Below are 109,808 nucleotides of genomic sequence, written 5' to 3'. Positions count from 1 at the left end.
TGCCTGAACGACTAACTCATTGATTAACAAGGCGTTTATCGTTTCGGCTGCGCCGGAAGTGGGGCGAATTATAGACAGATCTGGAGGTGCGTCAACCGTTAATTCAAATCTTTTTCGAGGTAGCTGGTTTTCGCCCCGCTAGATGGGGAATACGCCGCGCCACGGCAGGAACTCGAAGCAGCATCAGGAATGCGCCGACAGCCGCGTAGATCGACCACTCCTCCAGGTCTGCACGAACGATCCAGAGGAAGTGCAGCAACCCCAGCCCCAGCACTGCATAGATGAGGCGGTGTAGTTGCTTCCAACGGCGACCCAGCCGTCGTTGGCTGTAGCGGTTGGACGTCACGGCCAATGCCAGCAGACACAGGAACGCCAGGCTTCCGACGATGATATAGGGACGCTTGCTCAGCTCGACGCCAAGCTGCCCCCAGTCCAAACCAAGCACGAAGAACAGATAAGCGGCCAGATGCAAGCACACATAGGCAAAGCACCAAAGGCCCAATTGACGGCGTACGGCTATCCAGCCCGGCCAACCAGACAGCTTTTGCAAAGGAGTCATGCACAGGGTGATCAACACCAGAACCAAGGTGCCCAGACCCAAACGATCGACAAGCACCTTGCCCGGATCGGGCCCCAAGGCAAATATCCACGCCTGGTACAGCCACAATAGCGGCCATACGCAAGCGACCACGAATACACTCAAACGCCAGAACGGGTAACGCATCAGTAGTTTTTCCGCAGATCCATGCCGGTATAGAGGGATGCTACTTCCTCACCGTAGCCATTGAACATTGCCGTCTCGCGGACGTTGGGGCTGAAGAGCCCACTGGGCAGGCGCCGCTCGCGAGCCTGTGTCCAGCGTGGATGGTCAACTCCCGGGTTCACGTTGGCATAGAACCCGTACTCGCTCGGTGCAATGTTTTCCCAGGTCGTCTCTGGCTGCTCGCTGACCAGGCTGATTCGGACGATGGACTTGATGCTTTTGAACCCGTACTTCCACGGCACCACCAGGCGCAAGGGTGCGCCGTTCTGGTTGGGCAGTTCGCGGCCGTACATGCCGACGCCGAGAATCGCCAGCGGATTCATCGCTTCGTCCAAGCGCAGGCCTTCTACATAGGGCCAGTTGATCAAGGCGAAGCCAGAACGCTGGCCAGGCATGGTCTTGGGATCCTGCAAGGTTTCGAAGCGGATGTACTTGGCTTTCGAAGTGGGCTCGACCTGCTTGAGCAAGGCCGAGATGGGAAAGCCGATCCAGGGAATGACCATGGACCACGCCTCGACGCAGCGCAGCCGATAGATTCTCTCCTCCAACTGATAGGGCTTCATGAAGTCTTCGAGGGCATAACGCCCTGGCTTGGCGACCTCACCGTCTATCACGACCGACCAAGGTTCGGTTTTCAAGGCGCCAGCATTGATTGCCGGATCACCCTTGCCGGTGCCGAACTCATAGAAGTTGTTGTAGTGGGTGGCATCCTTGAAAGGCGTGATCGCCTCGCCTTGCACGGTGACCGCGCCCCAGCGGGTTTGACCCAACTGGTCATTCAGCCAGGCAGGCGCACTGCTGGTGTCGACGCCTTCGTAGCGTGACGGGTCGGCAGCGGATGCCCAGGAAGGAAGCGCCGAAACGGCCAAGGCTGTTGCGGTGGCGCCCATGAGCGAGCGGCGGGAGAGATAGATCGATTCGGGGGTGACTTCGGACTCTTTGCAGTCCGAAGCACGCGGTAGCTTGATGAGCATGGTGCCTCCGTAGCCTTGGCTGTATTCAACATACCAAGAGACTACGGATTATGCGTGAAATTGAATTTAGTCGGCTTTTTTGTGACGACGCATGCGTAACAAATACTGTATCGGACCTGACGCTGCATAGGCGAGGAAGATCAACAGCAGAATACGGGGCGGATCGCTGAACACCACCGCGAACACCAGCACGACCGCCAGAATGGCCACGAAGGGTACGCGCCCCTTGAGATCCAGCTCCTTGAAGCTGTTGTACTTGATGTTGCTGACCATCAACATGCCAGCAGCAGCGACCAGCAGGGCGACCAGGAAGGACATCTTCGAACCCTGGATGCCGTAGTCGCTGAACGCCCATACGAGCCCTGCAACCACACCCGCCGCTGCGGGACTGGCCAGACCGATGAAATAGCGTTTATCGGCCGTACCGACCTGAGTATTGAAGCGTGCCAGACGCAGCGCCGCGCCGGCGACGTAGATGAAGGCCACCATCCAGCCGACCTTGCCCATGTCACCCAGTGCCCAGCCGAAGGCGAGCAGTGCAGGTGCGACACCGAACGCGACCATGTCGGAAAGCGAATCGTATTCCGCTCCGAAGGCGCTTTGGGTGTTGGTCATGCGTGCCACTCGGCCATCGAGGCTGTCGAGGACCATGGCAACGAAGATGGCGATGGCTGCGTAAGCAAAATACTTGCTGGCTTCGGCAGCATTGCCGGCGCTCTGGGCGCTGATCGAGTTGATGATCGAGTAGAAGCCCGCAAACAGGTTCGCCGTGGTGAACAGGTTGGGCAGAAGATAGATACCGCGGTGCCGGACTTTACGTCCTTCGGCGTCATGCCCTTCTTCGACATGCTCATCGATCGGCAGGAGGCTTTCGGCGTCAGGAGCCTTGTTTGGCTCTTGGGGACGTTCGCTCATGGACAATACCTTGCAACGGTGTGGAAAGTTTCGACAGGCGTCTGGGTCGAGGGTTCGACCGCAAAACGTTGCAGCTTTATACCAGAAGCTTGCCACCATAACGAAAAAACGCGGCCGGGGCCGCGTTTTCATCGCTTGGAACTGTATCAGTTCTTGGCTTTGTCGACGATCTTGTTGGCAGCGATCCAAGGCATCATGGAACGCAGCTGCTCACCGATGACTTCGATGCCATGAGCGGCGTTGTTGCGGCGCTTGGCGGTCATCGATGGGTAGTTGGTGGCGCCTTCGTTGATGAACATCTTGGCGTATTCACCATCCTGGATGCGCTTGAGTGCGTTGCGCATCGCCTGGCGGGACTCGGCGTTGATGACTTCAGGGCCGGTCACGTACTCGCCGTATTCGGCGTTGTTGGAGATCGAGTAGTTCATGTTGGCGATACCGCCTTCGTACATGAGGTCGACGATCAGCTTGAGTTCGTGCAGGCACTCGAAGTAGGCCATTTCCGGTGCATAGCCGGCTTCAACCAGGGTTTCGAAGCCGGCCTTGACCAGTTCCACGGTACCGCCGCACAGAACGGCCTGCTCACCGAACAGGTCGGTTTCGGTCTCGTCCTTGAAGGTGGTTTCGATGATGCCGGTACGGCCACCACCCACGCCCGAAGCGTAGGACAGCGCGACGTTCTTGGCGTTGCCCGATGCATCCTGGTAGATGGCGATCAGGTCAGGGATACCGCCGCCCTTGACGAACTCGGTACGAACGGTGTGACCCGGCGCCTTGGGTGCAATCATGATCACGTCCAGGTCGGCGCGTGGCACGACCTGGTTGTAGTGAATGGCGAAACCGTGGGAGAACGCCAGGGTAGCGCCCTGCTTGATGTTGGGCTCGACTTCGGTCTTGTACAGCTGGGACTGGAATTCGTCCGGGGTCAGGATCATGACCAGGTCGGCACCGGCAACGGCGGTAGCGACATCGGCGACTTTCAAGCCGTGGGCCTCAGCCTTGGCGACAGTAGCCGAGCCCTTGCGCAGGCCCACAGTGACGTCGACGCCCGAGTCCTTCAGGTTGCATGCCTGGGCATGGCCCTGGGAGCCGTAACCGATGATGGCTACTTTCTTGCCCTGGATGATCGAGAGGTCGCAATCTTTGTCGTAGTAAACTTTCATTGAATATCACCTGTTATCTAGGCCGTTTCGGCCAGTCGCCAATTGAGTTAGATGCTCAGCACTTTGTCGCCACGAGCGATACCGGTCACGCCACTGCGCACGGTTTCGAGGATCGAGGCGGTGCCGATAGACTGCAGGAAGCTATCCAGCTTGTCGCTGGTGCCCGTCAGCTGAACGGTGTAGACGCTACTGCTGACATCAACGATCTGCCCACGGAAGATGTCCGTGGTGCGTTTGATCTCGGCGCGTTGGGCGCCAGTGGCCTTGACCTTGACCAGCATCAGTTCGCGTTCGATGTGAGCGCTTTCCGACAGGTCTACCAGCTTGACCACCTCGATCAACTTGTTGAGGTTCTTCGTGATCTGTTCGATCACTTCATCATGCCCTACCGTGGTCAACGTCAGACGCGACAAGGTCGGGTCTTCGGTGGGCGCCACGGTCAGACTTTCGATGTTGTAGTTGCGCTGCGAGAACAGCCCTACCACGCGCGACAGGGCGCCGGGTTCGTTCTCGAGCAAAAGTGAAATGATGTGCCGCATAATCAGGTCCGCTCCGTCTTGCTGAGCCACATGTCGCGCATCGAGCCGTCCTTGATCTGCATCGGATAGACGTGCTCGCCGACGTCGACCTGGATGTCGAGGAAGACCAGGCGGTCGGTCATGGCGAAGGCTTCTTCCATTTTCGGCTTGAGGTCCTTGAGGTCAGTGATGCGCATGCCGACGTGACCATACGCTTCGACCAGCTTGACGAAGTCGGGCAGCGATTCGACGTAGGAATGCGAGTGACGACCGCCGTAGCTCATGTCCTGCCACTGGCGCACCATGCCGAGTACCCCATTGTTGAGCAGGATGATCTTGACCGGCAGGCCGTACTGCAGACAGGTGGACAGCTCCTGAATGTTCATCTGGATACTGCCCTCCCCGGTCACGCAGGCAACGTGGGCCTCGGGAAAGCTCATCTTGACACCCATGGCCGCCGGGAAGCCGAAGCCCATGGTGCCCAGGCCACCGGAGTTGATCCAGCGATTGGGTTTGTTGAACAGGTAGTACTGCGCCGCGAACATCTGGTGCTGGCCCACGTCCGAGGTGACGTAGGCGTCGCCCTGGGTGACCTCGCACAGCGTTTCGATGACCTTCTGCGGCTTGATCTTGGAGCCATCGCCCTTGTCGTAAGGGAACAGCCCGTTATCGCCACGCCATTCTTCGACCTGCTTCCACCAACTGGCAACGGTGTCCTTGTTCGGGGCTTCACCGATGTCTTTCAAGGTTGCGAGCATTTCGGTCAGGACGCTGTCCACAGGGCCCACGATCGGCACGTCTGCCTTGATGGTCTTGGAGATCGAAGCCGGGTCGATATCGATGTGGATGATCTTGGCGTTCGGGCAGAACTTGGCCGCGCCGTTGATCACACGGTCGTCGAAGCGGGCGCCCACGGCCAGGATCACGTCGGCATGGTGCATGGCCAGGTTGGCGGTGTAGCTGCCGTGCATGCCGAGCATGCCGACGAACTGACGATCCATGCCCGGATAGGCGCCCAGGCCCATCAGGGTGTTGGTCACCGGCAGGTCGAGGATCTGCGCCAGCTCGGTCAGGGCGGCAGAAGCACCACCGAGAATGACGCCACCTCCTGCGTACATGACCGGACGCTTGGCGGCCAGAAGCATTTCCACGGCCTTGCGAATCTGGCCGGAGTGACCGCGGACCGCCGGGCTGTAGGAGCGCAGCTTGGCTTTCTTGGGATAGACGTATTCGAATTTTTCGGCCGGGTTGGTCATGTCCTTGGGGATATCGACCACCACAGGGCCAGGACGACCGGACTGCGCCAGGTAGAAGGCCTTCTTCAGGACTTCGGGGATCTCCGAGGCGTGCTTGATCATGAAGCTGTGCTTCACGATGGGACGGGAGATACCGATCATGTCGGTTTCCTGGAACGCGTCGGTACCGACCAGGGTGCTGGCCACCTGACCCGAGAGGATCACCATCGGAATGGAGTCCATGTAGGCAGTGGCGATACCGGTAATGGCGTTGGTGGCACCCGGACCGGACGTCACCAGTACCACGCCGGCCTTGCCGGTCGCGCGGGCGTAGCCATCGGCCATGTGAGTTGCGGCCTGCTCGTGCCGGACCAGCACGTGCTCGACTGCGGGTTCCTTGAACAGGGCGTCATAGACATGCAGGAGGGCACCACCGGGGTACCCGTAGATGTGCTTAACGCCTTCGTCGCGCAGGAAGCGGACGACCATTTCAGCGCCAGATAAAAGCTCCACGTTGTTCACCTCTAAAACGCCAGAATACCGCTCCATGGGAACGGGTCTTAATAGGTTTACTGCCAGCAGAGCATGAGCGACGGTGGTCGCCGACGTACGTCAGCACTGACTGAGCAAGTATTGGGAGCACCCAAGTGTCACGGGCTTTCCCACCCAGCGCGAGGTAACGCGTTGCGGGTATTACGGGTCGGCGCTGGTGTGCGCCTGTGCTCTGCTGTGTGGGTCTGCTTCTGGCAGTCCCTGTACAGCGGACTTTGGATTGTTGTGATTCGTCTGCTGCAAGTCAAGTGATGCGTGCATTTTATTGCGCACCTGCACCCAAACGGCGCAATAAACCCTGCCTGGCTACTGAGCTATGGTAGTTTCATGCGTAACCAACCCTCAGAGAAGGCGCCATGCGTTCAACCGTTGCCGCAAGTTTGCTGCTGTTTGCCCTGTCCCCATGGGTGATGGCAGGACAAATCTACAAATGGGTCGATAGCCAAGGCGTGACGCATTTTGATGCACGACCGCCCAACGGCGTTGAGGCGACCGCCGTGGAAGGCGTGAAGCCGGTAACCCCGCCCGAGCCAATTTCCAACGACGCGGTGATGAAAGCCAGTGGCGAGGCCGAGCAACGCCGGATCGACCGCAAGGTGAAGTCGCAAGTGGCCGACGAGACGTCGCGGCGCAACGAGTTCTGTACGGGGGTCAGGACCAACCTGGCGCAGCTCAAGAACAACCCGCGGGTGGTTCAGCAGGTCAATGGCGAGGTCAAGCGCCTGACCGAGCAGGAGCGTCAGGCGAAAATCGAGGAAGTGCGCAAGGTGATCGACGAGCAGTGCACGTAAGGGTCTAGCGTACCTGCCCGATCAGCTCGTCGAAGCGCGCCAGACTGGCGCGCAGGCCGCGGCTCTGGTCGGGACGATCGGCGTAGACCATTTCGGCCATTGCCAGAATGCCCGAGGCGTTGGGCAGGGGAAGATCCTGCTCGATGATGGTCTTCATTCGAGGCAGGAAGATCCACTGCAGCCATTGATCGAAGTCCAGGGTATCGACGCTGAACGGCTCGACGCTGGCCAGCGCTTCGGCGCTGGGTGGCACATCCTGCCACCAACCCTGCTGACGTAATTCGCGTTCGATCAACAGCAGATGCTCGGCGATCGCGAGAAAACGATCATCCATCACGAAGCGCTCTTGGCTTTCTGGCGAGCCAGGTTGGCGCCCGCCGCATCGCCCTGCTTGTCGCGCGACTGGGCAATGATGTTCCACAAGCTCGCCTGCAGATCGGGACGACCATTGGCGTAGGTCAGCGCTCGGCGGGCCAGTTGCTCGGCCTGGGCAGCGTCACCCTGGGCCAGCCGCACTTGCGCCAGCTTGTACAGCACCTGCGGCTCGCGCGGTGCGATGCGTTGGGCCCGCTCCAAGCTGGAGGAAGCGCCGTTCAGATCGCCGCCACCCTGCTGTTGCTGAGCGGTGGTCAACAGTGCCAGGACCGGGCCGTCCAGTTGTTCGTCGGCGGACAGGCCGCTACTGCTGCTGGCCCGCGGAATTCCGCTCGGAGCGCTTGCAGGCATGTTGTAGGTCGTGCTTGGCGCCGCCGGCGTATAGGCCGGCGCCTGACTCACGGGCGCCGAGCTGCTGGGGCCGGGCACTATCGGGCCGGGCGTGATTGGCCCTGTGCTGATCGGCGCACTGTTGCCTGGCGCAGGAAAGCTCTGGATCGGCTGCGAGCCCGCCCCTTGCGGCACCATGACGACCACGCCGGAATCTTCGGTGATCGCCTGGGCCTGTGCCTTTGGACGAACCACGGTGGTCTGGCGGAAACCGCCGGTGCGCGATACCCGTTCGCCATTGGTGACCGCGGAGCCAGAATCAACCACTGGAATGGAGCCACGTTCCACGCTGGCGCAACCGTTGAGCAAAGCTAATGCCGTCAAGGCAGGAAACCACCACTTGTTCACTTCATTCCCCTTCGCTTAGTTCAACCAGCCTTTGACCCAGTCCATCACCGAATCGTCGGTGGCCGGATTGGCGCCGCCGCATGCGGTGCCTGGAGTCGGTTCGCTGCCACGAATATACGGCATCTGCACAGCGTTGGGGCAGCTTGCGTCCGAGCCCTGTCCGGTCTTGGCGTCGACCCAGGCTTGCACGATGTTTTCCGGCACCGGTGTATCCAACGGCAGCGGATCGGCTTTCTTCATGAAGCTGGTCCAGACCTGCAGCGCACCGGTGGCGCCGGTGAACGGCGTCTTGCCGTTGTCGTCGCGGCCCAACCAGACCACGGCCAGCACGTCCTGGCTGAAGCCGGCGAACCAGCTGTCGCGCGAGTCGTTACTGGTGCCGGTCTTGCCGGCCAGATTCAGATTGCTCGGCAGCACGTTGTAGACCGAACGTCCGGTGCCTTCGCGCATCACCCGCTGCATGGCGTTCTGAATCAGGTAAATGGAGGCCGGGTCGAAGCGCTGCTGGATCTGGAACGGGTAGCGCTTGAGCGGCTCGCCTTCGGCCGTGAGTACGCTGCGGATGCCCCGCATCGGCGTATTGAAACCGCCATTGGCCAAGGTCTGATACATGGTTGCCACCTGCATCGGTGCCAGGCCGCCCGCCCCCAGCAACATCGACGGGTAGGCGGGCCAATCGACCTGCACACCCAGCTTGCCGAGGGTCTTGAGCACGTTAGGCACGCCCAGATCCAGGCCCAGGCGGGCCGTCGACAGGTTGTAGGAATGGGCGAGGCCCTGATACAGGAACACCGTGCCATTGGAATTGCGTTCGTAGTTCTGCGGCTTCCAGATCTGACCGTCTGCGCCCTTGACCGAAAACGGTACGTCCTGCACCCAACTGGTCAGAGTGTATTTGCTAGGCTGCTCAAGCGCGGTCAGGTACACCGCCGGCTTGATCAGCGAGCCGATGGGGCGCACTGCATCGAGCGCACGGTTGAAACCGGCGAAACCCGGTACGCGGCTGCCGACCAAGGCCTGCACTTCGCCGCTTTCGGGGTTGGTCACGACCATGGCCGCTTCGACTTCATCGGCGCCTTTGCGCCCGGCCAGGCGTTTGAAGGTGTCGGTAACCGACGATTCAGCCTTCATCTGCAGGATGGGGTCGAAACTGGTGAAGATCCGCAGGCCTTCTTCGGTCAAGTCTTCGTCGCGATAATCGTCGCGCAACTGGCGCTTGACCAGGTCGAGGAAGCCGGGGAACGAGCTGTCGGCCAGGCTGCCGCGCTTGGTCACGCCCAAGGGCATCTTCTTGGCGGCGTCGACCGCTTCCTGAGTCGCTACGCCCTGCTGCGCCAGCAGGTCGAGCACCAGGTTGCGTCGTTCCAGCGCCCGCTCGGGGTTGCGCCGCGGGTTATAGGAGGACGGGCCTTTGACCATACCCACCAGCAATGCCACCTGGTGCAGCTTGAGCTCGGACAATGGCTGACTGAAGAAGAACTGGCTGGCCAGACCGAAGCCGTGCACGGCGCGCTGGCCATCCTGGCCGACGAAAACCTCGTTGAGATAGGCCTCGAGGATTTCACCCTTGTCATAGTGCAATTCCAGCAGCACCGCCATCATTGCTTCGGTCAGCTTGCGGGTCAGGCTGCGCTCGTTGGTCAGGTAGAAGTTCTTCACCAACTGCTGGGTCAGGGTACTGCCACCCTGGCGCATGGCGCCGGAGGAGGTATTGACCCAGATGGCGCGGGCGATGGACTTGGGCGAGACGCCAAAGTGGTGGTAGAAGTCGCGATCCTCGACGGTCACCAGGGTGTCGAGCAGATAAGGTGGCACCTGATCGAGCTTGATCAGAATGCGGTCCTCGAGGTTTTTCGGGTACAGGCCACCGATCAGCAACGGTTCGAGACGCACTACTGCGACCTTCTTGCCACCGCTGCCGCTGAGTTCCGAGACGTAATCGCCGGAGAACTTCACACGCACGGCCTGGGGCTGTTCCAGCCCTTCGTAGAACTGGAAGCCACGGGTGTTCAGGTCGACCGTATTGCCATTGACCGAGTCGGTGCCCGGACCATCGACGGTGGTTTGCCGACGGTAGCCGAGCGCGTCGAGCTCGGTCAGGAAATCATTCTTGGCCAGTTTCTGGCCGACGAACAGCTCGAGCGGCCGGGCGTACACCTTGGCCGGAATGGTCCAGCGCTTGCCGGAGAATTTCTCCTGGACCACGGCGTCCAGGTAGACGGCAAAGCCGGCGAGGATCACCAGGCCTACCAGGCCCAGCTTGAGGCCCCAGCCGAGCCAGGTGCGCAGGCCGCCAGATGGGGGTTTTTTAGAGGTACGGGAAGATCGGGTTCGAGTCATGGCGGCGGATTATACGCACTTTGATTTGTCGCGGGCAGGGACCGTTGGCGATTTGCATCACCGCACACACTGGCCATAATGACGGCCTTGAAATCATCCCAGCCTATGAAGGATCGCCTGTGAGCCAGACCCTGATCGCCGCCCTGCAAGACCCGGCCCTGTATCCGCATCCGGTGGAAGGGTTCCAGGTCATCGAGACGCACATTTCCTGGGTGATACTGACCGGCCCCTACGCCTACAAGATCAAGAAACCGATGAACTTCGGCTTTCTGGACTTCTCCGAGCTGGCCGACCGCGCCCACTTCTGCGCCGAAGAGCTGCGCCTCAATCAGCGCCTGACATCCGACCTGTACCTGCAGGTGCTGCCGATCACCGGCAGCGCGGAAGCACCTGTGCTGGGCGGCGAAGGTGAGCCGATCGAGTACGCACTGCAGATGCGCCAGTTCGAGGGTGGCAATCTGTTGAGCACGCTGCAGGCCAACGGTGAACTGACCCAGGCGCATGTGGATTCGCTGGCACGGCAGATTGCCGATTTCCATCGTGCGGCCCCCGTGGTCGCCGATACGCACGAAGCCGGCACGCCGAAGGCGGCGATGGCTCCGGTCGAACAGAACTTCGAACAGATTCGCCCGTTCCTCACCGACAAGGATGACCTGGCCCAGCTGGATGCCTTGCAGGCCTGGGCACAAAGCAGTTATGTGCGCCTGGAACCGCTGCTGGCGCTGCGCAAGCAAGAAGGGTTCATCCGCGAGTGCCATGGTGACATCCACTTGGGCAACGCTACCGTCATCGATGGCGAAGTGGTGATCTTCGACTGCATCGAGTTCAACGAGCCGTTCCGGTTCACCGACGTCTATGCCGACATCGCCTTCCTGGCCATGGACCTGGAAGACCGCGGTCTGAAGAGCCTGGCGCGACGCTTCATCAGTCATTACCTGGAACTGACCGGTGATTACCAAGGCCTCGAACTGCTGAACTTCTACAAGGCCTACCGCGCGCTGGTGCGGGCCAAGGTGGCGCTGTTCAGCCTGTCACCGGACGCCACCGGTGTGCAGCGCGCAACGACGCTGCGCCAGTACCGCAACTACGCCAACCTGGCGGAAAGCTACAGCGCCATCCCTTCGCGCTTCCTGGCCATAACCAGCGGCGTATCGGCAGTGGGCAAGAGTCACGTCGCCCTGCGCCTGGTCGAGGCGCTGGGTGCGATCCGCCTGCGCTCGGACGTGGAGCGCAAGCGCTTGTTCGGCACCCAGACCGCCGAGACGGGCCTGTATGACGTCAGCACCAGCGAAGCGACTTACCTGCACCTGCACAAGCTGGCAGAACACGTGCTGCGCGCCGGCCTGCCGGTGGTGATAGACGCGACGTACCTCAAAGCCGAGCAACGCGCGGCAGCGGCGCAGATCGCCGAGTCCACCGGGGTGCCGTTCCTGATCCTGGATTGCAACGCGCCGGCGGCGGTAATTTCCAGCTGGCTGCAGCAGCGTCAGGCCCATTCCGACGACCCTTCCGACGCTACCCAGGCGGTGATCGACGCCCAGCAAGCGAGCCGCGAACCCTTGAGCGAGTCCGAGCTGCTGCAGACCCGTCGCGTGGAAACCCATGAAAGCGGCAGTCTGGACAAACTGGTGGAGCAGATCCGCCAACGCCTGCCAGGGCTGTAACACACCTTAGCGCTCGATCCGACCAGACCGGCCACGCGGCACGCCGGTCTGCCGCCGCTACACTGTTTGCTGCTGCCTGCCCCATCGTTCCCCCTCTCATGCCTTGGCCGACGCCAGGAGGTTTGATGACCGATGAACTTCTGGCCCTGAAGAATCTGGGCAAGACCTCCGCTCAATGGCTTCATGCTGTCGGTATCCACAATGCTACCGACCTTCGCCGGGTGGGCGCCGTACAGGCGTACTGCGCGGTGAGGCATCGCGGTTTTCGCGCTTCGAAGGTGCTTCTCTATGCGATCGAGGGAGCGTTGCGGGATGTGCACTGGAACGAATTGTCATGCGAACGCAAGCAGAGCCTGAACCGTCAGGTCGCGGCCCTGCTGCCTCCGGGCAGGTTCTAGACCCATTTTGCACAGCCGACGCAAATAAATGCGCAGAGCACTTGACTCTTAAATGAGAATCGTTATGATTATCACATCCAGTCGCGAGACTGGTGATCTCTGGAAGGCCCTTGGTTCGGACTTTCAGATGTCTCCTCATCAGGCTAATCACGGTTATTGACCCGGCACTTTGCCGGGTCTTTTTTTGCCTGGAGATCCGTGGCGCCCTGCCCCGCGAGGGTTACAGGATCACCGGCAGGCAACGGTCGATGACGATCTCGTGCGAATCCAAGTGCACGCCATAGGCCAACACCTCGACACCGGCATCCACCGCCTGGCGCAACGCCAGCGCGTAGCCTGCGTCGATCTCCGACGCCGGTCTTACGGCGTCCACGCCATCGACGTTGACGCAATACAGCTGCACAGCGCGCACGCCGCTGCGGGCCAGCGCGGCCAATTCACGCAGGTGCTTGGCGCCTCGCTGGGTCACGGCATCGGGGAACGCTGCGATGCGGCTGTCGGCGAAGCCCAGGGTTACGCTCTTCACTTCGACCCATGCGGAGCCATCCGGGTAATCCAGACGGAAGTCGATACGACTGCGCTCCTGGCCATAGGGCACCTCGCGCTTGAATGCAGAGAATCCGGCCAGCTCCGCTATCCGACCGGCGATCAACGCTTCCTCGACCAGCGCATTGGCCCGCGCAGTATTGATGCAGGCCAATCGGCCCTGCGGCGTTTCACTGATCTCCCAGGTACCCGGCAACTTGCGTTTGGGGTCGCTCGAACGCGTAAACCAGACGCGACCGCCGGGCATCATGCAGTTGAGCATCGAGCCGGTATTGGGGCAGTGAATGGTCAGCCGCTCGCCGTCTTCAAGCTCGATGTCGGCGAGAAACCGCTTGTAGCGCTGGATCAGACGCCCTTCTTCCAGGGCCGGTGAGAAGATCATCTCGCCTGCCAGCTTTGCAGGCCACGAGCGATCCGCGCCACGGCCTGTTCCAGACGCGGAAGGCTCTGGGTGTAAGCGAAGCGGACATGGTGACCCGCTTTATGCCGGCCGAAGTCCAGCCCCGGCGTGAAGGCCACGTGCTCGGTTTCCAGGAAGTGTTGGCAGAATGCGAAGGCATCGTCGCTGAATGCACTGATATCGGCGTACAGGTAGAAGGCGCCTTCAGGCTCGACGGCAATGGCGAAGCCCAAGTCGCGCAGCGCAGGCAACAGATAATCGCGGCGCTGGCCGAATGCTTCGCGGCGCTGTTCGAAGATCTCCAGCGTGGCCGGCTCGAAGCAGGCCAGTGCCGCATGCTGCGCCATGCTCGGGGCGCTGATGTACAGGTTCTGCGCCAGTTTTTCCAGTTCGGGGATAGCCTGAGGGGGTGCAACCAGCCAGCCGAGGCGCCAACCGGTCATCCCGAAATACTTGGAAAAACTATTTAGGACGAAGGCATCGTCATCCACTTCCAGCACACTGGCGGCGGTCGTGCCATAGGTCAAACCGTGATAGATCTCGTCGACCACAAGATGGCCCTGGCGATCCTTCACGGCCTGGCTCAAGGCACGCAATTCGTCGCGATTCAGTAACGTGCCGGTGGGGTTGGCCGGGGACGCCACCAAGGCTCCGACGCTGTGCTCGTCCCAGTGCTGCGCCACCAGTTGGGCGTCGAGTTGATAGCGCTGTGCAGGACCCACCGGGACCAGTTGGGCAGCGCCTTCGACCAGGCGCAGGAAGTGCCGATTGCACGGGTAGCCGGGGTCGGCCAGAAGCCAGTGCTTGCCGGGATCGACCAGCAGGCTGGCCGCCAGCAGCAAGGCGCCCGAGCCGCCTGGGGTGATCATGATGCGCTGGGGGTCGATGTCCAGGCCGTAGCGCTGTCGATAGAACCCGGCGATGGCTTCGCGCAGCGCCGGCAGCCCCCGTGCAGCGGTGTAGCGGGTATGCCCGGCGGCCAATGCGGCCTGTCCGGCAGCAACGATGGGGGCGGCCGTGGTGAAGTCCGGCTCGCCGATTTCCAGGTGGATCACATCGTGCCCCTGGCTCTGCAGTTCATTGGCCCGGGCCAGTAGCGCCATCACGTGAAACGGTTCGATGGCGCGACTGCGTGCGCTGTAGAGCGGAGCCATGGGGATTCCTTGTGGCAGCGAAAAAAGCCGATTCTACCGAACCTTCGCATCGAACGTTTCACCGAACGCGCGATCGAAACCCACCACATCGTGCCTGCGACGCAGGCGTTCCAGGCACGACAACCGGGAGTAGCGCGTGCTGGTTCGATCTGGTAAGTTCGCCGGCTTGCAGTCGCAGGGCCGGCGGGTGCCGGAGAAGGATCATCCTGCGCAATGGATTAGTAGAGCGAGAGGCGGTTGATTCATGCCCACCAATGAAAAGCAACAAAACACTGGCAACTTGTCCGGTTTCGCTCCCTACGTTCCGACGAAGGGCGAGGAGTACATGGGCAAGCCGATGCGTGCTCACTTCACCAAGATCCTGAACAAGTGGAAACAGGACTTGATGCAGGAAGTGGATCGCACAGTCGACCACATGAAGGACGAAGCCGCCAACTTTCCTGACCCGGCCGATCGGGCCAGCCAGGAAGAGGAATTCAGCCTCGAATTGCGCGCTCGCGATCGCGAACGCAAGTTGATCAAGAAGATCGACAAGACGCTGCAGTTGATCGAAGACGAAGAGTACGGCTGGTGCGAATCCTGCGGCATCGAAATCGGCATTCGCCGTCTTGAAGCACGTCCGACCGCCGATCTGTGCATCGACTGCAAGACCTTGGCGGAAATCAAGGAAAAACAGGTCGGCAAATGACCTGTCGACAAAGGGGCGCCACGGCGCCCCTTTGTATCTGTATTGCCCGTAGAATCCTGCGCCCATGACAACCCCTCCTTATATAGGTCGCTTCGCCCCGACTCCGAGCGGCTACCTGCATTTCGGCTCCCTGGTGGCCGCCCTGGCGTCCTGGCTGGACGCACGCGCTGCGGGCGGTCGCTGGCTGGTGCGCATGGAGGACCTCGATCCGCCGCGGGAAGTCGCCGGTGCCCAGGCAGCCATCCTCCAGACGCTGGACAGCTACGGGTTGCACTGGGATGGCGAGGTGGTCTATCAAAGCCTGCGTCATGACGCCTACCAGCAGGTGATCGACCGCTTGCTCGCGCAGGGGCTGGCCTATGCCTGTACCTGCTCGCGCAAACAGCTGGAACCCTATCAAGGCATCTATCCCGGCACCTGTCGCAATGCCGGGCACACGACCGAGGATGCAGCCATCCGCGTGCGCGTTCCGGAACTGCTGTATCGCTTCGAGGACCGAGTGCAGGGTGCGTATTCGCAGCATTTGGGCCGCGAGTCGGGGGACTTCGTCATCCGTCGTCGGGACGGTCTGTATGCCTATCAACTGGCTGTGGTGCTGGACGATGCCTGGCAGGGGGTGACGGATATCGTTCGCGGGGCTGACCTGCTGGATTCGACACCGCGCCATCTGTATCTGCAGGAGTTGCTGGGGTTACCGCAACCGCGGTACCTGCATGTCCCTCTGATCATCCAGCCCGATGGCAACAAGCTGGGCAAAAGTTACCGATCTCCTCCCCTGGATCCGGATCAGGCAGCTCCCCTGCTGGTGCGTGCCCTGCGCGCGCTGGGCCAGGAACCTGAGGCCGATCTGGCCGACGGCAGCGTGCAGGATGTGCTGGGCTGGGGCGTGGCGCATTGGAACAGTGATGCGATCCCCCATGTGCGCACGGTGGCAGAGGCACAACTGGGCGAGTGATCTGCAGCCGGGTCATGCCCGCCCCTTCGCAGCGACACGCCGATCCGCTACCATCGCCGCACCGTTTTTGCACACGACCCTACCCCGAGGCCAGCATGTATATCTATCGATTGGTCCTGCTTCTGGTGGTGGGGATCTACCTGTTCTCCCCCGCCATCATGGACTGGTGGATCGAGCCCACCGGTGCGTGGTATCGACCCTACCTGCTATGGCTGATTCTGATCGTGGTGACCTTTATCCTGCAGAGCCAGCGTGATGCCGATGAGCTTTAGCCTTACCCAGATGTTGCTGGTCAGCGCGGCCTACCTGCTGGTGCTTTTCGCGGTAGCCTGGGTCAGCGAACGCGGCATGATCGCGCGGGCGATCATTCGCCATCCGTTGACCTACACCCTGTCACTGGGCGTCTACGCCAGCGCCTGGGCATTCTATGGCACGGTTGGCCTGGCCTATCAGTATGGCTATGGTTTTCTGGCCTGCTACCTGGGAGTGTCCGGCGCCTTTCTGCTGGCGCCGGTGCTGCTGTATCCGATACTCAAGGTCACGCGCACCTATCAGCTGTCATCGCTGGCCGACCTCTTCGCCTTTCGCTTTCGCAGCACCTGGGCCGGCGCGCTGACTACCGTGTTCATGCTGGTCGGCGTACTGCCACTGCTGGCGCTGCAGATTCAAGCGGTTGCCGATTCCATCGGCATCATGACCGGCGAGCTGGTGCAGAATCGAGTGGCGCTGAGCTTCTGCGTGCTCATCACTTTGTTCACGATCTTTTTCGGCTCGCGTCATATCGCGACCCGCGAGAAGCACGAGGGACTGGTATTCGCCATTGCCTTCGAATCGGTGATCAAGCTGATCGCGGTGGGCGGTATCGGCCTGTACGCCCTTTACGGTGTATTCGACGGGCCGCACGATCTGGAGCAATGGTTGCTGCAGAACCAGACCGCGCTGGCATCGCTGCATGCGCCCCTGCAAGAGGGGCCTTGGCGAACGCTGCTGCTGGTGTTCTTCGCGTCGGCGATCGTCATGCCGCACATGTACCACATGGTCTTCACCGAGAACCTCAACCCCCGTGCGCTGGTCAGCGCCAGTTGGGGGCTGCCGCTGTTCCTGTTGCTGATGAGTCTGGCGGTGCCGCTGATCCTCTGGGCCGGTCTGCGCCTGGGCGTCACCACAAACCCGGAATTCTTCACGCTGGGGGTCGGCATCGCCGCCAACAGTCAGGCGCTGGCGCTGCTGGCGTACGTCGGCGGGCTCTCTGCGTCCTGTGGGCTGATCATCGTCACCACCCTGGCACTGTCGGGCATGATGCTCAACCACCTGGTGCTACCGCTGTATCAGCCGCCGGCCGAAGGCAATATCTATCGCTGGCTGAAGTGGACGCGTCGAGCCTTGATCGTCGCCATCATCATGGCCGGCTATGCCTTCTACCTGCTGCTGGGCGCCAAGCAGGACCTGGCTCACCTGGGTATCGTCGCCTTCGTGGCCACGCTGCAGTTCCTGCCGGGTGTGCTGTCGGTGCTGTACTGGCCCACGGCCAATCGACGCGGATTCATCGCCGGTCTGTTGGCGGGCATGGCGGTCTGGATGGTGACCATGCTGCTGCCGCTGATCGGCAACCTGCAAGGCTTCTACATTCCGCGCTTGAACATGATCTACGTGCTCGACGACACCAGTTGGCACATGGCAGCCATTGCTTCGCTGGCGGCCAACGTCTTGCTGTTCACGCTGATCTCGCTGTTCACCGCTGCCAGCACCGAAGAGGTCAGTGCCGCCGAAGCCTGCGCAGTGGACAACGTACGCCGCCCGCAGCGCCGCGAGCTGCACGCCGCCTCGCCCCAGGAGTTCGCCACGCAGCTGGCCAAACCGCTGGGCGCCAAGGCTGCCCAGCGGGAGGTGGAACAAGCCCTGCGCGATCTCTACCTGCCCTTCGACGAGCGACGGCCCTACGCCTTGCGCCGTCTGCGTGACCGGATCGAGGCCAACCTGTCCGGCCTCATGGGCCCCAGCGTGGCCCAGGACATGGTCGAGACGTTTTTGCCCTACAAGTCGGGCAGCGAAAACTATGTGACCGAAGACATCCACTTCATCGAAAGCCGCCTGGAAGACTACCACTCGCGTCTGACCGGCCTGGCCGCAGAGCTCGATGCGCTGCGTCGCTACCACCGCCAGACCCTGCAGGAGTTGCCCATGGGCGTCTGCTCGCTGGCCAAGGATCAGGAGATCCTGATGTGGAACAAGGCCATGGAGGACTTGACCGGCGTGCCTGCCCAGCACGTGGTCGGCTCGCGCCTGGTAACGATCAGCCAGCCATGGCGCAGCCTGCTGATCGACTTCATCAACGTGCCCGACGAACACTTGCACAAGCAGCGCCTGGCTCTGGATGGGCAGACCCGTTGGCTGAACCTGCACAAGGCCGCCATCGATGAGCCACTGGCACCGGGCAACAGTGGCCTGGTGGTGCTGGTCGAGGATCTGACCGAAACGCAGATGCTCGAAGACAAGCTGGTGCATTCCGAACGCCTGGCCAGCATCGGCAGGCTGGCGGCCGGAGTGGCCCACGAGATCGGCAACCCGATCACCGGCATCGCCTGCCTGGCGCAGAACCTGCGCGAAGAGCGCGAGGAAGACGCCGAGATCACCGAACTGAGCAGCCAGATTCTCGAACAGACCAAGCGCGTGTCGCGCATCGTCCAGTCGCTGATGAGCTTCGCCCATGCCGGTGGTCACCAGCACAGCGATGAGCCGGTCAATCTGGCCCAGGTGGCCCAGGATGCCATTGGCCTGCTGGCCCTGAACCGCCGCAACTTCGAGATCCAGTTCTACAACCTGTGCGACCCCGAGCACTGGGCTGTGGGCGATCCACAACGTCTGGCACAGGTGCTGATCAATCTGTTGTCCAATGCGCGGGACGCCTCGGTGGCCGGCGGCGCGGTACGCGTCAAGACCGAGGCGAGCGAACAGACCGTCGACCTCATCGTCGAAGACGAGGGCAGCGGCATTCCCAAGAACATCATGGATCGGTTATTCGAACCGTTCTTCACCACCAAGGATCCGGGCGAAGGGACAGGACTGGGGCTCGCTCTGGTCTATTCCATCGTTGAAGAGCATTATGGACAGATCACCATCGACAGCCCGGCCGATATCCAGAGCCAGCGCGGTACCCGGATTCGGGTGACATTGCCGCGTCATGTCGAAGCGACGTCCGCTGTGAACTGAGACCGTCGAGAGAATAGAATCAATGCCGCATATTTTGATCGTCGAAGACGAAACCATCATTCGATCTGCCCTGCGTCGCCTGCTCGAACGCAACCAGTATCAGGTCAGTGAGGCCGGCTCCGTGCAGGAAGCGCAGGAGCGGTTCAGCATTCCATCGTTCGACCTGATCATCAGCGACCTGCGCCTGCCCGGTGCGCCAGGCACCGAGCTGATCAAGCTGGGCGAAGGCACTCCGGTACTCATCATGACCAGCTACGCCAGCCTGCGCTCGGCTGTCGACTCGATGAAGATGGGCGCGGTGGACTACATCGCCAAGCCCTTCGATCACGACGAAATGCTCCAGGCTGCCGCACGCATCCTGCGCGATCGGCAAAACGCACCGGCGGTGGCCGTCGAACGGCCGGCAAACAAGCCAGGCGCCGACAAACCAGCCGCGCAGAACGCCAATGGCGATATCGGCATCATCGGCTCGTGCCCGCCCATGCAGGATCTCTACAGCAAGATCCGCAAGGTCGCTCCGACCGATTCGAACGTGTTGATCCAGGGCGAATCGGGCACTGGCAAGGAACTGGTCGCTCGGGCCCTGCACAACCTGTCCAAGCGTGCGAAGGCGCCGATGATCTCGGTCAACTGTGCCGCGATCCCGGAAACCTTGATCGAGTCCGAACTGTTCGGCCATGAGAAAGGTGCCTTCACCGGCGCCAGCGCCGGGCGTGCCGGACTGGTCGAAGCGGCCGATGGCGGAACGCTATTTCTCGACGAGATCGGCGAGCTGCCCCTGGAGGCTCAGGCACGGCTGCTCAGGGTCTTGCAGGAAGGCGAGATTCGCCGCGTGGGCTCGGTACAGTCGCAGAAAGTCGACGTTCGCCTGATTGCCGCGACTCACCGCGACCTGAAAAGCCTGGCCAAGCTGGGCCAGTTCCGTGAGGACCTCTACTACCGCCTGCACGTGATCGCGCTGAAGCTGCCGCCATTGCGCGAGCGTGGTGCCGATGTCGGCGAGATCGCCAAGGCGTTCCTGATTCGCCAGAGCGCCCGGATCGGACGTACCGACCTGCGTTTCGCCGCCGATGCCGAGCAGGCGATTCGGCAGTATTCCTGGCCGGGCAACGTGCGCGAACTGGAAAACGCCGTCGAGCGCTCGGTGATCCTCAGCGAGAGCGCCGAAATATCGGCCGAACTGCTGGGCATCGACATCGAGCTCGCCGATCTGCAGGACACCGACGACTTCGTCGGCCTGCCTTCCCAATCGAACGGGGCGAACAACACCGCTCACGACCCCACCGAAGATCTTTCCCTGGAAGATTATTTCCAACACTTCGTGCTGGAGCATCAAGACCACATGACCGAGACCGAATTGGCGCGCAAATTGGGCGTCAGCCGCAAGTGTCTGTGGGAGCGTCGGCAACGCCTGGGCATCCCGCGACGCAAGTCGAGTGTGGCCAGTGAAAGCTGATACGTTTCAGCTCTAGCCCGCGGGTTTCGCGGCTTGACGGGTAGCCGTGACAAACTGTTACCCTAGGCCTGCGACGTAACAAAACACGGTTCCATCGGTAACGAATCCCGGGTCGATTCTGACCCTCGGCCACCGGCCTTTTACCCGCAAAGCCCCGTTCTACAGGGACTCGCAAAAGTTGGCATGGGACCTGCTATATCTCTGGTACAAGAACAACAACAAGCAAGCAAACCCATAACAAGAACAAGACGAATCGACTCACGCATAACAAGAACAACACGGCGGAGGCGCAGCTAACTGATTCTTTTGGAGAGGCGTTGTTTTTGGGGAAACCCGCAGCCAGGCAGAGAACTACAACAACTGCTTTGAAGCAGAAGCCCGAACTGGTTGGATCACCGCGATCATCACAGCACAGCGACCAAAGCAATCCGTTTGCTCTTGCTCCCGAATAGGGAGCCACCCCCGAACCCAGGTTCGGTGGACAGGGCACTCAACAAAAACAAGAAGCCCGACAAAAAATAAAAACAGAGCACGCAACTACTTCTTGGGGAGCTTCGGCTCCCCTTGTAGTTTCCGGCTTTTGTCCTGCCGCTTGCGCCGACCGGCGCTGCCTCCTACACCATCCCTCGACTAAATGCTAGAATCCCCGCCCATCATGCGGTCGTTCTTCGTATATGGCCGAAAATCCCTTCAAACAGTGCATCCCATGCTGAAGAAGCTGTTCAAGTCTTTGAATACTCCCGCGCGTCACCCGCAGCACCGGCGCACCACGCCTGAAGTGCTCAATGCTGGTCAACACTCGCTGCAACGCAGCCAGTTCAGCCGCCACGCCGTGGGCATCGTCGAGCGCCTGCAGAGCGCGGGTTATCAGGCCTATCTGGTAGGCGGTTGCGTACGTGACCTCATGCTGGGCATCGTGCCCAAGGATTTCGACGTCGCCACCAGCGCCACGCCCGAGCAGGTCCGTGCCGAGTTCCGCAACGCGCGCGTGATCGGCCGGCGCTTCAAGCTCGTACACATCCATTTCGGCCGCGAGATCATCGAAGTCGCAACCTTCCGTGCCAATCATCCGGAAGAAGATGACGAACAGGATGTCCATCGCTCCTCAAGCAGCGAAAGCGGGCGCATCCTGCGCGACAACGTCTACGGCACCCTGGAAGACGACGCCCAGCGCCGCGACCTGACCATCAATGCCTTGTACTACGATCCGGTCAGCGAACGGATCCTGGACTACGCCAATGGCGTGCACGATGTGCGCAACCGCCTGATTCGCCTGATCGGCGATCCGACCCAGCGCTATCAGGAAGATCCGGTGCGGATGCTGCGCGCCGTGCGCTTCGCCGCCAAGCTGGACTTCGGCATCGAGAAGCACACCGCTGCGCCGATTCGCGAACTGGCGCCGATGCTGCGCGAGATACCCTCGGCACGCCTGTTCGAGGAAGTGCTCAAGCTGTTCCTGTCCGGCTACGCGGCCGATACCTTCGAGATGCTGGTCGATCTGCAACTGTTCGACTCGTTGTTCCCGGCCACCACCCAGGCTTTGGAAGACACGCCGACCTACACGCACACGCTGATCAGCGAGGCGTTGCGCAACACCGACCTGCGCATCAAGCAAGGCAAGCCGGTCACCCCTGCCTTCCTGTTCGCCGCCCTGCTCTGGCCGGCGCTGCCAGCGCGGGTACTGCGCCTGCAAAGCCGCGGCATGCCACCGATCCCGGCGATGCAGGAAGCAGCGCACGAGCTGATTGCCGAACAGTGCCAACGCGTCGCCATTCCCAAACGTTTCACCATTCCGATCCGCGAGATCTGGGACATGCAGGAACGCCTGCCGCGGCGCAGTGGCAAGCGCGCCGACCTGTTGCTCGACAATCCACGTTTCCGCGCCGGCTACGATTTTCTGCTGCTGCGCGAAAAGGCCGGCGAAGAAACCGATGGCCTGGGCGAATGGTGGACCGACTATCAGGACTGCAACGACAGTGAACGCCGCGACATGATCGCCGACCTGGGTGGCAAGGACGAGTCCGGCGCGCCACGCAAGCGTCGTCGTACCGGCGCCAAACGCAGCAAGCGTGGCGAGGCCGACGAATAAGCATGGTGCGGGTACACATCGGGCTGGGCAGCAATCTGGACAGCCCGCAACGGCAACTGTGTGATGCCCTACAGGCCATGGCTGGGCTGCCGGATACCCGACTGGTCGAAGCCTCATCGTTCTATACCAGCGACTCACTGCTGCCCGGCCAGCCTCGCTACACCAATGCCGTGGCGGCACTGGACACCGAGCTGCCGCCACTGGCATTGCTCGACGCACTGCAGGCGATCGAGAGCGATCAAGGCCGTGAGCGTGGCGAGCGCTGGGGGCCGCGCACCCTGGATCTGGACATCATCACCTACGCTGATCGGGTGATCGACGAACCTCGCCTCAAGGTACCGCACTATCATCTGCACGCACGTGCATTCGTGCTGTATCCGTTGGCCGAGCTGGTTGACGAGGGCTTCATGCTGGCGGACGGCCGCAGCCTGCGCGCGCTTCTGGCTGCCTGCCCGTTCGTGGGGCTGGAGAAGCTGTAGCGCCGGTGAGGCCTCTTCGCGGGCAGAGGGCTCGCCGCTCGCCCCGCTCCCACAAAGAACGTGTTGGATTGGGTTACAGGCATAAAGAAGTGGTTTCCACATGGACTTGGAGATTGGGCTCCAGGCACAAATAAGTGACTTCCGCGCGGACCTGTGGGAGTGGGCTCTGCCCGCGAAGAGGCCTTCAACCCAATTGACTTCCCCGGTCGTGCTCACGACTATAGGCGGCCCGTTGCACCCTGAGGTGCCAAACGGCGCGAAACCAACGTTTATGCGTGGGTTTCCAAACATCACGACAGATGATGTTGTGTCGACACAGCGCCAGTCCGAGGATTCTTTTCATGCCCGAAATCACCCTGACCACCCTGCAGAGCCTCAAGCTCAAGGGTGAAAAGATCACCATGCTGACCTGCTACGACGCGACGTTCGCCCATGCCGCCAGTGCGGCGGGCGTCGAAGTGTTGCTGGTGGGCGATTCGCTGGGCATGGTTTTGCAGGGGCATGACAGCACATTGCCCGTGACCGTTGCCGACATGGCCTACCATGTGGGCAGCGTTAAACGTGGCAACCAAGGCGCATTCATCGTGGCCGACCTGCCTTTCATGGCCTATGCCACCAGCGAGCAAACGCTGGCCAACAGCGCTTTGCTGATGCAGGCCGGGGCACACATGGTCAAGCTCGAAGGGGCTGCCTGGCTCGCCGAGCCGGTCCGCCTGCTCGCCGAGCGGGGTGTTCCCGCGTGTGTACACCTGGGCCTGACCCCACAATCAGTCAACCTGCTCGGCGGCTACAAGGTGCAGGGACGCCAGGATATCCAGGCACGCCAGATGCGTGCCGATGCCATCGCCCTGGAACAGGCCGGCGCGGCCATGCTGCTGCTCGAGTGCGTGCCCGTCGAACTGGCAGCCGACATTGCCCAGGCGGTAAAGATTCCGGTCATCGGCATCGGCGCCGGCAGCGCGGTGGATGGCCAGGTGCTGGTGCTGCACGACATGCTCGGGTTGTCGTTGAGCGGCCGCGTGCCACGCTTCGTGAAAAACTTCATGACCGGGCAGAGCGATATTCAAGGCGCCCTACGCGCCTATGTGAACGCCGTCAAGGCGGTTGATTTCCCTGCACCTGAACATGGATTCGCCTCATGAACACCGTCAAGACCGTCCGTGAACTGCGCGCCGCCGTGGCCCGCGCCCGTGGCGAAGGCAAGCGTATCGGCCTGGTGCCGACCATGGGCAACCTGCACAGCGGCCATGCGGCGCTGGTCGCCAAGGCCACCCAGCGGGTCGATTTCGTGGTGGCCAGTATTTTCGTCAACCCGTTGCAGTTCGGACCCAGCGAAGATCTGGACAAATACCCGCGTACGCTGGCTGCCGATCAGGAGCGGCTGGTGCAGGCAGGCTGCAGTCTGCTGTTCGCACCTTCGGCTGCCGAGATGTACCCCGACGGCATGGCCGGGCAGACCCGTGTGAGCGTTCCGCAACTGTCCGAAGGTCTGTGCGGTACCAGCCGTCCCGGCCACTTCGAAGGCGTGGCGACGGTGGTCAGCAAGCTATTCAACATGGTCCAGCCGGATCTGGCCGTCTTTGGTCAGAAGGACTATCAGCAACTGGCGGTCATTCGGGCGCTGGTGCGCGATCTCAACATGCCGATCCAGATCATCGGTGAGCCGACCGTGCGTGCCGAAGACGGCCTGGCGCTGTCGTCGCGCAATGGTTATCTGAGCGAAGAACAACGTGCCCAGGCACCGTTGCTGTACCAGGTGCTCAGTCAGGTGGCGGCACAGATCAGCCAGGGTCGTCGCGACTATCCGCTGCTGCTGGACCAGGCCAGGCAGGTCATTGCCCAAGCGGGCTTCGTGCCCGAGTACCTGGAAGTACGCCACGCACTGACCCTGCGGCCGGCCACTGCCGATGACCGCGATCTGGTCATTCTCGTCGCGGCGAACCTGGGTACCACGCGATTGATCGACAACCTGCACCTGGACCTCGATCACGACCCTCAGCACGGCTGAACCGCGACCGCTCGAAAGTCGTTCACGCACCGGCCACTAGGCGCAGACAGAATGCGCGCGGCGGTTTAAGGTGGTGCAGCGTCCGAACCGTGCATTGGCAGCCGATCAGTGGCCCGCAATGACCCTGGCCGCCTGTTGGATCTTTTGATGCAACAGGCACGCAACCGGCCGAGCGTTCCAATGTCCAAAGGCAGTTCAAGAAAAAGGAAATTTGCAGCGATGGCGTACTACCGAACCCCGCACGATGTGACTACCCTGCCCGCTTGGCAGGCGCTAACCCAGCACCGCGCTGCCATGAAAGACTTCAGCATGCGCGATGCCTTCAACGCCGACCCTCAGCGTTTCGAGCATTTCTCCCTGAGCGCCTGCGGCCTGTTCCTCGACTATTCGAAAAACCTGATCGATACGCAGACCCGCGACCTGTTGGTCGAGCTGGCCAACGAAGTGGATCTGCAAGGCGCCATCAAAGCGATGTTCGCTGGCGAGCTGCTCAATGCTTCCGAAGGTCGCCCGGCTCTGCACACCGCGCTGCGCCGTCCAGTTGGCGACAAGCTCAACGTCAATGGCGTCAACGTGATGCCGGACGTGCACAAGGTTCTCAACCAGATCACCGAGCTGGTCACGCGCATCCACGACGGCCTGTGGCGCGGCTATACCGAGAAGCCCATCACCGACGTGGTGAACATCGGTATCGGTGGCTCCTTCCTCGGCCCTGAGCTGGTCTCTGAAGCCCTACTGCCATACGCGCAGAAAGGCGTGCGCTGTCATTACCTGGCCAACATCGACGGCAGCGAATTCCACGAGCTGTCGGCCAAGCTGCGTGCCGAGACGACCCTGTTCATCGTTTCCTCCAAGTCGTTCAGCACCCTGGAAACCTTGAAGAACGCCCAGGCCGCGCGGGGCTGGTACCTGGCACAGGGTGGTTCGGAAGCCGAGCTGTACCGTCACTTCATCGCCGTGTCGAGCAACAATGCCGCCGCCGTGGAGTTCGGTATCCGCGAGGAAAACATCTTCCCGATGTGGGACTGGGTGGGTGGGCGCTATTCGCTGTGGTCGGCCATAGGCTTGCCGATCGCCATGTCGATCGGCATGGCCAACTTCAAGGAGCTGCTGTCAGGCGCCTACACCATGGACCAGCATTTCCAGTCGGCACCGTTCGAACAGAACATGCCGGTGCTGCTGGCCCTGCTGGGCGTGTGGTACGGCAACTTCTGGGATGCCAAGAGCCACGCGATCCTGCCGTACGACCACTACCTGCGCAACATCACCAAGCACCTGCAGCAATTGGATATGGAATCCAACGGCAAGAGCGTACGCCAGGACGGCACGCCGGTGAATATCGATACCGGCCCGGTCATCTGGGGCGGCGTCGGCTGCAACGGTCAGCACGCCTATCACCAGCTGCTGCATCAAGGCACTCACATGATCCCGGCCGACTTCATCGTCCCGGTGGTCAGCTTCAACCCGGTTGCCGACCACCATCAGTGGCTGTTTGCCAACTGCCTGTCGCAGAGCCAAGCGCTGATGCTGGGCAAGAGCCGCAGCGAGTCGGAAGCCGAACTGCGCGAACGCGGCATGGCCGAGGAAGACGTACAGAAGCTGGCGCCGCACAAGGTCATTCCCGGCAACCGTCCGAGCAACACCTTGGTGGTCGAGCGCATCAGCCCACGTCGCCTGGGCGCGCTGGTTGCAATGTATGAGCACAAGGTGTTCGTGCAGAGCGTGCTGTGGGGCATCAATGCCTTCGATCAGTGGGGCGTGGAACTGGGCAAGGAACTGGGCAAGGGTGTCTACCAGCGTCTGATCGGTGAAAACGAAACGACTGCCGAGGATGCCTCGACCCAAGGCCTGATCAATTACTTCCGCGGCCGTCACCGCGGCTGACCCTCACTCGGTCGCGACGCTGCTGGCCAGCGCCGCGACCGTGCGATCCCTCGCGGCACCGGGCAATTGAGGTAGAATTGCCACTCTCCTTTTTTCGTCAGGCACCGTGCATGCCCGCTTTGATCCAGGCGCTGCGCGCCGCCCTCGACGCTCGTTCGTCATTGCTCGACCCATTGCATGAACAGGGTACCGATTGCTATCGCCTGTTCCACGGCAGCCAGGAAGGGGCCGGTGGTCTGACCGTCGACCGCTATGGCCCGCAGTTGATGGTGCAAAGCTTCCACCAGACGCTGGAGCGTGAAGAACTGTTGGCCTTGCACGGTGCGGTCGAGAAGCATCTGCAGACGCCGCTACTGCTGGTGTACAACGACCGGTCACGGGGCAATTCGCGGATCGATCGGGAAGACACGGTGTATCGCGCCGAAGACGCCGCGCTGGTCGACTTGGTTGGACGTGAATGGGGCCTGAACTATCGCGTGCGTGGCCGTCATCCTGGCCAGGACCCGTTGCTGTTCCTCGACCTGCGCAATGCGCGTGGCTGGGTCAAACAGCACAGTGCCGGCAAAAGCGTGTTGAACCTGTTCGCCTACACCTGCGGCGTTGGCTTGAGTGCAGCGGCAGGCGGTGCCCGTGAGGTGTGCAACCTGGACTTTGCCGAAGGTAACCTGGCGGTCGGTGCCGAGAACGGGGCACTGAACCCGGAGCTTGAACCCATGCAGTTCGTCCAGTCGGATTATTTCCCGGCCATACGCCAGTTGGCCGGCCTGCCGATCACCGCGCGCCGAGGCCAGAAGCTGCCTGCCTACCCGCGTTTGCAGCAACGTCAGTACGATCTGGTCTTTCTCGATCCACCGGCCTGGGCAAAAAGTGCATTCGGTACGGTCGATCTGCTGCGCGATTATCAGAGCCTGCTCAAACCAGCGATTCTCGCCACCGCCGAGGACGGTGTACTGGTCTGCTGCAACAACCTGGCGAAGGTCAACCTGGACGACTGGCGCGATCAGGTGCTGCGCTGCGCCGAGAAAGCCGGTCGACCTGTACGTGAATACTCGGTACTGGCGCCAGCCGCTGATTTTCCATCCAGCGACGGTCAGCCACCCTTGAAGACGCTGATCCTGAATTTCTAATTTTCCTACATCAACTGGTGAAAATTCCATGACTTACGCGGGCTGAGTCATAGGAACCACATTGACGTGCCATACTCCAAGCACCTCCGATCACGTCAGATGGCCCCATTTCCATGTCCAAAGGATTGAAACGCACCGCTGCCACCCTAGTGGCGCTGGTTGCGCTGGTTGCGCTGTACGCGATGCTCGGTTTCCTGATCCTGCCCGGCGTAGCGCTGCAGGTAGCCAATCAGCAGCTAGCGGCCTACTCCACCGTGCCTGTACAGTTGCAGCGGCTGGAGTTCAATCCGTTCAGTCTCGAGCTGACCCTATGGGGGCTGAAGATCGGCGAGCCTGGCGCCGAACAGATCGGTTTCGAGCGGCTGTACGCCAACCTGCAAGTGGACAGCCTGTGGACCGGCGCCTTGCATCTGGTCGCAGTGGAACTGGACAGACCGCAGACTCAAGTACTGTTCGACAAAAGCGGCAAACTGAACCTGAGCGCTCTGTTCAAGCTTCCGGCCAGCGATACCGCTGCCGAGCAGGACGCGCCTTCCAAGCCCTTCGCCTTGCGCATCGGCAGCATCAAGCTGGTCGATGGGCGTTTGCATTTCAAGGATCTGCGCCCCAGCCAGCCCATCGAATTTCTATACGACTCGATGAATCTGGAGCTGCAGAACCTCAGCACGCTGCCAGACGATCATGCCGACATGACCCTGGTTGCCAACAGCCCTCAGGGCGGTCGTATCGACTGGCGTGGCCGGATCGGCCTGAGCCCGGTGTCGTCCCAGGGATCGCTGAAGGTGACCGATGCGCAGATGAGCGTCTGGTGGCCGTACGTGCGCGACAGCGTGCCGCTGGTGCTGGAAAAGGGCGTGTTCACCTTGAGTGCCGATTACAACCTCAATCTGGCCAAGCAGACCGAGCTGAAACTGGACAAGGTAGCGCTGAGCGTCGCGCCCTTCGCGATCGCGGCTCCCGATGGACGTCCCCTGGCTCGGCTCGAGCGCCTGGACGTCAGCGATACGTCGGTCGACTTGGTCAAGCAACAGGTCAGTGTCGGTCGGATACGCAGTCACAAGCTGGAAACCTGGGCCGCTCGCGAGGCGGATGGGCAGCTCGACTGGCAGAAACTGTTTGCCAGCTCGGCACCGCAGCAGCCTGCACCCAAAGAGCCGACAAGTTCGCCGGCCAAGCCCTGGCAGGTGCTGCTCAAGGATGTCCAGCTGCGTGACTATCAGGTGCATCTGGCCGACCGTGTGCCTGCCGATGAGGTCGCCGTGGACGTGGGTCCACTCAACCTGGACCTGCACGACTTCGACAGCCTCAACGGCGCGCCCTTCACCCTCAAGCTCGATACCGGCCTGGGCAAGCAAGGTCGTGTACAGGCCAGCGGCGAGGTCAGTCTGGCGCCGGTGGCTGCCCGCATGAAGGTCAGCACTCAGGACATCGACCTGCGTATCGCGCAGGCCTACATCAGTCCGCTGATTCGTCTGGAACTGCGCAGCGGCATGCTCGACAGCGATCTTGATGTGCAACTGACCAGTACCGATCCATTGGCCATGACCGTATCCGGTCGCGCCGAAGTCGATCAATTGCACACGCTCGATACGCTCAAGGAGCGCGACTTCGTCAAATGGCAGCACCTGACCCTGACCGGTCTGGAGTATCGCCACGGCGATCGCCTGGACATCGAACGGGTCCAGCTGCAGCAACCGTACGCGCGCTTCATGATCAACGAGGACCGCACCACCAATATCGACGACCTGCTGATTCCGCAACCGGCGCAGGCCGCCGAGCCGGCTCGGGCTGGCAAACCGGCCAACTCGGAAAAGCCACTGGGCATCCGCATCGGCGCCGTGGACATCGACAACGGCTCAGCCAACTTCGCCGACTTCAGCCTGACGCCGAACTTCGCCACGGCCGTCCAGCAACTCAACGGGCGCATCGGCACTATCGACAATCGCCAGGCCAAGCCTGCGCGCATCGAGATCCAGGGCAAGGTCGATCGCTATGCGCCGGTGACCATTTCCGGTGCGCTAAACCCTTTCGATCCGATGGCCAGTTTAGACATCACCACCAGCTTCAAGCGCGTGGAACTGACCACGCTGACGCCCTACTCGGGCAAGTTCGCCGGTTATCGCATTCGCAAGGGCCGTCTGAATCTGGATCTGCACTACCTGATCACCAAAGGCCAGCTCAAGGCAGAAAACAAGCTGCTGGTGGAGCAACTGCAGTTGGGTGACAAGGTCGACAGCCCCGACGCGGTGGATCTGCCGTTGCGGCTGGCGATTGCGCTGCTCAAGGATTCCGAGGGCAAGATCGCCATCGAACTGCCGGTGAGTGGCGACCTCAACAGCCCCCAGTTCAGCGTCATGCCGATCGTCTGGCAGACCCTGCGCAATCTCATGGTCCGCGCCGCTCAGGCACCGTTCAAGTTCATTGGCGGGCTGGTCAGTGGTGGTGGATCGCAAGATCTGAGCACCGTGTCGTTCCGCCCAGGCTCCGATGAGCTCAGCGCAGAGGCGCAAGCGGCACTGATGAAGCTGGCAACCGCCTTGAAGGAACGTCCGACCCTGCGCCTGGAAATCGAAGGCACCAGCGCCCAGGCCAGCGACGGTCCGCTCATCGCTCAACAGCGGCTGGAGCGCGAGTACCAGAGCACCTACTATAAGATGGCTCAGCGCCGCGGCGACAAGGTCCCGGCTACGGCTGCCGAGATGCAGGTGCCCGAAGACGACAAACCGCCGATGCTCGAAGCCATCTACCGCACGCGATTCAAAGGCCAACCGCCGGTGGAATGGCAACAGCTGGACAGCAAGGCACGCGCTGACAAGTTGCGTGAAGCAGTGCTCAAGTCGTGGGCGTCGAACAACGCGTTGCTGCGTCAGCTGGGTCAAGCGCGCGCCGGCAGCATCAAGGACTTCCTGGTCGACAAGGGCCAACTGGCTGATGAGCGCGTGTACTTCATCGATGCGGCCCTGGGTCAGGCTGAAAAAGACGGACGCATCATCACCCCACTGCATCTGGATGCCGAATGAACAAGTTGATTTGGATGAGCTGCGCGCCTTTGTTACTGGCGCTGTGCGACCCGGCGGGCGCCGCCTCGACGATGCGCTGCGGCAGCACTCTGGTGTCGCTGAATGATCGTACGGTTCAGGTCGAGCAGAAGTGTGGTGCTCCCGCCAGCAAGGCACAGACTGGCTATGAGCGCTCGGGCCCGATCAATCGGCGCGTTGAACTGCCCATCGAAGAGTGGGTGTACGGACCGTCCAACGGCATGAGTCAGTACTTGAAGTTCGTCGGTAGCCGTCTGGTGGAGATCGAGAGCAGCCGTAACTGATCGAGTACGAACTCACCGCTGTTCTGCGCCTATAAAAAAGCCCCGACGTTTTACGTCAGGGCTTTGAGTGGCCACATCCCTGTGGCCTTCGCATGAAACTTACTCAGCTTTCAGGCCATCGGCGGAAACAGCTTTCACGCCTTTGATTGCCTTGGTGATACGCACGGCAGTAGCCTTCTGTGCTTCAGTCACAGCAACGGTCGACGACAGGGAAACCACGCCTTTGTTGGTTTCTACCTTGATGTCGGTGCCTGGAATGCCTTTCTCGGTGACCAGATCGGATTTGACCTTGGTGGTGATCCAAGTGTCGGAAGTTGCTTCTTTGGCGTGAGTAACTTCACCAGCAGCAACCACCATAGGAGCCTGGGTGGACTGTTGAGCGAAAGCAGCGTTGGCCATGGTCAGGGTCAGCGCGGTAGCAGTAGCGGCAGCAATAGCGAACTTCTTCATACGATTCACTCCTGTTTTTTGAAAAGGTCTGCGACCATTTAATGTCTTGGTGGCAGGTGACAGGGATATTGCAGGCGTCATGCCAACCTGCTTCTCGCTGTAAAAGCCTTAAAAATCAATGATTTATAATTCAGAGAAAACCGTACTATCGTGCAGTTTGCACGCTCGTACAGTTTTTTGCGTGCAAGTTGCAAGTCCGCAAAAGTTCCCTGCTCACTTCAATCTTTCACCTGCGCAGCCTTCAGCGTTCCAACCACTACTTAGTGAACTCTAGGCGAAAAAAAAGAGCCCTGAAGGGCTCTTTCTTCACACCTGCGGGTTTAGACGCCCGAGGCCTTTGCAGCAGCAACGTCCTTGATGGACAGCTTGATACGGCCGCGGTTGTCCACGTCCAGTACCAGTACTTCGACTTCCTGACCTTCCTTGAGGATGTCAGTCACTTTCTCTACGCGAGCATCGCTGAGCATGGAGATGTGAACCAGGCCATCCTTGCCAGGCAGGATGTTGACGAATGCACCGAAGTCGACGATGCGCTCGACCTTGCCGACGTAGATCTTGCCGATCTCGGCTTCTGCGGTGATGCCCAGAACGCGCTGACGCGCAGCTTCAGCGGCTTCCTTGGACTCGCCGAAGATCTTGATCGAGCCGTCGTCTTCGATGTCGATCGAAGCCTTGGTTTCCTCGCAGATGGCACGGATGGTTGCGCCACCCTTGCCGATCACGTCGCGGATCTTGTCGGTGTCGATCTTCATGGCGATCATGGTCGGAGCGTTTTCCGACAGCTCGGTACGCGAGGTACCGATGATCTGGTTCATCTGGCCGAGGATGTTCAGGCGCGCTTCAAGGGCCTGGCCCAGAGCGATTTCCATGATCTCTTCGGTGATGCCGTTGATCTTGATGTCCATCTGCAGCGCAGTGACGCCCTTGGCGGTACCGGCGACCTTGAAGTCCATGTCGCCCAGGTGGTCTTCGTCACCCAGGATGTCGGTCAGGATGGCGAACTTCTCGCCTTCCTTGACCAGGCCCATGGCGATACCGGCCACCGGCGCCTTCATCGGCACACCAGCGTCCATCAGGGCCAGGGAAGCACCGCAGACCGACGCCATGGAGCTGGAACCGTTGGACTCGGTGATTTCCGATACCACGCGGATGGTGTATGGGAACACGTCGGCGGCGGGCAGCATGGCCTGTACCGAACGACGGGCCAGACGGCCGTGACCGATTTCGCGACGGCCTGCACCGCCCATGCGACCACACTCGCCCACCGAGAACGGAGGGAAGTTGTAGTGCAGCATGAAGGGGTCTTTCTTCTCGCCTTCCAGGGTGTCCAGCAACTGTGCGTCGCGGGCGGTGCCCAGAGTCGCGACGACCAGCGCCTGGGTTTCACCACGGGTGAACAGGGCCGAGCCGTGGGTCTTGGGCAGTACACCGACTTCGATGTTCAGCGGACGCACGGTCTTGGTGTCGCGACCGTCGATGCGTGGCTTGCCGTTGACGATGTTTTCGCGAACGGTGCGGTACTCGATCTCGCCGAAGATTTCCTTCACTTCGGCTGCGGTCGGCTGACCTTCTTCGCCGGAGAACTTGGCAATTACCTGCTCACGCAGCTCGCCCAGCTTGGCGTAGCGATCGGCCTTGACGGTGATGGTGTAGGCCTGGGAAACGGCGTCGCCGAATTCGCCACGGATCGCGCCGAGCAGCTCGGTGTTCCAGGCTTTCGGCGTCCAGCTCCAGGTAGGCTTGGCGGCTTCGGCAGCCAGCTCGCCAACGGCCTTGATGACCGACTGGAACTCGTCGTGGGCGAACAGCACAGCGCCCAGCATCTGGTCTTCGGTCAGCTCTTTGGCTTCCGATTCAACCATCAGCACGGCGTCTTTGGTACCGGCCACGACCATGTCCAGGCTCGACGCCTGCTGCTGCTCGTAGGTCGGGTTCAGCAGGTAGCCAGTGCTCTCGTGGAAAGCCACGCGCGCAGCGCCGATCGGACCATCGAATGGAATGCCGGAAATGGCCAGGGCTGCCGAGGTACCGATCATCGCAGCGATGTCCGGATCGGTTTTCTTGCTGGTGGAAACGACGGTGCAGACGACCTGCACTTCGTTCATGAAGCCTTCTGGGAACAGGGGGCGGATCGGGCGATCGATCAAACGCGAGGTCAGGGTTTCTTTCTCGGAAGGACGGCCTTCACGCTTGAAGAAACCACCGGGGATCTTGCCGGCAGCGTAGGTCTTTTCCTGGTAGTGCACGGACAGCGGGAAAAAGCCCTTGCCTGGATCGGCTTGCTTGGCACCTACCACGGTAACCAGCACAGTCACGTCGTTATCGACGGTGACCAGTACGGCGCCGGAGGCTTGACGGGCAATGCGGCCCGTTTCGAGGGTTACGGTCGATTGACCGAATTGAAACGTCTTGATTACCGGGTTCACGGTTTCCTACCTTCTGTTGGCTCTTGGGGGAACTGGTTTCTTGCGAAATTCTTGGGCAGAGCGGGGAATCGGCCCCGTTGACCGTCCAGATACAACTTGAGGCTGGGAGCCTGCCCGCCCCTGCGAGAAACCCGCTGGGGTACGACAGACAACCAACCTCAGGATTGCGCGTGGCGCCCTCGCAGGCCCGAGCTTGTGCCCAGGCCTGCGAACATGGCGAACCACGCTTGTCACCGCGTGTCGGGCCGCTATTAGCGACGCAGACCCAGACGACCGATCAGGGCGCTGTAACGGGTGACGTCCTTGCCCTTCAGGTAGTCCAGCAGCTTGCGGCGCTGGTTGACCATGCGGATCAGACCACGACGCGAGTGGTGGTCTTTGCCGTTGGCCTTGAAGTGACCCTGCAGCTTGTTGATGTTGTGCGTCAGCAGTGCAACCTGCACTTCTGGCGAACCGGTATCACCAACGGCTTGCTGGTAGTCGGCAACGATTTGAGCTTTGTCTTCAACGCTAAGAGCCATGAGGCATCTCCACTATCAAGGGCACTGCATGCAGTGTCCAACAGGCCAGGGCAGAACCCTGTATTCATGAGAAGAGGCGCGACCGTGCCTGTTGACAGCCGTCCTCGACCAGCCGTCACGAACACCGTGACGACCGGGATCGGTCATTCCGACCGAATCAAGCGACGCGGCGCAATGCGCCCGTCTTCGCTCACTTCACCGATACCGATGAAGCGACCATTGTGATCCTGTACCCGCACCATGCCGAACTTGGGGGCTTCCGGAGCCCTTACCGGCTGGCCATGAAGCCAGTAGAACGCACTGTGCTCCGAGAACTGCAGCAGTGGCCAATCCTGCAGGCCGCTGTCCGATGGCAGCAGGAACTTGTCCACCGCCTCGTTTCCGCCCTCGGCGTGCACCGCTTCAAGCTCTTCCAGCGTCACGGTTTGCGCAAGGCTGAACGGCCCCGCCTGGGTCCGACGCAGCTCGGCGACGTACGCACCACACCCCAACGCCTCGCCGATGTCCTCGACCAGGGTCCGAATGTAGGTGCCTTTGCTGCAGTCCACGGCGAACCGCGCGGTGGTCTGCTCGCAGCCAAGCAATTCGAGCCGCGCAATAGTAACAGAACGCGGCTCGCGCTCCACTACTTCACCGGCACGCGCCAGTTTGTAGAGCGGCTGGCCGTCACGCTTGAGCGCCGAGTACATCGGCGGTATCTGGCTGATCTGCCCGCGGAATCGAGGCAACACGGCTTCGATGTCGGACTGACCGACGGTCACCTCGCGGGTCTGCAGAACCTCGCCCTCGGCATCGGCCGTGGTCGTGGTCTTGCCCAACTGGGCCAATGTCTCATAGCCCTTGTCGGAGTCGAGCAGGTACTGGGAGAATTTGGTCGCCTCGCCAAAGCACAGCGGCAGCACGCCGGTAGCCAAGGGGTCAAGGCTGCCGGTATGACCGGCCTTCTCGGCATTGAGCAGCCAGCGCACTTTCTGCAAAGCGGCGTTGGAAGTGAACCCCAGTGGCTTGTCCAGCAGGATGATGCCACTGACATTGCGACGGATACGCTTGACCTGAGCCACCGGGATTACTCCTTGGACTCTTCGGCCGAATCATCTGCGTGATGCTGGCTGTCTTCGGCCACGGCACGCTCGATCAACGCCGAAAGATGAGCGCCACGGCTCACGCTTTCGTCGTAGTGGAAATGCAGTTGCGGCACGCTGCGCAGCTTCATTTCCTTGGCCAACTGCATGCGCAGGAAGCCGGCGGCCGAGTTCAGCACCTTGATGCTCTGGGCGATATCGGCAGCGCTGTCCTGGCCCATGACGGTGATGAACACCTTGGCATGGCCGACATCGCGGCTGACTTCCACCGCTGTGATGGTGACCAGGCCGACGCGTGGATCCTTGACTTCGCGACGGATCAGTTGCGCCAGTTCGCGCTGCATCTGATCGCCGATGCGCTGGGTACGGCTGTATTCTTTTGCCATGTTTCTTTACCTGTAACTAGAGCGGCAAACGCCCGATCAGGCTGGGCCGGATCGGGCGTTGCGTTTAGAACCTGCCCGGCGGTGGCCGGACCGGTTCCTGGAGGTCGCGGCTTAGAGGGTACGAGCCACTTGGACTTTCTCGAAGACTTCGATCTTGTCGCCGACCTTGACGTCGTTGTAGCTCTTGACGCCGATACCGCATTCCATGCCGGCACGCACTTCGGACGCATCGTCCTTGAAGCGACGCAGCGATTCCAGCTCGCCTTCGAAGATCACGATGTCTTCGCGCAGTACACGGATCGGACGGTTGCGGAAGACCACACCCTCGATGACCATGCAGCCGGCAATCGCACCGAACTTCGGCGAACGGAACACGTCACGCACTTCGGCGATACCCAGGATGTTCTCGCGAACATCGCTGCCGAGCATACCGGTCAAGGCTTTCTTGACGTCTTCGATGATGTCGTAGATCACGTTGTAGTAACGCATATCCAGACCTTCCTGCTCGACGATCTTGCGCGCGCCAGCATCGGCCCGCACGTTGAAGCCGAACAGTACCGCTGTCGAAGCCAGGGCCAGGTTGGCATCGGATTCGGTGATACCACCGACGCCGCCACCGACCACACGCACCTGCACTTCGTCGTTGCCCAGGCCGTTCAAGGCGCCCTGCAACGCTTCCAGCGATCCACGGACGTCGGATTTGAGGACGATGTTGAGCGTCTTCTTCTCTTCCTGACCCATGTTCTCGAAGATGTTTTCCAGCTTGCCGGCGTGAGCACGGGCCAGCTTGACTTCGCGGAACTTGCCTTGACGGAACAGAGCCACTTCACGGGCTTTCTTCTCGTCGGCAACCACGCTCATCTCGTCGCCAGCATCCGGGGTACCGTCAAGGCCCAGGATCTCGACCGGGATGGCCGGACCGGCTTCCTTGATCGGCTTGCCGTTCTCGTCGAGCATGGCCCGTACACGGCCGTAGTTCGAACCGACCAGCACCATGTCGCCCTGACGCAGCGTACCGTCCTGAACCAGCACGGTGGCTACCGGACCGCGGCCCTTGTCCAGGCGCGATTCGACGACCACACCACGGCCAGGAGCCGAAGGCGTTGCGGTCAATTCCAGTACTTCAGCCTGCAGCAACACAGCTTCGAGCAATTCGTCGACGCCGGTACCCTGCTTGGCCGAAACCGGTACGAACGGGGTGTCGCCGCCCCACTCTTCGGAAGTGACGCCGTGAACCGACAGCTCGCTGCGGATACGGTCCAGGTCGGCACCTGGCTTGTCGATCTTGTTCACCGCGACCACCAGTGGCACGCCAGCGGCTTTCGCATGCTGAACGGCTTCGATGGTTTGCGGCATCACGCCGTCGTCCGCCGCGACCACCAGGATCACGATGTCCGTCGCCTTGGCACCACGGGCACGCATCGCGGTAAACGCGGCGTGGCCCGGGGTGTCGAGGAAGGTAACCATGCCGCGCTCGGTTTCGACGTGGTAGGCACCGATGTGCTGAGTAATGCCGCCGGCTTCACCAGCAGCGACCTTGGCACGACGGATGTAGTCGAGCAGCGAGGTCTTGCCGTGGTCAACGTGGCCCATGACGGTCACGACCGGAGCACGAGCGAAGGCTTCACCTTCGAACTTCAGCGATTCGGCCAGGGAATCTTCCAGGGCGGTGTCGCTGACCAGGGTCACCTTGTGGCCCAGCTCCTCGGCAACCAGCTGAGCAGTTTCCTGATCCAGCACCTGGTTGATGGTGGCCGGAGTGCCCAGCTTGAACATGAACTTGATGATCTCGGCAGCCTTGACCGACATCTGCGCAGCGAGATCGCCGACAGAGATGGTCTCGCCGATTTTCACGTCACGCACCAGAGGACCGGTAGGGCTCTGGAAGCCGTGGGCGTTGCGCTTCTTCAGCTTGCCCTTGCCACGACCGCCACGACGGAAGCCATCGCTTTCTTCGTCGGTGGTACGAGGCGCGGCGCGCGGAGTCGGAGCCTTCTCCTTGACGGTGGCGCGGTGAGGCTGGTTCTTGCGCTCGCCATCACTGTTGCCACTGCCGCTGCGACGGTCGTCGTTGCGCGGCTTGTCAGGGCGACGGGGCTCTTCCTTCTTGCGCTCGGGCGCCGGTGCCGGAGCAACGGCAGCCACATCGACGCTCGGTGCCGATGGAGCTGGCGCCGGTGCGGCAGGGGCATCCGCCTGAACGGTGCTGCCAGGCTGCTTGCGTGCTTCTTCTTCGGCACGCGAACGGGCTTCCTGCTCAGCCTTCTGACGGGCAGCATTTTCCGCTGCGCGACGCTCTTCGAGCTCACGCTTCTGCTCGGCCTGGATTTCTTCCGGGCTGCGCTGAACGAATACTTTCTTCTTGCGTACTTCTACGCTGATGCTCTTGCTACCGGCCACACGCAGGGTGCTTTGGGTCTTGCGCTGCAAGGTAATCTTGCGCGGTTCTTCCGCTTTCGCCTTGTGGCTGCTTTTCAAATGAGCCAGCAGAGCCTGCTTCTCATTGTCGGTCACAACTTGTCCGGCGTCGGTGTGCGGCAGACCTGCCTCACGCATCTGCTGAAGCAGGCGCTCTACCGGTGCGGCGACCTCTTGGGCCAATTCTTTCACCGTGACTTGCGTCATGCACTTCTCTCCTCAGGCCGCGCCAATTACTCGAACCAATGGGCTCGGGCGGCCATGATCAACTTGCCGGCACGATCTTGGTCAATGCCGTCGATGTCGAGCAGGTCGTCAATCGACTGCTCGGCCAGGTCTTCGCGGGTAACTACGCCGCGCACCGCCAGTTCCATCGCCAAATCCTTGTCCATACCCTCAAGCGAGAGCAGGTCTTCGGCCGGATGGGCGTCTGCCAGCTTTTCCTCTGTAGCGATGGCTTTGGTCAACAAGCGATCCTTGGCCCGAGCGCGAAGCTCGTTGACGATATCTTCGTCAAAGCCGTCGATGTTGAGCATCTCTTCCAACGGTACGTAGGCAATCTCTTCCAGGCTTGTGAAACCTTCGTCAACCAGTACCTGGGCCAGTTCTTCATCGACTTCCAGCTCATCGATGAAGTTGCGCAGGATGTCACCGGTTTCCGCTTGCTGCTTGGCCTGGATGTCCGATTCGGTCATCACGTTCAGTGTCCAGCCGGTCAACTGGCTGGCCAGACGCACGTTCTGACCGCCACGACCGATGGCCTGAGCCAGGTTGTCGGCGCCCACGGCGATGTCCATGGCATGGGCGTCTTCGTCGACGATGATGGCCGCGACTTCCGCCGGGGACATGGCATTGATGACGAACTGTGCCGGGTTATCGTCCCAGAGGACGATGTCGACGCGCTCGCCGCCCAACTCGCCGGACACAGCCTGCACACGCGATCCGCGCATGCCGATACAGGCACCCTGCGGGTCGATGCGCTTGTCCTTGGAGCGAACGGCGATCTTGGCGCGCGAACCCGGATCACGGGATGCGGCCATGACTTCAATGAGGCCTTCAGCGATTTCCGGCACTTCGATGCGGAACAGCTCGATGAGCATTTCCGGGGCGGTGCGCGAAAGAATCAGTTGAGGACCACGGTTTTCGGTACGGATTTCCTTGAGCAGTGCACGCAAGCGCACACCGACACGGAAGGTTTCCCGCGAAATGATATCTTCCCGAGCCAACAGGGCCTCGGCGTTGTTGCCCAGGTCGACGATGACATTGTCACGGGTCACTTTCTTGACCGTACCCGAGATGATCTCGCCCAGACGCTCGCGGTAAGCGTCGACCACCTGGGCGCGCTCGGCTTCGCGAACTTTCTGCACGATGACCTGCTTGGCGGTCTGTGCAGCGATACGACCGAACTCGATGGAGTCGATCTTCTCTTCGATGACATCACCCACCTTGGCTTCGGGATGGGTCAATACAACCTTGCTCGGCCAGGTTTCGATGGCCGGATCGTCCAGATCGGCTTCCTCGACGACCGTCCAGCGACGGAAGGTTTCATAGGAGCCGGTGTGGCGATTGATTTCCACGCGAAGATCCACTTCGTCTTCGAAGCGTTTCTTGGTCGCGGTCGCCAGAGCAATCTCCAGCGCTTCGAATATTACGCCTGCCGGTACACCCTTTTCATTGGATACCGACTCAACAACCAGCAGTACTTCTTTGCTCATCGTACGCCTCGCCTTTCGCAAGCCATTGGATCCGCGGGACCCGCAGTATCTGGCACGTCTCAGTCAAAACTGGGAATGATATTGGCCTTGTCGATCGAATCGATCGGCAGCAGGAATTCGTGTTCGTCTACTCGAATCACGACATCCTGGTCCTCCACACCGTGGAGAAGGCCCTGAAAGTTGCGTCGTCCTTCGAAAGGCGCGCGCAGCTTTATCTTTACTTGTGCTCCGGCGTACGCTGCAAACTGTTCGATGGTGAACAGCGGGCGTTCCATGCCTGGAGAAGAAACTTCAAGGGTGTATTCGACCGTGATGGGATCTTCGACATCCAGCACACCACTGAGCTGGCGGCTGACGATGGCGCAGTCGTCCACCAGCACGCCGCCCTCTTTATCGATATAGACACGCAAAAGTGAATGGCGGCCTTGAGCCGAAAACTCAATACCCCAGCATTCATAGCCTAGGGCCACGACCACCGGGGCCAACAAGGCCTGCAACTGTTCTAGCTTGCTCGACACCTGAACCCCCTCGTGCATGCTGTGCAAATAAAAAATGGGCGAAGCGCCCATCCCGGATACGCCGTTGAATACCGGCGCTAAGAACTGTCCAGCTAACAAAAAGCCCCTTTGAAAAGGGGCCTTGCTAAAACTGGTTGCGGGAGCTGGATTTGAACCAACGACCTTCGGGTTATGAGCCCGACGAGCTACCAGACTGCTCCATCCCGCGACAAAGCTGGGGCGAAAGTATACGACCGAACCCGTTTTGGGTCAATCCAAGCTTCCACCGACAAGAAAGCCCGCAACAGCGGGCTCTCCTGATTACTAATTGGTACCGAGAAGGGGACTCGAACCCCTACACCCTATGGGCACAACCACCTCAAGGTTGCGTGTCTACCAATTCCACCACCTCGGCAATACAACGTTTGAAACCCTTACCGCTTTTGTAACCCTGACGCTCTTTCGAGAATCATTTTTGCTCTTGAGCCTGAGGAACGTCAGCAGCAGGAGCTGCATCGGTCTTTTGCTCTTGAAGCACCGGAACATCATCTGTAGCCGGCTTCTGCCGTGGTGCTTCGATAACCGCTGGATCTGGCAAACCTACTTGAGTCAGCTGTTGAGCTTTCTCTTTAGCAAAGTAACCTAACCCCAAGCTGGTTATGAAGAAACAGGCGGCAAGTATAGCAGTAAACTTACTAAGAAAGGTAGAGGAACCTTGGCTTCCGAAGACAGTATTTGATGCACCTGCCCCGAACGACGCGCCAGCGTCCGCACCTTTACCCTGTTGCAGCAAAACCAGAGCGACAACGCTCAAGGCACCCAACAGATGAAGAACGACTACGACTGTTTCCAGCATTTTCTCAGTTTCCCGCGGCGCGACAGATCGCACCGAAATCATCTGCATTCAGGGAAGCACCACCAATCAGGCCCCCATCGATATCCGGCATGCCGAACAGTTCGGCCGCATTGGCCGCTTTGACGCTACCGCCGTACAACAGCCGCACAGCTTGTGCGACCTTGGCATCTTCTGCCGTCAACTGGGCGCGGATGGCAGCGTGCACATCCTGAGCCTGTTGCGGCGTGGCCGTCAGCCCGGTGCCAATGGCCCAGACCGGTTCGTAGGCGATCACCGCACGGGTGAACGCTTCGATACCCAGGGCTGTAACCACACTGCCCAGCTGACGACCTACAATATCCAATGTCTGACCGGCTTCGCGCTCTTCCAGGGTTTCCCCTATGCACAGCACTGGCGTCAGGCCGGCCGCTTGCGCGGCGCGGAATTTCTCGATCAGCTGCTGTTCACCTTCGCCGATGACCTGGCGACGCTCGGAATGGCCGATCAGTACCAGTGAACACCCGGCATCGACCAACTGGCTCGAAGCCGTTTCACCGGTCAGCGCACCCTGCTCAGCCTGAACCGCGCAGTTTTGAGCACCGACGGCGACCTTGCTCCCCTGCAGACCCTCGACCACACGGTCGATGAACAGCAGAGGTGGGAACACCGCAACCTCGACAGAGTCGGGCAAGGACTGATCAGACAGACCCTTGATCAGCTCAGCGACGCTGGCGCGGGTACCATGCATTTTCCAGTTACCAGCTACCATGGGGCGACGCATGCTGTACCTCGTCGATCAAAGTGGGCGCAGATGTTACCCAACGCAACGTTCACTGGCAAGCCGTATTCAGGCGCAAACTTCACTCACCAGTCTGGCAAGCTCATCGGCATAGCCACGCACGACCTTTTCGTCGTCGCCTTCGACCATTACCCGCACCAACGGCTCGGTACCGGACTTGCGCAACAGCACCCGCCCACGGCCACCCATGGCCTGGGTGACGCGCTCGCACGCTTCCTTGACCGACGGATGCTCGACCGGATTGACGTCGCCACCGGCGAAGCGCACGTTGACCAATACCTGAGGGCACTTGCGCAGCCCTTGGCGGGCATGGGCAAGGGTTTCATCTCGACGCTTGAGGGCCAGCAACACCTGCAACGCAGCAATGATCGCGTCACCCGTGGTGGTGTGATGGCAGCAGACAATGTGCCCGGAATTCTCGCCGCCCAGCTGCCAATCACGCTCCTTGAGCTCGGCCATGACGTAGCGGTCACCGACGCTGGCGCGTACGAACGGGATGGAGAGATCCTTGAAGGCCAACTCCAGCCCCAGGTTGCTCATCAGCGTCCCCACCACACCGCCGTGCAGCTTGCCGCGCTCCTGAAGATCGCGGGCGATGATGAACAGCAGGTCGTCGCCATCGACGATGGCGCCGGTATGGTCGACCATCAGGACGCGGTCGCCGTCACCGTCGAAAGCGATGCCCAGGTCCGCGTGCCCGATCAGCACGGCAGCCTGCAGCGCTTCCATGTGGGTGGAGCCACAGTTGTCGTTGATGTTCAGGCCGTCGGGCGCTGCGGACAGCACCGTAACCTGCGCACCCAGCTCGCGAAAAACATTCGGGGCAACTTTGTAAGTGGCGCCATGTGCACAATCGATCACCAGTTTGAGACCGGCGAAATCGGTGGTGGTGGGCACACTGCTCTTGCAGAATTCGATGTAACGGCCAGCAGCGTCGTTGATGCGTGAAACCTTGCCCAGCTTGCTGGACTCGGCCACGGTCATGGGTGCATCCATGAGCTCTTCGATCATCGATTCGACTTCGTCAGGCAGTTTGGTGCCCTGACCGGAGAAGAACTTGATGCCGTTGTCATCGTGCGGATTGTGCGAGGCGCTGATGACGATACCGGCCTCGGCGTGGAACGTGCGCGTCAGGTAGGCAATGGCAGGCGTTGGCATCGGGCCCAGCAGCAGCACGTCGGCGCCAGCCGCCGACAAGCCGGCCTCCAGCGCGGACTCGAACATGTAGCCGGAGATGCGCGTGTCCTTGCCGACCAATACGCGGCAGGCGCCCATCTTGCGGAACGCCATGCCCGCCGCCCAGCCCAGCTTGAGCATGAAGTCAGGGGTGATCGGGTACTCGCCGACACGGCCACGAATGCCGTCGGTGCCAAAATATTTCCTGCTCATAAGTACTCCGTAATTCTTATTCGGCCGCTTCAACGGCGGCGATCATCCGAACGACATCGATCGTTTCGGCCACATCGTGGACGCGCAGGATCTTTGCCCCCTTGGTCATCGCCAGGGCAGCCAGGGCCAAGCTGCCGTTGAGGCGCTCGGTCACGGGCTTGTTCAGGGCCAGGCCAACCATGCTCTTGCGCGAAACCCCCACCAGCAAGGGCCGCCCGAGCGCATGCAGAGCCTGCATATGCTTGAACAGGCTGAGGTTGTGCGCATGCGATTTGGCGAAGCCGAAGCCTGGGTCGAGCAGTATACGCTCAGCCGGGATGCCTGCCGATGCGCAGGCTTGCATTCGTTCGAGCAGAAAGCTCGACACTTCGCCCAACAGGTCGTCGTAATGGGGATGATCCTGCATCGTGCCAGGCTCGCCTTGCATGTGCATCAGGCACACCGGCAGGCCGGTGGCCGCCGCAGCGTCCAGCGCGCCGTCACGGCGCAACGCGCGCACATCGTTGATCAGACCGGCGCCGAGCCGTGCACTTTCGCGCATGACGGCCGGAGTGGACGTGTCAACGGAGATGATCACATCGAGTTCGCGGCTGATCGCTTCGACCAATGGCGCGACACGCTCCAGCTCTTCGACCACGGAGACCGGGCGAGCACCCGGACGTGTCGACTCGCCACCGATGTCGATGAGGGTCGCACCCGCCTCGACCATTGCCTGCGCATGACGCAGGGCAAGATCGCGCTGGTTGAACCGGCCGCCATCGGAGAAAGAGTCGGGAGTGATATTGAGGATACCCATGACGTGCGTCTGGGTCAGATCGAGAACTCGGTTGCCGCAAGGCAACCGAGTGGGGTATTGCGAAGGGGTCATGTCAAACCTTAGGTATCAAGCGCGAGACGTCTGTTTCAGACTTCGGCCGCTGGACCACCGATGGGTGTCTCAGGACGCGGATCCGGTGCGATGGTGGTGCCCGAAGGACCCGAACCACCACCAGACCAGTCGCGAGGCTCACGTGGCGTACGACCGGCCATGATGTCGTCGATCTGATCGGCATCGATCGTTTCGTACTTCATCAGCGCATCTGCCATAGCGTCCAGCTTGTCGCGGTTGTCGGTGAGGATCTGCTTGGCCGTGCCGTAGCACTGGTCAATGATGCTGCGCACTTCGGAGTCGATCACCTTGGCGGTCTCACCCGATACGGCTGCTGCGCCACCACCGCCGCCACGACCCAGGTAGCCCTGGTCTTCGTCTTCGGCGTAGAGCAATGGGCCGAGCTTCTCCGACAGGCCCCACTTGGTCACCATGTTCCGGGCGATCTGGCTGGCACGCATGATGTCGTTGGAGGCACCGGTGGTGACGCCATCGAAGCCCAAGGTCATCTCTTCGGCGATACGGCCGCCATACAGCGAGCAGATCTGGCTGATCAGCGCACGCTTGGAGAGGCTGTAGCGATCCTCTTCAGGCAGGAACATGGTTACACCCAGGGCACGACCACGGGGAATGATCGAGACCTTGTAGACCGGATCGTGCTCGGGCACGACGCGACCGACGATGGCGTGGCCCGCTTCGTGATAGGCAGTGTTCTGCTTTTCCTTCTCGGACATGACCATGGTCTTGCGCTCGGCGCCCATCATGATCTTGTCCTTGGCGAGTTCGAACTCTTTCATCTCGACAAGGCGCTTGCCATTACGGGCAGCGAAAAGCGAAGCCTCGTTGACCAGGTTGGCCAGGTCGGCACCGGAGAAGCCTGGCGTGCCGCGAGCGATGACAGCAGGGTTCACGTCGTCGCCCAAAGGCGCTTTCTTCATGTGGACCTTGAGGATCTGCTCGCGCCCACGGATGTCCGGCAGCCCTACCACGACCTGACGGTCGAAGCGGCCTGGACGCAGCAGCGCAGGGTCGAGCACGTCAGGACGGTTGGTCGCAGCAATGACGATGATCCCGTCATTCATTTCGAAACCGTCCATCTCGACCAGCAACTGGTTGAGCGTCTGCTCGCGTTCGTCGTGACCGCCACCCATGCCAGCGCCACGATGACGACCCACGGCATCGATTTCGTCGATGAAGATGATGCAGGGAGCATGCTTCTTGGCCTGCTCGAACATGTCACGCACACGGCTGGCACCGACGCCGACGAACATCTCGACGAAGTCCGAACCGGAAATGGTGAAGAACGGAACCTTGGCTTCACCGGCGATGGCCTTGGCCAGCAACGTCTTACCGGTACCGGGCGGGCCGACCATCAGCACGCCACGAGGGATACGACCGCCCAGGCGCTGGAACTTGCCTGGGTCGCGCAGGAACTCGACCAGCTCGCCAACTTCTTCCTTGGCTTCGTCGCAACCGGCGACGTCAGCCAGAGTGGTCTTAACCTGATCTTCGGACAGCAGGCGCGCCTTGCTCTTGCCGAAACTCATCGGGCCGCCCTTACCGCCCGCCCCGCCCTGCATCTGGCGCATGAAGAACATGAACACCGCGATGATCACCAGGATCGGGAAGCTGGCCACCAGGAGCTGGGTCCAGATGCTTTGCTGTTCAGGCTGCTTGCCTTCGACCACGACCTTGTTGTCCACCAGATCGCCGATCAGGCCGTTGTCCTGGATGGCCGGGCGGATGGTCTTGAAGGCATCGCCGTCAGTGCGTTTGCCGGTGATGACATAGCCATCGACCGCAACGCGTTCGACCTTGCCGTCCTTCACCTGTTGGATGAAGTCGGAATAGTTGAGGGTCTGCGGCTCGTTGGGGCTGGAGAAGTTGTTCATGACCGTCACCAGGACGGCGGCGATGATCAACCACAGGATCAGATTCTTTGCCATATCGTTCAATTCGCTACCCTCTGAAGCCTGCTACCCGCAACCCGCGCAGGCGTGCTTCGCATGATGTTCACCGGCCAAACTTACTACATTGCCTGCGGCTCCGCAGGCGGCGTCTGTAACCTTTTGTGAAACTTTGACTGCGTAATCTTCGTTTATGCTCAGCATGCCGCGCCATTTAATAAAAGCTATCGACAGCCTCAGACCTCTTGGTCCGGCTTTTCCACACCCTTGAAACCGCGGGCCAGCAGGTACTGCTCGCGGGAGCGGTCGCGGGACGAGGAAGGCTTGCGCATCTGTACCTTCTCGAACATCTGCCGAACGGTCTTGTGATACACGTCGAAGCCTTCACCCTGGAAGACCTTGATCAGGAAATCACCGCCCGGACGCAGGACCCGGCTGGCCAGGTCGAGCGCGAGCTCGCAGAGAAACATCGCACGAGGCATGTCGACTGCGGCCAGTCCACTCATATTGGGGGCCATATCGGAAATCACAAGGTCGACTTCCGAATTGCCGACGGCTGCCAGGATCTGCGCCAACACCGCGTCTTCGGTGAAATCGCCCTGAATGAAGGTGACATCGGGGATGCTGTCCATTTCCAGGATGTCGGACGCAATGAGGCGACCCTGGCCACCAATCAGACGACTGGTCACCTGGGACCAGCCGCCGGGCGCTGCGCCCAGGTCGATGACGCTCATGCCGGGACGGATCAGGCGGTCGCGTTCCTGTATTTCCAGCAGCTTGTAGCTTGCACGAGAACGATACCCGTCTTTCTGCGCCATTTTGACGTAGGGATCGTTGAAGTGTTCTTTCAGCCAATTGAGGCTTGTCTTGGAACGGGCCACGGGGCACCTCGAATAACGGGTCGTGATTAACTGGGCGGAGCCGAGGGCGCTCGGGTAAACTGGCCGCCGCTTTTTACAAGATCAGATGAAGGGTCAGATTATGCCGCTCACTCAGGAGCAGAAGAAACAGTACAAATCGATTGGTCACCATCTCAAGCCGGTTTTGATGGTTGCCGACAACGGTTTGACTGAAGGTGTTTTAGCAGAATTCGAACGCGCCTTGAGCGATCACGAGCTGATCAAGATCAAACTCAACATCCTCGACCGCGAACAACGCCTGCAAGCCGTTGCCGAACTGTGCAAGGTTGGCCGTGCCGATCTGGTCCAGGTCATTGGCAAGATGGCACTGGTTTACCGCAAGAACCCGCAAGTGAACAAGCAGCTGTCGAACGTGCATCGATTCCGCTGATGCTCATGCCGATCCTCAAGGTCGCGCCCTGCGCGTCCTCGAGGGCACCGGCTGCACTACCAGCACCAGGCCGGTAACGCCCGCCACCAGATAGCACAACAACTGCCAGCGCACGGCATCGGCCAGCATCCAGGCCACGGCGAAGTACACCGCGCACGCTACCAATACTGCCCACAACAGCTGCCCGCGCGCGTCGCGCACAAGGCACGCCGCACCCTGCAGTCGTGCCAGCAACAGCAGTTGCAGCACCGCGCAGAAACCGGCGAACCCCATCAGCATGGAGCCTGTCTGGCTACCGATGTCTTCCACCAGCAGCGGCGCGAGGCCTACCTTGACCAGCGCTGGCAGCACGCCGAAATGCAACATCCACAGGCCACCGACCCAAAGCGTCTGGGTCAGTTGCCAGATGACGGCGCTCACCTGCCGGGACCGCGGCCGATCAAATGTGGGCGACTTCGACAATCTCGTACTCGATCACGCCACCGGGCGTCTTCACGGTAACCACATCGCCCTCTTCCTTGGCGATCAGGGCACGTGCGATGGGCGAGCCATGGGACAGCTTGCCGCCCTTGATGTCGGCCTCGTCTTCTCCCACGATCTTGTACTTCACGCGCTCGTCGGTCTCGACATTGGCGATTTCCACGGTCGTGCCGAAGATCACCTTGCCGGTTTTCGGAATCGTGGTGACGTCGATCACCACAGCATTCTGCAAACGGCCTTCGATGTCGCGGATGCGTGCCTCGACCATGCCCTGCTCCTCGCGGGCGGCATGGTATTCGGCGTTTTCCTTGAGGTCGCCCAATTCGCGCGCCTCACCGATGGCCTGGCTCAAGCGCGGACGCTCGGTCTTGCTGAGGAATTCGTGTTCTTGCTCCAGGGCGCGATGGCCCTGGACAGTCATTGGGTACTTGATCATGCGTTGAGTCCTGCGTGGAGATCCTGCAAACGGCGCACGGTCTTTTCCGGACCGAACTTCAGCGCTTCACAGATCGCTTCGCCAGCGGCAATGGTCGTGGTGCAGTAGATCTTGTGCTGCAAGGCGTTGCGACGAATCGAGTAAGAATCGGCAATCGATTGACGACCTTCGGTGGTGTTGATGATCAAGGTGACTTCGTCGTTCTTGATCATGTCGACCACGTGCGGACGGCCTTCGGTCACCTTGTTCACGCGACGTACTTTCAACCCGGCCTCTTCGATGACGCGCGCGGTGCCTGCGGTGGCGACCACTTCGAAGCCCAGCGCGATCAGGTCGCGAGCAACGCCCGCCACCAGTGGCTTGTCGTCGTCGCGCACGCTGATGAACGCGGTGCCGCCGGTTGGCAATACTTCGCTGGCGCCCATCTGGGCCTTGGCGAAGGCTTCGCCGAAGGTGTCGCCGACGCCCATCACTTCACCGGTGGATTTCATTTCCGGGCCGAGGATCGGGTCGACGCCTGGGAACTTGGCGAACGGGAATACCGCTTCCTTGACGCTGTAGAAGTTGGGAATGATTTCCTGGGTGAAGCCGATTTCCCTCAGCGTCTTGCCGGCCATGACACGCGCCGCGATCATCGCCAGCGAGGTGCCGATGCACTTGGACACGAACGGCACGGTACGCGAGGCGCGCGGGTTGACTTCGATCACGTAGATCTTGTCGCCCTGAAGGGCCAGCTGCACGTTCATCAAGCCGATAACGCCCAGTTCCAGGGCCATCTTCTTGACCTGCTCGCGCACTTCGTCCTGCACGTGAGCCGGCAGCGAGTACGGTGGCAGCGAGCACGCCGAGTCACCGGAGTGAACGCCGGCCTGCTCGATGTGCTGCATGATCGCGCCGATGACCACGTCGGTCCCGTCGCACACCGCGTCGACGTCCATCTCGATGGCGCAGTTGAGGAAGTGGTCGAGCAGCACCGGGCTGTCGTTGGACACCTGCACGGCTTCACGCAGGTAGCGCTTGAGTTCGTCCAGCTCGTAGACGATTTCCATGGCACGGCCGCCCAGCACGTAGGAAGGACGCACGACCAGGGGATAACCGATGGTGCCGGCAGCACGAATGGCTTCTTCTTCGCTGCGCACAGTGGCGTTCGGCGGCTGCAGCAGGTTCAGGCGCTGAACCATCTGCTGGAAGCGCTCGCGGTCTTCGGCGCGGTCAATGGCATCCGGACTGGTACCGATGATCGGCACGCCGGCTTCTTCCAGCGCGCGGGCCAGTTTCAGCGGGGTCTGGCCACCGTACTGGACGATGACACCCTTGGGCTTCTCGACGCGCACCACTTCCAGCACGTCTTCGAGCGTCAACGGCTCGAAGTACAGACGGTCGGAGGTGTCGTAGTCGGTGGAGACGGTTTCCGGGTTGCAGTTGACCATGATGGTCTCGTACCCGTCGGCGCGCAGGGCCAGGGCCGCGTGAACGCAGCAGTAGTCGAACTCGATGCCCTGGCCGATACGGTTCGGACCACCGCCCAGGATCATGATCTTGTCACGGTCCGACGGGTTGGCTTCGCACTCTTCCTCGTAGGTGGAGTACAGGTAGGCGGTGTCGGTAGCGAACTCGGCGGCGCAGGTGTCGACGCGCTTGTAGACCGGGAAGATTTCCAGCTTGTGGCGGTGGCGGCGCAGGTTCTTGTCGGTGATGCCCAGCAGCTTGGCCAGGCGCTGATCGGAGAAGCCCTTGCGCTTGAGACGGAACATCAAGGCCTTGTCGATATCGGCCAGACCCAGGGTCTTGACCTTCTCTTCTTCCTTGATCAGGTCTTCCATCTGCACCAGGAACCAGCGGTCGATCATGGTCAGGTCGAAGATAGCGTCCACGCTCATGCCGGCGCGCATGGCGTCGGCGACGTACCAGATGCGCTCGGCGCCCGGCACGGTCAGTTCGCGCTTGAGGATGCCGCTGGCTTCAGGGCTGCTCAGGTCGACTTTCGGGTCCAGGCCGCAGACGCCCACTTCCAGGCCGCGCAAGGCTTTCTGCAGGGATTCCTGGAAGGTCCGGCCGATGGCCATGACTTCACCCACGGATTTCATCTGGGTGGTCAGGCGTGCGTCGGCCTTGGGGAATTTCTCGAAGGCGAAGCGTGGCAGCTTGGTGACGACGTAGTCGATCGACGGCTCGAAGGACGCCGGGGTCTTGCCGCCGGTGATGTCGTTCTGCAGTTCGTCGAGGGTGTAACCAACGGCGAGCTTGGCCGCGACCTTGGCGATCGGGAAACCGGTGGCCTTGGAAGCCAGCGCCGAGGAACGTGACACCCGCGGGTTCATCTCGATGACGACCATGCGGCCGGTGTTCGGGCAGATACCGAACTGCACGTTCGAACCGCCGGTTTCCACGCCGATCTCGCGCAGGACCGCCAGGGAGGCGTTGCGCAGGATCTGGTATTCCTTGTCGGTGAGGGTCTGCGCCGGTGCGACGGTGATCGAGTCACCGGTGTGCACGCCCATCGGGTCGAAGTTCTCGATCGAGCAGACGATGATGCAGTTGTCCTTTTTGTCGCGGACCACTTCCATCTCGTACTCTTTCCAGCCGATCAGCGATTCGTCGATCAGCAATTCCTTGGTCGGCGACAGGTCCAGACCGCGGGCGCAGATTTCTTCGAATTCTTCACGGTTGTAGGCGATGCCGCCGCCAGTGCCGCCCATTGTGAACGAAGGACGAATGATGCACGGGAAGCCGAGCTTCTCAAGTACCGCGTTGGCTTCTTCCATGCTGTGGGCGATGCCCGAGCGCGGGCAGGCCAGGCCGATGGATTTCATGGCCTTGTCGAAGCGCGAACGGTCTTCGGCCTTGTCGATGGTGTCGGCGTTGGCACCGATCATTTCCACGCCGAACTTGGCCAGCACGCCTTCACGCTCCAGGTCCAGAGCACAGTTCAGAGCAGTCTGGCCACCCATGGTCGGCAGCACGGCGTCCGGACGCTCCTTCTCGATGATCTTGGCCACGGTCTGCCATTTGATCGGTTCGATGTAGGTGGCGTCGGCCATGTCCGGGTCGGTCATGATGGTGGCCGGGTTGGAGTTGACCAGGATGACGCGGTAGCCCTCTTCGCGCAGGGCCTTGCAGGCCTGGGCGCCGGAGTAGTCGAATTCGCAGGCCTGGCCGATGACGATCGGGCCGGCACCAAGAATCAGGATGCTTTTCAAGTCTGTACGTTTTGGCATGGTTCTCACTCAATTGCGCAGTTCAGCCGGCTGCCCGCCTGGACTTTATTGGGCGGCGCCCTGGCGGCCTGTCCGTCTTCGACGGGGCCGGCCGGGGCGCGCGTTACACACGGGTCCGACAGGAATCAGCGGCGTTTGGCCATCGATTCGATGAAGCGGTCGAACAGTGGCGAGACGTCGTTCGGGCCGGGGCTGGCTTCAGGGTGACCCTGGAAGCTGAAGGCGGCCTTGTCGGTCAGCTCGATGCCCTGCAGGGTGCCATCGAACAGCGATTTGTGGATCGCACGCACATTGCCCGGCAGCGTCGCCTCGTCTACCGCGAAACCATGGTTCTGGCTGGTGATCATCACCACGCCGCTGTCGACGTCCTGCACCGGGTGGTTGGCGCCGTGGTGGCCGTGACCCATCTTGACGGTCTTGGCGCCGGCGGCCAGAGCCAGCAGCTGGTGACCCAGGCAGATGCCGAAGACTGGAATCTCGGTCTGCAGCACTTCCTTGATCGCCTGGATAGCGTAGTCGCAGGGCTCCGGATCGCCAGGGCCGTTGGACAGGAACACGCCATCGGGGTTGAGGGCGAGCACATCGGCGGCCGGGGTTTGCGCCGGCACCACGGTCAGGTGGCAGCCGCGCTCGACGAGCATGCGCAGGATGTTGACCTTGACGCCGTAGTCGTAGGCGACCACGTGGTACGGCAATTCACTGTTGGGCACGTCGGGGTGGCTGTCGGACTTGAGGTCCCAGACACTGGAGCGCCACTGGTAGGTGTCCTTGGTGCTGACTTCCTTGGCCAGGTCCATGCCCTTGAGGCCAGGGAAGGCGCGAGCGGCGGCGATGGCGGCCTCTTCGCTGATGTCGTCACCGGCCATGATGCAGCCGTTCTGCGCGCCCTTCTCACGCAGGATGCGGGTCAGGCGGCGAGTATCGATACCGGCGATGGCGACGACATTGTTGGCTTTCAGGTATTCGTCCAGGGACAGCGTGTTGCGCCAGTTGCTGGCAACCAGCGGCAGGTCGCGGATCACGAGGCCTGCGGACCAGACGCGATCGGATTCGGCGTCTTCGGGCGTGGTGCCGGTGTTGCCGATGTGGGGGTAGGTCAGGGTAACGATTTGCTGGGCATAGGAAGGATCGGTAAGGATTTCCTGATAGCCGGTCATGGCGGTGTTGAACACCACCTCACCAACGGTTTGCCCGTCGGCTCCAATGGCTTCGCCGCGAAAGATGCTGCCATCGGCAAGGGCGAGTATGGCTGGCTTAGTCAAGAAGACCTCCCGTAAATAAAGCCTGAAAGGGCGATCGCAGGTTGTAAAAAAGCGGAATGCCGTATGGATACGTCACCCCGCTTCTTTTCATCGAATTATCTGCGCGCTTTTAGTGGACACACTAAAGCTGTAGCTTACAGAAAAGAGGGGTTTTGGTCTACCGCGAATGCGGTGACGTGTTGGGAAAATGCGACTTGCGCAACGCGGGAGAAAGTGGAGATGCCTGAGGCCCCTGTAGGAGCGGTCATTGGCCGCGAACCAGACACCGCAGTGTTTCAGCAAGACTGCGGCGCCTGGTTCGCGGCCGATGACCGCTCCTACGGGAGGAGCAAGCCGGGCACATTTGGATCAATGCAGGTCGAGCACATCCTGCATGTCGTAGAAGCCTGGGGCACGGCCGTCGAGCCAGAGGGCGGCGCGTACCGCGCCCTTGGCGAACGTCATGCGGCTGGAGGCCTTGTGGGTGATCTCGACGCGCTCGCCGTCAGCGGCGAACAGCACGGTGTGGTCACCCACCACGTCACCGGCCCGCACGGTGGCGAAACCGATGGTCTGACGCTCGCGCGCACCGGTCTGGCCTTCACGGCCGTAGACCGCCACTTGCTTGAGGTCGCGACCCAAGGCATTGGCAACCACTTCACCCATGCGCACGGCCGTGCCCGACGGGGCGTCGACCTTGTGCCGGTGATGGGCTTCCATGATCTCGATGTCGACATCGTCACCCAACACCCGTGCAGCGGTGTCGAGCAGCTTCAGGCACAGGTTGACACCGACGCTGAAGTTAGCAGCGAAGACGATCGGAATGTCCTTGCCCGCCTCGGCCAGCAACGCCTTCTCCTCGGGACTGAAACCCGTCGTGCCGATGACCATGGCCTTGCCCGCCTTGCGGCAGAACGCCAGGTTTTTCAGGGTCACGGTTGGGTGAGTAAAGTCGATCAATACATCGAATTCTTCCGCCACCTTCGCCACGTCACCCGACAACGGCACGCCGATACGGCCCAGCGCCGCCAGCTCACCGGCATCGGCGCCGACCAGCGTGCTGTCCGGCCGATCAATCGCAGCAGTCAGACCGGCGCCGGGCGCCAGCTGGACCGCTTCGATCAGCGTCTTGCCCATGCGCCCGGCGGCGCCCATCACAGCTATACGTCGCATGCTCGAATCCTTATGCCTTACAGGTCGCCGAAGAAACGCTTCACACCCTCGAACCAACCATTGGCCTTCGGCGAATGGGATTCGTCGCCTTCCAGCGAAGTGCGGAATTCTTCCAGCAACTCACGCTGACGGCGGTTGAGGTTGACGGGCGTTTCCACCGCCACTCGGCACATCAGGTCGCCGGCACCACCGCCACGCACGGGCGCAACGCCCTTGCCACGCAGACGGAACTGCTTGCCGGTCTGGGTACCTTCCGGGATCTTCAGCTTGACTCGACCGTCGAGGGTCGGCACTTCCAGCTCGCCACCCAGGGCCGCATCGGTGAAGCTGATCGGCACTTCGCAGTACAGGTGCTTGCCGTCACGCTGGAAGATCGCGTGCTCGCGCACGTTGATGACCACGTACAGATCGCCGGTCGGACCGCCCTGCATGCCCGCCTCGCCTTCGCCGGAGAGGCGAATGCGGTCGCCGGTGTCGACGCCCGAAGGCACCTTGACTGAGAGGGTCTTGTACTCTTCGACACGGCCTTCGCCGTGACACGAATCGCACGGGTCGGAGATGATCTTGCCCTGGCCATGGCAGCGAGGGCAGGTCTGCTGTACCGAGAAGAAGCCCTGCTGCATGCGCACCTGGCCGATACCGCCACAGGTTGGGCAGGTGATCGGCGCCGAGCCTTTCTTCGCGCCACTGCCGTCGCAGGGCTTGCAGTTGACCAGCGTCGGCACACGGATACTGACCGTGGTGCCGCGCACGGCTTCTTCCAGGTTCAGCTCGAGCGTGTAGCGCAGGTCGCTGCCACGCTGGGCGCCACCGCGGCCATTGCCGCCACGACCGCCACCGAAGAAATCGCTGAACACATCGCCGAAGATGTCGGAGAAATTCTGCCCGCCGAAGCCCTGACCACCGCCACCCATGCTCGGGTCGACGCCGGCATGACCGTACTGGTCGTATGCCGCGCGCTTGCTGGCGTCGGACAGCACTTCGTAGGCCTCGTTGGCCTCCTTGAAGGCTTCTTCGGATTCCTTGCTGTCGGGGTTGCGATCCGGGTGATGCTTCATCGCGAGGCGGCGATAGGCCTTCTTCAGATCCGCTTCGCTGGAGCCTCGCTCCACCCCTAGAACCTCGTAATAGTCACGCTTTGCCATAAGTCTTTTTACTCTTTTGGGAGCCAGCACGCAGGGGCGCCGCTGACCGCGCCGCCAACATCCGATCGCTGTCGCATGTTGTTAAAATTCGTGTATTCCAGACACGCCAACGCGGGAGCAAGCCCCCGCGCGGCGACATCCTACCAGTCACCGTGCGAGCACAGTCAACCGGCCGACCAACAAGAATTACTTGTTGTCTTTGACTTCTTCGAATTCGGCATCGACGACGTCGTCGTGCTTGCCGGCTTCTTCCGCTGGCTGAGCAGCGGCACCTTCAGGCTTCTCGGCCTGTTCGGCGTACATCTTCTGTGCCACTGGAGCGGAGACCTTGGACAGTTCTTCGACCTTGGCATCGATCGCTGCCTTGTCGTCGCCCTTGACCGCAGTTTCCAGCGCCACGACGGCCGCTTCGATGGCAGTCTTCTCGTCGGCAGTGACCTTGTCACCTGCGTCAGCGACCATCTTGCGAGTCGAGTGCACCAGTGCATCACCCTGGTTGCGAGCAGCGGCCAGCTCTTCGAACTTGCGGTCTTCCTCGGCGTTGACTTCAGCGTCACGAACCATCTGCTGAATTTCGTCTTCGGACAGACCGGAGTTGGCCTTGATCACGATCGACTGAGTCTTGCCGGTGGCCTTGTCCTTCGCGCCGACGTGCAGGATGCCGTTGGCATCGATGTCGAAGGTCACTTCGATCTGCGGTACGCCACGTGGAGCCGGTGGAATCTCGGCCAGGTCGAACTTGCCCAGCGACTTGTTCTGCGCGGCTTGCTTACGCTCACCCTGCAGGACGTGGATGGTCACGGCGCCCTGGTTGTCGTCGGCGGTCGAGAATACCTGCGATTTCTTGGTAGGAATCGTAGTGTTCTTCTCGATCAACGCGGTCATCACGCCACCCATGGTTTCGATACCCAGGGTCAGCGGGCTGACGTCGAGCAGCAGCACGTCTTTCACGTCACCGGCCAGTACGGCGCCCTGGATGGCAGCACCCATGGCAACGGCTTCGTCAGGGTTGACGTCCTTGCGAGCTTCCTTACCGAAGAAATCGGTCACCAGCTTCTGTACCAGCGGCATGCGGGTCTGACCACCGACCAGAATCACGTCGTTGATCGCGCCAACATCAATACCGGCGTCTTTCATCGCGGTGCGGCAAGGCTCGATGGTGCGTTGAACCAGGTCTTCAACAAGCGATTCCAGCTTGGCGCGGGAGATCTTCACGTTCAAGTGCTTCGGACCGGTCGCGTCTGCAGTGATGTACGGCAGGTTGACGTCGGTCGACTGGCTCGAGGACAGTTCGATCTTGGCTTTTTCCGCAGCTTCCTTCAGGCGCTGCATGGCCAGCGGGTCACCCTTGAGGTTCATGCCGCTTTCTTTCTTGAACTCGTCGACGAGGTAGTCGATCAAGCGGATGTCGAAGTCTTCACCACCCAGGAAGGTGTCGCCGTTGGTGGCCAACACTTCGAACTGGTGCTCGCCATCGACTTCAGCGATTTCAATCACGGACACGTCGAAGGTACCGCCGCCCAGGTCATACACGATGACGGTGTGGTCGCCCTTCGCCTTGTCCATGCCGTATGCCAGTGCAGCGGCAGTTGGCTCGTTGATGATGCGCTTGACGTCCAGACCCGCGATACGACCGGCGTCTTTGGTGGCCTGACGCTGGCTGTCATTGAAGTAGGCCGGTACGGTGATGACCGCTTCGGTAACCGCTTCGCCCAAGTAGTCTTCGGCGGTCTTCTTCATCTTTTTCAAGATTTCAGCCGAGATCTGTGGGGGAGCCATTTTGTTGCCGTTGACTTCAACCCAGGCGTCCTTGTTGTCGGCTTCGACAATCTTGTAAGGCACCATCTGGATGTCTTTCTGCACGACGTCTTCGGAGAAACGACGACCGATCAGACGCTTCACCGCGTACAGGGTGTTGTGCGGGTTGGTGACCGCCTGACGCTTGGCCGACTGACCGACGAGAATTTCGCCGTCGTTGGCATACGCGATGATCGAAGGTGTGGTGCGAGCGCCTTCGGCGTTCTCGATGACCTTGGCCTTGCCGTTTTCCAGAATGGAGACGCAGGAGTTGGTGGTCCCCAGGTCGATACCGATAATCTTGCCCATGTTTCTTCTCCTGGCACTAAGGCCCGAAAATTTTGGATTTGGTTGCCGCGACAGTGGTGGCTGTCTGCGGTAGCACTTAAACGCTTGACACTAAGATGGGGGCCACTTGGCCGATTTCAAGCCTGCTCGTCGATCGAAGGCGAAACCGGTGCGGCGGCCTTGCTGACCACGACCATGGCCGGGCGCAGCAGGCGTCCATTGAGCTGATAGCCCTTCTGGAAAACTTTCAAGACACTGTTGGGCTCGACGTCCGCGCTTTCCTGCATGGCCATGGCCTGATGATGCTCGGCGTTGAACGGCTGACCGTGCGGATCGATGGCTTCGAGGTTGTAACGCTTGAGCGTGTCCTGGAACATCTTCAGGGTCAGCTCCATGCCTTCGCGCATCGGACGGATGCTTTCGTCATCGGGGCTGGACAGCTCGATGCCGCGCTCCAGACTGTCGAGCACAGGCAGCAGGTCGCCGGCGAACTTCTCGAGGGCAAACTTGTGCGCCTTTTCCACGTCCTGGTCGGCGCGGCGGCGAACATTCTGCAGGTCGGCGGCTACGCGCAGGGACTGGTCCTGGGCGGCGGCGAGCTGCTCTTCGAGCAATTGCACGCGCGCGGTGAGGTCTTCGGCACCGGCGTCGGCAGCCTGATTAGCGTCTAGATTCTGATCGTCCAGGTTCTGTTCGTCAGCCATTGGTTCTCTCCTCTCGATTACGTCCGCGAGGTCGACTCGCGCTTCTGACCGGTATATGGGGTCGCAAATCCGCGCTTCAAGGGCTGACGACAAGCAGCGTTACGCGAGCTTTGCGAGTCAGCAATAAAAAATCTCGGGATCAGGCGAAAACGAGCTAAGGACGAATATTGTCAGCCCTGCATGAAACACTGTATAAATAACCAGACATTCATGCCTGGGGGCGGTCTTATGCTGGTGCACCTGTCCGTACACAACTATGCCATCGTCGAACATCTCGACCTCGAACTCGAGCGCGGGATGAGCGTGATCACGGGCGAGACCGGCGCCGGCAAATCGATCATGCTCGATGCGCTGGGCCTGGCCCTGGGCGACCGTGCCGACAGCGGCGTGGTTCGCCCCGGCGCCGACAAGGCCGACATTCTGGCCACGTTCGACCTGGTCGATATCCCCGAGGCCAGTGCCTGGCTGGCCGAGCGCGACCTGGAAACCGACGGCCCCTGCATTCTGCGCCGGGTGATCACCGCCAAAGGCGGTTCGCGCGGCTACATCAACGGCACCCCCTGCCCGCTGGGCGACCTCAAGTCTCTGGGCGAGCTGCTGATCGATATCCACAGCCAGCACGAGCACCAGTCACTGCTCAAGACCGACACCCATCGCCGCCTGCTCGACGAATATGCCGGCGCCAGCGACCTGGCTCGCCAGGTGCAACTGGCCGCGCAGAAATGGCGGCAGACTCGCCAGGAACTCGAACGCCTGTCGGATTCCGGCGACGAGCAGCGCGCACGCCACCAACTGCTCAGCTATCAGCTGGAAGAGCTGGAGAATCTTGGCCTGGGTGAAAACGAGCTGGAGCAACTGGAACAGGAGCACAAGAACCTGACCAATGCCGAAGCACTGTTCGGCATCTGCCGCCAGGTGATCGACCACTGCAGTGAAAACGATTCGGGCAACGTGCTCAGCGCGCTGACCGCCAGCCTGAATCGCCTGGGCGGCGTCAGCAATGCACCGAACGCACTGGGCGAAGCCGCCTCGATGCTGGCCACGGCGCAGATCCAGGTGGAAGAAGCGGTCGGCGAACTCAATCGCTTTCTCGATCACTTCGAGGCAGACCCGGCGCGTTTGCAGCACATCGAGGAACGCCTCGACACCATCTATACCCTGGCGCGCAAACACCGCGTGCACCCGACCGAAGTGGTGGCGCTGCAACACCGCTTGCTCGAAGAGCTGGAAGGCTTGAACGCCAGCGATGAATCGATCGAGCAACTGGGTGAAGAACTGGCGGCCTATGCCCGTCACTATCAGGAAAAAGCGCGCGAGCTGACTGGCCTGCGCACCCATGCGGCGGCGCAACTGGCCTCGGCGGTGGAAGTGGAAATCCAGCGCCTGGGCATGCCCGGCGGGCGCTTCACCATTGAACTGCGCGCCAACGCTCATGAGGATTTACACCCAAATGGTCTGGAGCAGGTCGAGCTACTGGTCAGCGCCAACCCGGGCCAGCCCATGAAGCCCCTGGCCAAGGTGGCTTCGGGTGGCGAGCTGTCGCGTATCAGCCTGGCGATCCAGGTAATCACGGCGCAGACTTCGCGGGTTCCGACGCTGGTGTTCGACGAAGTGGACGTAGGCATCGGCGGGCCTACCGCAGAAATCGTCGGCCAGTTGCTGCGTCGCCTGGGTGAACGTGGCCAGGTGCTAACCGTGACCCACCTGCCACAGGTGGCGGCTCAAGGGCATCATCACCTGTTCGTGCACAAGGTGCGTGGCAGCGATGAGACCCGCACAGCGGTGTCGAACCTGGGCAAGGGCGAGCGCGTGGAAGAAGTGGCGCGGATGCTGGGTGGGATCGATTTGACCAAAGAATCATTGGCGCATGCCAAGAAGATGGTGGTCACGGCCAAGGGGTGATGGGGGCAGGTCCGGCCTCTTCGCGGGCAGAGCCCGCTCCCACAATGCTGCAATGCAATCTTGCTCCATGTGGGAGCGGACTCTGCCCGCGAAGAGGCCCTCACTGACACACCGCATACAAAAAAGGCGACCCTAGGGTCGCCTTTCTGCATCAAGCCCGAGATTACTTGGGCCGGCGCACGTACAGCACCAGGTTGTGATCGACCAACTCGTAGCCGTTCTGGATCGCACGCTCCTTCTGGAGCCGTTCAATCTCGTGATCGGTGAACTCGATCACTTCACCCGACTCCACATCGACCATGTGGTCGTGATGCTCGCCGTCTGCCAATTCGAACACGGCATGGCCGCCGTCGAAGTTATGACGTGCTACCAGACCGGCCGCTTCGAATTGAGTCAGAACACGGTAAACCGTGGCCAGACCCACATCCTCGCCAGCCTCCATCAGCGCCTTGTAGACCTCTTCGGCGCTCATGTGGCGTTGCTGTGCCGATTCCAGCATTTGCAGAATCTTGACCCGTGGAAGGGTCACCTTGAGGCCGGCTTTACGCAGTTCGCTATTATCAACCATGGTCAGCTTTCTCAACGATGCGGCTTCGCAGCATCTCTTAATACGGGTATGATCGGGGTTTACGTTGTCCCAGCCAAGATAGTGGAAGTCGCCCACCGATGCAAAACACCAAGCACTTGCTAACCAGCCTCACCTTCGTGGGACTGCTCGCACTCGCCGGTTGTTCATTCCCCGGGGTTTACAAAATCGACATCCAGCAGGGCAATGTCGTCACGCAGGACATGATAGACCAGTTAAGGCCCGGAATGACCCGTCGGCAAGTAAGGTTTATCATGGGCAACCCTCTGCTGGTCGACACGTTCCACGCCAATCGCTGGGATTACCTGTACAGCCTGCAGCCAGGCGGCGGCGAACGTCAGCAGGAACGCATGAGTGTCCTGTTCAACGGCAACGACCAACTGGTTGGCCTGTCTGGCGATTTCATGCCTGGCGTCAGCAAGGATCAGGCGATTCTGGGCAGCGATACCGACACCAATGTCGTGCCTCAGCAGGGCGAGCCACAGAAAGCCGACGAGCCGCCCAAGCCTGGGTCGATGCTCGAAGACATCCAGCGCGATGTGGACGGTGTGAAGACGGTTCCCGTCCCAACGCCCCAGCCGCTGGACGTTTCGCCGCAGTAAGCAGGCGATACGAAAAAAGCCCGGTGATGCCGGGCTTTTTCATGGGCGAAGAAAACACATCTCAGCGTGTCTTGAGCGCTTGCGCCGCCTTGGCCGCGCGCAATCGACGCACTTCTTTGGGGTCCGCCAACAAAGCTCGATAGAGCTCGATGCGATCACCTGCCTGCAGCACGTATTCGGCAGGAGAATCCACAAGCTTTGCGAAAATGCCCACCGGACACTGGGAGAAATCCACATCAGGAAATCGTACGGCGATGCCTGACATTTCGATGGCCTGGGCCACCGTGGTACCCACGGGTACCTGAAGCGAGATCAATGCCTGGTCATCGACAGCGGCATAGACCACTTCAATCTCGATCGACTGGTCAGCCATGCAACTGCTTGGCGCGCTGGCAAAAGGCATCGACCAAGGTATTGGCAGCCTGGTTGAACAGCGGACCCAAGGTGGCACGAACGATGGGGCCAGCGTAGTCGAAGGATAGATCCAGGCTGATCTTGCAGGCCTTCTCACCCAACGGCTTGAATATCCACATACCGTGCAATTGATTGAACGGGCCTTCTTCCAGGTTCATTTCGATGGAGCGACCGGGCTCCAGGGTATTGCGGGTCACGAAGTGCTGACTCAACCCACCCTTGGCAATGTCCAGGTTGGCGCGCATCAAGGTGTCGGTTTCTTCGAGGATGGTGGTGGCCGAACACCAGGGCAGGAACTCGGGATAGCGCGACACATCGTTGACCAGGTCATACAGGGCCTGAGCAGGATATGGCAGCAAAGCCGAGCGTTGAATATGGGTAGTCATGCGAGCGTCACTTCCAAAGCTGGGCGGCGGACGCGAGCATCACGCGCCGGCCGGACGACGCCAACGGCGCCTTGAAAATAAGGTAGGCATGCCAGCAGACAGGGGGCACGCCAACGAAATCATGGGGCTTCTTTGTCGACAGCGGCAGAGCGCAGGCTATCCAAAAAGATCACGTATTGTCCGGTATTCATTGCAACCGCTCAAGCACACCGCAATACCGTAGCCGAGAGCGCAACGACTGCCTATAATGCGCGCCCTATGGCCAAATTAAAGAAACACCCTACAGGGACCATCGCGCAGAACAAGAAAGCGCGACACGATTACTTCATCGAACACCGTTTCGAGGCTGGCTTGGTCCTGGCCGGTTGGGAAGTAAAAAGCCTGCGTGCCGGCAAGGCGCAACTGGTGGACAGCTACGTGCTGCTCAAGGATGGCGAAGCCTGGCTGATGGGTAGCCACTTCACCCCCCTGACCACGGCCAGCACCCACGTGATCGCCGACCCGACGCGTACCCGCAAACTGTTGCTCAACCGCCGCGAGCTGGAAAAGCTGTTCGCCCAGGTTCAGCAAAAGGGCTATGCCTGCGTGGCCTTGTCGATCTACTGGAGCAAGCACTTGATCAAGTGCGAAATCGCTCTGGGCAAAGGCAAGAAGGAATACGACAAGCGCGACACCGAGCGCGAACGCGATTCCAACCGCGAGCTGCAGCGTGCCGTGCGCAACAAGGGCAAGGAAGACTGATCTACCTGCCCTTGCAGCGCCGGTTTCACCGCGTTTTCCGGCTTGCTTTCACAAGCCGTTGCGCCGCTGCGCGCGAGCGGTTCGCTGCACTGTCTGCCGCGCCTCGTCGAGCACGCCCTGCACGTAGGTGATGTGCAAACTGGCCAATTCCCGCGCCTGCTCTGCCTGCCCCTCGACGATTGCTTGAAACAGCCGCCGATGCTGTGCGATGAGCTTGTCGCGGGTTTCGACACTGTGCCGATGCATCCCTCCGATGTTCACCACCATATTGCGCTTGAGCATGTCGAACAGCCCGCGCACGGTGTGCAGCAACACCGCGTTGTGACTGGCTTCAGCGATGGCCAGATGGAAGTTGGCATCGGCCACGCCCTCCTCCTCCCGCGTCACGCTGTCGACCCGCCGGTAACAGTCTTCCAGAACATCCATGGCCAACTTCAGTTGTTCACGATCGATCTCAGTGGCGCGCTGCGCCGCATAGAACGCGCATGACGCTTCCAGCGTGTGACGAAATTCCAGCAGATCGCGCTGACTCTCCGGATTGCTTTCCAGCAGCGCCAGCAATGGATCGCTGAAGGTCGAGCCCAGTTTGTGGCAGACATAGTTGCCGCCGCCCTGACGACTGACCAGCATGCCCTTGGCCACCAGCTTCTGGATGGCTTCGCGCAGCGAGGGGCGCGACACGCCGAATTGCTCAGCGAGCGCCCGCTCGGCCGGCAAGCGCTCGCCTGCACGCAGCGTGCCCTCCAGGATCATGGCTTCCAGACGCTCGACAATGCCATCGGACAAACGTCGCTGGCGGACTTGATCAATACCCATGGGTGGCTCCAACACACGATTGCTTCGGCCGCACTCGACCAAAGTCATAGACAAGGAAATTGACAGCCCAACGGCTGCGCCCTAACCTGACTTGGATTTATTGTAAATTGGTATTACCAATTTCTGCAATCAAACAGCCGCACGACAGCGCCAAGCCTTCCAAAAAAAACAAGGGGCCTCAGCTTATGCAAACCTGGCAGCAGATCTACAACCCGCTCGGAAGCCTCGGGCTGTCCGCCCTGGTTGCCGTCATTCCCATCGTGTTCTTCTTCCTGGCGCTGGCCGTATTTCGCATGAAGGGGTACATCGCCGGCAGCATCACGCTGGCGCTGTCCATCATCCTGGCCATCTTCGCCTATGGCATGCCCGCCGACATGGCGCTGGCCGCCGCGGGTTACGGCTTCATGTACGGCCTGTGGCCGATCGCCTGGATCATCGTGGCCGCCGTGTTCCTCTACAAGCTGACGGTGAAGAGCGGCCAGTTCGAAATTATCCGCAGCTCGGTGCTGTCCATCACCGACGACCAACGCTTGCAGGTGTTGCTGATCGGCTTCTGCTTCGGCGCGTTTCTGGAAGGGGCGGCAGGCTTCGGCGCGCCGGTGGCGATTACCGCTGCCCTGTTGGTGGGCCTGGGCTTCAACCCGCTCTACGCCGCAGGGCTGTGCCTGATCGCCAACACCGCGCCGGTGGCCTTCGGCGCCCTGGGCATCCCGATCATCGTCGCGGGTCAGGTGACCGGCATCGACCCGTTCAAGATCGGCGCCATGACCGGCCGCCAACTGCCGTTGCTGTCGCTGATCGTACCGTTCTGGCTGGTGTTCATCATGGACGGCCTGCGCGGCGTTCGGGAAACCTGGCCCGCGGCGCTGGTCGCAGGCCTGAGCTTCGCCATCGTGCAGTACCTGACCTCCAACTTCATCGGCCCGGAACTGCCCGACATCACCTCGGCCCTGGCCAGCATCGTCTGCCTGACCCTGTTCCTCAAAGTCTGGCAACCCAAGCGCGCGGCCAGCCGCGAAACGGTCGTCGTCAGCGGTGGCGCAGCCGTGATGGGCGGCGGGCCAACAGGCAAAGCCAGCACCGTTGGTGGCTCGACGCCAACGCCCTACAGCCTGGGGCAGATCCTCAAGGCCTGGTCGCCGTTCCTGATCCTGACCGTACTCGTCACCATCTGGACCCTGAAGCCGTTCAAGGCGATGTTCGCTCCAGGCGGCGCCATGTACAACTTCGTCTTCAACTTCGCCATCCCGCACCTGGACCAACTGGTGCTGAAGACCGCGCCCATCGTCGCCACCGCCACACCAATGCCTGCCGTGTTCAAGTTCGACCCGATCTCGGCCACCGGCACGGCGATTCTGTTTGCCGCGATCATCTCGATGATGGTGCTGCGCATCGACATCAAGACCGCGTTCAAGACGTTCGGTGAAACCTTGTTCGAACTGCGTTGGCCGACCCTGTCCATCGGCATGGTGCTGGCCTTCGCCTTCGTCACCAACTTCTCGGGCATGTCCTCCACCATGGCGCTGGTCCTGGCCGGTACCGGCTCCGCATTCCCGTTCTTCTCGCCGTTCCTGGGCTGGCTCGGTGTATTCCTCACCGGCTCGGACACCTCGTCCAACGCCCTGTTCGGCTCGCTGCAAGCCACCACCGCGCACCAGTTGGGTGTGAGTGACGTGCTGATGGTGGCCGCCAACTCCAGCGGCGGCGTGACTGGCAAAATGATCTCGCCGCAGTCCATCGCCGTCGCCTGCGCCGCCACCGGGCTGGTGGGACGTGAGTCCGACCTGCTGCGCTTCACGCTCAAGCACAGTCTGTTGTTCGCCACCATCATCGGCTTGATTACCCTGGCCCAAGCGTACTGGTTCACCGGCATGCTGGTGCACTGATCGGCAGCCGATCTACGTCTATCACACCAAACCTGGGGGCTATTATGCCCCCTTTTGGTGCTTCTTAAATTTTTTTACATCCGCATACGTTTTGTACAGAACCCCTGCATTGGCGCGAAGTCCATTCATCAGGCCCGCAAGCAATCGGGCTATTTCTGACTGCGGACGCCGATCCTACCGAGGAGCGCCGAGTCCACCTTGAGTAAGGAGATTCTTATGAAGCGTACCTATCTGTCCGGCCTGATCGTAGCCTCCGCCCTGGTAGCATCCCCTGTGTTCGCAGCTGAAGACCTGTGCGCCGTCAACATGCAGAAGCTGAACGACGCCAAGACCACTTCCATGCAACTGGGCGACCCTGCCAAAAGCCAATACGACGACGCGTACAAAGCAGCCATGGCCGCCCACGCTGCCAAGGACGAAAAAGCCTGCATCTCGCACTCCACCGATGCCATGAACATCCTGATGGACGCTCAGAAAAGCAAAGGCTGACCGCCAAGCCAACCATAGGGTTGGCCTGACGCCGCAAAATGACGTAGACTACGTCTCCCCTGCCTAACCGCAGGGACTGGGGCCGATTAGGATTCGACGCCGGTTGCGAAACTTTAGGTGCATGCCGACTTGGTAACAGAAGTCGTAAATCCACTGTTGCAACTTTCTATAGTTGCCAATGACGAAACCTACGAGGGCCAAGCTCTCGCTGCCTAACGGTAGCTGAGCCGCTCTTCTGGCTACTTCGGTGCCAGCGATCATCAGGGGATGCCTGTAAACCCAAAGTGATCGTCACGCAGAACAGGATCGTCGTGTAGCACGCTGTGGGCAAAGCGACTAAAACTTACACAGCTCGTCCAATGCACCCTGCCAGTCGGGCGGCTGCGGATTAACTCAGTAGACACGGCTAAGCATGTAGTACCGACAGCGGAGTACTGGCGGACGGGGGTTCAAATCCCCCCGGCTCCACCACTTTTACATCTAAAGACGTCCAAGGGCGTCTTTTTTTGTGCCTGAAATCCAGTAAATACGGGGATTTCAGGTCCATCGGCGTCCGAAGAGATCCGACCACATCCATCAAACCGTGTATTCCAGGTGGTATTCCAAGCCTTCCACTGATATTTTTTGGAATACACACAGCGCTGGAGATCACCATGGGTGCCCAAGCCACGCGGCTTTCAGACGTCAAGGTCAAAGCAGCTAAACCGAAGGAAAAGGACTACATCCTCTCTGATGGCGACGGCTTGCAGATGAGGGTAAGGGCCAATGGCTCGAAGCTGTGGAATTTCAATTACATCCATCCGGCGACCAAAAAGCGGGTCAACATGGGCCTCGGGACCTTTCCCGAAGTTAGTTTGGCTCAGGCGCGAAAGCGGACCGTGGAATCCAGGGAACTGGTCGCTCAGGGCCTGGACCCAAAAGAGAAGCGCGACGCCGATCGGCGAACGCTAAAAGCGGCCACGGAGCACACCTTCAAAAATGTGGCCTCCGCGTGGTTCGACCTTAAGAAGGACTCCGTTACTACTGCTTACGCAGAAGACATATGGCGCTCTCTGACCCTGCATGTGTTTCCCGATTTAGCCACTACCCCGATCTCAGCGATGACTGCCCCGGCGGTCATCAAACTGCTGAGGCCCCTCGAAACCAAGGGTAGTCTCGAGACCGTCAAACGACTCAGTCAGCGTCTCAACGAAATAATGACTTACGGTGTGAACTCTGGCTTGATTCACTCGAATCCACTCAGCGGGATCCGATCGGTCTTCAAAAAGCCGAAAAAGAAAAACATGGCAGCACTCGCTCCTGATGAGCTGAAAGAACTCATGGTAACCGTTGCCAATGCCAGCATTAAAAGGACTACGCGATGTTTGATAGAGTGGCAGCTTCACACCATGACTCGGCCAGCGGAGGCTGCAACCACCCGTTGGGTCGACATCGACTTCGAAAAGCGAATCTGGACAATCCCAGCTGAACGCATGAAGAAACGCCGCACTCACATTATCCCGCTCACGGAGCAGGCCATGGGATTGCTGGAAGTGATCAAGCGCTATAGCGGGCACAGGGAATACGTATTTCCTGCAGACCGTAACCCTCGCACCCACTGTAACAGCCAGACCGCTAACATGGCGCTAAAGCGCATGGGATTCGAAGGGCGCCTTGTTAGCCATGGCATGCGCTCTATGGCAAGCACCATCCTTAATGAGCACGGCTGGGAACCTGAATTGATTGAGGTAGCGCTTGCCCACGTCGACAAAGACGAAGTCCGTAGCGCCTACAACCGGGCCGACTACATTGACCGCAGACGCCCAATGATGGCCTGGTGGAGCGAACACATTCAAGAAGCGGCTACAGGTAATCTTTCTGTGTCAGCCACCAAGGCAAACCGGGACAGAAAAGTTCTACCGATACACTGACCTAAGGACAGCGCTTGGGGCAACCTGAGCTGAGATAGACCGCAAAAATCGGGTGTGGAAGATAGCTACTGTACGAATGAAAGCACGAAAAGTACCGCGTGTACCGCTGCATGTGCATTATCGAAGGTCTAAAGCGCGTTGCCGGTTCGGATTTTCTATTTCCAGTGGCAAAGGCACGAAGCCACCTCTCAAACATTCTAATGCTGATGACGCTCCGCCGAATGAACCGCAGTGATTTAACAATGCATGGGTTTCGGTCGACCTTTCAAGGCTGGGCAGCTGAATCGACCAGCTATCCTGGTGAAGTCTGCGAGCAGGCTCTGGCGCATAACCGACAGGGCAACGCCGATGCGGCTTACTTCCGAACGGATCTCTTTGGCAAGCGTCGGGTAATGATGGAGGAGTGGGCGGCATAGGCTTGCCCTATCAAACAGACGTAAGAACAGCAGACCACTAGGCCTTAGGCCTAGTGCTCTGCTTTCTTTTTTTGTCTTGGTTCGAGATTGTTCAGATCGGCACGCCGGCGTAGAAACGGATGTGAGGGGCCTGGGTGACCAGCAGGTTGTCGCTGAAGCGCGCGTCGCACGTGGCGTCGGACACCACCATCGGCTCGTCCTGGAGAATCGCGTGGGCGCAGAACGCGTCGTCGCGAGCCGTTTCAAGAATCTCCACACCGACACGGGACTTGAACCACTGGCGTTTTTCGTCAACCAGCGTGACCAGCGCAATGGGCACATTCAGCACCCTGGCAACCAGCCGGGTGATCCGGTCCAGCGAGACTTCAGTGGGTGTATCGAGAATTTCAAGCGAGCGGAGCGCTTGAAGTCGTTCAGTTTCGTAAAGCGCAATGGGTGCTTTCATAAGACCGACCGAGACTGACAGTACATTTGGAGTCTATACCGCGAGTCGGCTGACGCCCACCCGTCTTGTCTGATGCAAGTCCTGTTGGAGCGAGGCTTGCCCGCGAAGTTTAGGACGCAGAGTGCCAGGTAGAACCGGGGCACAAACCTCGCGGGCAAGCCTCGAAACTAGCTGCGATAGCGACCATCCGGACGAACTTTCCAGAAGCTCATTTTTGGATCGTGCGTCGAGGCTCAGCAGAGCGATGCGGCGAACCGGTTCGAGTGTTCAATCCAGAGCACGTTGGAGTCGGATTGATCGAATCGACCTGCTGTTACCTGGCTACCTGTTCTACGCCCTGATGCATGTGCATCACTCAGGGCACTGGAAGCAGATAGCTACTAGGACGTTGAGCTTGGTCAATATCCGTGTTTCAGACGTTCGAAGTATCGAGCTGTCACCACGGTGAAGAAAGGGGCCGTAAAGCCCCTACTTCTCGCTACAAACCCAAAGGATCAATATGAAGATCGACATACCGCTGCCGTCAATCGCTGATCAACAAGCCGATATCTTTGAGGCCGCTACGGAGGATGGTATTCAGCAATTGCGAGGCAATCTGAACGCGAAAAGGTTTCCAGGTCTTTCGGATTTTGATGAAGGCCAGTTTCCACGAACTCACCTGTTACGTGAGCATGAAGGCTGGACACCGCCTCCGCCTGAGATTGTAGAAGCCTATTTTCGACACTTCCAAAATGCCTTTCCTGAGCATGAAGCTCGACAAGGACCTGGTGCGCGAAATCCTACCAGCGGTTGAAGCATACCATTAGCCGCAAGGCTGGATGACGCCGAAGCTGGGAGGATTCGAGTCTGACTTGGGGTCGTATCACGTCATGATCCTGGACGAGGCTGTTTATCCAGTATCAGTCTCGGTGGGTTGAATCGCTTCGAATGGCAACCAAAGCGGCTGACCTATAAAAGACACGAGTTTCTTGATACGGTTCGCGATGATTAAGTCTGGCGCCGTACCAGGTTGCTGGACCATATCAATAGCGTCGGCCACTTTTATGCTAAAATATCTGATAATACTCTCCAGATGGGACTCAACAGAAAATCTCTGTACTGCTCTGATGTTTTTCCAACGCTTATAGACCAACGAAACGTTGGTCGCACGGCTAATATGAATTCCATATAGAAATGGGTTAGGCCAGTAGAAGCTTAGCAGTGAAGATTAGCCAAGACTGATTAAATGCGTGGGGCATATTATTGGTGACGACGGGTTTAGCTGGACTAATTCTGACAGATGAGATCGACAGCCTCAGTAATTGGCTGAAATGAGCAATAGATTGGCCAGATCGCGCTATCTGTATATAGGCGTAAGTCGTTAAAATATTCGCTGATAAACAGAGTGGCGGCATTTAACTAAGGCAGCAGGTTTTGATCCTGGATATTATGTGTGCATTATTTTCAAAGTCCTGCCACTCATCGTGCAAGGTGCGGTTTCGACCAATGTACGCCAAGTTTTCGTTTGAAGTTTCAGGAGAGATCCAATGCCCCGTGAGTTCGAGTTAATTACGTCCGTGCCAATTCCTTCAAGATCTGGGATTACCCATCTTTACAAGTCGCTGAACCTAGCGGACGCTTTTGCAATTCGGCTCCCTGCTGACACTTCCAGCAGTCCAGAATTACTAGCTCGATTCATTCTGTCTCACCGGCCGGCCTGGGTCGGATGGCTCATAAAAGTTCGGGACACTATCGTTGGGCGTTTTGGGCTCAAGACAGCCAAACATTTAGGATCACTTGCTAATCGGATTGGAGTGTTCAAAGTTTACAGCACGAACCAGACTGAAATCCTGCTAGGAGAGGATGACAAGCATCTCGACTTCCGGATATCGATCCTGTGCGCTGAGGAGCCAGAAGGCAGTCGACAACTCGTGTTTTCAACAGTGGTCCACTGCCACAACCCTATAGGCCGGGCCTACATCCTCGTAATTGCCCCATTTCATCGTTTAATTGTTAAGGCCAGCCTCCTCCGTGCAGCGCGCGTCGGTTGGCCCCTGGCTATTGACCCTAAGAAAGATCAGGACGTCGAAGTGGAATGACTGAGTATGCAGTCAAGCAGTCCTGGAAAGCGTATTTCAATATTGTTCTTTCTAAGGGCGTTTACATGGGTTGCACCAACGCTGCGCGTGCGCATCAATCCCGCCTCACGGAGGACTCTGAAATGGTGAGATGCGCTTGATTTAGGTCGACCGCCATCTAGCTCACCACAAGTCGCTTCACTCACGTCGGCGAGATGGCGAATAATCTCCATTCGTACAGGATCAATTAAAGCATACAGAATACGCTCAAGCATGAACTCCTTGGCTTCCGGATGTTTGAACGCTCTCATTAAAATCAACCTATAGGTAATATCGACCTCGCCTGCATAGCACCAGCAAATGCTGCTATCTCACAGGTGCTCTGTTAAACAATATGGGTTTGCGAAACTAGACGATGCTTGGCTATTTGGTGACAGGCAACTCCGATCTGAAGACATCAACGTTCTCAAGGAGCCAGGCGGAGAGCGAGCGCGGGGGCTTACCGATCAACTCTTCCACGGTAAAGGTTCTTTCGATCAATATGGACTCATGGAAAATGCGATCAAGTCCCACAAGAAGATCAGCGACAAAAGGGGACAGTCCGTCTGTTATTAATGCAGCATATTGTGCGGCGGGAGATTGATCGGTATAGGTGACTGTATAGCCTAACAGGCCGGATAATTCCTCGGCGACTTGCGGCATTGTCCAGTTTCGAGGTCCCGTCAGGTGATAGGCACGTTTCGAGCCTTCTGTTACCTCTTCCAGTAATGCTATACGTGCCGAGTCCGCTACATCTCGAGTGTCTATCAGATTCACACGTCCATTGCCTGCGGCACCGACCCAAGTGCCCGTCGCAATAGCGTTGCCTGCGCGCTTGAGTACGTCCATGAACGTTGTAGGTCTCAGGACGGTAGAAGCGATAGGTTGTTGGCCCAGATGTGCCTCTATTACCGAATGCCAAGCAAATGGATTGATTGGGGTCGATGGCCCCATCACCGAAAGCTTTACGATGTGCTGCACGCCCATTTCTACGGCAGCGTCAACGAGGGCAATTTCATTGGCGACTTGTTGTGGTGAAGTGCCGTGAGCGATGAAGAGTTTTTCTACACCGACAAGCGCTTTCCTGAGCGTTGACGGCTGATCAAAATCCAGCTCAGCAGAGGCCACCCCTGGCAGGAAGGTCGACAATTTTCGACGTGTGAGCGCCAGTATGGTGACCGGGTCTTGCGCTAACTGACTGATTAATCGACTTCCTATGCGGCCCGTCGCGCCTGCAACAGCGATGCTGAGTGGTTGCGTCCGATTAGTCGATTGATTGAGCATAGTATAATCTCCCTCTATATTGGAACGATCAGTCCAGCCATACTGGACTGATCGTTCCATGTTGTCAAAGGAGGAGTTATGAGCGGTAAACCGCAATATGATGAGGATGCAGTCCTAAAAGCTGCGACAGATGTTTTCTGGCGCCACGGGTATGCAAATGCGTCTGTTAGCGATCTGACCGAAGCAACGGGTTTGTCTCGTTCAAGCCTGTACCAGCGGTTCCATGATAAGGATGGGCTTTTCAACGAATCTCTACAGCGGTATACCGACCGTGTATTGGCGCGGATGAAATCGACCCGAGTTCCGAGCACCAAAGCGAGCATAGAAGCACTTTTACACGAGTTTCTTCCGAAGGAATCTGACATTAAGCGTCTCTCTGGTTGCTTAATATCTCGCAGTAACGCCGAGCAAGAAGACCTCACTGGCCTTGGAAAGAGAACCGCAAACGCTGCGGCTTGCCGGCAGCAGCAGATTTTTCTGGAGATTCTGAATCATGGGCAGCTAGAGGGTGAGATTGAGGAGAGCGTCGACGTGGATCTGCTGGCTTGGTATTATTTTGGGATATTACAGACCGTTGTAAGTCTGCCCTCAGTTGGGGCTGATAGTCAGACACTTGCCCGCCTCATTGATCTCGCCATGTTGGCATGGCCTAAAGATCATATATAAAAAATATTTATATATTATATGGCTCTGGATTTATCGCGTGATGGCACGTAGTGAAGAGCGTGTGCGGTGATGTTATTAACCTACCCCTGTGCATTTCTACGTACCAGCCATCGACTGCAGTATGTTTGTGTGGGGGTGATCACTGTCAACAGCGTAAGTGCATCACAAGACAAGACTATTGACTGAAGAATTTTGTCGCTGCTCTTTCAACGCCGAAGAAAAGCTCAGCGTCTGGATATTTATCTTTCATTCGTTTTTGAAACTCTGCACGATTATTTGATTTTGAAAGTGTTTCCTCAAACACTAAAAGATATTGGATGGTGAAATTTATCGCGCTGTAGGCGTCCAGCTTTTTATTAGGAAAATTGTGTCCCGGAATAACAATGTTGGGGTTCAGCTTTGCAAGCGCCTCAAGATTTTTAATCCAGAGTTTTCGGGTCTCACAAGTTGTTTCCACGGTATAGACGTGCATTTCGTCATAAGCCATGTCACTCACTATCGCCACGCGCTCATTAGGAAACCAAAGGTAGGAATTCTCATCAGTGTCTCCTTGGAGATGTTTATGAATCTCGATGTGCGTTTCTTCAAACCTGAGTTGGCTGCCATCATACCTCGTTATAGGGATTTGGCGCGTGGCTGCTGCCGCCCCATATATACCTTGCCACTTTTCAAGTTTGTCTTTGTATACTTCATCTATACGATTCGCAACCTTGGAATTAGCTAAAACCTCGACCTGTGGAAAAGCATCTTTGAAAACTTCCAAGCTCAGGAAATGGTCTGCATGCTCGTGAGTAATATAAATTGTCTTAAGATTCTTTTTTAGAGAATGTATCAAGTCAAGAACTTTAAGTGCGTTCGCTCTAGTCAGTTGTGCATCAATTAACAGAAGCTCGTTGGCGCCTTCAACAATAACTGAGTTATCAAAAAAACCATCGTCTTCTGAGGTGAATACATGAAAAGTAAGATTGAGGACTTTGGCTGATTGGTTGGCGGTAGCATTTTCCACGCCTAACAGAAGAACGCAAACCAGTAGCAGCTGTTCAATACCTCTTATTTTTTTCATGTGCAATAAGCCTTCTGTTGTAAACGAGCTTCGATTGAAAATCATCTTGGAACGATCGGTACTAGATGTCAAGGGCTTGTCACATTCGATGGTCTCGTTGGTCTGGAGGCCTGGAAGACACGTGGGGCTTTTTTTAATCCCGAGTCGACCACGGTGATTTGCCTCCAACGAAAAGCGGACTCAGGTGGGCGTCTGGTACAAAAAATTGTTCTGCGTCTGCTAATCGCAATGTTTCAACCTGACCCATAGCGAGCCCATTAGCGACTGGATCTTGGGCGCCGACCCTGGCCACTTCATCGCAAACGCAATGCGTTGATTCGTCGGTACTCCAGCGCCAATGAGGTTGATGAAACCGGTTTCATTAGCTATTCGTTTTTTGCTGCTACAAATCGCCCCTCAATCCTTTCCTTAATAAGTGGACGGCGTTAGACATACCGCTACTTTTTCTGATGCTTCCCGATTTCTAGGGCTCGGGGTCCAATAATTTTTTCGCCAGCGTCAAGGCCTCATTTTCCGTAGCGGTCATAATCATAGGATAGCCCCAGAATTTTTCATAAACAATTGCGAACGTTTTGCCCGCTATACGCTTGGTGAAATTTGACTCGATTTGAATCGAGGCTTTTACATACTTCTTGAGCAGCGTTTTATGCCGTTTCATCCACAAAGCCATTTGTTTCTTTTCGTCTGGTGTATGTGCCGGTTGCTCCTTACCCAGGCCTTCGTGGCTTAAGAGGACGAAGGCTTCATCGCGTGCAAGCAAGTCTTCGAACTCGGCAAGCGACTTCTCTTGAGTATCGCCCAAAGTGTTTTTTTGCAACCAAACGAACGGGAATTGGGTGGCATCTATACGCATCTTTATAGTCCTTCGACGAGTCGCCAAACCGCTGGGATGTCCTGCCATTTCAGGATACCCTGTGAGCGAGTCGGCGTAATTGCACAGGCCGGCCACATTATTGTTTGAATCAGCCAGTTTTTTTTTTGTAACTGGCAAAAAAAGGGGGCATGGTAGCTATGGCGAGCACTGCTAATGAAGGCACGGTTACCAGATGGGATGTCGATAGCATTTCTCGGCCCGTGGTTGCGCTTAGCGCTTCGATGGTTAGCAAGAACTGGGAGCAAGCGAGTCATCAACATCGTAAGGCGCAACTGCTTTATTCCGTGCGCGGTGTTCTCAATTGTGAAATTGAAGATGGAATCTGGATCGTTCCACCGCAAAGTGCCGTATGGATACCTGGCGGTTTGCTTCATGCGACACGTGGCTCGGGGGAAACAGAGTGTTACTGCCTGTTTGTCGAACCGGACGCAGCCCCCGATCTCCCGCGAGGTTGCTGCACGATTGGGGTATCCCCTCTGTTGCGTGAATTGCTGCTAAAGGCGGCGGCATTTTCGGAAGACACCGCCTCATGCGCGCGCGAGGACCGCCTGATAGCAACGTTATTGGACGAACTGTCGGCAGCTCCCTTGCAGGATCTGCATTTGCCGCTGCCTCGCGACAGGCGTTTGCGTAGACTCGCTGAAATGCTCTTGGCCGATCCTGCGGTTAAGATCTCGGTGCAGGATTGGGCCTCACGCATTGGCATGAGTGAGCGCAGTATGAGTCGGCTGTTGCTGCAGGAAATAGGGATGAGCTTTGGCCGTTGGCGTCGGCAGTTGCATGTGATTCTGTCACTGCAACGTATGATCAAAGGAGAGAGCGTGCAAGCGGTTGCATCGGAGCTCGGCTATGAAGGTCCTAGTGGTTTTATCACCATGTTCCGCAAAACCGTAGGTAAGCCTCCTGTGCAATATCTCTCCACCCGCTCCAGTAGTCTTACTGAGGGTGACGCTTCGCATGTGCCTGCGATCTTGCTGCCTGGGGACGCTTGACAGCTGCCAGTAAGCGGTCGGAGAGAAGATGCGCGCGCAACTCGTGCGCCCAATTTTTGAAACAACAAGGCCATTGCGAGCTCTGTGTCCTAGTGCTCAAAACATTTAAAGATCTGCCAACAGCGCTACTCGCTCTTTTAAGCGCGGTACAGCGCTCTATGCTGGTCTACGATTACCTGCCCCAAGGTGGTTACGCTCAATCCCTCCCCCAAAAGCCTCGCCGCAAAGATTGGCTGAACTGAAAGATAATCTGGCCCGCCCTCGATATCTGGCAATGGCTAACTGTGGCTAGACTGCGCAGCGGCGAATGCTAATCAGTTACACTTGAGATTTATTCCTCGCTTGTTTTCCCCTCCCGGTCTGATTTCGGTTGAGTAGTCGGCCTTCAAATCCGCTTCTCGATGGTCGATCGTCGTCTGTTTTTTCTTGATAAGGAATGGCCAGTGTCGAGTTCGTTGACTTACTGTGGTGGAAGGAGCCACTGCGTGCCAAAGAGTTTGATAAAAAAACCAGCTGCTGCAGCGCTGCTTGTGTTTTTAGGTAGTACGAGTGGTGTGATGGCGAAGGAGAGCGTCGACGCAGATGAAAGCACTTCGTCTCAGGAGGTCATGCTCCTCCCATCGTTGACGATAAGCGGAACAGGAACATCCGATGCCACCACGACAGAAGGAACAGGACTTTACACCACTGGCCGGATCACCGCCGCCACTCGCTTGCCGCTAACGCTGCGCGAGACGCCGCAATCAGTTTCCGTGGTAACACGTCAGCGCATGGACGATCAGAAACTGGATTCAGTTCAGGGGGTGCTGGAGAACACCACTGGCATCTCGATTTACCAGTCAGACAGCCAACGCACGAGTTTCTATTCCCGGGGCTTTCTGATCGACAACATCCAGTATGACGGCGTACCGGCCATCATCGGCGACGTTGTCAACGGTAGCGGTATCAGTGATCTGGAAACCGCATTTTACGACCGTGTCGAGATAGTGCGCGGCGCTAACGGTCTTCTTACCGGCACAGGCAATCCGTCGGCCGCAGTCAACTTGGTCCGCAAAAGACCAACGTCAGAGTTCTCAGCTTCCACATCCATAAGCGCCGGATCGTGGGACAGCTTTCGAGAGATGGGGGATATTTCCGGACCGTTGACAACAGACGGTCGTGTCCGGGCACGTGTGGTGGGGGTCAATAACGATGGCCATTCTTACCTCGATGGCTATCAATCACAAAAGCAAGCGTTCTACGGGATCATTGAGGCAGATCTCACCGACGATACCACCCTCGATATAGGGTACGACTATCAGAACAGTTCCCCGAAGCGACCGACTTGGGGCGGAACCCCCCTATGGTTCAGCAATGGTTCAGAGGCAGAATGGTCGCGCTCCAAATCTGTGGCAGCGGACTGGAACCGCTGGGACAGTACCCGCAAGAGTGCTTTTGCCGAACTGGAACACCGATTTGATAACGGTTGGAAAGTTAACGCTGTCATGAATCAGTACCGTACCCAGTATGACACCCAGCTAATGGGCAGTTCTGGTACACCCGACCAGGAATCTGGATTAGGCACTTTTCCCAATGGCGCTTATCCGGTTGCGTTGGCCGGCGAAGGTAAAAGCCGTCAAACCACCTTTGATGTGATGGCGAAGGGTCCTTTTGTTTTAATGGGGCGCCAGCATGACCTGGTAGTGGGCGGGATGAGTTCTCGATACACCTCCAATAAAGACGATGTCAGCCCCTTTTTTGCAGGGTTTACACCCAGCAATATCTACGATTGGAACAGCCATTTCCCCAAGCCTGACTTTGACGCAATGACGTCAATACCGACCAACACCGAGGTTAAGCAGAGCGGCTTCTATAGCACAGCGAGATTCTCGTTGGCCGATCCATTGAAGTTAATAGTAGGTGGGCGCTTCAACCGTTACGAGATTGACGAGACCGCAGGCGGGACACCGTTCAGTTATAAGAAGAGTAATGAGTTTACGCCTTATGCAGGTTTGATATACGACATTAATAGTACCTATTCCGTCTATGTCAGCTATACCGGCATCTATAATCCGCAAACATCCTTCCGAGACAGCAACGGTAACGTCCTCACGCCGACAGAAGGGAAGACCAAAGAGATTGGTATCAAGGCTGAATACCTGGACGGGCGACTGGGGGCGTCTGTCGCATTGTTTGATACCGAGCTGGACAACGCAGCACAAAGGGATGGCAGCCTTCTTACGCCAAGCGGTGCGCAAGCTTATAAAGGTGTTGATGGCACCAAATCCCGCGGAATCGAGTTCGACATACAGGGGGAGGTTGTTGCCAATTGGAACATCTACGCCGGCGTTGCCGCTTTCACAGCCAAAGATGCGAACGACGCCAGGCTTAACGCACAGGTGCCACGCACTACCGCTCAGATGTTCACGACGTACAGATTACCCGGAATGCTGGAGAAACTTACGCTGGGCGGAGGCGTCAGATGGCAAAGCCGCTTCTTGAGCAGCAGTACCAGCACGCGGGTAGCCGAGCAAGATCCTTATGCGTTGACGTCACTGATGGCGCGTTATGAACTGACAAATAGCATGGACGTGTCAATCAATGTCAATAACGTGTTTGATAAAAAATACGCAACGCAGAAAGGGGATTTCGACACTGTGAGCTATGGTGCACCGCGTAACACGCTCATGACATTGAACTACAAACTCTAACTCGTACGTGTCGGCGTGCCGTCATTGGTGCGCCTGAGGATTTGACAGCCACTATGGATATCGCAAAAAACCTGACCTTGGGGCATTCCCCGCCTTGCAAAGCTTCCCACCGCGTTGCCAGTGCCGATACGAAGTCCGTTGCTTCCAGATATGTAGCACTGGCCATCGCGGTATTGCTAAGCGGGCTGGCCACAATTGCCTCGGCAGCGCCTCAATCCCAGACGTGTGAAACCCCACCGGGCGGGATAATGTTCATCACGCAAGACTGCATTGATCCGCAGTTTGATCGTCCAGTAATAGATCGCCGGGAAGATTTGAAAAGCCCTGTTCTGACGCACCGCGTTTCCGGGCACTTCGAAGGCACCGATGTTAAATTCAGCTTTTTTTTCCCGCCGAAAGCCCAATGGAAGGGGCGTTTTTTCCACAAGGTATATCCATTGGGGGATGGTAGCGTTCCGGACCACGTAATCACATTTGGTGCCGACAGCGGTGCCTATACCGTGGACACTGTTGCGCCCTCTGGCTACCGCGCCAACGCAGCAGCTTCGAAGTTCTCGAAAGTGGTCGCTGGCGAATACTATGGATTGCCTGTTTCTCAGATCCACGGCTATATCTACGGTGGAAGCGGTGGTTCTTATCTGACTATCGCTGCAGCCGAGAACTCGTCGGGGGTATGGGACGGCGCCGTGCCGTTCGTCATTGGCGTCCCAACCTCCATTCCAACCAATTTCTTTGTGCGTGCTTTCGCACGTCTTGTACTCGAAGATAAGGCGCCACTGATTGCCGACGCTATGCGACCTGGCGGCAGCGGCAATCCTTTTGCAGGACTTGACGCCACTGAGGCGGAGGTTCTTGCGGAAGTCACGGCAATGGGGGTACCCCTGCGCGGGTGGGATAATTACGCATACATCCTGGGCCTCAACGACCCGCAGGGTTTACTGGGATTTGCCAGTTCGGTCAAAGGCATCGACCCCGGCTATGCAGATGACTTCTGGAATAAACCTGGCTACCTCGGTAGCGAGCAATCCCCTCTGGGCAATCTTGTACGAAGGGCGAAGATTGACCGCGTATTGTCGGTCCAAAAGATAGATCGTGACTCAGCTGGCAAGCCTTTGCGCTTGCACTTGGCAGGGCTGCCACACTTCAAAAACAGCGCTTGGTTTGATTTTACTCTCGAAGGAGCAGAAGAGGGCAACCGAAAATTGCTTGGGTCGTTAGATGCTGAGCATGGGGTCATTACTCTGTCCGCCCAAGATCAAGCCGATACGCTCAACATCCTAAAACAAGGGACCAGGGTTCGTGTCGACAATCGCTGGGCAATTGCGCTGACCTCCTACCATCGGCATCAGGTGCCGGCTTCTGGTGGATTTACTGTGTGGGATCAATTTCGCAATGCAAACGGTTCACCGCGCTACCCGCAACGCCCCCAGGACGTAGGCTCAATAATCAGCGCCGGTGTCAGCGGAGGCGGTAGCTTTACCGGCAAGATAAACAGCAAGATGATAGTGATCGCCAATGCACTTGATGTCGATGCCTACCCTTGGGATGCCGACTGGTATGGCCGGCGATTGGAGGCAGGAGAGGGCAATCAGTACGACGCGAAGGTGCGAATCTGGTTAAACGACAACGCAGACCATTTGGATGGCAGTGTTGTTGCCTCGGGCTCGGCTGACAATCAGTTTGTGAGACTCATCGATTACAACGGCATCCTCGAACAAGCCGTCAGGGACGTAAGCGCTTGGGTGGAAAACGGTATAGAGCCGCCTCCCTCCACTCGATATGCAGTCAATAATGGGCAGGTCTCATTACCTGCAGATGCGCCAGTCAGACAAGGCATCCAGCTTGTCGTAAAACTTACGTCCAAGAGCGGTGAGAGAATCATTGCCAAGGTCGGGCAGCCCATCACGCTTCTTGGTGACATTTCAGTCCCTCCTTCTGCAGGCAAAATCGTGAAAACAGAATGGAGTCAAACGGGTAACGATGATTTTTCAGACGCGCCACTTCCTCACCAGCCGTCAGAGACGCTCGCTGTACACAAGACATTCGTCTACTCGAAACCTGGCACCTACTATCCCGTGCTCCGTGTGACATCCCAGCGAGAGGGGGACGGCACGACGGAGTTTACGCGGATCGGTAATCTGGCAAGAGTGCGCGTGATAGTGAAGTAGCAAATATCCAAGGGATTATTTGTTACAGGCATCAATAGCTTCGTAGCGGCGCCGGGATCGGGTGTCGGACAGATTTTCATCCTGTATCCATCCCGAAATTGCACGAATACCAGCGGCGGCAAGCCTGTTCACCAGGTCCAGATTGCCGTCGCTGGTTTTCAGGCAACCGGTGAGGTTTAGGCTATTCAGTTCGCCCCGCACGGTTTAAACGATGCCCGTGAGGTAAAAGACGGCGATCACAAAGGCGACTGCAAGTGTCTTGATTAAAGTGATCGCAAATATACCGCCATAGGCCTGTCGATGTGTCAGGCCAGTGACTGCCAGCAAGGTGATGACGGCGCCATTGTGGGGCAGAGTGTCCATCCCGCCACTCGCCATAGATGCAACGCGGTGTAGAACTTCCAGTGGAATGCCGACCGCATTGGCTGAGGCAATGAAGTTGTCAGCCATCGCCGCCAGCGCAATGCTCATACCCCCAGATGCCGAGCCGGTAATACCTGCAAGCAAGGTGACGCTAACAGCTTCATTGACCAGCGGATTAGGGATGTTTTGTAGCGCCTGAGAGAGCAAAACGAAGCCGGGCAAAGCTGCGATGACCGCACCAAACCCATACTCGGACGCGGTGTTCAGCGAGGCCAGCATTGCCCCGGCCACAGCGGTTCTGCTGCCTTCGGCCAGCTTGTTTCTTATGCTGCGGAAACCTAAAACTCCGACGACGATAATGCCTGACAGCAGTGCGGCCTCTACCGCCCAGATACCCGTAATCTTGGCGATTTCAGTTTGTATGGGGGCGCTTAATCCCGGCAGTGTCAAGCTGTGACTGGCGCCGTACCACTGGGGAATCCAGCGAGTGAAAAAGAAATTTAGAACGCCGACCAAGACCAACGGCAACAACGCTATCAGGGGATGAGCCAAGGTGATGTCTTCCGGCGTATCCGGCTCATTACGCAGGTCGGCGGTGTCGCCATAACCCTCACCTGCACGCTGGGTGCGCCGACGCCACAATTCCAGGAATGCCAGGCCGACCACGATCACGAAGATCGAACCGATCAATCCCAGCCATGGAGCAGCCCAAGCAGTAGTCTTGAAAAAACTGGTGGGAATAATGTTCTGGATCTGCGGCGTACCGGGTAGCGCATCCATCGTGAAAGAGAACGCACCGAGGGCGATTGTTGCCGGCATTAGCCTTTTGGGAATGCCGATTTGGCGAAACATCTCGGCGGCGAAGGGGTAAACTGCGAACACCACTACAAACAGCGAAACCCCTCCATAGGTAAGCAACGCGCACACGGCCACAATGACCGGAATCGCCTGTTTGCGCCCTAGCAGTCGAATGGCAGCAGCAACAATTGAACGGGAAAACCCCGACAGCTCGATCAGTTTACCGAACACGGCACCGAGCAGAAAAACAGGAAAGTAGAGTTTGATGAAGCCGACCATCTTGTCCATGAACAGACCCGTGAAGGCCGGAGCCACGGCGCTCGGATCGGTCAGCAGGACCGCGCCAAGCGCGGCGATCGGGGCGAAGAGGATAACGCTGTAGCCACGGTATGCGGCGAGCATCAAAAGACCAAGAGCCGCGAGGGCAATCAGGATACTCATGAAATCTCCAGTTGCTGGCTCATTGGCCAGCGATTGTTGTTGTTTTTATGAATTCAGCCTTAGGCCGTTGGTGTCGCGCGCGGTATGCAATCGGTAGCGAATATTTGTTTAGGAACCATGCTCTTGCACAGTCGATTCAGGGTTTGAGCGCAAACCGTAACTGGTGCCCGCGCCGACTCAGCAACCGTTCGTTGCGCGCCTCATCCCAGCGATAGAATCCTTGACCGCTTCGCAGGCCGGTATGGCTCGCCGCCACTTTTTCCTTAAGCAGTTCAATGACGTCGGTACCTTGTGCCAATTGCGGCATCAAGTGAGTAGATATGTCTACGAAGGTATCCAGCCCGGCCATATCGGCGGCCTCTAGCGGGCCAACCATGCCGTAACGGCGGCCCAGTGAAGCCCGCATGACCCGGTCCACTGTGTCCGCATCGGCGATACCACTCTGGACGATATGCAGCGCCTCCCTCAGCAGGGCAAATTGGAGACGATTTCCAATAAAGCCGGGCGCCGCTTTCTCAAGTACGACGGCTTCCAGATCCATAGCCTCGAGCATCGCACGCACTTTTTCGACAAGGTGCGCATCGGTGGCTGTACCGGGCACCAACTCCACTAGTGGAATAAAATGCGGAGGGTTCCAGAAGTGCGCAATGAACAGGCGCGCGGGATATTTCAGCCCCTCTGCTAGGCTGTCGGGTGGCAAGCCACTGGTGTTGCTGGCGAACACGCAGTCGGGTCTGACAATGCCTTCCAGCTCCCGATAAAGGGACTGTTTTAGCGGTAGACGCTCTGGCACCGCCTCGATGAGCAGATCCAAATCTGCCAATTCAGTCAGCGTGCTGACGGGTATCAGGCGCGACAAGGTCACGTCCCGGTCAGCTTCGTCGAACTGGTCGGCAGCAGCCAATTCGTTGAGGATGGCGCTGGCTACCGCCGGAATCTCCGCCAATCGCTCAGGTTGCGGGTCGTATAGCCTAACCTCGCACCCGTGACGTGCCAGGTGCAGCGCGATTCCAACCCCCATGAGGCCGGCTCCAAGAATTGCAGTAGACGCGAAGGCGGTTTTGGTGGACGTGTCCATATTATTGCTCCGGGTTTACGCGCCAATGTTAGCGCTACTTTCTGACTGCCAATGATGATCAGCGTGGACAGCCCTTCTGCGCATCACCATGGTTTTTCTGCGGGTAGACAGTACTCGGTAGCCTGATGCCCTGGCGACGCACTCCAGTTCCTTCGCAAGGGGCACCAATTTCGGAAGAGACAATTCCACCTTGATTCCTATCAGTTCAGGATCGGCCAGCGGATAGCAGGCCACTCGTTTTCGTCAATGCAGCGAGGCAAAATCGTCCGAATCCGGCGGTCTTTCAGAAAAGCACTAGCCAAAAAGATGAACGCCATATTTATTGGAAAATATTGTGAGCATCGCGGGTGTATTTGATGTTGATTTCGGCGATGAATTTTTTAGCGTTACCGAAGAACCGAGATCTTCGTCGAGCGCGACCATTTTGAAGCCCTCCCATGGCTTTTGACTAGCCACTGACGCGCTCATCCAAACCAATTATTTTCTTGCTACGCCCCTTATCTCTTGGGCCGCTAGGCGATAAAGGCCTCAGTATGGGCTTGACAGATTGATCTGTTAATTTTGTTTTCCTTATAGATTGATTTGTGAAACTAATGAATGCCTCCAACAGTTGTAGCATGCATTTGGCGTAATTTCAGACATTTCCAGGGGCCGCAAATCATTCAATCTCGGAAAAGCGTTGATTAGATCAGATGTTCGCAATGAGTGATCAAGAGGGATCAGCGTTGTCAGCTTTTACGAGGTATACGCTTTAGCTCTAGGCACTCATTTAGTGGTAGTAGGGTTAGGGATACCGCAGCTAATCCGAAGGATTTATGCGTCACAGACGGGCAGTGGCGGCGAGTGACTAAAAATCACTCCGCCTGGTTGACTTGTGTGGCCTCGTCAAACTTCAACCGGGCAGCTTCAACAGCAGGCAATTTATCAAGTGTCCATTTATGCAATTCACGAAATGGCTGCTGAAGTGTGCGTCCAAGGTGGGTGATCTCATATTGGACTGCAACGGGCGAAAACGAGATGATGTGGCGCGAGACCAGGCCATTTCGTTCCAGTCGCCGCAGGCACTGTGTGAGTGCCTTCTGGGTGACGCCCTCGAGGCGGCGTTTGATAGCGTTAAAGCGATGTGGCCCGTCATCGAGCACTGCCAGAACCATCATTGACCACTTATCAGCAATCTGGTCGAACAGCGCTCGACTTGGGCAGTCCGACGAAAAGCATTGTGGCTTTAATTCCAACATCGAAGTTTCCTCATGTATACCTAAGCGACTCTAGGTGCCTAATTGACCTTCAGGTCTATAAAATATACTTATGTGGCTTCCTAAAGCAAATGGAGTCCACCCCATGTCAAAACTTGATACCAGCGTTTTATTTCGTCCTCTTTCCATCCGGTCGCTTGAGTTGAAAAATCGGATTGTCATGGCTCCGATGACGAGGCAATTTTCGCCTGACGGCATTCCTGGCGAAGGGAGTGCGGCCTATTACCGGCGCAGGGCCGAGGGTCGAGTCGGGTTGATTTTGTCAGAAGGAACCGTCGTTGATCGGCCCGCCTCACGCAATGGTTCCGGCATTCCTTTTTTTCACGGTGAGGCAGCGCTAGCTGGATGGAAGAATGTGATCGATTCTGTTCACCGTGCGGGTGGCCGGATGGGGCCGCAACTCTGGCACACCGGTGCGGTGCGTGACGTCAGCGGCTGGGAGCCTGATGCGCCGGTTGAAAGCCCATCGGGCCTCGATTCGCCGAACGACCCGCGAGGTGTGGCCATGAGCGAAGAGGATATTGCAGATGCAGTTGCTGCGTTCGCCAAGGGCGCGGCGGATGCCAAACGCCTGGGTTTCGACACCGTCGAGATTCATGGGGCTCATGGTTATTTGATCGATCAGTTTTTCTGGGCTGGTACCAACCAGCGCACCGATCGTTACGGCGGACTGACAATTAAGGAGCGCTCGCGCTTTGCTGCTGAGGTCGTGTCCGCAGTTCGTCATGTGGTCGGACCTGAATTTCCAATCATCATGCGCGTCAGCCAATGGAAGCAGCAGGACTTTAGTGTGCGCCTCGCTGATACTCCTGCACTGATGGAAGACTGGCTTCTACCGCTGGTTGAGGCGGGTGTTGATATTCTGCATTGCTCGCAGCGACGCTTCTGGGAACCTGAATTTCCCGAAGTTGACGGTGAGAACGGGCTCAACTGCGCGGGATGGGCAAAGAAGGTCACTGGGGCTACAACGATTAGTGTCGGATCAGTCGGGCTGGATAATGATGTTACTCACGCATTCGCCGGCCAAGGCTCATCTCCTGCGAGCCTGGAGCGCCTCGTCGAGCGAATTGAACGCGAAGAGTTTGATCTGATCGCAGTAGGACGTGTCTTGCTGACCGACAAGGATTGGGTCGCCAAAGTGGAAAAAGGTGATTACGCAGACCTCAAGGGCTTCAATCCGGCATCGTTAGCTGAATTGGTTTGACTTGGATTGCGGCGTAGAAAGTGTGTGCCACACAGGCTTAAGTCTTCAAGGAAGCAGAGCTCTGTAATGGTGCTGCAAACGACGTCAGCAGTTATGAAATTGTTGTAATACTGGCCAATCATGTTGGCCAGCCTGCCTGCATTGATGCAGGATTAAGTTCGGTCGTTTGGCCGAATTCCAGAATTCGATTTTTCAGGAATTTCGTCCCCTGAGGTATGCCATGCGTGTCGCTGTCGTTGGTGCTGGAGCAATCGGTGGTTTCCTGGCGTGCAAACTGTTTGCCGCTGGCCACGATGTCAGCGTGGTTGCGCGTGGGGCAACGCTTGAAGCGATTCGTGAAAATGGCTTGAAGCTGTACACGGGCGATGATCTTTTGACTGCTCGTCTGCGGGCTACATCCGCCCCCGAAGAGCTTGGCACTCAAGACATAGTGATATTTGCCGTCAAGGCGCCATCGCTGCCAATGGCTGTGGCAAATGCCGAGGCGCTGATTGGCCCGCAGACGTGCGTCATCCCTGCACTGAACGGCTTGCCTTGGTGGTATTTCCTTAAAACGGCGCAGGCGCTGTCGGGTTTGCGTCTGGAGGCTGTCGACCCAAGTGGCGTAATAGAAAAAGCCATTCCTGTTGAAACCGTCATCGGCTGTGTTGTGTTCCCGTCCTGCACAGTGCTGAGTCCGGCGGTGATTAAACACATGTCCGGGAGCAGAATCGTTTTTGGCGAGCCAGGGGGTGGTTATAGCGAACGGACCGAAACCATCGCCAGGATTTTTTGTGATGCCGGTTTTGATGCCCATGCCCACGAAAATGTACGCGAAGAGATATGGCTGAAACTCTTGGGAAACGCGTGCTACAACCCTGTCAGCCTGCTGGTCGGCGCTGCGACCGATGAGCTGATTGATGACCCGTTTCTCCATGCGTTGTTCATCAATATAATGGACGAATTGCTTGGTCTAGGACGGCGGCTGGGGCTTGCACCGGCGATTGATCCTGAGCAAAGGATTGCAATCACCCGCAAACTCGGCAAGGTGAAAACCTCCATGTTGCAAGACATCGAAGGGAACAAACCCGTCGAAATCCAAGCCATCTTGGGAGCGCTGGTGTCGGTGGCCGATCGGGTAGGGTCTCCACTGCCTCACACGCGTACTGTATACGCCTTGGCTCGTATGCGGGCGGCCACCCTGAGCCTTCTCCCTAGCTGAGTGCCTTATAAAGCAGTGTATCTCCTGACTCGCACAGCGTCGGTGGCCAGTCTCTAGGGAACTGAGGAATGGGGAGTCGGGCGGATGGCCGGTAGCGCAACGCGGGTGTGCCACTCATAAGTGTCCTTGGCTGGCCATGCACTGGATCGCTGTGTACTTCTTGTCTCAGAAGTGCAGCAACGCATCGGGCTTCCACTTACATATCTCAGGCTGATGTGGCTTGTGAACCGATGGTACGCCGATAGTATTTTCGCCAGGCTTATAACCGTCAGCTTGGGCCATCATGGGGTAGTTTTCGGATCGTGTCCCTGGAAGTGGTGTAACTCATCACGACTCTGGCCACTGAGTTTGCCGTTTAGTTGATCACGGCCGACAGCTTGGCCTGCGGATTATCGCTGACCGCCTCGAAGGCCTCCAGCTGCATATAACGCCTTTGCAGGCACCATTCGTCGTTCTGCTCCAGAAGCATCGCGCCGACCAGCCTGGTAATCGCCGGATTGTTAGGAAAGATACCCACGACATCGGTGCGGCGTTTGATTTCCGCGTTCAGTCGCTCAAGCGGGTTGGTGCTGTGTAGCTGCTGACGGTGGGCTTTGGGGAAGGCCATGTGAGCCAGCACTTCATCCTCGCAGCCGTCCATCAGTACGGCGATCTTTGAGTGCTTTTCTCGCAGTTGTCCGGCCACCAGACGCCACTGTTGATGGCATTCAGCGCGGCTGTCCTGAGCGAAGACTGTGCGCAGTAACGCCACCACCATGCTGCGCTGGCCCTTGCCAATCGGATGAAAGTTCTGGTGCATGACGGCGTGGGTATCTGGCTGGCGGCGCGACGAATGAATCAAAGCAAGTTTCACTGGCCCGGCATTCGGCACGGCTCGGAAGTCGAACTCGACAGCGAGCGACTTCAGACTTTAGTACTGGGTTTGCCATGGCAACGGGTCGGTGCTCGCGGCTTGATCACAGTGCTGTAACGCCTGCCACTAGCCCATCGGTTTATCGCTGCTGATTTCAGGCTCTGGCACAATCAGCGGCATGACCTCCTTGCCCAATCTCGATCAAATGACACCGAAACAGCTATCGACAGGAAAAGATCTTCGGCCGTGCCGGCTGGCTGTCCGCGCTCGACATTGGCGCAGTGGGTGGGCCAAACCGGCGTGCAGCTTCAGCCGCTGGTCTACGCGCTGCGAGAAACAGTGCTGGCCCAACGCGTCTTCCACGCCGATGAAACGCCGGTACAAATGCTGACGCCAGGAGAGAAGAAAACCCATCGCGCTTAAGTCTGGGCCTAAGGCAGCACGCGCTTCTCGGCACTCAAGTCTGTGGCCTACGACTTCAGCCCTATTTGAAGGACGTCCTCGTGCGGCTGCCAAGGCAGCGGCGAGTCATAACACCGAACTTCTGCCGTATAACTGGGCGCTCTCCGCCCCAACCGAGACAGGCTATACATTGATTGATGCAAACCTGGCGAAGAATAAGAATATTCATGGGCAAGTTCGCAATTTGTATCCAATGAACAAGCGGTGCTAGCAAGTGTTATTCCATTGCGGTAGGGCGAAGCAAAATCTCATTGATGTCAACGGAAGAAGGCTGGGAAATTGTGAATGCAATAGCCTGTGCAATAGACAAGGGAGGGATAGCCATCTCGCTGTGAAGGTCACGAACATGCTTGGCCGCAGTTTCATCCGTCATGCTGCTTGGTAAGTCGGTATCAACTGGGCCAGGAGAGATGATCGTGCTGCGAATGTTGTAGGGCGTCATCTCCATCCGCAGACCTTCAGCAATTGCCCTAACACCAAATTTGGTAGCTGAATAGACCGCGCTATTTGGCCTCACACGGTGCCCTGACAGGGACGACACATTGATGACATGCCCGCTTTTTTGCTTTTGCATCACGGGTATGACAGCCGCAATTCCGTAGAGCGAGCCTTTCAGGTTGACGTCGATCATTCGCTCCCAGTCTTCGACCTTCCGTTGGTCAAGCCTGGAATTAGGCATAATTCCCGCATTGTTGATCATGACATCGACCCGGCCGTATGCCTTGATCGCGGTCTCCACTAGCGCTTCGACCTCTTCCCTTTTTGCTACATCCATCTGCACGACTTGCACTTTTCCCCCGGTAGCCCGCAGTTCGAGCGCGAGCGCTTCGAGCTTTTCCAGGCGCCGAGCCCCGAGGACAACCGATGCGCCTTCAGCGCTAAGAAGGCGAGCGGTGGCTTCTCCGATACCACCACTTGCGCCAGTGATCACCACAACTTTTCCGCTGATATTCTCGTACCTTGCTTATGCCTCGTCTGATTGACCTTGGATGCAGTTCGACTGAATGTCGGAGTGCATTTAGGTAAGAATAGTGATCAACGACCGTTTGCATAACTGCGGATATCTGCATCTGAATCGTGCAAAAATTCACATGCGGTAAGTCGGCTGAATGCACTCTGTTAAGAAGTCTAGTACTGCTCTGATACGTCGAGTGTGCTTTACATCTTCGTGGACGCTCAGCCAAATATCTTGCGTCAACGCCGGGCCGTCTGGGCTTAGCGCCACCAGACTGTATTCCTTGGCCAGGTAATCGGGTAGCAGAGCAACACCGGCATGGCCCGCCGCTGCAATGGCCTGGATACGTAGGTCGTTGCTGAAAAAAACTGGGGAGCGGCCGTTGGCTTGTGTTTTCAGCCAACCTTGCTGCGGCGTGTCTTCTACAGATTCGTCAAAAGCAATAAACGTATGCTCGCGCGCGTTAACAAGGTAAACGGCGCTTGCATACAAGGCAAAGCGGAGCTGGCCTAGCCGCTTAGTAACTGACGTTTGCTCGTTGGGACGTGTAAGCGTGATCGATATATCAGCCTCCCGACGCGATAAGGATTTCAGCTCCTTCGTCGCCAGCAAACGTAGACGAAGTTTGGGGAATGTTTGATACAGCTTACCTACATGCGGAGCGATCAGGGTGCCCACGAAGGCTGGTGGTGCGGTGACGATTACCTCACCTTCTATGGTGTCCTGCTCGGCCCCGGCGAATCGCTCAATCGCGAAGGCTGATTCGCTGATCTGTACAGCCAGCTTTACCACGCGATGGCCGTTTTCGGTGAGCACATATGCACGTTGTCTACGATCCACGAGCTTGAGTTTTAAAGATTTCTCCAAGGAAGAAATCCGCCGAGCAACCGTCGCATGATCCACGCTTAGCAGCCTGGCTGCCGCTGCGAGCGAGCCTGCGCCAGCAAAGGCGCAGAAGTAACGAAGATCTTCCCAATCGAACATAGTGGCCTCTATAAAACGGAGCTTGAGAATACTGATCGTCCCAGCCCGGAAGCTAGACCTGCCTACCGTCACTCGCGCACGATAATTCGAGCATCCTAGCTTACACATCCTGATGACCTAGATTTGGATGTAGTGGTCTAATGAAGCCGGACACCCAATTAGGCGAGAATGCTCGCCATAGGGAGGTGTCCGATGACCAAGCAACGACGTACCTTTACCCCAAATTCAAACGTGAGGCCGCCAGCCTGATGCTCGACCAGGGCTAAAGCCATATTGAGGTAACCCGGTCGCTCGGGTTGGTTGAATCAGCATTGCGTCGGTGGGTCAGCCAGCTCCAGCAGGAGCGTAGCGGTGTCACCCCGACCAGCAAGGCGTTAACACCTGAGCAGCAAAAAAACCAAGAATTGGAAGCCCAAATCAGTCCTCTGGAACGGGAAAAGTCGATCCTAAAAAAAAGCTACCGCGCTCTTGATGGCCGAGGAACACGAGTGCTCGCTTTAGTCGAGCAGCTTCGCTGCGAGGAGCCGGTTGAATCTGTTGTGCTCGGTATTTGAAGTCACCCGATCTTGCTACTCCGCGTACTGTCGAAAACGCCGATCCCATGATGCCGAACGGGTGATTTTGCGCAGCCGGGTGAAAGAACTGTTTACCCAAAGCCGAAGCGCTGCGTGCGACGCCATGCAAATCGGGTGATTCAAGGTACGTAAGTTGATGCGCGAGATGAACCTGATTAGCAAATAACCGGGCTCCATGCCTACAAAAAGGCCACCGTGTAGCGACCTGATATCCCGAACGTACTTGATCGAGAGTTCAGTGTGGCATCCCCCAACAAGGTCTGGTGCGGTGACAGTACGTACGTCTGTGCAGAAGGCCGATGGCACTATCTGGCGGCCGTCATCGATCTCTATGCGCGCCGGGTCGTAGGCTGAGCGTTCTCCACCAAGCCTGACGCTGACTTGGTGATCAAGGAATTGGATATGGCCTATGAGCAGTGTGGCTGGCCTCAAAATATGCTGTTTCACAGCGATCAGGGTAGCCAATACGGCAGCCGGAGTTTCTGCCAGAGACTGTGGCGATACCATTTCATACAGAGCATGAGCCAGCGCGGCAACTGCCACGATAAGGCGCCGATGGAGCGGCTATTGCGATCTGCTAAGTCGCGAGGTAGCTTCCATTGCCGTCCCAGCCCCTAATTCAGTGCGATTCTACCCTAACCTTACGATCACCTGAGCTGGTGTTAGGGGGTGCATTTCTTTCGCTTATATACTTCGCCATATAGACGGCCGAAACCATCCCACGCCCCGGCTTGGCTTCGGTCCGAGGTCGCGGTACTGCACCGAAGCGGCAGCGTAGCACCTGCTCGTCGACAACCGTCCCGCCAGCCAAACAATCGCTTAGGGGCTGAGGCTGCGCTCGTGTTTCAGGCACATCAACTCGCACCGAAGAGGTTGGCAACTTTGGCATAAATGCCGGGGCAGCACGAACAGCCAAGGCTGGTAGCTTGGCTATGGTCTGTACCAGCTTGAAGTAGGTAGTCACCTCACTCGAGTTCAGCCATAGCGCGGCCACGGGTACCATCAACCAGACCTAAATCGCGGGATTGCTCCGCTTTGCTCGTGGCCGCAGCGAGGAGAAAGAGCCCTGTGCCGTGATTAATGATTCCCGATAATCCTCTGTCGATTTTCTGTGCCGATTACGCAGTGGCATGGCAATCCCCTCTCCTGGTCCAGCATGCGCAGGCCGATCCGACGTCTATTTGACTTGTATAGGAAGCCGACGCTACGGCGCTCGATGATTACGAGGGTCCCTACAGACGTATCGGCCAAAGGCTGCCTCAACGTAATGTCGGTCTTACTGGAGGGAGTGAGAACGACGAGCACTCGTCGCGGCTGCAACGCAGTGCGCTTCGGTGGTGACCACTTATTACATCGACGTCTGCAGGGCACGGCCTCGAGCGGCCTAAGCCTGCCTGCTGTTTACGAACTGGAAGCCTAATTATTACGAGTAGCTTGATTGTCAAAAGGCGTCATTCACCGCCGCGATCATCATGGTGTCCATGTCCCTCACCTCTGAGCTTTTCATAACGCGCTTCTAAGCGGTCGTGGGCTTTTTGTAGCTGTTGAAGCTGAGCTCTAGCACTGTCAGCTTGGGCACGCAGCCCAGCGCTCTCTTCCTTGGCCTGTGAGCGTTGTACGCGCAGCTGGTCCACCAGATCGCGGCTGTGGGCCAGCTCCCTGGTCAGTCGCTCGGCTTCCTGCTTGGCTGCATCGCGCACCCGGCTGGTTTCCATCATCAGATGATTGGAGGTGCTTTCAAAGATATCCGCCTGCCGGCTGACTTCTGTCCGCAGTGCCGCGTTCTCCTCCTGGTGCACCGCCTGCAGCCGGCTGAGCTCGGCAGCATGCGTGGCCGCAAAGCGCCCCTGCTCCTCCTGATGCCCTGCCTGCAGCCGGTTGAGCTCTTCAGCCTGCCGCTGTTGTTGCTGGTGATGCTCCGCCGTCAGCTCTTGTAATTCATCCCACAGCTCTGCGCTGGTCGCTTCCTCTTTGTCCAGCTTGCGCGTCAACCGCTCTACCTGCTCAGTGAGCAATGCAATCTGCCGCTCCTGGTCGGCAAAGCGTCCCCTCGCCTGCTCCGCCTCTTCTTGCGTAACCGCTGCGCGCGCATTGGCCTGATCCGCCTGCTGCACCGCATGGGCCCGCTCGATCGCAAAGGCTCTTGTCGCTTCATTCAACGCCACCTCCCACACCGAATCCAGCACCTGGCACACCGCCTCCGGAATCCCCGGCCTCCTCAACCGTGCACTGAGCAAAGGCCCGGTACGCGCCCAAAACTGCCGCACCTCATCACTCACCACATTCGGCGAAGCAGTTACCCCATGCTCCTCGAGGATCCGCGCGCGGATGGTGGCCACCGACACCTCGGCGCCGGCATCGAGCAGCTGTGCGGCGTAGTGCTTGACCAGGTCGCGGGTTTTGGGGAGTCCCGTGGAGGTACTGTTCCCGAGGCGCCGGTGGACCCCATGATCCAGAGGCTGTTGCCGGTGGAAGGTATTGCGTTGGCCTTTGAAGCTATCGCTCTTACCAAGAGCCCGCTCAAGCGCGCGCGTGACCACTTCATGTTCAGCCTGTTTTACCTGACGGGGTTGCGGACCTTCGAAGCCACGGCCGTGGACATGAGCACACTGCGCCGGTCCCTGAGTGGTCAGCGCTGGTTGATGGTGCACAGTAAACGCAACAAGCGGCGCGAGGTGCCGATTGCTGAGGCACTGTATGAGGAGCTACGCCGGTACCGGGTAGCGTTTGGCCTGTCTGAAGAGGTGATGCCTGGAGAAGAAACCCCACTGCTGATGGCCGCCAATGCCAAGCGCAAGCGGGCAAGTAACAGCACAGTGCTCAAGGCGATGATCGACATCATGGGGCGTGCGGCGTTGTTGGCCCAGGCTCAGCAGCAGCCCGAGCTGGCTCAGCGCTTGAGCGAAGCCACAACGCATTGGCTGCGGCACTCATGCTTCAGCCACTTAGCGCAGGCCACAGGCGACCTAGTAATGGTGCGCTCGTTAGCCGGTCATGCACGGCTAGATACTACAAGCCGTTACCTACACGCCGAGGCCGGCTTGTTGCATGATCAAGTTAGTAAAAGCCTGACGACCCCATCGAGCTTAGCCAAAAAAACATAACTCTTTGTATTAAAATAAAAATAAACACAAAGATAGCGTATTTTATCAGCAGTAAAATTTTGGGTTAGTCAATCACTAAGCTGAGGGTGAAAGGCTGACGCATAGATCTGATGGTTTCTATGTCATTTTAACTAACATGCGGGCAACTCATGTACTCTGCCCACCCGTCTCCCTGCCGGAACATCATTCCCCTGGTGTCTCTCCATACGAGAGGCAAGACAAGGAGAGGCTTATGGTCCCGCATATTTTACTGGTTGAAGACGATAAAACCCTGAGATATTTGATCGCCGACGCATTGTCGTTGATGGATGCCAGGGTGACTGAATGTGCAACCGCCGATGATGCTCTTGTAGTGTTGCTAGGCATGAAGACTGGCGTAGCCATCGATCTGCTGCTTACCGACATCCGCATGCCGGGTGAGCTTGACGGCTATGATCTGGCCAAAGCTGTCTGGGCAAAATGGCCCCTTATTCCTGTTATCCTGATGTCAGGCAACCGCTTGGTGAGTACGGAGCTGCTGCCCCCTCACTCCTCCTTCATGGCGAAGCCCTGGACCTTGGATCAGCTATTTGAGGCGGTGGAGAGACATCTGGGAAAGCGGGATCCTAAGATAAAGACAACGACTCCGTTAGAGCACGTTCCGCAGAGCCTTGATGCATTATTGATCAAGGCTATGTAGAACGCGCATCACGCAAGTGTTTTCGCCGAAGCAGAGCCTGAAAAGGCCCGAAACTATCGGCGACCCCGGAGACGTAACCTTTGCTATCTCGTACTACGTGCTCCACAATCCCCGCGCTATCGTCGTGTTTCAAAGCATTCATTTTGTGCTCCCCGGTCATGATGCACGTAGCAAAGATACAGGCCCCCAACCTGACGCTCGCTCACACGCATTCACGCTATGCGACCACACAAGGCATGTATGCAAGAAGTAACCGCACCTCCGGTAACCCTGGATAATTGTGAAAATGAGCCTATTCATATTCCCGGTTCAATCCAGCCCCACGGCGCTCTGGTGGCTTTAGGCCCGGACGGACGGGTACTCACACGCAGCGAGAATTTTTCTCAGCATTTAGGCGTTGATGCCATGCTTGGGGAGCTACTTCCCGACCTATTGCTAAGCCAGCTCGCCACGTTGATAGAAGCGGGTATACAGTCGAGTGAAGGTTGGATTGATAGCACTCGAATGACCTATCTGGGTAAAGGCTTCGATGTGATAGCCCATCGCTTCATGGATGTGGTCTATCTCGAATTTGAGCCCCAGGCTTTACCACAGACAGCTTTCCATCAGTCCGCAGCAGACGCACAGCGCATCATTGCCCAAATACGGCATGCGCGAGATATCGACGGCCTGTTGCGTCATGTGACGGTAGCCATTCGCGAGCTGACACAGTATGACCGAGTCATGGCCTACCGTTTTAGGCCTGATGACTCAGGGGAGGTTGTCGCTGAAGCTCACGCCGCCGGGTTGGTGTCCTATCTGGGACAACGGTATCCCGCCTCAGACATACCGCATCAGGCACGGCGCCTCTACATCCAGAATCCTACGCGCCTTATTGCGGACGCCGCTTATACCCCGTCGCCGTTAATTCCCCCAGCCAACGCTCTCACTGGCCAAGCTTTCGACATGAGCCATTGCGAGTTACGCAGTGTGTCGCCTATCCATTGCGAATATCTGAGCAATATGGGTGTTCATGCGTCGATGAGCGTGTCCATCGTAGTCGGCGGCAAGCTGTGGGGACTATTCTCATGCCATCATCAATCGGCTAAAACCCTGGCTTATCCGGTGCGACTCTCCTTCCATATGGTGTCGCAGATTTGCGCGGTACTGGTTGAGCGCCTCCAACAGGTCAATGAAGGAGAGGCAGTTCATCAAGCCTCTGTGCGTATCCACGCCATAGAAGAAGGCTTCGTAATGCCGATGATCTTCTGACCGCACTCTGTCAGGCCCGTCCAAGCTTGGAGTTGCTATTGAACTGTGTTGACGTGGCTGTGTGTCTGAAGGGGCGGATCCAGACGCTCAACGGCCTCGCTGACGACTCGGCGGCTGCACTGCTCAGTTATTTCAAACACTCGGATGATAGTGACCTATGTGCGCTTGAACAATGGCCCGACTCCCTCCGGACACAGGGCTTCTGCGGAGTGCTTGCAGCGCGATTTGATCAACGGGATCAAGGCTGGGTCATGTGGTTTCGTCCTGAACAAGTCGAGACGGTTCGTTGGGGTGGGAAGCCAGAAAAAATCGTCGTACACGGCCTTTCAGGGCCAAGGCTGAGCCCTAGGGGCTCTTTTGAAGCCTGGGAAGACATGGTCCGAGGGCATTGTGCCCCTTGGTCTTCAACTGACCGGATCATCGCTGCCAATCTGCGCCAGTCGCTAGTAAACGTCGTGCTTCATCGCGTTAGTCATACCGACGCAATGAGGCAGCTGCTCATAGCGGTCCTCGGTCATGATCTTCGAACTCCCTTACAAGCCATCACCATGGCCGCTTCTATGTTATCAAGCGACGAGCGACGAACAGCGACTCTGCGCCAGGCCATTACTACGTCTACAGGTCGCATGAGTCGCCTGGTGAACCATGTCATGGAATTAAGTCGTCTGCAGGCGGGCTTGGGAATGGAGCTTGTACCTGCCCCCACTGATCTATCGGCTCTGATGGAAGCACTGGCTACGGAAGCCGAGTTCGCCTATCCAGGTCTACACCTGGCCCGCGACATTGCACCGGGTGTCACTGCCGTAGTGGATGCTGACCGCATCTCGCAGTTGCTCATCAACCTGATCAGCAACGCGAGCCAGCATGGAGAGGACAACCACGCACGGCTTATCCTTCGCTCATCGCCTGAAACAGTCGTTCTAGAGGTCGCTAACCCGGCACCACCAATGGCTCCAGAACGACTGAAAGACATTTCTATGCCCTTCAAAAACACTATCCACCACCAAGGTAATCGGGATGGCCTTGGGCTGGGGCTTTACATTTCCAATGCCATCGCTCGTGCTCATGGCTGTGAGCTGCTTGTTGAGCAAAGTGCCGGTGAGGTGAAGTTCAGGATAGAGATACAGACCTCCAATGGGCATGTTCCCACGGGCTGACACAGTCAAGCGGCTCAGGTGTGCATTCCATTGCTGCTGCTTAGTAGTTCCGAAAATTGTGAACCGCACGAACTAGTGGTTCTGCTAAGTCATTCAAGTAGTTGTGTGATCAGGCCTAGCAGCTGGTATGCGGGTCAGTAGTGTTGGCTAGAGAGTACTACCGGCGGCTCTGATTGGAGACTCAATTAGTTGCACGGGGCGCCCTGCGCCAGATCGCTACCCTTCTCATCGCCCCGAATTCTTTCTCGACACCGGTGCAGCCCCTCGGCCGTGAATCAGACGTGTGAGCAACATCAGTACGATATGGGCGGCCGGACAGGCCTGTCGACTTCACCTTGGATAAGCGGATTGATAACAATAGCTAAATCAAAAAATACCCATAAAACAATCGGTTATTGAAAAGACGACATTAGATAACCTATTTTATCAACAGTGAGCAATTTCTCGCCTGATCAAGTTTTTTATTCAACCCTGATCTGTAGAAACCGGATAAAAGCATTGCTAGTTATGCTGAAAAAATTTAACAGGGGTTGGCTAATGGCTTTTGTTACTAAAACGCGCTCCGTCACCGCTCATGTTCCGGTTGAGCTCGCTGAACGCGTCGACGAAATTGCCAACCGCTTGGAGCGATCCATGAACTGGATCGTCAAACAAACGTTATCAGCACGACTCGATCAAGAAGATGAGCGCAGTTGACTCACGCGCATGGCGCTGCACGGTATTGATACCGGTCAGGTCGACCATTATCAGATAGTCGACGACTGTATGATATCACACATGCCACTATCTACCTGCTGTGGCTGTGACAAGGCTGTCCAGTCCGGCAATTAATCATTATGCTATTATATTTATTCAGACTACTGTATTAGTTGGCGCCCGCCTAACCACGCCCTTTATCACAGGTGGAAAATTATGGAACTCATGAAGCTCGACAAACTATCTAATATAATAGTTACTGAGGTTCTAATAGGCATGATGGGGTGATAGGCAATACACACCGAAGCTTCTGAAACCGTCCCTAGCTGTTTTGCCATCGCGCCACCTGTCGTAAGCCACCCTACCCAACGCGCGAACGTAGCCGAATCCCTGAATCAAGGCTACCCTGGTCCGTTGATTCATATGGGTAGCAAATTTAATTATCGTATTGCTCAAGGTTGTCAAGCAGGGCCACGTAGTGACTGCCTATTCTAGTGCGATCGTGTTCGAGCACGAAGAGTTACACGGACCTTGTCCAGGCGTCATCTTACCTATGCACACCCCACCGTACCTCTTTTGCGTTGCAAGAACGGGTATTGCAGGCTGGTGGGTGGCCTGGGCGCCTCGTTCGAGCAATGAGCGCCGCATCTCGCCAGACACGGCGCTGCACACAATGAATGTTACCGTGCCATTATCGCCGAGTAGCTGTTCATTAAGTTACGGTAGTTAGGAATGCGCGGCGACAGCATATTCGCAAGGCCTTCCATGTCGTTACGCCAGTCGACCTGCAGCTCGCACGCCACGGAGAACCAGTTCACCAATTGCGCCCCGGCGGCCGTCATGCGGGCCCAGGCCGCTTGCTGGACGGTTTCGTTGAAGGTGCCGGACGCGTCGGTCACAACGAACACCTCGAACCCTTCTTCCAGCGCGCACAGGGTCGGGAACGCGACGCACACATCGGTGACCACGCCGGCAATGATCAACTGCTTGCGTCCGGTGTCCTTGATCGCCTTGACGAAGTCAGGGTTGTCCCAGGCGTTGATCTGGCCGGGCCGCTGGATGTAAGGCGCGTCTGGAAACAACTCCCTGAGTTCGGGCACCAACGGACCATTGGGCCCTTGGTCGAAACTGGTGGTGAGGATGGTCGGCAGTTTGAAGAACTTGGCGACGTCTGCCAGTGCCAGGACGTTGTTCTTGAATTCGTTCGGCGAGAAGTCCTGTACCAGCGAAATCAGACCGATCTGGTGGTCGACCAGCAGTACGACAGCATCGTCTTTGTTCAAGCGCTTGTAGGGGGTGGCCATGGTGAACTCCTTCAGTTGGGGTGGTAATTGCATGACCGGTGTTGGCCACCGGCCGACGCCCCGTCGCACAAGCGACGGCGCATGATTCGCTCGGATTCTTGCTGATGAGTCGCGGCTCAGAAGGCGAAGCACGAACAGCCGAAGGCGCCCCAGAATCCCTGGAAATCGCTAACCGGCACGTTGGAGGAACGTGCTTGCTCGTGGCTGTGCGAATGCACGGTGCAAGGTCCGGTGCACTGGTGCACTGAAGCGGCCAGCGGCGCACCGGAGCGCCAGTGGCCCGGCACCTTGGTGACCGGCGACCAGTCCGGCAGTACCGGCAGGCTTGGCGGTGAAAGGTCGGCGAACTCGTCCGCGCCGTATACGACCTTGCCGTCGACGAGGGTCAGCACCGATTCGATCCACTTGATCGACTCTTCCTGCACAGTGAAGAAGTCAGCGGACAACGCCACGACGTCGGCCAGTTGCCCGACCTTGATCTGGCCTTTCTTGCCTTGTTCGGAAGAGAACCAGGCGCTGCCACGGGTATACAGCTCGAGCGCGGTATCGCGAGAAAGCCCTTCGGGATACAACTCAAGTCCCCCGACGGTACGGCCACTGACCATCCAGTACAGCGAAGTCCAAGGGTTGTAGCTCGATACCCGCGTTGCATCCGTGCCTGCGCCAACGGGTACGCCCTCTGCCAGCATGCGCTTGATCGGTGGCGTCTGTTTCCCGGCCTTGGCGCCATAGCGCTCGACGAAGTATTCGCCCTGGAAGGCCATGCGATCCTGGATGGCGATACCGCCCCCCAGCGCTTTCACGCGTTCGATGTTCTTCGGTGTGATGGTTTCGCAGTGATCGAAAAACCACGGCAGGCCGTCGAACGGGATGTCACGATTGACCTTTTCGAACACATCAAGCATGCGCGAAATGGATTCGTCATAGGTTGCGTGCAGGCGGAACGGCCAGCGATGCTCGACCAGATGGCGTACGACGGGTTCGAGGTCCTGCTCCATGCCGGCGGGCAGGTCCGGTCTGGGTTCGAGAAAGTCTTCGAAGTCGGCAGCAGAGAACGTCAGCATTTCGCCTGCGCCGTTGTGGCGCAGGAAGTCGTCGCCCTGATGCAGCGTCACCGAGCGGGTCCAGTGCTTGAAATCGTCGAGCTCTTCCCTGGGCTTTTGGGTGAACAGGTTGTAGGCGATGCGCACGCTCAGCTGATTGTCCTTGGCCAGCTGCTCGATGACGGCGTAGTCGTCCGGATAGTTCTGGAAACCGCCACCGGCATCGATGGCACTGGTGACACCCAGACGGTTCAGCTCGCGCATGAACTGGCGCGTAGAGTTGACCTGATACTCCAGCGGTAACTTCGGCCCCTTGGCCAGGGTTGCGTAGAGGATCATCGCATTGGGCTTGGCCACCAGCATTCCGGTCGGATCACCATTGCTGTTGCGCACGATCTCGCCGCCGGGCGGATTGGGTGTGTCGCGGGTATAACCGGCCACCCGCAACGCGGCGCGATTGAGCAGTGCACGGTCGTACAAATGCAGGACGAAAACCGGTGTGTCCGGCGCAGCCTGGTTGAGCTCGTCCAATGTCGGCAGGCGCTTTTCGGCAAACTGGAATTCGTTCCAGCCGCCGACCACCCGCACCCATTGTGGCGTGGGGGTGCGGTCGGCCTGCGCCTTGAGCATGCGCAGCGCGTCGGACAGGGACGGCACTCCTTCCCAACGCAATTCGAGGTTGTAGTTCAGACCGCCCCGAATCAGGTGTAGGTGCGAGTCGTTCAGGCCAGGAATGACCGTCCGCTTGTGCATGTCGATAAGTTGCGTCGTGCCGCCACGCAGGGGCACGACTTCGGCGTCGCTGCCAACGGCAACGAATTTACCCTCGCTGATGGCAACCGCGCTGGCGGTGGGTTTTTCGTGATCGACGGTATGGAAGTTTCCATTGAAGAGAATCAGATCAATGTTCATCGAAGTTCCTTGGGCGGAAGTTGAGGGACACCCGCATGACTGGAAACAACGCGGTTGACTCGTCGATGAAAGATACTGGCGGCCTGCAATGACCCGTTATAGAACAGACGTGCTTTCCTGAAGACTTTACTGGTGCGGCCTGGAACATCCCGGCCGGTAACGGCGCCCGCGCTAATAGCACGTCCGTACAATCTGCATCGCGCACGGCGCACTAAGGTGTTTTCGTCGCAAGGCCTTCCGTTCGATTTGCGGAATGGCACTGGGTGACAACGTTTCTGTAGATACAGCCTCAGCACCCACTGAACAAGGACAGAACCCCATGACCACCTTCACCACCGGCGACGGCACCACGATTTTCTACAAAGACTGGGGCAGCGGCGAACCCATCGTTTTCCACCACGGCTGGCCCTTGAGTTCCGACGACTGGGACGCACAAATGCTGTTCTTCGTGTCCCAGGGCTATCGCGTCATCGCCCATGACCGCCGTGGTCATGGACGTTCGACGCAAACCGCCCATGGTAATGACATGGACACTTACGCGGCGGACGTTGCCGCCCTGGTCGCTCATCTGGAATTGAAGAACGCCGTGCATATCGGCCATTCCACCGGCGGTGGTGAAGTGGCTCGCTACGTGGCCCAACACGGCGAAGGTCTGGTGGCCAAGGCGGTATTGATCGGCGCCGTTCCGCCCATCATGGTCAAGTCCGCCAGCAATCCGGGTGGCTTGCCGCTGGAAGTGTTCGACGGCTTTCGCTCGGCGCTGGCCGCCAACCGCGCGCAGTTCTATAAAGAGGTACCCATCCCTTTCTATGGCTACAACCGTGAAGGCGCGCAAGTGTCCGAAGGTATCAAGGAAAACTGGTGGCGCCAGGGCATGATGGGCGGCGCTCAAGCCCACTACGACTGTATCGAGGCGTTCTCGGAAACCGACTTCACGGACGATTTGAAAAAGATCACGGTGCCGGTATTGATCCTGCACGGCGACGATGACCAGATCGTCCCGATCGCCGACTCCGCCGAACTGGCCATCAAACTGCTCGAGAATGGCACCCTGAAGGTCTACAAAGGCTATCCGCACGGCATGTGCACCACCCATCCAGACGTGATTAACGAAGACTTGTTGACGTTCATCAGGGGCTGATGCGTACTGGCCTCCCCGGGCAACGGAAGGCCTGGCTCGACGGTTCGGCACGAACCCCTGCACGGTCGGTTGCACTGCAGCTGTCCCTAATGGCCCATGCACGGCGTGCCCGAACCTCAGGAGTTCCTCATGCCCTTCTTCCTCGCCTATCCACTGTCGTGGAGTGCCCTGGTGCTGGTGATCGATGCCTTGCTGTGGCACCTCGCGCCGTTCAAGCATCGCGGCACGCGGATTGGCGTGCGCCTGGTACTGTTCCTGCTGTTCAGCGCAATCATCATCAACGCTGGCGTCAGCCCGTTACAGCCGCCGCTGTTCGGCGAAGACCGCGTGGTGCAGCTGGGCGCCACGGCGCTGGGGATCATCTGGTGGTTGTATGCCGCAAGGGTGCTGACCGAAGTCATCGGCCTGGCGCTCATGCGCCGCGTTGGTCACAGCGGGCGGTTGCTGCAGGATGTCATCGGCGCGCTGGTCTTTCTGGTCGCGATCGTTGCAGCGGCCGGCTACCTGCTGGAACTGCCGGTGAAAGGTCTGCTGGCCACGTCCGGCGTGGTCGCGATCGTCGTTGGCCTGGCGCTGCAAAGCACGCTGAGCGACGTGTTTTCCGGCATCGTGCTCAATACCACCAAGCCGTATCAGGTGGACGACTGGATCGTCATCGACGGCGTCGAAGGCCGGGTGCTCGACATCGACTGGCGCGCTACGCACCTGTTGACCAGCGCTGGCAGTACGGCGGTGGTGCCCAACTCCGTGGCGGCCAAGGCGAAGATCGTCAACCTGAGTCGACCGAGCAACGTGCACGGTGTGTCGATCAGCATCCAGGTGCCCAACCACATTCGCCCGCAGCGGGTGCTGGATGCACTGGACCGCACGCTGCAAGGCAGCAGCAGCTTGCTGCTCGATCCGGCGCCGAAAGCCGTGTTGAAAGACGCCGGCGAAACCCTGTCCGAATACGTGGCCAGCGGGTTCATTACCGAGCTGGGTAAAAAAAGCGAAGTGCGCAATCAGATGTTCGACCTTGCACACCGGCATCTGGAAGCAGCCGGTATTTCTCGACAGCTCGACGGCGTGATCGAACCGGCCAGCCGAGCTCGTGGATTGCTCGATGAAGTCAAGATCTTCCGTTCGCTGAGCGAAGCCGAGCGTGATCAAATCGCCCAGGCCATGGTCGCGCAGCAATACGCGGCGGGCCAGACGGTGCTGGCGCTGAACGAAATACCGGATTACCTGATGCTCATCGGCACAGGCGTGGTCAGCGCTCGGGTGGACAATGGCAGCGCGCCGATCGAAGCCGGGCGCATGGGGCCGGGGGAAGTCATGGGCGAGCAAAGCGTGCTCGCCGACACGCCGTCCCAGGCCACCTTCACCACGCTAACCTCGTGCGTAATCTACCGAATCGACAAAGCCCTGGTTCGCTACTGCATGCAGCAACGCAACGAAGTCGGCCAAGCTCTGAACAAGCTACAGGCGGTGCGGCAGCACAGCAGCCGGTTGGCATTGCTGGCCAAACCGGTACCGATCAGGAAAACCGGCTTTTTGAGTTGGTTGCACAAGCGCCCGTGAGCTGACTGCCGAAGGGCACGTTGTCACGCGCTCAATGCGCTTCCTTGTCCGGTGTGGCGTGCATCAGCCATGGCGCGAACAGGCGCGTGGCCATGGGCATGAACAGGTACACCACTGAAACGACGATGGTCAGCGTGATCAGAAACGTGCCGACCACGTAGTGACTCAGCAGCGCGTTGAGCCGCAGCAACGGGCCCAGAATCAGCGGCACCAGCAAGGTGTGCGGCAGAATCACCAACAACGTGACCACGGCCTGCTTCCAGCGCGGTGGCGGGCTGACCTCGACGCGCGGCGCGAACCAGAACTCGTTGACCGGGTTGATCTCGGTCCGATCACCGTCCGCCAACATCGGCGCGGCCTGCTCGATCAGCTCCAGCCGCTGCGCCGAATCGAGCCAGCGCTGCAACGCGTCGGTGGAGCAGAAGCGCAGCACGCAGGTGTACAGGTCGAGGCCAGCATGCTTGTCGCGCATCACATCCACGCCCAAGTGCCCTTCTTGCTGCCCTGCAATACTGACGATAGTGCGCAGCCATGCTTCGTAAGCCACCTCATGGCCGAGCTTGACCCGATGCTTGACGACCAGGGTCACCACTTCCTCGAAACTTTTTACGGGTGTGTCGACCACGCTCGATTCAGGCATGACGCAATTCTCCGCAGGTACGCACATCGAGCGCCGACCATCGTGGGCCGCGACACGGGTGCTGGTGAGTGGAATCGAAGGCCGCCAACCGAACGGCATTTACCTTGATACGGCTGGGTTCGATAGTGGTGTCCGGTCGTGTCGAGGAATTGGATGTATGTGCTCTTTTGCAAGGGGCTCAAGCGGAGACACGAAGAGGCTACGACATGAACTGACCTATCCGGGAGCGCAGCCATCGTTCTGCCGGATCGTTGTCGTGCACCCCGCTCCAGGCCATCGAAAGCTGCGCCTCATCGATTGGAAACGGTGGGTCCTGCGCACGTAGCGCAGAACCTTCGACCAAGGCAGACGCGGCATAGTCTGGAACGGTCGCGATCATTTCGGAGCCGGCGAGCAATGCCCGTAGACCGCTGAATTGGGGGATGCCCAGCACTACGCGCCGACACCGCCCGATCTTGGCCAGATCCAGATCAATATTGCCGCTCAGGTCGCCAGAAAACGAAACCATCGCATGGGGTCGGGCGCAATACTCGTTTAGTGTCAGCGGACCTGGCCGGTCGTCGCCGCGCAGTACCTTGCACGCTATGTTGCGCAACTTCTTGCGCTTGGCGTTAGCCGGCAGTTCCGTGGTGTAGCTGACTCCGACCGAAATTTCTCCGGAAGCCAGCAACCCTGGCATCAATAGATAATTCGCCCTGCGCACCACTACAATGATTCCGGGCGCTTCCTCGCGCAGGTGTGCCAACAAGGGCGGAAACAAACCGAATTCGGCATCGTCGGACAGGCCGATACGAAACACCTCGCAGCTGCTTGGAGGATCGAACGCCTTCGCCCGGCTGACCGCGCCCGAAATGGTGTCCAGCGCAGGTTGCAGCTCCTTGAGGATCGTCAATGCCCGTGCGGTGGGCTCCATCTGGCGGCCGTTGCGCAGCAACAGCGGATCGTCAAAAAGGTCCCTCAGACGCCCTAAGGCGGCGCTGACCGCCGGTTGGCCCATATACAGCTTTTCGGCGACCCGGGTGAGATTCTTTTCGAACATCAACGCCTCGAAGATCACCAGCAGGTTCATGTCGACGCGGCGCAGGTCGTTGCGATTCATAGGCAGAGTTCCATAGTCGTTGCGGCCCTGGCCGCTCGTTCGAAGGATTATGTGCCCAGTTGCCCCTCCCGAAATTGTAGCGATGTGCTGTATCCATGGCGTTTGCCAAGCTCGAATGATGTACCGCTCCCGCTATGCGGCCAATCAGCCGCTGGCCTGCTTCGGCGGCCACGCAAATGGGAAGAGTTGCTATCCTGCACGTTTACAGACATTCGATGCGAACGCAGATCATGAAAACTTTGGCGATGGTGCTGTATCCGGACGTGTTGTTGCTGGACGTAGCAGGGCCGCTGGAAGTGTTCTCGATGGCCAACCGCTATCTGGCACCGGAAGACCACTATCGACTGTGCACCGTCAGCGCGACCGAACGCGATGTGCGCGCCTCCAATGGCATGCGATTGCTGGCAGACCATCTATTGACCGATGCGCCGGACGCATTCGACCTTCTGCTGATCCCCGGCGGGCCAGGTGCCTACAACGACAAGCAGGCATCACTGCAACCCTGGCTGCTCGAGGCCACCCAGGCATCGCGCCGCTATGGCTCGATTTGTACCGGTGCCTTCATCCTGGGTGAAGCCGGTCTGCTCGACGGCCGGGAGGTCACGACCCATTGGAGCTACATCGAACGGTTGTCGCAACGCTTTCCGGCCGCCAAGGTCAGCAGCGAGCAGATCTACATTCAAGATGGCAAGTTGTTCACCTCCGGCGGTATCACCGCTGGAATCGACATGGCACTGGGCCTCCTGGCGCAGGACCATGGCAAGCAGATCGCGGTGGCCGTGGCCAAGGTGTTGCTGGTGGCAATGAAACGCCAAGGCGGTCAATCGCAGTTCAGCCCTTTGCTGGCCGAGGTCGCGAGCGAAGACTCACCGATCGTGCGCGCCCAACAGCATGTACTGGCGCATCTGAAGGAGCCGCTCAGCGTCGAGAGTCTTGCCGCGGTAGCCAGAATGAGCGCGCGCAACTTCGCACGCGTATTCGCTCGCGACGTTGGCATGACCCCCATCGCGTTCGTCCACAGCGCACGCCTCGACCGGGCGCGCAACCTGCTGGAAAACAGCGAGCTGCCGCTCAAGACCGTGGCTTACCACAGCGGTTTTCGCAACGAGCGATGCATGCGTATGCTGTTCTGCGAACGCCTTGGATTGAGCCCGTCGCAATATCGCCACCAATTTGGCTGACATGTCCGTTTTCCGTCGCATTTTGGCAGTCCATGGCCCTGATGATACGTTTGCCGCCAGCCGCAACAACGCGATCATTCGCCTCGGATGATCACACCGTGCCGACATCAACGAGTGGCAAGCATGATTCAGTTGGGAGAGACATGGATTTCATTGGAGCGACGTGAGGCCTTCAGGCAAGGCGTTCCCTTGCGTCTGGGCTGCCGGGCGTTCGATCTGCTGGAAATGTTCATCGCCGCGCCCCATCGCCTGCTGACCAAGGATGAATTGATCAGCGCGACCTGGCCACGAACCGTCGTCGAAGAGAACAACCTTCAGGTGCAGATATCGACGTTGCGAAAACATTTGAACCTGGATCGCAACCAGCTCGAAACGATCCCCAGGCGCGGCTATCGGCTGAACCTTGCGCCACGGGTCATCGACCCTGTCCAGCCGATCTTGCACGACGAGCCGGCGCGTGCAGCGCCGGATGGCGGCACATGGCAAGCACAGGCTAACGTCTACGTGGTGGACGATGAGCCGGCCGTGCGGGCGGCGCTGGTGCGGCAGCTGCGATCGGCCGGCATCACCGCGACCGGCTACGAATCTGCTGAAGCTTTTCTCGCTTCTTGCACCCTCGACACACCCGGCTGCCTGCTGTTGGACATGCAGCTCAGAAACGGCAGCGGTTTCGACCTGCAAGACGAACTGACCCGGCGCCAGGCACCCATGCCCATCGTGTTCATGAGCGGTTTCGGCACCATCGACATTTCGGTACGTGCCATGAAAGCCGGCGCCGAAGGCTTCCTGACCAAGCCGCTCGACGAGCCGCAATTGTTTTCGGCCGTTCGCCAAGCCATGAACCTGGCCCGGACGCGCCACGCTGAATTTTCCCTGCGTACCCGTGCGCAGGTGCGCTACACCGGCCTGACCCCACGCGAACAGCAAATATTCAAACTGTTACTGCGCGGCAGGCCAAGCAAGGCCATTGCCGCGGAGCTGGTCCTGCGCGAAGTCACGATCAAAGTGCATAAAAAGCACATTATGGCAAAACTTGACTGCCGGACGCTGGTAGACCTACTGCTGATAGGACGGACATTGGACATGCTCCCCAACGTCCATCAGCACGCCCAGCCGGCCTGATCATCTGTGTCGATCATCGCCATCGTTACTTGCCCTCACTGCCGAAGGCCCAGCATGAAGGTCGTTTGCATCATCGACGACGAGCCATCCATTCGGAAAGGTATCGCCAACCTGCTCAAGTCAGAGGGTTATCAACCATATTGTTTCGAGTCCGGGGCGAACTTCCTGATGTCGTCCTGGATGATCCACGCCGATTGCTTGCTCTTGGACATGCGCCTGCACGGGTTGCAAGGGCTCGACGTTCAACGCGTGTTGCGCGAGCAAGGCAATCCGCTGCCGGTGATCTGCATGTCGGCCCAGGCCGACGAACGAACGGTCAAACGGTCTATACATGCGGGCGCCAGCGATTTTCTGTCCAAGCCTTTTACCGCCGAGGTACTGCTGCAGGTGCTGGCGGCTGTCCTGAAGGATCGATGATGAGCCCCCCCTCCGAGCCAACGCTACGTATTACCCACGATGGCCGAGCTGGCCTGCCCCGCTTCGACGAACAATGGGTCGCGCAGCTCGAATGGTTTTACCTCGACCCATCGGCCGAATCCAGCCGCTGGACGGTTCGCGATCCGATAGCCGGGCGACAATGGCTGGTCGTGCGGGCGAGCCAGCAAGCCTCGACGTGGGAGCTGGCCAGGCTCGACCGTGAATATGCCATGGGGCCCACGCTGGAAGCAGCCTGGGCGGTTGTTCCACTAGCGCGGGTACGCACGACCCATGGCGCGGTGCTGGTATTCGACGACGATGGCGGCAGCCCACTTTCCGATCTCGCGACAGCGTCTCTTTCGGTCGAGCGTTTCCTGAATGTCGCCATCGCCGCAACCAAGGCACTGGCACAAGCGCACCGTCGTGGCATCATGCACTGCGATATTCGTCCGCAGAACTTGATCCTGGACCCAACTGGCGACCTGCGTCTGACCGGGTTCGCCTTCGCTCAGGTACTTCATGACATCGGCGAAAACACCCTGTCTCTTGGCGATGGCAGCTTGGCGTACCTCGCCCCGGAGCTGCATGGGCGGCGCAACCCCGTCGCCAGCCGACAATCTGATCTCTACGCCCTGGGCGCGGCCTTTTTCCAGGTGCTCACCGGACGTTTGCCATTGCATGCCAAGGGCCCTGTGGGATGGTTGCACCAGCACATGGCCGTGACCGCACCCATGGCATCCCGTTGGCGCGCCGAACTGCCCTCGTCCGTAGACAACCTTCTGGCCAGGCTGCTGGCCAAACAGCCGCAAATGCGCCCGGAATCGGCCGCTGTGCTCGAGGCCGAACTAAGGTCTTGTCTGAACGAATGCCGCGAGGCCGGCAGGACGCGGCGTTCCTGCCGGTTTGACTTCGCCCGGCTACCCGAACACACCCGCGACCTACTCGCTGCGCTGACGATTCTGGGCAACCATGTGCCTTTGGAAAGCCTGGCGGCGGTGAGCGGCATCAGCCTAGAACAATTGCTGCAACGGCTGCGCCCGGCCCTGAAGGCCGGCCTAGTCGGTGAGTACCGCGAGGGTTTGTCATTCACCCACGAC

96 protein-coding genes, 2 tRNA genes, 1 other RNA gene and 4 pseudogenes (1 of these 103 only partly in view) are annotated in these 109,808 nt (G+C 58.7%); 48 read left to right on the top strand and 55 right to left on the bottom strand.

All coding sequences use genetic code 11. The features are described 5' to 3' along the window. Nucleotides 1–103: 103 nt before the first annotated feature. The 6 genes from msrQ to ASF66_RS21225 all read right to left on the bottom strand — a co-directional run bounded on the left by msrQ (nucleotide 104) and on the right by ASF66_RS21225 (nucleotide 6,081). Complete coding sequence (gene msrQ / locus ASF66_RS21250) at nucleotides 104–724, bottom strand: protein-methionine-sulfoxide reductase heme-binding subunit MsrQ (RefSeq protein ID WP_056845261.1); 621 nt, start codon at nucleotides 722–724, stop codon at nucleotides 104–106. Then, on the bottom strand, nucleotides 724–1,737 hold the full coding sequence (gene msrP / locus ASF66_RS21245; protein WP_056845260.1) for a protein-methionine-sulfoxide reductase catalytic subunit MsrP: 1,014 nt from the start codon (nucleotides 1,735–1,737) through the stop codon (nucleotides 724–726). Before msrP ends, msrQ begins: the two co-directional genes overlap by 1 nt. Nucleotides 1,738–1,803: 66 nt before the next feature. Then, nucleotides 1,804–2,652: a CDP-diacylglycerol--serine O-phosphatidyltransferase gene (pssA, locus tag ASF66_RS21240; protein WP_049858695.1), complete on the bottom strand. Its 849-nt coding sequence runs from the start codon at nucleotides 2,650–2,652 to the stop codon at nucleotides 1,804–1,806. Between the two features lie 146 nt (nucleotides 2,653–2,798). Further along, entirely contained in the window at nucleotides 2,799–3,815 is a 1,017-nt protein-coding gene (gene ilvC / locus ASF66_RS21235; RefSeq protein WP_049858694.1) for a ketol-acid reductoisomerase, read from the bottom strand. Between the two features lie 47 nt (nucleotides 3,816–3,862). Then, nucleotides 3,863–4,354, bottom strand: coding sequence for an acetolactate synthase small subunit (gene ilvN / locus ASF66_RS21230; protein WP_049858693.1), 492 nt, complete (start codon nucleotides 4,352–4,354; stop codon nucleotides 3,863–3,865). A gap of 2 nt (nucleotides 4,355–4,356) precedes the next feature. Next, on the bottom strand, nucleotides 4,357–6,081 hold the full coding sequence (locus ASF66_RS21225; protein ID WP_056845272.1) for an acetolactate synthase 3 large subunit: 1,725 nt from the start codon (nucleotides 6,079–6,081) through the stop codon (nucleotides 4,357–4,359). Between the two features lie 395 nt (nucleotides 6,082–6,476). On the opposite strand from ASF66_RS21225, the gene ASF66_RS21220 reads away from it, so the two are divergent. After that, nucleotides 6,477–6,911 carry a DUF4124 domain-containing protein gene (locus ASF66_RS21220; RefSeq protein ID WP_056845259.1) on the top strand — a complete coding sequence of 145 codons (435 nt, stop codon included), beginning with the start codon at nucleotides 6,477–6,479 and terminating at the stop codon, nucleotides 6,909–6,911. Nucleotides 6,912–6,915: 4 nt separating this feature from the next. On the opposite strand, the gene ASF66_RS21215 is transcribed toward ASF66_RS21220, so the two are convergent. Genes ASF66_RS21215 through mrcB form a run of 3 tightly spaced genes read right to left on the bottom strand, consistent with a single transcriptional unit; the run spans nucleotide 6,916 to nucleotide 10,364 of the window. Beyond that, nucleotides 6,916–7,245 (bottom strand): YqcC family protein, encoded by a 330-nt coding sequence (locus ASF66_RS21215; RefSeq protein WP_056845258.1) that lies wholly within the window; start codon nucleotides 7,243–7,245, stop codon nucleotides 6,916–6,918. Further along, entirely contained in the window at nucleotides 7,245–8,024 is a 780-nt protein-coding gene (locus ASF66_RS21210; protein WP_056845257.1) for a tetratricopeptide repeat protein, read from the bottom strand. Before ASF66_RS21210 ends, ASF66_RS21215 begins: the two co-directional genes overlap by 1 nt. A 15-nt stretch (nucleotides 8,025–8,039) precedes the next feature. Then, nucleotides 8,040–10,364, bottom strand: a complete 2,325-nt coding sequence (mrcB, locus tag ASF66_RS21205; RefSeq protein ID WP_056845256.1) for a penicillin-binding protein 1B — start codon at nucleotides 10,362–10,364, stop codon at nucleotides 8,040–8,042. A gap of 119 nt (nucleotides 10,365–10,483) precedes the next feature. Here mrcB and ASF66_RS21200 point away from each other — a divergent pair, with 119 nt between their 5' ends. Together ASF66_RS21200 and ASF66_RS21195 are read left to right on the top strand one after the other, a co-directional pair. Then, on the top strand, nucleotides 10,484–12,028 hold the full coding sequence (locus tag ASF66_RS21200; RefSeq protein WP_056845255.1) for a bifunctional aminoglycoside phosphotransferase/ATP-binding protein: 1,545 nt from the start codon (nucleotides 10,484–10,486) through the stop codon (nucleotides 12,026–12,028). Nucleotides 12,029–12,153: 125 nt separating this feature from the next. Beyond that, nucleotides 12,154–12,426 (top strand): TfoX/Sxy family protein, encoded by a 273-nt coding sequence (locus ASF66_RS21195; protein ID WP_056845254.1) that lies wholly within the window; start codon nucleotides 12,154–12,156, stop codon nucleotides 12,424–12,426. Nucleotides 12,427–12,646: 220 nt separating this feature from the next. Here the strand turns inward: ASF66_RS21195 and sfsA are convergent, their stop codons facing one another. Further along, on the bottom strand, nucleotides 12,647–13,354 hold the full coding sequence (sfsA, locus tag ASF66_RS21190) for a DNA/RNA nuclease SfsA (RefSeq protein ID WP_056845253.1): 708 nt from the start codon (nucleotides 13,352–13,354) through the stop codon (nucleotides 12,647–12,649). Further along, a complete protein-coding gene (locus ASF66_RS21185; protein WP_056845252.1) occupies nucleotides 13,351–14,526 on the bottom strand; it encodes a pyridoxal phosphate-dependent aminotransferase in 1,176 nt (391 codons plus the stop codon). Before ASF66_RS21185 ends, sfsA begins: the two co-directional genes overlap by 4 nt. A 244-nt stretch (nucleotides 14,527–14,770) precedes the next feature. Between ASF66_RS21185 and dksA the strand changes: the two genes are divergently transcribed. The 13 genes from dksA (at nucleotide 14,771) to ASF66_RS21120 (ending at nucleotide 31,744) form a co-directional block, all read left to right on the top strand. Then, nucleotides 14,771–15,214 (top strand): RNA polymerase-binding protein DksA, encoded by a 444-nt coding sequence (gene dksA, locus ASF66_RS21180; RefSeq protein WP_049858684.1) that lies wholly within the window; start codon nucleotides 14,771–14,773, stop codon nucleotides 15,212–15,214. A gap of 64 nt (nucleotides 15,215–15,278) precedes the next feature. Further along, the gene (gene gluQRS, locus ASF66_RS21175) at nucleotides 15,279–16,169 is read left to right on the top strand and encodes a tRNA glutamyl-Q(34) synthetase GluQRS (protein WP_056845251.1); all 891 of its coding nucleotides are present in this window, start codon (nucleotides 15,279–15,281) and stop codon (nucleotides 16,167–16,169) included. Nucleotides 16,170–16,264: 95 nt separating this feature from the next. Next, nucleotides 16,265–16,441: a hypothetical protein gene (locus ASF66_RS22585; RefSeq protein ID WP_003250005.1), complete on the top strand. Its 177-nt coding sequence runs from the start codon at nucleotides 16,265–16,267 to the stop codon at nucleotides 16,439–16,441. After that, entirely contained in the window at nucleotides 16,425–19,379 is a 2,955-nt protein-coding gene (locus tag ASF66_RS21165; protein WP_162240103.1) for a sensor histidine kinase, read from the top strand. Before ASF66_RS22585 ends, ASF66_RS21165 begins: the two co-directional genes overlap by 17 nt. A gap of 22 nt (nucleotides 19,380–19,401) precedes the next feature. After that, nucleotides 19,402–20,835, top strand: a complete 1,434-nt coding sequence (locus ASF66_RS21160) for a sigma-54-dependent transcriptional regulator (protein WP_056845250.1) — start codon at nucleotides 19,402–19,404, stop codon at nucleotides 20,833–20,835. Between the two features lie 706 nt (nucleotides 20,836–21,541). Next, complete coding sequence (locus tag ASF66_RS21155; protein WP_049858681.1) at nucleotides 21,542–22,924, top strand: polynucleotide adenylyltransferase PcnB; 1,383 nt, start codon at nucleotides 21,542–21,544, stop codon at nucleotides 22,922–22,924. A 2-nt stretch (nucleotides 22,925–22,926) separates the two neighbouring features. Further along, nucleotides 22,927–23,403 (top strand): 2-amino-4-hydroxy-6-hydroxymethyldihydropteridine diphosphokinase, encoded by a 477-nt coding sequence (gene folK, locus ASF66_RS21150; RefSeq protein ID WP_056845249.1) that lies wholly within the window; start codon nucleotides 22,927–22,929, stop codon nucleotides 23,401–23,403. A gap of 341 nt (nucleotides 23,404–23,744) precedes the next feature. Next, nucleotides 23,745–24,545 (top strand): 3-methyl-2-oxobutanoate hydroxymethyltransferase, encoded by an 801-nt coding sequence (gene panB, locus ASF66_RS21145; protein ID WP_056845248.1) that lies wholly within the window; start codon nucleotides 23,745–23,747, stop codon nucleotides 24,543–24,545. Beyond that, nucleotides 24,542–25,411, top strand: coding sequence for a pantoate--beta-alanine ligase (gene panC / locus ASF66_RS21140; protein ID WP_056845247.1), 870 nt, complete (start codon nucleotides 24,542–24,544; stop codon nucleotides 25,409–25,411). The genes panB and panC overlap by 4 nt, the downstream gene beginning before the upstream one ends. Nucleotides 25,412–25,630: 219 nt before the next feature. Further along, a complete protein-coding gene (gene pgi / locus ASF66_RS21135; protein ID WP_049858677.1) occupies nucleotides 25,631–27,295 on the top strand; it encodes a glucose-6-phosphate isomerase in 1,665 nt (554 codons plus the stop codon). Nucleotides 27,296–27,405: 110 nt separating this feature from the next. Then, nucleotides 27,406–28,422 carry a class I SAM-dependent rRNA methyltransferase gene (locus tag ASF66_RS21130; RefSeq protein WP_056845246.1) on the top strand — a complete coding sequence of 339 codons (1,017 nt, stop codon included), beginning with the start codon at nucleotides 27,406–27,408 and terminating at the stop codon, nucleotides 28,420–28,422. A 113-nt stretch (nucleotides 28,423–28,535) separates the two neighbouring features. Continuing rightward, nucleotides 28,536–31,442, top strand: a complete 2,907-nt coding sequence (locus ASF66_RS21125; protein ID WP_056845245.1) for a DUF748 domain-containing protein — start codon at nucleotides 28,536–28,538, stop codon at nucleotides 31,440–31,442. Continuing rightward, complete coding sequence (locus ASF66_RS21120) at nucleotides 31,439–31,744, top strand: DUF2845 domain-containing protein (RefSeq protein WP_056845244.1); 306 nt, start codon at nucleotides 31,439–31,441, stop codon at nucleotides 31,742–31,744. Before ASF66_RS21125 ends, ASF66_RS21120 begins: the two co-directional genes overlap by 4 nt. Before the next feature lie 99 nt (nucleotides 31,745–31,843). Here the strand turns inward: ASF66_RS21120 and ASF66_RS21115 are convergent, their stop codons facing one another. The 16 genes from ASF66_RS21115 to rlmE form a co-directional block, all read right to left on the bottom strand. After that, nucleotides 31,844–32,194, bottom strand: coding sequence for a BON domain-containing protein (locus tag ASF66_RS21115; RefSeq protein WP_043190755.1), 351 nt, complete (start codon nucleotides 32,192–32,194; stop codon nucleotides 31,844–31,846). Nucleotides 32,195–32,514: 320 nt separating this feature from the next. Next, nucleotides 32,515–34,620 carry a polyribonucleotide nucleotidyltransferase gene (pnp, locus tag ASF66_RS21110; protein ID WP_049858673.1) on the bottom strand — a complete coding sequence of 702 codons (2,106 nt, stop codon included), beginning with the start codon at nucleotides 34,618–34,620 and terminating at the stop codon, nucleotides 32,515–32,517. A gap of 251 nt (nucleotides 34,621–34,871) precedes the next feature. Next, the gene (gene rpsO, locus ASF66_RS21105) at nucleotides 34,872–35,141 is read right to left on the bottom strand and encodes a 30S ribosomal protein S15 (protein WP_043190760.1); all 270 of its coding nucleotides are present in this window, start codon (nucleotides 35,139–35,141) and stop codon (nucleotides 34,872–34,874) included. Between the two features lie 143 nt (nucleotides 35,142–35,284). Next, nucleotides 35,285–36,202, bottom strand: coding sequence for a tRNA pseudouridine(55) synthase TruB (gene truB, locus ASF66_RS21100; protein WP_056845243.1), 918 nt, complete (start codon nucleotides 36,200–36,202; stop codon nucleotides 35,285–35,287). A 5-nt stretch (nucleotides 36,203–36,207) separates the two neighbouring features. Continuing rightward, entirely contained in the window at nucleotides 36,208–36,609 is a 402-nt protein-coding gene (gene rbfA / locus ASF66_RS21095; RefSeq protein WP_049858671.1) for a 30S ribosome-binding factor RbfA, read from the bottom strand. 111 nt (nucleotides 36,610–36,720) lie between these two features. Continuing rightward, a complete protein-coding gene (infB, locus tag ASF66_RS21090; RefSeq protein WP_056845242.1) occupies nucleotides 36,721–39,234 on the bottom strand; it encodes a translation initiation factor IF-2 in 2,514 nt (837 codons plus the stop codon). Nucleotides 39,235–39,260: 26 nt separating this feature from the next. Further along, nucleotides 39,261–40,742 carry a transcription termination factor NusA gene (gene nusA, locus ASF66_RS21085; protein ID WP_043190771.1) on the bottom strand — a complete coding sequence of 494 codons (1,482 nt, stop codon included), beginning with the start codon at nucleotides 40,740–40,742 and terminating at the stop codon, nucleotides 39,261–39,263. Between the two features lie 59 nt (nucleotides 40,743–40,801). Then, nucleotides 40,802–41,260, bottom strand: a complete 459-nt coding sequence (gene rimP, locus ASF66_RS21080; protein ID WP_049858705.1) for a ribosome maturation factor RimP — start codon at nucleotides 41,258–41,260, stop codon at nucleotides 40,802–40,804. A gap of 131 nt (nucleotides 41,261–41,391) precedes the next feature. Beyond that, nucleotides 41,392–41,468 (bottom strand) — tRNA-Met (locus tag ASF66_RS21075). A gap of 100 nt (nucleotides 41,469–41,568) precedes the next feature. Continuing rightward, nucleotides 41,569–41,654: transfer RNA gene (locus ASF66_RS21070), tRNA-Leu, on the bottom strand. Between the two features lie 54 nt (nucleotides 41,655–41,708). Next, nucleotides 41,709–42,095: a preprotein translocase subunit SecG gene (gene secG, locus ASF66_RS22305; RefSeq protein ID WP_082223522.1), complete on the bottom strand. Its 387-nt coding sequence runs from the start codon at nucleotides 42,093–42,095 to the stop codon at nucleotides 41,709–41,711. Between the two features lie 4 nt (nucleotides 42,096–42,099). Further along, the gene (gene tpiA / locus ASF66_RS21065; RefSeq protein WP_049858669.1) at nucleotides 42,100–42,855 is read right to left on the bottom strand and encodes a triose-phosphate isomerase; all 756 of its coding nucleotides are present in this window, start codon (nucleotides 42,853–42,855) and stop codon (nucleotides 42,100–42,102) included. A gap of 66 nt (nucleotides 42,856–42,921) precedes the next feature. Next, entirely contained in the window at nucleotides 42,922–44,262 is a 1,341-nt protein-coding gene (gene glmM / locus ASF66_RS21060; protein ID WP_049858668.1) for a phosphoglucosamine mutase, read from the bottom strand. A gap of 16 nt (nucleotides 44,263–44,278) precedes the next feature. After that, the gene (gene folP, locus ASF66_RS21055; RefSeq protein ID WP_049858667.1) at nucleotides 44,279–45,130 is read right to left on the bottom strand and encodes a dihydropteroate synthase; all 852 of its coding nucleotides are present in this window, start codon (nucleotides 45,128–45,130) and stop codon (nucleotides 44,279–44,281) included. 35 nt (nucleotides 45,131–45,165) lie between these two features. Continuing rightward, nucleotides 45,166–47,076 (bottom strand): ATP-dependent zinc metalloprotease FtsH, encoded by a 1,911-nt coding sequence (gene ftsH, locus ASF66_RS21050; protein WP_049858666.1) that lies wholly within the window; start codon nucleotides 47,074–47,076, stop codon nucleotides 45,166–45,168. Nucleotides 47,077–47,273: 197 nt separating this feature from the next. After that, nucleotides 47,274–47,918, bottom strand: coding sequence for a 23S rRNA (uridine(2552)-2'-O)-methyltransferase RlmE (rlmE, locus tag ASF66_RS21045; protein WP_049858665.1), 645 nt, complete (start codon nucleotides 47,916–47,918; stop codon nucleotides 47,274–47,276). Between the two features lie 100 nt (nucleotides 47,919–48,018). On the opposite strand from rlmE, the gene ASF66_RS21040 reads away from it, so the two are divergent. Then, complete coding sequence (locus tag ASF66_RS21040; RefSeq protein WP_049858703.1) at nucleotides 48,019–48,327, top strand: YhbY family RNA-binding protein; 309 nt, start codon at nucleotides 48,019–48,021, stop codon at nucleotides 48,325–48,327. A 15-nt stretch (nucleotides 48,328–48,342) separates the two neighbouring features. Here the strand turns inward: ASF66_RS21040 and ASF66_RS21035 are convergent, their stop codons facing one another. From ASF66_RS21035 to grpE, 8 genes are all read right to left on the bottom strand, one after another. Beyond that, nucleotides 48,343–48,693, bottom strand: a complete 351-nt coding sequence (locus ASF66_RS21035; protein ID WP_056845270.1) for a hypothetical protein — start codon at nucleotides 48,691–48,693, stop codon at nucleotides 48,343–48,345. Between the two features lie 73 nt (nucleotides 48,694–48,766). Further along, the gene (gene greA, locus ASF66_RS21030) at nucleotides 48,767–49,243 is read right to left on the bottom strand and encodes a transcription elongation factor GreA (protein WP_043190787.1); all 477 of its coding nucleotides are present in this window, start codon (nucleotides 49,241–49,243) and stop codon (nucleotides 48,767–48,769) included. After that, nucleotides 49,240–52,461, bottom strand: coding sequence for a carbamoyl-phosphate synthase large subunit (gene carB, locus ASF66_RS21025; RefSeq protein WP_056845241.1), 3,222 nt, complete (start codon nucleotides 52,459–52,461; stop codon nucleotides 49,240–49,242). The genes greA and carB overlap by 4 nt, the downstream gene beginning before the upstream one ends. A 125-nt stretch (nucleotides 52,462–52,586) precedes the next feature. Continuing rightward, the gene (gene carA, locus ASF66_RS21020) at nucleotides 52,587–53,723 is read right to left on the bottom strand and encodes a glutamine-hydrolyzing carbamoyl-phosphate synthase small subunit (RefSeq protein WP_049858662.1); all 1,137 of its coding nucleotides are present in this window, start codon (nucleotides 53,721–53,723) and stop codon (nucleotides 52,587–52,589) included. 348 nt (nucleotides 53,724–54,071) lie between these two features. Then, nucleotides 54,072–54,875, bottom strand: a complete 804-nt coding sequence (gene dapB, locus ASF66_RS21015; RefSeq protein WP_056845240.1) for a 4-hydroxy-tetrahydrodipicolinate reductase — start codon at nucleotides 54,873–54,875, stop codon at nucleotides 54,072–54,074. A gap of 17 nt (nucleotides 54,876–54,892) precedes the next feature. Continuing rightward, the gene (dnaJ, locus tag ASF66_RS21010; RefSeq protein ID WP_049858660.1) at nucleotides 54,893–56,020 is read right to left on the bottom strand and encodes a molecular chaperone DnaJ; all 1,128 of its coding nucleotides are present in this window, start codon (nucleotides 56,018–56,020) and stop codon (nucleotides 54,893–54,895) included. Nucleotides 56,021–56,206: 186 nt separating this feature from the next. Next, the gene (gene dnaK, locus ASF66_RS21005) at nucleotides 56,207–58,180 is read right to left on the bottom strand and encodes a molecular chaperone DnaK (protein ID WP_269082545.1); all 1,974 of its coding nucleotides are present in this window, start codon (nucleotides 58,178–58,180) and stop codon (nucleotides 56,207–56,209) included. Between the two features lie 62 nt (nucleotides 58,181–58,242). Next, nucleotides 58,243–58,809: a nucleotide exchange factor GrpE gene (gene grpE / locus ASF66_RS21000; protein ID WP_056845239.1), complete on the bottom strand. Its 567-nt coding sequence runs from the start codon at nucleotides 58,807–58,809 to the stop codon at nucleotides 58,243–58,245. 228 nt (nucleotides 58,810–59,037) lie between these two features. Here grpE and recN point away from each other — a divergent pair, with 228 nt between their 5' ends. Beyond that, nucleotides 59,038–60,711, top strand: coding sequence for a DNA repair protein RecN (gene recN / locus ASF66_RS20995; protein WP_056845238.1), 1,674 nt, complete (start codon nucleotides 59,038–59,040; stop codon nucleotides 60,709–60,711). A 163-nt stretch (nucleotides 60,712–60,874) separates the two neighbouring features. Here recN and fur read toward each other — a convergent pair whose 3' ends face one another. Next, nucleotides 60,875–61,279 carry a ferric iron uptake transcriptional regulator gene (fur, locus tag ASF66_RS20990; protein WP_049858656.1) on the bottom strand — a complete coding sequence of 135 codons (405 nt, stop codon included), beginning with the start codon at nucleotides 61,277–61,279 and terminating at the stop codon, nucleotides 60,875–60,877. Nucleotides 61,280–61,377: 98 nt separating this feature from the next. Here fur and ASF66_RS20985 point away from each other — a divergent pair, with 98 nt between their 5' ends. Beyond that, nucleotides 61,378–61,899, top strand: a complete 522-nt coding sequence (locus ASF66_RS20985; RefSeq protein WP_056845237.1) for an outer membrane protein assembly factor BamE — start codon at nucleotides 61,378–61,380, stop codon at nucleotides 61,897–61,899. 61 nt (nucleotides 61,900–61,960) lie between these two features. Here ASF66_RS20985 and ASF66_RS20980 read toward each other — a convergent pair whose 3' ends face one another. Both ASF66_RS20980 and ASF66_RS20975 read right to left on the bottom strand, forming a co-directional pair. Then, nucleotides 61,961–62,272, bottom strand: coding sequence for an RnfH family protein (locus tag ASF66_RS20980; RefSeq protein WP_056845236.1), 312 nt, complete (start codon nucleotides 62,270–62,272; stop codon nucleotides 61,961–61,963). Continuing rightward, nucleotides 62,265–62,699 (bottom strand): type II toxin-antitoxin system RatA family toxin, encoded by a 435-nt coding sequence (locus tag ASF66_RS20975; RefSeq protein WP_056845235.1) that lies wholly within the window; start codon nucleotides 62,697–62,699, stop codon nucleotides 62,265–62,267. The genes ASF66_RS20980 and ASF66_RS20975 overlap by 8 nt, the downstream gene beginning before the upstream one ends. A gap of 258 nt (nucleotides 62,700–62,957) precedes the next feature. Between ASF66_RS20975 and smpB the strand changes: the two genes are divergently transcribed. Further along, nucleotides 62,958–63,440 carry an SsrA-binding protein SmpB gene (gene smpB / locus ASF66_RS20970; RefSeq protein ID WP_043190812.1) on the top strand — a complete coding sequence of 161 codons (483 nt, stop codon included), beginning with the start codon at nucleotides 62,958–62,960 and terminating at the stop codon, nucleotides 63,438–63,440. Nucleotides 63,441–63,488: 48 nt separating this feature from the next. Here smpB and ASF66_RS20965 read toward each other — a convergent pair whose 3' ends face one another. Beyond that, nucleotides 63,489–64,256: a GntR family transcriptional regulator gene (locus ASF66_RS20965; RefSeq protein WP_049858653.1), complete on the bottom strand. Its 768-nt coding sequence runs from the start codon at nucleotides 64,254–64,256 to the stop codon at nucleotides 63,489–63,491. A 185-nt stretch (nucleotides 64,257–64,441) separates the two neighbouring features. Between ASF66_RS20965 and ASF66_RS20960 the strand changes: the two genes are divergently transcribed. From ASF66_RS20960 to ASF66_RS20940, 5 genes are all read left to right on the top strand, one after another. Continuing rightward, the gene (locus ASF66_RS20960) at nucleotides 64,442–66,142 is read left to right on the top strand and encodes a lactate permease LctP family transporter (protein WP_056845234.1); all 1,701 of its coding nucleotides are present in this window, start codon (nucleotides 64,442–64,444) and stop codon (nucleotides 66,140–66,142) included. 216 nt (nucleotides 66,143–66,358) lie between these two features. Next, entirely contained in the window at nucleotides 66,359–66,631 is a 273-nt protein-coding gene (locus ASF66_RS20955) for a hypothetical protein (RefSeq protein WP_043190822.1), read from the top strand. 78 nt (nucleotides 66,632–66,709) lie between these two features. Continuing rightward, nucleotides 66,710–67,102: a transfer-messenger RNA gene (gene ssrA, locus ASF66_RS22300) on the top strand. A gap of 182 nt (nucleotides 67,103–67,284) precedes the next feature. Beyond that, nucleotides 67,285–68,541: an integrase domain-containing protein gene (locus ASF66_RS20945; protein WP_056845233.1), complete on the top strand. Its 1,257-nt coding sequence runs from the start codon at nucleotides 67,285–67,287 to the stop codon at nucleotides 68,539–68,541. A 110-nt stretch (nucleotides 68,542–68,651) separates the two neighbouring features. Beyond that, nucleotides 68,652–68,957 (top strand): hypothetical protein, encoded by a 306-nt coding sequence (locus ASF66_RS20940; protein WP_056845232.1) that lies wholly within the window; start codon nucleotides 68,652–68,654, stop codon nucleotides 68,955–68,957. A 91-nt stretch (nucleotides 68,958–69,048) separates the two neighbouring features. Here the strand turns inward: ASF66_RS20940 and ASF66_RS20935 are convergent, their stop codons facing one another. Then, on the bottom strand, nucleotides 69,049–69,402 hold the full coding sequence (locus ASF66_RS20935) for a GAF domain-containing protein (protein WP_056845231.1): 354 nt from the start codon (nucleotides 69,400–69,402) through the stop codon (nucleotides 69,049–69,051). 499 nt (nucleotides 69,403–69,901) lie between these two features. Between ASF66_RS20935 and ASF66_RS22580 the strand changes: the two genes are divergently transcribed. Further along, nucleotides 69,902–70,195: a hypothetical protein gene (locus tag ASF66_RS22580; protein ID WP_156463244.1), complete on the top strand. Its 294-nt coding sequence runs from the start codon at nucleotides 69,902–69,904 to the stop codon at nucleotides 70,193–70,195. A gap of 733 nt (nucleotides 70,196–70,928) precedes the next feature. Continuing rightward, on the top strand, nucleotides 70,929–71,480 hold the full coding sequence (locus ASF66_RS20925) for a DUF2867 domain-containing protein (protein ID WP_056845229.1): 552 nt from the start codon (nucleotides 70,929–70,931) through the stop codon (nucleotides 71,478–71,480). Here ASF66_RS20925 and ASF66_RS22285 read toward each other — a convergent pair. Further along, nucleotides 71,459–71,770, bottom strand: coding sequence for an ArsR/SmtB family transcription factor (locus ASF66_RS22285; RefSeq protein ID WP_082484741.1), 312 nt, complete (start codon nucleotides 71,768–71,770; stop codon nucleotides 71,459–71,461). The two genes, ASF66_RS20925 and ASF66_RS22285, sit on opposite strands and share 22 nt — an antisense overlap. A gap of 112 nt (nucleotides 71,771–71,882) precedes the next feature. Continuing rightward, entirely contained in the window at nucleotides 71,883–72,782 is a 900-nt protein-coding gene (locus ASF66_RS20920) for an SDR family oxidoreductase (protein ID WP_056845228.1), read from the bottom strand. Nucleotides 72,783–72,860: 78 nt separating this feature from the next. On the opposite strand from ASF66_RS20920, the gene ASF66_RS20915 reads away from it, so the two are divergent. Beyond that, nucleotides 72,861–73,448, top strand: a complete 588-nt coding sequence (locus tag ASF66_RS20915) for a TetR/AcrR family transcriptional regulator (protein WP_056845227.1) — start codon at nucleotides 72,861–72,863, stop codon at nucleotides 73,446–73,448. Between the two features lie 175 nt (nucleotides 73,449–73,623). On the opposite strand, the gene ASF66_RS20910 is transcribed toward ASF66_RS20915, so the two are convergent. Further along, complete coding sequence (locus ASF66_RS20910) at nucleotides 73,624–74,511, bottom strand: MBL fold metallo-hydrolase (RefSeq protein ID WP_056845226.1); 888 nt, start codon at nucleotides 74,509–74,511, stop codon at nucleotides 73,624–73,626. A gap of 157 nt (nucleotides 74,512–74,668) precedes the next feature. Between ASF66_RS20910 and ASF66_RS23380 the strand changes: the two are divergent. After that, nucleotides 74,669–74,809: pseudogene (locus tag ASF66_RS23380) on the top strand (outer membrane porin, OprD family); the annotation flags it as partial. Nucleotides 74,810–74,974: 165 nt separating this feature from the next. On the opposite strand, the gene ASF66_RS20905 reads toward ASF66_RS23380, so the two are convergent. After that, nucleotides 74,975–75,364 carry a hypothetical protein gene (locus ASF66_RS20905; RefSeq protein WP_056845225.1) on the bottom strand — a complete coding sequence of 130 codons (390 nt, stop codon included), beginning with the start codon at nucleotides 75,362–75,364 and terminating at the stop codon, nucleotides 74,975–74,977. Nucleotides 75,365–75,522: 158 nt separating this feature from the next. Between ASF66_RS20905 and ASF66_RS20900 the strand changes: the two genes are divergently transcribed. The 3 genes from ASF66_RS20900 to ASF66_RS20890 all read left to right on the top strand — a co-directional run bounded on the left by ASF66_RS20900 (nucleotide 75,523) and on the right by ASF66_RS20890 (nucleotide 81,235). After that, a complete protein-coding gene (locus tag ASF66_RS20900; RefSeq protein WP_056845269.1) occupies nucleotides 75,523–76,377 on the top strand; it encodes an AraC family transcriptional regulator in 855 nt (284 codons plus the stop codon). A gap of 485 nt (nucleotides 76,378–76,862) precedes the next feature. Continuing rightward, nucleotides 76,863–79,067: a TonB-dependent siderophore receptor gene (locus ASF66_RS20895; RefSeq protein ID WP_236707141.1), complete on the top strand. Its 2,205-nt coding sequence runs from the start codon at nucleotides 76,863–76,865 to the stop codon at nucleotides 79,065–79,067. 248 nt (nucleotides 79,068–79,315) lie between these two features. Beyond that, nucleotides 79,316–81,235: a hypothetical protein gene (locus ASF66_RS20890; RefSeq protein WP_056845224.1), complete on the top strand. Its 1,920-nt coding sequence runs from the start codon at nucleotides 79,316–79,318 to the stop codon at nucleotides 81,233–81,235. A 204-nt stretch (nucleotides 81,236–81,439) separates the two neighbouring features. Here ASF66_RS20890 and ASF66_RS20885 read toward each other — a convergent pair whose 3' ends face one another. The 3 genes from ASF66_RS20885 to ASF66_RS20875 all read right to left on the bottom strand — a co-directional run bounded on the left by ASF66_RS20885 (nucleotide 81,440) and on the right by ASF66_RS20875 (nucleotide 85,153). Then, entirely contained in the window at nucleotides 81,440–82,837 is a 1,398-nt protein-coding gene (locus ASF66_RS20885; RefSeq protein ID WP_056845223.1) for a GntP family permease, read from the bottom strand. Between the two features lie 136 nt (nucleotides 82,838–82,973). Beyond that, entirely contained in the window at nucleotides 82,974–83,915 is a 942-nt protein-coding gene (locus ASF66_RS20880) for a 3-hydroxyacyl-CoA dehydrogenase family protein (RefSeq protein ID WP_082484738.1), read from the bottom strand. An 854-nt stretch (nucleotides 83,916–84,769) separates the two neighbouring features. Then, nucleotides 84,770–85,153, bottom strand: coding sequence for a winged helix-turn-helix transcriptional regulator (locus ASF66_RS20875; protein WP_056845222.1), 384 nt, complete (start codon nucleotides 85,151–85,153; stop codon nucleotides 84,770–84,772). Between the two features lie 103 nt (nucleotides 85,154–85,256). On the opposite strand from ASF66_RS20875, the gene ASF66_RS20870 reads away from it, so the two are divergent. Next, the gene (locus ASF66_RS20870) at nucleotides 85,257–86,375 is read left to right on the top strand and encodes an NADH:flavin oxidoreductase (protein WP_056845221.1); all 1,119 of its coding nucleotides are present in this window, start codon (nucleotides 85,257–85,259) and stop codon (nucleotides 86,373–86,375) included. Nucleotides 86,376–86,595: 220 nt separating this feature from the next. Continuing rightward, the gene (locus ASF66_RS20865; protein ID WP_056845266.1) at nucleotides 86,596–87,576 is read left to right on the top strand and encodes a ketopantoate reductase family protein; all 981 of its coding nucleotides are present in this window, start codon (nucleotides 86,596–86,598) and stop codon (nucleotides 87,574–87,576) included. A 355-nt stretch (nucleotides 87,577–87,931) separates the two neighbouring features. Here ASF66_RS20865 and ASF66_RS20860 read toward each other — a convergent pair whose 3' ends face one another. Next, complete coding sequence (locus ASF66_RS20860) at nucleotides 87,932–88,429, bottom strand: transposase (protein ID WP_269083349.1); 498 nt, start codon at nucleotides 88,427–88,429, stop codon at nucleotides 87,932–87,934. On the opposite strand from ASF66_RS20860, the gene tnpB reads away from it, so the two are divergent. After that, the gene (tnpB, locus tag ASF66_RS23375; protein ID WP_156463242.1) at nucleotides 88,358–88,546 is read left to right on the top strand and encodes an IS66 family insertion sequence element accessory protein TnpB; all 189 of its coding nucleotides are present in this window, start codon (nucleotides 88,358–88,360) and stop codon (nucleotides 88,544–88,546) included. The two genes, ASF66_RS20860 and tnpB, sit on opposite strands and share 72 nt — an antisense overlap. Nucleotides 88,547–88,638: 92 nt before the next feature. Then, nucleotides 88,639–88,861 (top strand): annotated as a pseudogene (locus ASF66_RS22275) (IS66 family transposase); the annotation flags it as partial. A gap of 247 nt (nucleotides 88,862–89,108) precedes the next feature. On the opposite strand, the gene ASF66_RS20855 reads toward ASF66_RS22275, so the two are convergent. After that, complete coding sequence (locus ASF66_RS20855) at nucleotides 89,109–89,822, bottom strand: SDR family oxidoreductase (protein ID WP_236707140.1); 714 nt, start codon at nucleotides 89,820–89,822, stop codon at nucleotides 89,109–89,111. A 156-nt stretch (nucleotides 89,823–89,978) separates the two neighbouring features. Next, a complete protein-coding gene (locus tag ASF66_RS20850) occupies nucleotides 89,979–90,830 on the bottom strand; it encodes a LysR family transcriptional regulator (RefSeq protein WP_056845265.1) in 852 nt (283 codons plus the stop codon). Nucleotides 90,831–91,022: 192 nt separating this feature from the next. Here ASF66_RS20850 and ASF66_RS22755 point away from each other — a divergent pair. Continuing rightward, nucleotides 91,023–91,990, top strand: a pseudogene (locus tag ASF66_RS22755) (IS3 family transposase); the annotation flags it as partial. An 866-nt stretch (nucleotides 91,991–92,856) separates the two neighbouring features. Here the strand turns inward: ASF66_RS22755 and ASF66_RS20840 are convergent. After that, the gene (locus ASF66_RS20840; protein WP_082484735.1) at nucleotides 92,857–93,945 is read right to left on the bottom strand and encodes a DNA-binding protein; all 1,089 of its coding nucleotides are present in this window, start codon (nucleotides 93,943–93,945) and stop codon (nucleotides 92,857–92,859) included. On the opposite strand from ASF66_RS20840, the gene ASF66_RS20835 reads away from it, so the two are divergent. The 5 genes and pseudogenes from ASF66_RS20835 to ASF66_RS23005 all read left to right on the top strand — a co-directional run bounded on the left by ASF66_RS20835 (nucleotide 93,853) and on the right by ASF66_RS23005 (nucleotide 98,427). Then, nucleotides 93,853–94,509, top strand: a complete 657-nt coding sequence (locus ASF66_RS20835) for a tyrosine-type recombinase/integrase (protein WP_236707138.1) — start codon at nucleotides 93,853–93,855, stop codon at nucleotides 94,507–94,509. The two genes, ASF66_RS20840 and ASF66_RS20835, sit on opposite strands and share 93 nt — an antisense overlap. Nucleotides 94,510–94,741: 232 nt before the next feature. Further along, nucleotides 94,742–95,188, top strand: coding sequence for a response regulator (locus ASF66_RS20830; protein WP_056845216.1), 447 nt, complete (start codon nucleotides 94,742–94,744; stop codon nucleotides 95,186–95,188). Nucleotides 95,189–95,428: 240 nt separating this feature from the next. Then, nucleotides 95,429–96,439: a GAF domain-containing protein gene (locus ASF66_RS20825; protein ID WP_162240101.1), complete on the top strand. Its 1,011-nt coding sequence runs from the start codon at nucleotides 95,429–95,431 to the stop codon at nucleotides 96,437–96,439. Between the two features lie 26 nt (nucleotides 96,440–96,465). Continuing rightward, on the top strand, nucleotides 96,466–97,596 hold the full coding sequence (locus tag ASF66_RS20820) for a GAF domain-containing sensor histidine kinase (RefSeq protein ID WP_330219446.1): 1,131 nt from the start codon (nucleotides 96,466–96,468) through the stop codon (nucleotides 97,594–97,596). A gap of 537 nt (nucleotides 97,597–98,133) precedes the next feature. Continuing rightward, nucleotides 98,134–98,427: pseudogene (locus ASF66_RS23005) on the top strand (CopG family ribbon-helix-helix protein). Nucleotides 98,428–98,972: 545 nt separating this feature from the next. Here the strand turns inward: ASF66_RS23005 and ycaC are convergent. Continuing rightward, a complete protein-coding gene (gene ycaC, locus ASF66_RS20815; protein WP_056845213.1) occupies nucleotides 98,973–99,596 on the bottom strand; it encodes an isochorismate family cysteine hydrolase YcaC in 624 nt (207 codons plus the stop codon). A 116-nt stretch (nucleotides 99,597–99,712) separates the two neighbouring features. Then, a complete protein-coding gene (locus ASF66_RS20810) occupies nucleotides 99,713–101,551 on the bottom strand; it encodes an amidohydrolase (RefSeq protein WP_056845212.1) in 1,839 nt (612 codons plus the stop codon). Nucleotides 101,552–101,870: 319 nt separating this feature from the next. Between ASF66_RS20810 and ASF66_RS20805 the strand changes: the two genes are divergently transcribed. Then, nucleotides 101,871–102,692 carry an alpha/beta fold hydrolase gene (locus ASF66_RS20805; protein ID WP_056845211.1) on the top strand — a complete coding sequence of 274 codons (822 nt, stop codon included), beginning with the start codon at nucleotides 101,871–101,873 and terminating at the stop codon, nucleotides 102,690–102,692. A 129-nt stretch (nucleotides 102,693–102,821) separates the two neighbouring features. Continuing rightward, complete coding sequence (locus ASF66_RS20800; protein ID WP_056845210.1) at nucleotides 102,822–104,252, top strand: mechanosensitive ion channel family protein; 1,431 nt, start codon at nucleotides 102,822–102,824, stop codon at nucleotides 104,250–104,252. A 31-nt stretch (nucleotides 104,253–104,283) separates the two neighbouring features. Here the strand turns inward: ASF66_RS20800 and ASF66_RS20795 are convergent, their stop codons facing one another. Together ASF66_RS20795 and ASF66_RS20790 are read right to left on the bottom strand one after the other, a co-directional pair. Continuing rightward, nucleotides 104,284–104,892: an antibiotic biosynthesis monooxygenase gene (locus tag ASF66_RS20795; RefSeq protein WP_056845209.1), complete on the bottom strand. Its 609-nt coding sequence runs from the start codon at nucleotides 104,890–104,892 to the stop codon at nucleotides 104,284–104,286. Nucleotides 104,893–105,091: 199 nt separating this feature from the next. Then, a complete protein-coding gene (locus tag ASF66_RS20790; protein ID WP_056845208.1) occupies nucleotides 105,092–105,991 on the bottom strand; it encodes a LysR family transcriptional regulator in 900 nt (299 codons plus the stop codon). A gap of 230 nt (nucleotides 105,992–106,221) precedes the next feature. Here ASF66_RS20790 and ASF66_RS20785 point away from each other — a divergent pair, with 230 nt between their 5' ends. The 4 genes from ASF66_RS20785 to ASF66_RS20770 all read left to right on the top strand — a co-directional run. Beyond that, nucleotides 106,222–107,172 carry a GlxA family transcriptional regulator gene (locus tag ASF66_RS20785; RefSeq protein ID WP_056845264.1) on the top strand — a complete coding sequence of 317 codons (951 nt, stop codon included), beginning with the start codon at nucleotides 106,222–106,224 and terminating at the stop codon, nucleotides 107,170–107,172. Nucleotides 107,173–107,295: 123 nt separating this feature from the next. Beyond that, nucleotides 107,296–108,294 carry a response regulator gene (locus ASF66_RS20780; RefSeq protein WP_056845207.1) on the top strand — a complete coding sequence of 333 codons (999 nt, stop codon included), beginning with the start codon at nucleotides 107,296–107,298 and terminating at the stop codon, nucleotides 108,292–108,294. A gap of 6 nt (nucleotides 108,295–108,300) precedes the next feature. Further along, a complete protein-coding gene (locus ASF66_RS20775) occupies nucleotides 108,301–108,711 on the top strand; it encodes a response regulator transcription factor (RefSeq protein WP_236707137.1) in 411 nt (136 codons plus the stop codon). Then, on the top strand, nucleotides 108,711–109,808 hold the start of the coding sequence (locus ASF66_RS20770; protein ID WP_056845205.1) for a protein kinase domain-containing protein. The gene runs 3,474 nt beyond the window's last position; the window shows 1,098 of its 4,572 coding nt (coding positions 1–1,098); it begins with the start codon at nucleotides 108,711–108,713; the stop codon falls past the right edge of the window. Before ASF66_RS20775 ends, ASF66_RS20770 begins: the two co-directional genes overlap by 1 nt.

This window comes from Pseudomonas sp. Leaf129 (assembly GCF_001423465.1).
In the GTDB taxonomy this organism is placed as follows: domain Bacteria; phylum Pseudomonadota; class Gammaproteobacteria; order Pseudomonadales; family Pseudomonadaceae; genus Aquipseudomonas; species Aquipseudomonas coleopterorum.
Note: the sequence above shows the minus strand (reverse complement) of the source record. Positions and strands in the feature narration are given on the sequence as shown.

Coding starts and splice junctions, on each gene's coding strand:
- ASF66_RS20965 (WP_049858653.1), bottom strand. CDS start 64,256: ATGGGTATTGATCAAGTCCGCCAGCGACGTTTGTCCGATGGCATTGTC.
- ASF66_RS21220 (WP_056845259.1), top strand. CDS start 6,477: ATGCGTTCAACCGTTGCCGCAAGTTTGCTGCTGTTTGCCCTGTCCCCA.
- ASF66_RS21130 (WP_056845246.1), top strand. CDS start 27,406: ATGCCCGCTTTGATCCAGGCGCTGCGCGCCGCCCTCGACGCTCGTTCG.
- ASF66_RS20805 (WP_056845211.1), top strand. CDS start 101,871: ATGACCACCTTCACCACCGGCGACGGCACCACGATTTTCTACAAAGAC.
- ilvN (WP_049858693.1), bottom strand. CDS start 4,354: ATGCGGCACATCATTTCACTTTTGCTCGAGAACGAACCCGGCGCCCTG.
- ASF66_RS20925 (WP_056845229.1), top strand. CDS start 70,929: ATGCCCCGTGAGTTCGAGTTAATTACGTCCGTGCCAATTCCTTCAAGA.
- ASF66_RS20920 (WP_056845228.1), bottom strand. CDS start 72,782: ATGCTCAATCAATCGACTAATCGGACGCAACCACTCAGCATCGCTGTT.
- folP (WP_049858667.1), bottom strand. CDS start 45,130: ATGACCCCTTCGCAATACCCCACTCGGTTGCCTTGCGGCAACCGAGTT.
- ycaC (WP_056845213.1), bottom strand. CDS start 99,596: ATGGCCACCCCCTACAAGCGCTTGAACAAAGACGATGCTGTCGTACTG.
- ASF66_RS20935 (WP_056845231.1), bottom strand. CDS start 69,402: ATGAAAGCACCCATTGCGCTTTACGAAACTGAACGACTTCAAGCGCTC.
- ASF66_RS20780 (WP_056845207.1), top strand. CDS start 107,296: ATGATTCAGTTGGGAGAGACATGGATTTCATTGGAGCGACGTGAGGCC.
- ASF66_RS20875 (WP_056845222.1), bottom strand. CDS start 85,153: ATGTTGGAATTAAAGCCACAATGCTTTTCGTCGGACTGCCCAAGTCGA.
- ASF66_RS20790 (WP_056845208.1), bottom strand. CDS start 105,991: ATGAATCGCAACGACCTGCGCCGCGTCGACATGAACCTGCTGGTGATC.
- ASF66_RS21155 (WP_049858681.1), top strand. CDS start 21,542: ATGCTGAAGAAGCTGTTCAAGTCTTTGAATACTCCCGCGCGTCACCCG.
- ASF66_RS20975 (WP_056845235.1), bottom strand. CDS start 62,699: ATGACTACCCATATTCAACGCTCGGCTTTGCTGCCATATCCTGCTCAG.
- ASF66_RS20985 (WP_056845237.1), top strand. CDS start 61,378: ATGCAAAACACCAAGCACTTGCTAACCAGCCTCACCTTCGTGGGACTG.
- tnpB (WP_156463242.1), top strand. CDS start 88,358: ATGAAAGTTCTGGTGCATGACGGCGTGGGTATCTGGCTGGCGGCGCGA.
- ASF66_RS20880 (WP_082484738.1), bottom strand. CDS start 83,915: ATGGACACGTCCACCAAAACCGCCTTCGCGTCTACTGCAATTCTTGGA.
- carB (WP_056845241.1), bottom strand. CDS start 52,461: ATGCCAAAACGTACAGACTTGAAAAGCATCCTGATTCTTGGTGCCGGC.
- ASF66_RS20915 (WP_056845227.1), top strand. CDS start 72,861: ATGAGCGGTAAACCGCAATATGATGAGGATGCAGTCCTAAAAGCTGCG.
- ASF66_RS20870 (WP_056845221.1), top strand. CDS start 85,257: ATGTCAAAACTTGATACCAGCGTTTTATTTCGTCCTCTTTCCATCCGG.
- msrP (WP_056845260.1), bottom strand. CDS start 1,737: ATGCTCATCAAGCTACCGCGTGCTTCGGACTGCAAAGAGTCCGAAGTC.
- pgi (WP_049858677.1), top strand. CDS start 25,631: ATGGCGTACTACCGAACCCCGCACGATGTGACTACCCTGCCCGCTTGG.
- ASF66_RS21035 (WP_056845270.1), bottom strand. CDS start 48,693: ATGTTGCATTTCGGCGTGCTGCCAGCGCTGGTCAAGGTAGGCCTCGCG.
- dapB (WP_056845240.1), bottom strand. CDS start 54,875: ATGCGACGTATAGCTGTGATGGGCGCCGCCGGGCGCATGGGCAAGACG.
- ASF66_RS21120 (WP_056845244.1), top strand. CDS start 31,439: ATGAACAAGTTGATTTGGATGAGCTGCGCGCCTTTGTTACTGGCGCTG.
- ASF66_RS22285 (WP_082484741.1), bottom strand. CDS start 71,770: ATGAGAGCGTTCAAACATCCGGAAGCCAAGGAGTTCATGCTTGAGCGT.
- ASF66_RS20825 (WP_162240101.1), top strand. CDS start 95,429: ATGCAAGAAGTAACCGCACCTCCGGTAACCCTGGATAATTGTGAAAAT.
- glmM (WP_049858668.1), bottom strand. CDS start 44,262: ATGAGCAGGAAATATTTTGGCACCGACGGCATTCGTGGCCGTGTCGGC.
- dnaJ (WP_049858660.1), bottom strand. CDS start 56,020: ATGGCAAAGCGTGACTATTACGAGGTTCTAGGGGTGGAGCGAGGCTCC.
- sfsA (WP_056845253.1), bottom strand. CDS start 13,354: ATGATCTTCTCACCGGCCCTGGAAGAAGGGCGTCTGATCCAGCGCTAC.
- ftsH (WP_049858666.1), bottom strand. CDS start 47,076: ATGGCAAAGAATCTGATCCTGTGGTTGATCATCGCCGCCGTCCTGGTG.
- ASF66_RS20830 (WP_056845216.1), top strand. CDS start 94,742: ATGGTCCCGCATATTTTACTGGTTGAAGACGATAAAACCCTGAGATAT.
- ASF66_RS20795 (WP_056845209.1), bottom strand. CDS start 104,892: ATGCCTGAATCGAGCGTGGTCGACACACCCGTAAAAAGTTTCGAGGAA.
- ASF66_RS21040 (WP_049858703.1), top strand. CDS start 48,019: ATGCCGCTCACTCAGGAGCAGAAGAAACAGTACAAATCGATTGGTCAC.
- ASF66_RS21185 (WP_056845252.1), bottom strand. CDS start 14,526: ATGGCTCCGCTCTACAGCGCACGCAGTCGCGCCATCGAACCGTTTCAC.
- ASF66_RS22580 (WP_156463244.1), top strand. CDS start 69,902: ATGAAGATCGACATACCGCTGCCGTCAATCGCTGATCAACAAGCCGAT.
- mrcB (WP_056845256.1), bottom strand. CDS start 10,364: ATGACTCGAACCCGATCTTCCCGTACCTCTAAAAAACCCCCATCTGGC.
- gluQRS (WP_056845251.1), top strand. CDS start 15,279: ATGACAACCCCTCCTTATATAGGTCGCTTCGCCCCGACTCCGAGCGGC.
- msrQ (WP_056845261.1), bottom strand. CDS start 724: ATGCGTTACCCGTTCTGGCGTTTGAGTGTATTCGTGGTCGCTTGCGTA.
- ASF66_RS20885 (WP_056845223.1), bottom strand. CDS start 82,837: ATGAGTATCCTGATTGCCCTCGCGGCTCTTGGTCTTTTGATGCTCGCC.
- dksA (WP_049858684.1), top strand. CDS start 14,771: ATGCCCACCAATGAAAAGCAACAAAACACTGGCAACTTGTCCGGTTTC.
- ASF66_RS20910 (WP_056845226.1), bottom strand. CDS start 74,511: ATGAAAAAAATAAGAGGTATTGAACAGCTGCTACTGGTTTGCGTTCTT.
- ASF66_RS20945 (WP_056845233.1), top strand. CDS start 67,285: ATGGGTGCCCAAGCCACGCGGCTTTCAGACGTCAAGGTCAAAGCAGCT.
- ASF66_RS20890 (WP_056845224.1), top strand. CDS start 79,316: ATGTTCATCACGCAAGACTGCATTGATCCGCAGTTTGATCGTCCAGTA.
- ASF66_RS20905 (WP_056845225.1), bottom strand. CDS start 75,364: ATGCGTATAGATGCCACCCAATTCCCGTTCGTTTGGTTGCAAAAAAAC.
- tpiA (WP_049858669.1), bottom strand. CDS start 42,855: ATGCGTCGCCCCATGGTAGCTGGTAACTGGAAAATGCATGGTACCCGC.
- ASF66_RS20955 (WP_043190822.1), top strand. CDS start 66,359: ATGAAGCGTACCTATCTGTCCGGCCTGATCGTAGCCTCCGCCCTGGTA.
- panB (WP_056845248.1), top strand. CDS start 23,745: ATGCCCGAAATCACCCTGACCACCCTGCAGAGCCTCAAGCTCAAGGGT.
- secG (WP_082223522.1), bottom strand. CDS start 42,095: ATGCTGGAAACAGTCGTAGTCGTTCTTCATCTGTTGGGTGCCTTGAGC.
- fur (WP_049858656.1), bottom strand. CDS start 61,279: ATGGTTGATAATAGCGAACTGCGTAAAGCCGGCCTCAAGGTGACCCTT.
- ASF66_RS21125 (WP_056845245.1), top strand. CDS start 28,536: ATGTCCAAAGGATTGAAACGCACCGCTGCCACCCTAGTGGCGCTGGTT.
- ASF66_RS20835 (WP_236707138.1), top strand. CDS start 93,853: ATGATCCAGAGGCTGTTGCCGGTGGAAGGTATTGCGTTGGCCTTTGAA.
- ASF66_RS22585 (WP_003250005.1), top strand. CDS start 16,265: ATGTATATCTATCGATTGGTCCTGCTTCTGGTGGTGGGGATCTACCTG.
- ASF66_RS21195 (WP_056845254.1), top strand. CDS start 12,154: ATGACCGATGAACTTCTGGCCCTGAAGAATCTGGGCAAGACCTCCGCT.
- ASF66_RS20900 (WP_056845269.1), top strand. CDS start 75,523: ATGGCGAGCACTGCTAATGAAGGCACGGTTACCAGATGGGATGTCGAT.
- ASF66_RS20800 (WP_056845210.1), top strand. CDS start 102,822: ATGCCCTTCTTCCTCGCCTATCCACTGTCGTGGAGTGCCCTGGTGCTG.
- panC (WP_056845247.1), top strand. CDS start 24,542: ATGAACACCGTCAAGACCGTCCGTGAACTGCGCGCCGCCGTGGCCCGC.
- grpE (WP_056845239.1), bottom strand. CDS start 58,809: ATGGCTGACGAACAGAACCTGGACGATCAGAATCTAGACGCTAATCAG.
- ASF66_RS21115 (WP_043190755.1), bottom strand. CDS start 32,194: ATGAAGAAGTTCGCTATTGCTGCCGCTACTGCTACCGCGCTGACCCTG.
- nusA (WP_043190771.1), bottom strand. CDS start 40,742: ATGAGCAAAGAAGTACTGCTGGTTGTTGAGTCGGTATCCAATGAAAAG.
- rpsO (WP_043190760.1), bottom strand. CDS start 35,141: ATGGCTCTTAGCGTTGAAGACAAAGCTCAAATCGTTGCCGACTACCAG.
- smpB (WP_043190812.1), top strand. CDS start 62,958: ATGGCCAAATTAAAGAAACACCCTACAGGGACCATCGCGCAGAACAAG.
- infB (WP_056845242.1), bottom strand. CDS start 39,234: ATGACGCAAGTCACGGTGAAAGAATTGGCCCAAGAGGTCGCCGCACCG.
- rbfA (WP_049858671.1), bottom strand. CDS start 36,609: ATGGCAAAAGAATACAGCCGTACCCAGCGCATCGGCGATCAGATGCAG.
- ASF66_RS20940 (WP_056845232.1), top strand. CDS start 68,652: ATGTGCATTATCGAAGGTCTAAAGCGCGTTGCCGGTTCGGATTTTCTA.
- ASF66_RS20850 (WP_056845265.1), bottom strand. CDS start 90,830: ATGTTCGATTGGGAAGATCTTCGTTACTTCTGCGCCTTTGCTGGCGCA.
- recN (WP_056845238.1), top strand. CDS start 59,038: ATGCTGGTGCACCTGTCCGTACACAACTATGCCATCGTCGAACATCTC.
- ASF66_RS20960 (WP_056845234.1), top strand. CDS start 64,442: ATGCAAACCTGGCAGCAGATCTACAACCCGCTCGGAAGCCTCGGGCTG.
- folK (WP_056845249.1), top strand. CDS start 22,927: ATGGTGCGGGTACACATCGGGCTGGGCAGCAATCTGGACAGCCCGCAA.
- pssA (WP_049858695.1), bottom strand. CDS start 2,652: ATGAGCGAACGTCCCCAAGAGCCAAACAAGGCTCCTGACGCCGAAAGC.
- ASF66_RS21215 (WP_056845258.1), bottom strand. CDS start 7,245: ATGGATGATCGTTTTCTCGCGATCGCCGAGCATCTGCTGTTGATCGAA.
- ASF66_RS20785 (WP_056845264.1), top strand. CDS start 106,222: ATGAAAACTTTGGCGATGGTGCTGTATCCGGACGTGTTGTTGCTGGAC.
- greA (WP_043190787.1), bottom strand. CDS start 49,243: ATGATCAAGTACCCAATGACTGTCCAGGGCCATCGCGCCCTGGAGCAA.
- ASF66_RS20810 (WP_056845212.1), bottom strand. CDS start 101,551: ATGAACATTGATCTGATTCTCTTCAATGGAAACTTCCATACCGTCGAT.
- ASF66_RS21160 (WP_056845250.1), top strand. CDS start 19,402: ATGCCGCATATTTTGATCGTCGAAGACGAAACCATCATTCGATCTGCC.
- ilvC (WP_049858694.1), bottom strand. CDS start 3,815: ATGAAAGTTTACTACGACAAAGATTGCGACCTCTCGATCATCCAGGGC.
- ASF66_RS20980 (WP_056845236.1), bottom strand. CDS start 62,272: ATGGCTGACCAGTCGATCGAGATTGAAGTGGTCTATGCCGCTGTCGAT.
- ASF66_RS20865 (WP_056845266.1), top strand. CDS start 86,596: ATGCGTGTCGCTGTCGTTGGTGCTGGAGCAATCGGTGGTTTCCTGGCG.
- ASF66_RS21165 (WP_162240103.1), top strand. CDS start 16,425: ATGCCGATGAGCTTTAGCCTTACCCAGATGTTGCTGGTCAGCGCGGCC.